Here is a 115,343-nt window from a genome sequence, read left to right as displayed (position 1 = left end):
CTCCCCCTCGCCCGTGCACCACAATAAAAGCACGTTCAAAGCCATCTTCTTTAAGTTGGCCCAGTGAATAATCTTGGGTATCAATACCGTGGGCATCGACACCGCCACGTATTAACCCTGCTAACACGGCAGCGCCAGAACGCAATGACACTTCACGCTCGGCAGAGTGCCCACCAAACAAGACTGCAACTTTACCAAACTGTGTCATCCCTGATCTCCTAGCTGCATGGCAGCAATTGATAATTGTAATTCACCTAGGGTACGAGCCACACCGCCCACATTACCTGCGCCTTGTGTTAACACTAAATCGCCATCTTGTAATAAGTCGGCTAACACTGCGGGGATTTCGTCGGGGGTCGCAACATAAATAGGCTCCATTTTACCGCGACTACGAATAGAGCGACACAGGGCACGGCTATCGGCCCCCGGAATTGGTGCTTCACCCGCACTGTATACTTCTAATAAAATCAACACATCGGTTTTTGACAATACATCCACGAAGTCTTCATACAGATCACGAGTTCGGCTATAACGATGCGGCTGATAAATGGTCACTAAGCGACGCTCTGGCCACCCAGCTCGCACCGCCTCTTGTGTGGCTCGAACTTCACTTGGGTGGTGGCCATAATCATCCACTAATTTAGCCATGCCACGACCGGTTGCAAATTCACCGTATTGCTGAAAACGCCGGCCAACCCCTTCAAATTTCAACAATGCCGCTAATATAGCGTCATCAGCTACCCCGTCTTCACAGGCCACGGCAATGGCTGCGGCGGCATTTTGCGCATTGTGCTTACCGGGTAAATTTAACTGCACATTCAAGCAGCTACCATCGGGGCGACAAACACTAAAGCGGCTATGATCACGACTTTGGCTAAAGTCGGTTATTTTATAATCCGCATCATCAACAAAGCCATAGGTAATGCATTGGCGACTGACTCTGGGCATCAGCTCGCGCACCGCTTCATCGTCAATACACAACACCGCTAACCCATAAAAGGGCAGATTATGTAAAAAGTCGAGAAAGGTATCTTCGAGTTTGCTGAAGTCCCCACCATAGGTGTCCATATGATCCGCTTCTATATTGGTCACAATAGACACCATAGGCTGCAAATGTAAGAAAGAGGCGTCACTTTCATCGGCTTCAGCAATTAAATAGCGACTGCTGCCCAAGCGAGCATTACAGCCAGCTCCGTTTAACAAGCCCCCAATCACAAAGGTAGGATCACGCCCCGCTTCACCATAGATACTGGCAATCAGGCTAGTGGTGGTGGTTTTACCGTGCGTTCCTGCCACAGCCACACCATGGCGAAAACGCATTAACTCGGCCAGCATTTCGGCGCGGCGTACCACAGGAATGCGCTGCTCGCGCGCGGCAATTAACTCGGCGTTGTCTTCACTGATCGCCGTTGAAATCACCACCACACTAGCATCAGCAACTTGTTCAGGCGCATGGCCTAAAAAAATAGAGGCTCCCATAGCAGCGAGTCGATCAGTGACTGGGTTATAAGCAATGTCTGAACCAGAAATAGCATAACCTTCGTTGGCCAATACTTCTGCGATACCGCCCATCCCCGCACCGCCAATACCAATAAAGTGTATGCGGCGCACTCGTCTCATCTCGGGTACAGAGCTTCTAATTTTTGCCAGTTCAAGCTTGGTCATGCCATTCTCTCAATTTATTTTGCTACGCGACGTAAGCTCTCGGCCACGCGCTCGGCAGCATCGGTAATCGCTAACGATCTCGCCTGTTCGGCCATGGCCAACAGCGCTGCACGATGCTCGTTAAAATAGTGTAATTGTTCAGCTAAGCGCGTAGCACTCAACTCAGGTTGGGGCATTAATATCGCCGCCTCTTGATCTGATAAAGTTTGGGCATTTTTAGTTTGATGATCATCTACGGCATGAGGCAGAGGTACAAAAATAGCCCCCACTCCTGCTGCGGCCACCTCTGATACCGTTAGCGCCCCGGCTCGACATACCACTAAATCGGCTTGGCCATAGGCGCCAGCCATATCGTCAATAAAATCACTCACATCAGCCTTAATATTAAGCGCGCCATATGCCGCCTGCACCGCTTGGCTATTACCTCTGCCAGTTTGGTGGCGCACCGCTATATTACTCGCCAAAGCAAGCGCCTCGGGCACAGTTTCATTTAATATTTTCGCTCCCAGACTGCCCCCCACCACTAGCACTCGCAGCGGCTCGCCTGCAGCGCTGATGCGCTCTTTAGGTAATGGTAAGGTTAACACGTCAGTACGCACCGGATTACCCACCACCTGGGTATTTTTAGCATCCGCAAAGGCACCAGGAAATGCCATTAATATCCGTTTAGCAAAGCGAGCGAGCAGTTTATTAGTGACGCCAGCGGCGGCATTTTGCTCGTGTAACACAAGCGGAATGCCCGCCAGCCAGGCTGCGACACCACCGGGCCCCGCGGCAAAGCCGCCCATGCCTAATACCACCTGCGGCTGCACTTGCTTAAGCACCTTTCGTGCTTGAAAAATGGCTTTTATAATATGCAGTGGCGCTAATATTTTACGCTTGAGCCCGTTACCCCGCACCCCAGCAATGGTAATAGTATGTAAGGGGTAGCCATGTTGAGGAACAAGCTGTGCTTCCATGCGCTCAGCTGTACCAAGCCAGTGAATGGTCCAGCCTTGTGCGGCCAACAAATCAGCCACTGCCAATCCCGGAAATACATGCCCCCCTGTACCACCGGCCATCACCAGTAAAGTTTTAGCTGCAGAGTTTACTCTTGCTTGCTGACTCACTAACCTGTCTCCCGTTGTCTGGCCTGCATATTGTCGCGTCGCCATTCAAAATCAATACGCAATAAAATGGCCACGGCGGCACTAATCACCAATAAGCTAGAGCCACCGTAGCTGACTAAAGGTAAGGTTAACCCCTTGGTGGGCAGCATGCCTGAGGCCGCTCCTACGTTTACTACAGTCTGAAAACTAAACCAAATGCCAATACCCATCGCTAAGTACCCTTCGTATTGGCGACCACCCAGTAGCACTTTTTGGCCAATATGTAGTGCTTTAAAGGCCAGCCATGCTTGCAGTAATAGCACCAAGAGTACGCCGGTATAACCCAGTTCTTCACCTAAAATAGCAAATACAAAATCGGTATGGGCTTCGGGCAAGTACTCCAGCTTTTGAATGGAATTACCTAAACCTTCACCAAACCAGCCACCACGACCAAAGGCCATGAGAGATTGCGTTAACTGATAACCACTACCAAAGGGGTCTTCCCATGGGTTAAGAAACGAGGTAACACGCCGCATCCGATAAGGGGCATTCCAGATTAAAAACAGCAATAAGCCAATCCCCAAGCCCACTAGACTTAAAAATTGGCTCATGCGCGCACCCGCCAAAAATAGCATGCCCAGCGTCGTCACAAACAACACCACCACAGACCCTAAGTCTGGTTGCATTAACAGCAACACAGACATAATGCCCATCACAGCTAGCGGCTTAATAAAGCCGCGCCATTTACCCCGCACTTCATCTTGGCGCCGCACTAAATAGCCGGCTAAAAATGTAAACAACGCAAGCTTAGCAACTTCTGCCGGCTGCAAGTTTAAAATGCCTAATGGTAACCAACGCTGGCTACCATTAATTTCTCGCCCGACTACCAATACCAACACCAGCAGCAAGATAGCAACCAGCAAAAAGACACTGTTAAACGACTGCCAACGAGCCATAGGTACTTGTAGCACGACTATAATAAGCACTAAGCAAATGGTGAGGGCAATCGCATGACGCTTTACAAAAAAGAAAGGGTCATTTTTAATATTAATGCCTTCAGATATAGATGCGGACGACACCATCACTAAACCAATCGCCATCAGTGTGAGTGATAAAATCACTAATTGACGGTCAAAAATAAATCCAGGAGATGGCCGCATCAACCAGCCCAGACTTAACTTAGAGCCGCCTTTCATAAGGCCTCCACTAAGGCAATAAAATGCTCACCGCGTAATTGATAGTTATCATAGCTATCTAAACTGGCACAGGCAGGAGCAAGCAGCACACAATCTCCGGGCTGGGCTTGTTGTGCACACCAGGCAACAGCATCATCAAGGCTTTGCGCTTCTTGGGTATTATCGGCTAGTGCTAACAGCTGTGCCCGGTCTTGCCCAAAGCACACCATGCCTGCAATAGCACCATCCAGTAATGGGATTAATGGTGAAAAGTCTTGCCCTTTGCCAAGGCCTCCAGCAATTAACCACAACCGCCCTTTAATGACACCGCTCATACCGGCAATGGCTGCCAGTGTCGCGCCCACATTGGTGGCCTTGGTATCATTAACCCACAGCACACCTTGCTTGTTTGCCACAAACTGACAACGATGCGCCAAGCCTGTAAAACGACGCAATACAGCAACTTGGGCCCATAGGGGAATATGAGCCTGCTCAGCCAAGGCCATGGCCGCCAGTGCATTAAGTTGATTATGGGTGCCCAGTATTTTTAATGCCGACACCGGCAGTAATGGCTCACTGTTTCGGCTTAACCATAACTCGCCCTGATGCTCAACGCGCCCGTAAGCTTGGTTATCTAAACCAAAGCTGATGGTGGGAACCGTCTGGGTGACTGTCCCCATTAAAGATGGTGAAGTTTGATCATCTTCTCGGTTATAGACCGCCAGTGCCCCATGACGATAAATGGCTAATTTAGTATCGCGATAATGTGTGAGTGAGCGATAACGATCAAGGTGGTCTTCACTGATATTGAGTACGGTCGCAGCACTTGCCGCTAAGCTTGGCGTGGTTTCAAGCTGAAAACTAGACAGCTCTAAAACTGCCAATTCAAGTTCTAAAGCCAATAAATTCAGTGCTGGGGTACCAATATTGCCACCCACCCCCACCTTAACCCCTGCTTCTGTGGCCATTTCGCCCACTAGCGTGGTGACAGTACTTTTACCGTTTGAGCCGGTAATGGCAATAATAGGGGCGGGACACGCGCGCACAAACAACTCTATGTCTCCCACCACCTCAATACCCGCAGCCAATGCTTGTTGTAACTCAGGGGTAGCCATAGGGACGCCGGGGCTGACAACAATCAATTGTGCCTCGAGCATAGGTGCCAGTGTCAGCTCACCGAAGTAACGCTCTATATGATCAGGCAGCTGATCGGCACCCGGTGGGCAGGCTCGCGTATCCATTATCACAGGGGTGATACCTTGCGCTAAACAATAACGCACACAAGACAGTCCGGTCTGCCCTAAGCCAATAATAAGGATACGCTTAGCCAACATTTTTATCTCACCTTTAAGGTTGCTAAACCAATCAATACCAACATTAGGGTAATGATCCAAAAGCGCACAATCACTCTTGGCTCAGGCCACCCTTTTAGCTCATAGTGATGGTGGATCGGCGCCATACGAAAAATACGCTGACCGCGAATTTTGTAAGAGCCTACTTGTAATATCACCGACAGGGTTTCAATCACAAAGATACCGCCCATAATAACTAGCAGAAACTCTTGGCGAACCAGTATGGCAATCACACCCAATGTTGCGCCTAGGGCAAGTGAGCCCACATCGCCCATAAAGACTTGTGCGGGATAGGTGTTAAACCACAAAAAGCCAAGACCTGCCCCCACCATAGCAGTACAAAACACCGTGAGTTCACCGGCATAAGGGACAAATGGAATATGCAGGTACTCAGCAAAGTTCACATTACCCGTCGCCCAAGCGACTAACGCAAAGCCTGCAGAAACCATCACCACTGGCATAATCGCTAAGCCATCGAGTCCGTCTGTTAAATTAACCGCATTACTTGAACCCACAATCACAAAGTAGCTAAGAATGATAAAAAACAAGCCAAGTTGCGGCATCACATCTTTAAAAAACGGTACCACTAACTGGGTTTGAGCGGGGTCTTGCGCAGCCCAGTAGGCTAAAAAGGCGGCAACAAGAGCGGCAGCCGATTGCCAAAAGTACTTCCAGCGTGCCACTAGCCCATCAGTATTTTTATGCACCACTTTGCGATAGTCATCCACAAAACCAATAGCACCAAATGCACCCAGTACAAATAGCACTATCCAAACATAAGGGTTATCTAATCGCGCCCATAGCAAGACTGTGATAAAAATCGAAATTAAGATCATCAAGCCCCCCATGGTGGGAGTGCCGGATTTACTTAAGTGGGATTCGGGGCCATCGTTGCGTACCACTTGGCCAATCTGTAGCATTTGCAAGCGACGGATCAAGCGGGGGCCAATCCATAAACAGACAAATAAACCGGTTAAAATAGCAATAACCGCTCTGAAGGTCAGATAAGAAAATACGTTTAAAAAGCTGAAATAAGGGGTCAGCAACTCCGCCAGCCACACTAGCATGTTGCCTCTCCCTGAATGACTCGAACGATCTCTTCCATTCGAGCACTACGCGCACCCTTAATCAAAACCACGACCTTATTGTGTTGAGCCAGCGTATTGAGCAACGCTGGTTGTAATTGTTGTTTATCGGCAAAATGCAGCCCCTGAGCCGCTGTTGCCGTGTACTGACTGTCTTTACCTACTGTCATGACGCAATCGATGCCCAGTCTTTTAGCGTGTTCGCCTACTTGAGTATGCATCGTTTTACTATAATCCCCCAGCTCTCCCATATCGCCAAATACAAAAATATGAAAGCCTGGGAGGCTAGCTAAGGTGTCTAGACCCGCTAATACCGAAGCCACACTGGCATTATAAGTATCATCCAGCAGTGTCAAACCAGGACGCTCCCACACTTGCAAGCGACCTGCAGACGACTCAAACTGACTCAAGCCGCTGGCAATATCAGCTAAGTTAGCGCCTAGGGCTTCGGTGGCCGCCGCTGCCGCTAGCGCATTAGAGACATTATGTTTACCGGGCACCGGCAGCTGTATGGCTACCTCACCTTGGCTTGTTAGCAAACGAAAGCTGGCACACCCAGTGATGTCTAACTTGATATCACGAGCTTGAACATCTCTATGCTCACCAAAATAGACTAATTCATGCTGCTGCTTCCACAGGGCACAAAACGGGCTATCGCCATTCGCAATGGCCACTCCGCCCTCCACTAGGCCGTCATATATTTCGCCTTTTGCCTGTGCCACACCCTCTAATGAACCAAAGCCTTCAAGGTGTGAGGCTTCCACATTGTTAATAAGCGCCACATCAGGCTCAGTCAGCGAGCTGGTCCAGGCAATTTCACCCACATGATTCGCCCCCAGCTCTATCACCGCATATTCGGTATCAGGGCTAAGCTCACATAAAGTTAATGGCACGCCAATTTCATTATTAAAATTACCTTTAGTGGCCAAGACCTTACCCTGTTGGCGCAGAATAGCCGCCGCCATTTCTTTGACCGTGGTTTTACCGCAGCTGCCCGTAATGGCTAACACTTTGGCCGAGCTTAAGCTGCGTACCAAGCCGCCCAACACACCTAAGGCAAGTCGAGTATCGGCCACTTTAATTTGTGCCACCTCTACATCTAACCAGCGCTCAACCAATAGGGCGCTGGCACCTTGTTGCAGTGCGGCCTTCGCAAAGCTATGACCGTCAAAATGCTCACCGCTGAGTGCGATAAATAAGCCGCCATTCGTTAATGGCTGACGGCTGTCGGTGGTCACGGCAATAATCTGAGTATCCTCACCGCGCAGCTCGCCACCAGAGGCCTGTGCGATTTGCTCAAGGCTAAGAGGGATCATCCGTTGCATTCCAATAATGTCGCTGCCGTTTCTCGGTCGCTATAATGTATTTTGTCAGTGCCCACTATCTGATAATCCTCATGGCCTTTACCGGCCACTAAAATAATATCTTCGGCTTCCGCCTGCTCAATAGCGTAAGCTAAGGCCTCTGCTCTTTGATGAATAATCAGCAATGCACTGGTGTCATCAAGACCTTGGCACATATCGTCAATAATGGCCGACGCGGACTCAGTACGCGGGTTATCATCAGTTAAAATAACCTGATCACTTCCCTGCTCTGCAGCCGCAGCCATTAGTGGCCGCTTACCTTTATCTCGGTCCCCCCCGCACCCAACAATGCACCATAAACGCCCTTTACAATGTTGGCGCAATGCTTCTAGCGCTTGCTCTAATGCATCGGGAGTATGGGCGTAATCCACCACCACCAAAGGCTTATTAGGTTTGAAAAACGTTTCCATACGACCCGCCACACCCGATAACTGAGGTGCCGTGGCTAATAATTGTTCAAATGATGCCCCCAGTGCTAATAATGCGCCCATGGCCGCAAGTAGGTTAGCCACATTAAAGCGTCCCATTAGGGGGGCGGATAATACACCATTTCCCCAGTCGGAGTTAATGGTCACTTTCAAGCCATCACTATAGAAATGTACGGTTTCTGCTACTAACTGTGGGCCATTAAAGTCACTCAGTCGGCCATGTACGCTATAAGCGATGGCTTTGGGGTAGTCCATTAACCAACGCCGACCAATAGGATCATCGGCATTAATGATTTTAGATTGCAGGCATTGCTCAAATAACTGGCGCTTAGTGGCCGCATACTCTGCCATGGTGCCATGATAGTCGAGATGATCTCGGCTCAGATTGGTAAAAATAGCGACATCGAAATCCAGCGCAGCAACCCTATGCTGATGTAAACCATGAGACGACACCTCCATGGCAATCCGCCTCGCTCCTGCGCCAGCTTGCTGTGCCAGTTGTTGCTGTACTTCTATAGCTGAGCCTGTGGTATTAGCCGCTAATTGTAAGTTGCCATAGAGGCCATTGCCTAAGGTGCCCATCACACCCGCTTGGGTACCTAATAAACAGCTCCAATTTGCAATCAGCTGGGTAATGGTGCTTTTACCATTAGTCCCTGTTACACCTACTAATTGCAGGTTCGACGAGCTATCACCATAAAACACACCCGCTAACAGTGATAATTGCTCTCGCAGCCGATACACGCCGAGTAGACGGTGGTCTTGATGATTCAAGCCTGCCAACTCAGGGCTGTCCACTTCATACATCACGGCAGCGGCACCGGCTGTTAATGCGCTATCAATAAAATCACGTCCATCAACGCTATGCCCATTCACCGCAATAAATAAAGCGCCGAGCGTCACGGCTCGGCTGTCTAACGTCAGGCTATTGATCGTAATAGGCGGAGCCGACAGCCCTAAGGGTACGGCTAAATCTCTGAGAGTCAGGGCCATGTTATCCTCCTACACCTGCTAGTTGAAATTGTTCTTCTTCTGCACCATCGGGGCGAATGTTCATTAATTGCAAAGCGCCGCTCATCACTTCAGCAAACACAGGTGCCGCCACATCACCGCCATAATATTTCTCACCCTGAGGCTCATTCATAATTACCACCATGGCTAGACGAGGGTCACTGACTGGCGCCATGCCGGCAAAGACACCCACATAATCATTACCGTAACCACCAGCAATGGCTTTTCTTGAGGTACCGGTTTTCCCTGCCACTCGATAACCGGGAATGGCCGCTTTACGTGCAGTACCGCCTGGGCCCACCACACTTTCTAACATCTGTAACACGGCATCGGCATGTTGCTTGGGCACCACTTGCTCACCCTGAACAACATGATCACGCTTAATAATAGAGAGAGGATTGCGCACACCACCATTGGCTATAACCGCATAGGCTTGCGCTAATTGCAGCGGTGTCACGGTTAGGCCATAACCAAATGATAAGGTCGCTTGTTCAATATCTGACCAACGGCGGCGCTGTGGCACCAAGCCGGAACTTTCACCAACCAGTCCCATGCCAGAATCAATCCCTAATCCAAAACGATACAAGGTATCAATCAACTGTTCGGGCGTTTCTTGTAGTGCCATACGCACCATGCCCATGTTGGAAGAGCGTTGCAGCACAGTTTGTACACTGATTTTGCCAAGATTTCGGGTATCTGATACTCGCTTTCCCCCTAGGCGCATCCAACCGGGACTGGTATCAATAATAGAGTCAGCATGAACAATGCCGTTTTCTAATGCACTCACCACGATCAGTGGTTTAAGAGTAGAGCCGGGCTCGTAAGTGTCGGTAACGGCGCGGTTACGGGCACGAAAACTTTGATATTGGCTGCGATTATTGGGGTTAAAAGAGGGCGTATTCACCATTGCTAATACTTCACCCGTTTTCACATCCAGCATTACTAATGAGGCAGACGTTGCTCTGTGATATTCACTGGCCCGCTTTAGTGAACGATAGGCCAAGGCTTGCAGACGCTGATCAATGGTTAAATGTATGTCATTAGCTTGACGCGCCTCAGACACCACTCCTAACTCTTCAATGACTCGACCATTTCTATCTTTGCGCACTCGGCGCTCACCCGCTTGAGCGGTGAGCCACTCATTATAGCCCCGTTCTATTCCTTCAATACCATTACCATCGATATTGGTTAGCCCCACCATATGGGCGTTAATTTCGCCGGTGGGATAAAAACGGCGTTCTTCTGGGCGCAAGTGCACCCCGGGCAAACGTAACTTACGAATATACTCGGCAACGGCAGGGGTCACTTGACGCTGCAAATAGACAAAACGTCGCTTAGGATTATCAACACGCTTAACCAGCCGATCTCGCGATTCACCTAATACATCGGCTAGCGCTTGCCAAGCCTGTTCTTTTTCTAAACTTAGCTCAGCATGTACTTGTTTAGGATCCGCCCATACCGCCTGTACCGGCACCGACACCGCCAACTCCTCACCGTGTCTGTCCATAATCATGCCACGATTTGTACTAGATACGGTGGTACGTAAGCTGCGCATATCGCCTTCCATACGCAACCGATCGGGTGACACGACTTGGATCCACGCCGCTCTGGCAAATAGCGCCACAAAGGCCAACAAAATGACACTACATACGGTGACAAAACGCCAGCCTTTCAATAGCGGCTCTTTTTTAGTTTGCTTGCGCCGATTCATCCTTGTGTCACCAATTTTTCTTGTGCAGGAGCTGGGCGCTGCATGCCTAGTTTATCGCGGGCAAGCGCTTCTATCCGGCTGTGTTCCATTAAGGTATTTTGCTCTAACAGCAAGTGTCGCCATTCAATATCAAGTCTATCTTGCTCAGCCATTAGCTCATTATACTCGCTGGTAAATTGCCGAGTCTCTTGGGTTACCACTACCACAGCTAGCGCTGATCCTAAGGTACACAGCGCCAACAGCAGTAGCCATTTATAGCGTAGTAAGTCTTGGCCAATTTCTTTGGCTAGATTAATGCGTATCGCTCTCACCTTTGTGCATCCAATCGCTCAGCAACCCGTAATACCGAGCTGCGAGAGCGCGGGTTAGCGTTCACTTCTTCTGCCGATGGCTTTTGGGCCTTACCGATACTTTTTAATAAACGCCCCCCCGACAGCTGAGCTTCGGTTAAGGGTAATCCTGGCGGAAATTCGGGCCCTTTTTCATGTTTGCGAATAAAGCGCTTAACAATGCGATCTTCTAGCGAGTGAAAACTAATCACCGACAAGCGCCCTCCAGTTTTCAATACCTCTAGCGATCCATCTAACGCTTGCTCAATTTCATCTAGCTCACCATTAACATGAATACGAATTGCCTGAAAACTGCGGGTTGCCGCGTGTTTATGCTTGTCTTTACTGGGGCTAACGCGGGCAATCATTTGCGCCAAAGCACGGGTGCGAGTATAGGGCTCGGTGGCACGATCAAACACAATTGCGCGGGCAATTTTACGGGCAAACTTTTCTTCGCCGTAGTTTTTTAACACCCAAGTAATATCATCTTCGCTCGCTTGAGCTAACCACTCGGCGGCACTTTGGCCACAAGTGGTATCCATACGCATATCGAGTGGGCCATCTTTTTGAAAGCTAAAGCCACGAGCCGCTTCATCTAATTGTGGAGAAGACACCCCTAAGTCGAGTAAAACTCCGTCTACTTTTTGTGATAGCCCAAGTTCAGCCATCATCTCGGCCAGACGTGAGAAGGGGCCGTGTAGTATTTGAAAGCGAGGGTCGTCAATAGTAGCGGCTTCAGCAATGGCTTGAGGGTCACGATCGATAGCTAACAGCCGACCATTAGGGCCTAATTGCGACAATATATGACGGGAGTGCCCGCCACGACCAAAGGTGCCATCAACGTAAATACCATCGGGTTTAATATGTAAGCCCGCCACTGCTTCATTTAGCAGCACTGTAATATGTGCCTGTTGTTCACTCATGTTATAACGCGAAGTCCTGCAGTCGTGCCGATAATTTCCAGTCTTCTTGAGGAAGCGCCTGCAAATCATCGCTAATTTGTTGTTGCCAGCGTGCCTCATTCCATATTTCAAATTTATTGAGTTGGCCCACTAACATAATTTTTTTATTCAGTTCGCTATGTTGTCTCAGCGTACTTGGCACTAATACACGTCCTTGCGTATCAAGCTCACATTCACTGGCATGCCCGAGTAATACTCGCTGCAAGCGACGTTCTTGAGGCTGTGTACTGGATAATGTGCGCAGCTTCTTCTCTATGAGCTCCCATTCATTAAGAGGGTAGAGTAATAAGCAGGGATCAAACAGGTCTACAGTGCACACTAAAAGGCCGTCGCATTCATCGCGCAACTTATCTCGGTATCGAGTTGGTATTGCCAAACGGCCTTTGCTATCTAGGCTGATGGCGTGAGCACCACGCAGCATTATGAGTCCTTAACCGCTAAAATGTTCCACAAAAAACCACTTTTTCCCACTTCGCTAGAGTGTAAGGAGCGATCACTTGCATTTCAAGCAACAAAAGGAGAAAAAATACACGATATGGCTGAAAGCGATCTTATCTTTAAGGTAACGACAAAAAAAAACGCAGCCGAAGCTGCGTTTTTTTAAATGATGGGAGTTGGCCTTATAAGCCGGGTTTTGTATCGAGCAAGCTCGATTAGTAATCATTCCTCTAGGCCAGCAATCGCTCACTGGCTCAAGCAACCTACCCGCCTCCAGCGCGGGCCGCGCCCATGGAGGCCTATTTGGTCTTGCTCCGGGTGGAGTTTACCTTGCCACGCACTGTTGCCAGACGCGCGGTGCGCTCTTACCGCACCCTTTCACCCTTACCTGTGCCCTAAGGCCATCGGCGGTTTACTCTCTGCTGCACTGGTCGTGAGCTCACGCTCCCCAGGTGTTACCTGGCACCCTGCCCTATGGAGCCCGGACTTTCCTCCCCTTTGTCCGTCTGCCCGAAGACACAACGACAAAGCAGCGATTACCCAGCCAACTCCGGCGCGGATTGTACACCAACCGTAATCTTATACCAATGTTGAATGCTGAATTTTTAATGTTGAATCGAATAAAAACATTAGACCGAAAGCCCAATATTTTTGTCTTAAGCTTTTAGTCTTTAATTCAACACTCAACATTATCTTAATCTTACAGCCCGTTTTCTAGGCCGTATTTATACAGCTCGTTCTTTTTAGCACCATGGATGTCGGCGGTTAAAGCGGCGGCTTTTTTCAGTGGCAGCTCGGCACGCAATAAGGTTAAGGTGCGTATTACCTTAGCTGATAACTCATCTTCACTACTGGGTCTATACCCCGCCACCATCAACACAATTTCACCACGACAGCGATTACTATCGGCTTGTAACCAAGCCTGCATCTCAGCGGCAGGTAGGCTATGAATGGTTTCAAAGGTCTTGGTTATCTCTCGCGCCACCACAATTTGACGATATTCACCTAATACCTTCACTATCGCGGCAACACTGTCTAGCAAACGACGCGGCGACTCATAAAAAACCAAAGTTCGAGTTTCATCTTTTAAGTGGGTAATTTTATCAAGTCGCGCCTTTTCTTTGGCGGGCAGAAAACCTTCAAAGGCAAAACGGTCGGTTGGCAGACCGGCCGCAGACAAGGCCGTAATCGCCGCACAAGGGCCAGGGATAGCAATCACCTGAATGCCTGCATCACGACAGCTATTGACCAGATGATACCCCGGATCACTGATTAAAGGGGTGCCCGCATCCGACACTAGGGCAATGCTTTGGCCACTTAATAAGCGCTTAACCAGTTGCTCTGATTTATACTGCTCATTATGATCATGCAATGCCCATGTGGCGCTCTTTATTTGGTAATGCGATAGCAGTTTTGCCGTATGACGGGTATCTTCACAGGCAATAAGATCAACTTGCTGTAATATGTCTAGCGCACGCTGACTAATATCATTCAGGTTGCCGATAGGGGTTGGCACAATATAAAGTGCAGCCGTTTGGCTCATGGGAACTCCTGTGTAAACAATTGTTTCACCGTCATCGCCCTATTACACTAGGGACAATATGACACAGCTTGGGATTAAAGGGATTGGCAACACAACTTCAACGCAATAGTGTAACACGGCTACTCTGCACGCTGGTGCTTTCATCAATGCTGCTAGCTTGTGGCACAGCGTCACTGCAACGTCAGCATTCAGGGCCAGCACCGGGTATGTTTAGTACCATAGAGCAGGCTGGCGATTATTATATTCAGCAAGCGAATAAAACGCAGCAAAACGATGCTTTTAACTGGCAAGTTTTAGCGGTTCGAGCTTGGATAAAAGAGGAAAATTTCGTTGCCGCCACCAACCAATTAAAAAGCATGGCGACTAATGCTACGCCCACACAAAGCAACATTATAACTCTACTTAATGCTGAGCTGGCCATGGCCAGTCATCATAATGAGTTAGCTGAACAACAGCTAGCGAGCATTAACCTAGACTCATTAGACGCTAACACTAAGCGTTACTACCTGCTATTACAGGCTAATCGTCTTGAGCAGCAAGGGAAACCCATTTTAGCAGCACAAATGTTGATTCATCGTGACCCATTACTTGCTGGTTCAAGTTTGCACGCGAATCAAACCCGTATTCATGACTTGCTAGCCAGCCAACCAACAGCTGAACTGCGCCAAGCGCTAGACACAAATAATAGCGACCTTGTTAACGGCTGGTTGCGCTTAATGGCTATTTTAAATAACCCCAATACAGCCGCAGATCAGCGCAACTGGCAACTGCATTCTTGGTATAAGCGCTATGCTGAGCATCCAGGGGCGCAGTATTTACCCAGCAACATTAACAGCAATACGCTACCTGAAATATCTCGATTTCAAGCACATCATATTGCCGTGTTATTACCGCTCAGTGGCAAACTGTCAAAACAGGCAGATGCAATTAAAAACGGTATTTTAAGCGCACATCAAGGGCAGTCTGCGCAACTGAGTTTCTTTGATACTAACGGCCATGATATGTTCAGCCTATATGAGCAAGTACAGCAAAAAGGGGCTGATTTTATTCTTGGCCCTCTCCTTAAAAACAACGTTGAGGCTCTGGCAAATCTTGACCCTGCTCAGCCTCAGCTGGCCTTAAATATGCCAGCCCAGATAACTGACTTACCTCACCGTTATTACTTCTCACTTTCTCCTGAAGCAGAAGCGGCCGAAGCGGCAATGCGCATCTGGGAACAAGACCATCGCCAACCGCTGGTGTTTGCGCCTAATAACGCCTTAGGCCGGCGGATGGCCAACGAGTTTAATACTCGCTGGCAACAACAAAGCGGCCAAGCGGCACGCATTGCGTATTTTAATAATAAGCAATCCATTGAAAACGACGTGCGCCGGGCACTTAAAAGCCAGCCCAGTACGTTAGCGGCCGGAGTCATCCAGCCTGTTAGCGCCATGCCAGCTAACACAGGCCCCATTGATTCGGTATACATGGCTTCTAACGCTACCGAAACGCGATTTATTTTGCCTTACTTTGACTTTGTAAGAGACAGCCGTAGCGAGCGCCTGCCCACCTACGTCACCTCGCGCAGCTATATTCCTGCCGGCGAGGCCCCCATGAGTGAGCTAAATGACTTACAATTAGCGGATATGCCCTGGTTATTTGGCAGTGCCCCACAGTTAATGGAAAAAGTAGATAATTTATGGCCCGCTACTGGTGCACCTTGGTTGCGCTTATTTGCACTGGGCTATGATGCCAATGTGTTGATATCGCAACTGGCTGATTTACGCATGGGCTCATCTACTGTTCCTGGTTTGAGTGGTGAGCTTGGCGTAACAGAGCGAGGCGTGGTCACACGCCAGCTACAGTGGATGGAGTATAGCGATGGCGACTGGCAGCAATACCTCGAACAACCACCAGAAAGTGAAGAGCAGCGCCTCACCGAGCCGCAATAAAGGCGAGCTATTTGAACGTCAGGCCGAGCAGTATTTGCTCGACCAGGGGTTACAGCTACAGATGCGTAATTATTTATGCAAACTGGGTGAAATAGACTTGGTGATGAGTAGCGGGCGTACTTTAGTATTTGTAGAAGTACGTTATCGAAAAAGTAATCTTTTTGGTGGTGCGGCTGCTTCCGTCACCCCCGCCAAACAACAAAAGTTGCGCCGAGCCGCACATTGTTATTTGCAATCACAGGGGCTCAATGAATCAAAACAGTCTTGTCGATTCGATTTGGTCGCCTGTGAAGGCAGTCATATTCACTGGATACCCAATGCGTTTTAAGGAAACACCATGCAGGACGAAATAAAAGCCAGTTTTACCGAAAGCATACAAACTAAAATTGCTGCCGCCGAAGCACTACCCGACGATATTTTGGTGGCGGCGCAAATGATGGTGATGTGCTTGCTTAACGGCAATAAGTTACTGGTCTGTGGTAATGGCGGATCTAATGCGCTTGCCCAGCTATTTGTTAGTGAGCTGATTAACCGTTATGAAACTGAGCGCCCTGCACTACCAGCCATTTGCCTCACTCTCGATACCAGCAGTATCAGTGCTATTGCCGTCGATCAGCACTTTGACGAAGCTTACTCCCGTCAAATTCGTGCCCTAGGCCAAGAAGGTGATGTGTTAGTGGTGATTTCAACCAGTGGCAATAGCCGCAATTTAATAAAAGCGGCTGAGGCTGCCCTTAGCCGTGATATGACCATAGTCGCACTCAGTGGCGGGGATGGTGGTGAGCTTGCTGGCTTACTGGGACCCAGTGATGTTGAAATTCGCGTACCCGCCTTGCGCTCACCGCGCATTCATGAGGTCAACTTACTCACCCTGCATTGCTTATGTGATTTGATTGATCGCACCCTGTTTCCGCAAGAAGAAGAGGAAGAAGTACAATGAAAACTCGCTACTTAGTCGTCATCGCATCCGCATTACTACTGCAAGGCTGTGCCGGCTTAATGTTAGCCGGTGTGGGCACCGGCATTAGCTCAGCCACCGATCGTAGAACCTTAGGTACTCAAGTCAGCGACCAAACGATTGATATGCGAGCCTCGCACCGCTTGGGCGAAGCCAAGCCGCTATCCGATGATAGCCGAGTGGTGGTTATTACCACCAAGGGTAAAAGCCTGCTGGTAGGTCAAGCTCCCACCGAAGCCTATCGCGAGCAAGCAGAAAACATCGTTAAAGACGTCCCTGGGGTAGAGAAAGTTTATAATGAACTCCGCTTAAACGAACCGCTGAGTGTCGGTGAGCGCAGCAATGATAGCTGGCTGACCTCTAAAATAAAAAGCGCTATTTTGGCCAATAAAACCCTTGATGGTACCAAAATAAAAGTCGTGTCTGAAAATAATGAAGTCTTTTTAATCGGCTTGGTCACTCAACAAGAGGCGGACATTGCCGTGGAAGTCGCTCGTAATATCAAAGGTGTAGCACGTGTGATTACGGTATTTGAATTAATACAAGTTGCACATTAAATGTTAAAAACATCAATAAGGCTGACTACAAAGTCAGCCTTTTATCTTATCTGCAAACCCGCTTGTTAAACAATCGCATGCGCTAAACTCGCTAAGTTACCTGCAATATATTTAAACTATTGATATAGCCAAACATTCCCTCCATTATTAACCTTGCATACAAACCACAGTCACTTTGAAAGCAATGTTCAACTTCTGGCTTAATATAAAATAACTCACAGCTATCATACTGTAATAAGCGCTCCCCCATGATTATGCGCACCGCTGTGTTGGCCTTAAGTAGAAAAATATAAAAATACATGGAGTTTTTTTATGGCGCCTCAAATACCGCTTACCGGCACGGAACGCAAAATCAGTAAAGAAGGTGTTTTAATTTCAAGTACCGATCTTAAAGGTAAGGTGACTTATTGTAACGATCAGCTACTGACTTTTTCAGGCTATACCAAAGAGGATATTATCGGCCAACAGCAAATGATGCTAGGAGCAGGCGGTGTCCCCTCTTCCATATTTAGCGAGCTGTATGGCTCTTTACAAGCGGGGCAAGCCTATGTGGCGATACTTAAGAACCGCTGTAAAAATGGCGATCATTACTGGGCAGACGTTTACTTCACCCCTAAATACCACAACGGGCAACTCGCAGGCATCGACTCTATCCGTACTCAGCCCAGTGCAGAATGTGTCGCTCGCGCTCAACAATATTACCCTCAGTTAACAACCCAAAGAGGGCACAGTTTTACCCATAAACTACCTTCTTTATGGGGCAACTTGAGGTTACGCAATAAGCTGACAGCCGTATTAACTCTATTACTTGCTGGTGTATTCTCAGGCTTAGCGCTCGCTATTCCCAATCAACTGCCGGTGTTGGCAACAGGCTTTGGCATTACCAGTATAGGTGCTTGGCTGACTTGTAAACTTCTCACCTCAACACTCACTCAACTTAGCACCCGTTCACGCACTATCATCGATAATAAATTAGCGCGCCTTATTTATACCGGTCGAGAAGATGAAATAGGCCAGCTACAGCTGACGGTTCAGGTGCTAGAAGCCAAACTTAAGACCGCACTGGGTCGAGTAGGAGATGCCGCTGACGAACTGGTCACTCAAGCAGATCAAACTGAGCAAGCAAGCCATGCCACAAAAAGTGAAATTAGCCGCCAAGAAATGGAAATTGAGCAAATAGCCACGGCCATGGATGAGATGACGTCGACGGTTGCCGAAATTGCACGTAACACCACAGACGCCTCAAGTAATGCCAGCCAAGCCAATCAAGTTGCTGAAACAGGCCGCCACAATGTGCATAGCACCAGTACACAAATTGCGGCTCTCGCAGAGAATGTACAGAGCACCACCCATATCATTAAAACTTTAGAAAAAGACAGCGATGAAATTAATGCTGTACTGACCATTATTCGCAACATTGCCGAACAAACCAATTTATTGGCATTAAACGCTGCCATTGAAGCAGCCCGCGCCGGAGAGCAAGGTCGAGGCTTTGCGGTGGTGGCCGATGAAGTACGCAGCCTAGCCGGTCGCACGCAAGGCTCTATTGGTGATATAGAAGAGACCATAGCGCGTTTACAAAACACCACTCGTCAAGCCGTTAGCGCTATGACAGACAGTGCCACTTTAGCCGTACAAGGCGTAGAGCAAACCCAAAGCTCAGAAATCTCATTGAGCGAAATTACCCAGCAAATTGCGACTATTAATGATCTTAATATGATGATCGCCAGTGCTGCAGAGCAGCAGTCGAGTGTATCAAATGAGATCACCGAAAAGGTGCATCAAATCAGTGAGTCGGCAAAAACGACCTCAGGTTATGCTGATAATAATATGCAAACTAGCTATAAAATGGCAGAGCTCACTCAACAGCTACAAGGCATTATTAACAGCTTTAGTGCGCGAAAGTAATCAACAACGCCAAGCGGCTGGGCTCTAGCCCCTATATTACCCATAAAAAAACGCAGCCAATGGCTGCGTTTTTTAGTTATCGACGGCTGTTACTTGACGACCCGCAAGCTGGGCTTGCCCTTCTTAGGCGGAGTGGGATCTTCATCTGGCTCTTCGTCAACGGTGGGATTATCTAATACCGTCAACTCACTTTCAGAAGTCGCTTGCCATGCTTCGTACGCAGCTTCAGGCGGGAAAAAAGTGCCTGCACCATTTTCCCGTGCCTGAATTGACACCACAGCCGCCATAGGAACATACACCTGAAACGGTGAGCCCCCAAAGCGAGCACTAAAGGTGACGGCCTCATTATCCATCTGCAAGTTAACCACAGCTTGCGGTGCAATATTCAGCACAATTTGGCCATCATTAACATACTGCTGTGGAATCAAAGTATGAGGCAACTCTGCATTCACCAACAAGTGCGGTGTCAGCTCGTTATCTAATAGCCACTCATAAAATGCACGCAGCAAATAAGGGCGGCTGGGTGTCAAGTTATCCATAATTAAATCTTACCACCAAGATCACGTTCGGTTTCGGTCATAGAAGCCTGATAAGACTCTCGCTCAAACAGACGGATCATGTAGCCTTTAATTTCTTTTGCTCCCTTACCCGACAACTCGATGCCAAGGGAAGGCAAACGCCATAATAAAGGTGCCATATAACAGTCTACCAAGCTAAATTCTTCACTCATAAAGTAAGGATATTCAGCAAACACAGGGGCAACGGCCAATATGGCTTCGCGTAGTTCTTTACGGGCTTCATCGGCTTTTTCATTACGCTGGATACGCGTGACCAAAGAATACCAGTCTTGCTTAATGCGGTGCATCATCAAACGACTATTACCACGGGCTACCGGGTATACCGGCATTAATGGCGGATGAGGAAAGCGCTCATCCAAGTATTCCATAATGATGTCTGATTCATACAATACCAGCTCGCGGTCAACCAAAGTCGGTAGTGTGCCGTAAGCATTTAGCTCCAGCATTTCTTCAGGTAATGCATCAAGCTCTACCTGACTTATCTCAACACTCACGCCTTTCTCTGCCAGCACAATACGTACTTGGTGACTGTAAATATCATCAGCGCCTGAAAATAGCGTCATGATAGAGCGTTTATTAGCTGCAACTGCCATGAAATCCTCCACAAATCATAAAGAGGAACGGCAATGGACACGATAGACCATTGCCGTCCCTAAACTTAGATTAGACCCTGTCTAATCAGTGCACGTCACGCCAGTATTCTTTCTTCAACATATAACCAAAGATGAAGAAAATCACTAAAAAGCCCAGCACCCAGTAACCGATGCGGTGACGCTCTAGCTTAATGGGATCAGCGGAGTAAGCTAAGAAGTTAACAATATCTAACACAGCTTTATCGTATTCTTCTGTCGTTAGCTCACCGTTACCATCAACTTCGATGCCAACCGGCGTCACCACTTCTTCTCCATCTACCGTATGAACCTCAGTCTTTAAGGTTGCACTACCTTGTAATGGTTCTAACACATGGGGCATGCCCACAGATGGAAACACCAAGTTATTGACACCAAAGGGGCGCTCATCATCTTTATAGAAAGAACGCAGATAGGTGTATAACCAATCTTCACCACGTACGCGTGCAACCAAGGTTAAGTCTGGTGGCGGAGCACCAAACCAATTGGCCGCGTCTTTCTCAGGAATCGAGTTCTCCATCAGGTCGCCAATAGACACACCTGTAAAGTTAAGATTCGCCTGCATCACATCTTCAGGAATGCCTAAGTCTTCAGCAACACGGTTATAACGCTGATACTGAGTACTATGACAACCGGCACAGTAGTTCATAAACAACTTAGCACCGCTTTGTAGTGACGCTTTATCAGTAAGATCATAATTCGCTTTGTCTAGCTTGACCGAACCTGAGGCAAAGGCCAATGCTGGCAAAAAGGCGAGTGCAGCAATGATTAACTTCTTCATTTGAATGTCACCCTCTCTGGCAGTGGTTTAGTCTTTTCGTTCTTACTGTAGAAAAATAACAGCACAAAGAAAGCGAAATAACCAAATGAACAAATCTGCGCCAATAAGGTAAGAGCCGGCGTAGACGCCAAGGTTCCTAACACACCCAAGATAATGAAGCAGATCACAAACATAATGATGTTCCACAAGTGCAGCTTGCTGCGATAGCGGAATGAGCGAACTTTACAACGGTCTAACCACGGCAGTACAAAGAGTACCGCAATAGACAGCCCCATTAAGATAACACCGGCCAATTTATCAGGCACAGCACGCAAAATGGCGTAAAACGGCGTGAAATACCATACTGGAGCAATGTGCTCTGGGGTTTTCAAGCTATTAGCCGCTTCAAAGTTTGGCGCTTCTAGGAAGTAACCGCCCCCTTCTGGCAAGAAAAAGATAAAGAAGGCAAAAATAAACAAGAAGCCGGCCACGCCCACTACGTCTTTTACGGTGTAGTAAGGGTGGAACGGAATCGCGTCTTTTGGCCAACCGTTTTCATCTTTTACTTTCTTAATATCAATGCCGTCTGGGTTATTAGAGCCCACTTCGTGCAATGCAACTATGTGCAAGAACACCAAGATCACTAACACTAATGGCAATGCAATCACGTGTAACGCAAAGAAGCGCGTTAGGGTCACACCAGAAATAACGTAGTCACCGCGGATCCACAGGGTTAAGTCATCGCCTATCACGGGAATCGCCCCGAATAGCGAGATAATCACCTGCGCGCCCCAGTATGACATTTGTCCCCAAGGTAACAGGTAACCCATAAAGGCTTCTGCCATTAATACCAAGAAGATCAACATACCAAATAGCCACAGCAGCTCACGGGGCTTCTGATATGATCCATAAATTAGGCCGCGGAACATGTGCAGATACACCACCACGAAAAACGCAGAAGCCCCAGTACTGTGCATATAGCGCAGTAACCAGCCGTAATCTACATCACGCATAATGTATTCGACTGAGGCAAACGCACCCTCACCCGACGGATTATAATTCATCGTTAACCAGACACCCGTTAGGATCTGGTTGACCAGCACTAACATGGCTAAAGAGCCAAAGAAGTACCAGAAGTTAAAGTTTTTTGGCGCCGGATATTGGCCTACATGCTTGTTGTAGGTCGCCGTCATCGGGATCCGTTCGTCAATCCAAGATACGAGTTTACCCAGCATGCTTAGGCTCCTTCCTTGTCTTCGCCCACTAAAATGGTCGCGTCATTGACATAGTGATAAGGGGGAATAACCAGGTTTAATGGAGCAGGAACGCTTTTAAAAACGCGGCCTGCCATATCAAACTTGGAACCGTGACAAGGGCAGAAGAAACCAGAGGTTACCCCTTTCACTTGTTCACCAAAAGAATCCGGTAAATAGGTAGGTGAGCACCCTAAATGGGTACAAATACCTACGGTTACCAGCAACTCAGGTTTAATTGAACGGTATTCGTTCTGTGCATATTCCGGCTGTTGCGGCTCATCGGAATGAGGGTCTCGCAACTGGTCATCAAGCTTAGCCAATGAATCTAGCGTGGCTTGATTACGACGAACCACCCATACGGGCTTACCTCGCCATTCTACTCGGATTAACTGGCCCGGCTCTATTTTGCTGACATCAACCTTCACAGGAGCCCCGGCCGCCTTTGCTTTGGCGCTAGGATTCCATGAAGATATAAAAGGTACAGCGACAAATGCAGCACCGACCCCACCCACAGCTGCGGTGGACCAGGTCAGAAATCTGCGGCGACCGGTATCAACTGGCGCATTGCTCATCCAAAAACTCTCCCATTTGGTCTCCGCGCGTTTATTGTTCGTTCCATGCGTCTGACGACTTGTGACAATTGCGGCGGATATTATGGTTTCAACTGTCACTAAACCTAGAAATTCTAAAGAAAAACGAGGCATTTTACAAGTTAGAGGAAGGTATCAATTAATGCCTTCTCATTCGTTGATCTGCTTTAAAAAAGCGTAAATAACACGAAAACTTTTCAACATACATAAAAAAAAGCCTGGGGAAAACCCAGGCTTTTGTTGTAACCGTCTGCCCAATTAACGCTTGGAGAACTGAGGACGCTTACGTGCTTTATGTAGGCCGATTTTCTTACGCTCAACTTTACGAGCGTCACGAGTTACGAAGCCTGCTTTACGCAATGAGCTACGTAATGTCTCGTCGAATTGCATCAAGGCACGCGTAATGCCGTGACGAATCGCACCAGCTTGACCAGAGATACCACCACCAGCAACTGTGATGTATAGGTCAAATTTTTCAGTCATTTCAACCAGTTCTAAAGGCTGACGAACTACCATACGGGCAGTTTCGCGGCCAAAATACTGATCCAAAGAACGCTTATTGATTACGATATTGCCGCTGCCTGGCTTCACGAATACTCGTGCAGTTGAGCTTTTACGACGACCAGTACCGTAGTATTGAGTTTCTGCCATTTGCCTAATCCCGCCTTAAATGTCCAGTACTTGTGGTTGTTGCGCTGCATGGTTGTGCTGCGCGCCCGAGAAGACTTTCATCTTACGGAACATTGCACGACCTAGAGGGCCACGAGGCAGCATGCCGCGAACGGCAGACTCAATAACCATCTCAGGCTTACGCTCAATCAGCTGTTCAAAGCTAACTGACTTTAGGCCACCCGGAAAACCGGTGTGAGAGTGGTAGATTTTGTCTTCAGATTTATTACCGCTTACCTGAACCTTCTCGGCATTAACGACAACGATATAATCGCCACAGTCAACATGCGGAGTAAATTCTGGCTTATGCTTACCACGCAGACGAAGTGCAATCTCAGTGGCCAAACGACCTAGAGTTTTGCCTTCTGCATCAACAACGTACCAGTCACGCTTTACGGTTTCTGGCTTAGCAACAAAAGTTTTCATGGATGAACCCAAATTACTTAAAATGAATATACACTTGCGCTATTGCGCAAAACACGAGCAAACACATACCCCTTCGAGTATCAGTCTGTTTACAGTGATGCCGTCCGTTAGACAGCAGTGTAACGTGGGCAGAGCGATTATAGGTAAAGTTGCCTTAAAAATCACCTACTATTTTTAATGCCCATTAAAGATAGTCGGTTCGCTCAGCCTTATGCCAATATCATGCCCTGATACTGGGCCGCATATTTTGGCATTCCCCCAACGCTAAAGAAAGATCTTTCTGTTTAAAAAACTAACTATAAGCCAAAAGTTATCTTGCTATGCCCCATAAAAAAGTGGCGATAACAGCACAGCGCGCAACTCCAGCTATCACCGGCTTTACCTTTATCTCGATTGAGTTGTTGCATGCCCAGTTGCAAGTTAGCATTGGTTTATTTAAGACAAGTGCTCACGGGCGAGGTACTCATGAGATTGCATTTCAGTCAATCGAGAAAGACAGCGCTTAAACTCAAAGCTTAAACGCCCTTGGGTATAGAGCTGCTCCATGGGCACTGTGGCCGAAATAATAAGTTTTACATGCCGCTCATAAAACTCATCAACCATGGCAATAAAGCGCCGCGCTGCATCATCATTATTCGTGTCCATTGCACACACATTAGCAAGCAGTACACTGTTATAGCGTCTCGCTAATTCTATATAATCATTTTGTGAACGCGCGGTGCAGCATAATTGCTGAAAATCAATATAGAGCACCTCCTCTCCTTCGGCCAAGGTCTTTAGCTTTCTATGATTGACCTCTATTTCTTGCTCCCAACGGCCGGCTCCTTGATTTAAACGGATAAAGTAGCTTTCTAGATTTAACCTGGCTGTTGCATCGAGTGGATAGTGATAAATTTCAGCTTGCGTTAACGTGCGTAGCCGATGATCAATACCTGAGTCAACATTGACCACCTCACAACGCGCTTGAATTAAGTCGATCGCCGGTAAGAAACGAGCACGCTGTAAACCATGCTTATAGAGCTCATTGGGGGGAATATTAGAGGTTGCCACCAAAATAACACCCTGTGCAAACAGATACTCAAATAAGGTGCCTAAAATCATGGCGTCGGTAATATCAGAAACAAAAAACTCATCAAAACAGATAATGCGCGCTTGCTTGGCTAGGCGCTCAGCCACGACTTTTAGCGGGTCTGCCTGCCCTTTAAGCTGTTGTAACTCTTGATGTACTCGCAACATAAAATGATGAAAATGCACCCGCATTTTATTATCAAAGGGCAAGCATTGATAAAAGGTGTCCATAAGATAAGTTTTACCGCGCCCTACCCCACCCCAAAAGTACAGCCCTTTAATATTGTGCTTTACTGGCGGTGTCTGGCCACTCAGTTTTTGCCACCAACTTAATTTAACAGCCTCTGTGGGTTCAGTTTGCAACTCATCAAATAAACGCTGCAAGTGTGCTACCGCATTAGCTTGGGCTGCGTCGGCCACAAAATTGTCACCGAGTAAATCAGCTTGATACCGTGCACTGGGAGTCATATTCAACGTCATAAACATTAAGCCGTTAGATTACTGGTAAAAAGAAACAGGTGACCAGTGTACTGGGTTCTCGGTAGAGGTGAAGCCAAGATGATCACACAATGCCGACAACACCTTTTTCGCGCTTTAATATCTTATCGTTAGGGCATAGCTTCACATCCAACAGATGCCCGTTGCCTTTTCGTCACTTGACCCAATAATAAAAATCGCCCCTATTGGAACTCTTATTGGCTAATATAGGTCTGAATACACACTTTTTAACACCTTGATTTCTTCATGCATCGCTCTACTTAGGAGTATTTATATGACAACTCGACTTCCTTTGGTCTCTGCCTTGGCATTAAGCCTAAGCATGGCGCTATTACCCCATGCCCAAGCTGCTCTCCCCTTAAGCGCTGCCAGCGAAGTTCGCAGCTTGGCGCCAGTGCTAGAAAAAGTCACACCGGCAGTGGTTAATATTTCTGTTTCCGGTAGTAAAGTCAGCCGCCAAAGATTACCCGACGCTTTTCAATTTTTCTTTGGTCCTAATGGTCCTGGCCAGCAACTGCAAGAAAGGCCCTTTCAGGCTTTAGGCTCAGGTGTGATTGTTGATGCCAAAGAAGGTTATGTGATCACCAATAATCACGTGATTAGTGATGCAGATGAAATTCTCATTACCCTGATTGATGGCCAAGAATATAAAGCCGAGCTGATTGGTAGTGACAAACAAAGTGATATCGCTTTATTAAAAGTGGATGCCAAAGATTTAGTAGAAATTAGCTATGCCGACTCAGACCAACTGCGCGTTGGCGACTTTGCCATTGCCATTGGCAACCCTTTTGGTCTTGGGCAAACGGTCACTTCTGGGATTATCAGTGCCTTGGGTCGCTCGGGGTTAAATGTGGGTAATCTTGAAAACTTTATTCAAACCGATGCCGCTATTAACTCAGGGAACTCAGGCGGCGCCTTATTAGATCTAGAAGGTAACTTGGTCGGCATTAATACCGCCATTCTTGGCCCAGGCGGCGGCAATATTGGCATTGGCTTTGCTATTCCGGCCAATATGGTTAAAAACCTCACCGAGCAAATTGTAGAATTTGGCGAAGTACGCCGTGGGGTATTGGGTGTAATGGGCGGAGAGCTGACCTCTGAGCTGGCTCGCACCTTTGGTTATCGCAGTCAACATGGTGCTTTTGTAAGCCAGGTTATTGAAGGCTCCTCCGCTGATAAAGCGGGCCTTAAAGCCGGTGATATCATTATCAGCCTGAACGATAAGCCGGTCCGCTCTTTTGGTGAGTTACGCGCCAAAGTCGCCACCACGGGTGCCGATAAAACCGTCACCTTAGGCTTATTTCGCGACGGTAAAAAACAACAAGTGGATGTCACTCTGGCTCATGCCGACACTGAGACCATTGCCGCTGACACCTTAAATGATGCACTCAAAGGCGCCACCTTATCTAAAACCGATAGCAAAGATAAGGTGAAAGGGGTCAAAATTACTGAAGTGTCGCCTCGCACCCCAGCCGCCAGAGCCGGCCTAGAGGAAGGTGATGTGATTATTGGTGTGAATCGAAAACGCGTCAAAAACTTGAATGAGTTACGTAAAATTATTCAAGATAAACCCGACGTTATTGCCTTGAATATTCAACGCGGTAATTCATCCTTGTATTTAGTTTTGCGTTAATACGCTAACTTAACCAAACACGCCCTTAATAACGAAAGTAAGCAGCGCTAAGCGTTGCTTACTTTCGTAAACCCTCTCTTACTCTTGCCCTCTTTTCTTTCGTCTGAGTCAGCTAGGCTCGATATTCCCATTTTGTGTTATGCTGTTGCTCTGTTGTTAATAAATCGGCTTCAATGGTTAATATGCGCCTATCTTTGATTATTCGGTATTTTCTGCAGGCGGCCGCCTTTGGCACCCTGATGGCGCTACTTTTGCTGTTACTGTTCCCGCAACTTAAAAGCCAACCTTTTGAGCATTGGTGGCGTAACCAGCAAGTAGGCATTGCTAGCTTTTCTTATGCCGCTAATCGCGCCGGCCCTGCGGTGGTGAATATTTATACCCGCAGTTTTCAACACGATGAGCAAGCCCCTCTTTTAAGCGCAACCAGCTTAGGTTCTGGGGTAATTATGTCTGAAAAAGGTTATGTGTTAACCAACTACCATGTGATTGCTGATGCTGATCAGGTGATTGTTGCCTTACAAGATGGCCGTATTCTTAATGGTGAAGTGACGGGGTTTGATGTGCCCACGGATCTTGCGGTGTTAAAAATTACTGCCGAACAATTACCCGTAATTCCACAAGATAACGAGTTAGCCCCGCAGGTCGGGGATATTGTGCTCGCCATTGGTAATCCCTATAACGTAGGGCAAACCATTACTCAAGGTATTATTAGTGCCACTGGACGCGCCGGTTTATCGAGCATGGGGCCAGACAGTAATGGCCGCCAAGACTTACTGCAAACCGATGCCGCCATTAACGCTGGCAACTCAGGTGGCGCACTCATTAATGTGTATGGGGAAATCGTCGGTATTAATACCGCTTCATTTCAAAGCTTGGCGCATCAAGAAAGCTACGGCATTAACTTTGCTATTCCCTACGCCTTAGCGGATCGTATTATGCAGGAGCTTATTAGTCATGGCCGTGTGATCCGGGGTTACTTAGGCATCAGTGGGGCTGATATTCCGCCTATGATGGCACAATTGCTAAATATGGGGGAACGCACGGGTTTATTTGTGGAAGGCCTTAATGAGCAAGGCCCCGCAGCTAAGGCCGGTATTCAAAAAGAAGACGTGTTATTAAAAATTAACGACAAACCAATTTTAAATACCCGTCATGCTATGGATAAAGTGGCCGAAACACGTCCGGGAGACATTGTTAACATCACCCTACTACGTAATGGCAAACTATTAACCCTGCCCATTACTGTTGAAGAAGACAGACGCTTTCAACGCTTACGATAACCCCAGCCCTACAGGCAGCCAATCGGGCAGCTATCAGCTATCAGCTATCAGCTATCAGCTATCAGTAAAAGCTAAACATAAAAAGGGCCCAGATGTATGACACCTGGGCCCTTTTTAGCTCTACGGCTGCAAATTCTATCTCAACTGATAGCTTACGGCTGACTGCTTAAGACTGTGCGTTAACCTTTAATGCGTTCGATCTTACCGCCTAAGGCTGACAGCTTATCTTCGATAAACTCATAACCGCGGTCGATATGATAAATACGATCAACCGTCGTTGTGCCTTGTGCCACAAAACCGGCTAATACTAAACTGGCAGAAGCCCGTAAGTCGGTCGCCATCACAGTAGCACCGGTAAGTTGCTCGGTGTCATCACAAATCGCAAGATTACCATTTAGCTCGATACTGGCTCCCATGCGATTCAGCTCAGGGACATGCATAAAGCGATTTTCGAAAATGGTTTCTGTGACTCGGCCTACCCCTTTGGCCACCGCATTCAGTACCGTAAACTGCGCCTGCATATCTGTTGGAAACGCCGGATAAGGCGCGGTTTTAATATCCACAGGTTTTAATACCCGATCTGTCATATTAAGACGGATCCAGTCTGCACCGGTTTCTACTTCTGCCCCCGCTTCTTTTAACTTCACCAATACCGCTTCTAGCAAGTGAGGGGCAGTATTAAGGCAAGTGACATCACCGCCAGTTACCGCTGCACCAACTAAGAAAGTACCGGTTTCGATACGATCAGGCTGTACGCTATATTCACCGCCGTGCAGTGCCTCTACCCCATCAATAATCAGGGTGTCTTGACCAATACCTTGTATTTTAGCGCCTAAAGCATTTAAGAAGTTTGCTAAATCAACCACTTCTGGTTCACGCGCCGCATTTTCAATGGTAGTACGCCCTTCAGCCAATACCGCCGCCATCAGCAAGTTCTCGGTACCGGTCACACTCACCATATCCATCAAAATATGAGCGCCTTTTAAGCGGCCATCGACGCGCGCTTTAATGTAGCCCTCTTCTACACGAATATCGGCACCCATTTGCTCTAGGCCATGAATATGCAAGTTAACTGGGCGAGCACCAATGGCACAGCCACCGGGTAAAGAGACATCCGCCTGACCAAAACGTGCCATCAAAGGCCCTAATGCCAAGATAGAAGCGCGCATGGTGCGCACTAACTCATAAGGGGCAATATGATTATTAACCGCACCGGATATCACATATTGCTTACCTTGCTCGGCAACCGTTAGCCCCATAGAGGCGAGCAATTGTAGCGTGGTATCCACATCTTTTAACTTGGGCACATTAGATAAAGTAACGGTTTCATCACATAACAGTGTGCCAAATAAAATCGGCAAGGCTGCGTTTTTCGCACCAGAAATAGTGACGTCACCGGCAAGCCGACACGGCCCTTGTATTATAAATTTATCCATTTGGGTTCCCGCCTTAGGAAGGCATAATAAATTTTCGTTCTCGAGCCCATTGCTCGGGAGTAAACGTCTTCACGGTGAGAGCGTGAATGGTATTTTCTGCTATCAATTCCCGTAATGGACCATTAATGGCCTGTTGTCGCTTCAAGCGGCTCATATCAGCAAACTCAGCAGACACAGCAATCACATTACAGTGATTGCCTTCGCTTTTAACATAGAGTTCATCTAAAGGCAGCGCTTGGCGTAATAATTGCTCTACTTGATTATTCAGTTCCATTTTGGCTCCCAGCAGGGGTATCGGTTAGCTCAAAAAAAGAGCCAACTCCATATAAATCAGCAAGAGGGTAAAAGCTGGCGGGGGGGGTTAACAGCATTAATGGCCTTTGTTCAGCAGCCAGAGCTTGGCTCCACTGCACTAAAAATGCCAACCCAATCGTATCTATCTCACTTAAGCCACTTAAGTCAGCTTGACGGTGAGTAAATAAAGTTTGGCACTGCGTCCAATAAGACGCCAAGTACTTGCGTGTTAACGGCTGGGTCAGCTTCATTCTTTACGTTCCAGTGGCGTAACCGGCTTGTTAGTATGAGCGTATAATTCTTGTGTTACTTGCTCAATTCCTTTCTGACGAATCAGACCGCTTAGCTCACCTTGCTTCGCAGACAGTAAACTGATGCCCTCAGCAATCATGTCAAATACACGCCATTCGCCGGTACGATTATTTTTACGCAGCTTAAATTCTAACTGAATTTTTGGTTTATTCGGCTCCAATACCGCAACAGGAATAGAGACCAACTTATCGGCATCCGTCACCTTACCCGTGCCAATATCCAGTGTTTGATCATCATACGCGGCCAAGGCATCGGCATAGGTCACCACTAAATATTCACTAAAGGCATCAACAAACTGCTCTCTTTGCTCGGCCGTGGTATTGTTCAGCTGCTTACCGATCACTCGATAGGCTGAAAAACGCACATCCACCCCTGGCAGCATTTCTTCACGCACTATGGTGCGCAAATACTTAGGATCGGCTTTAATTTTTTGCTGCTCATTATTAAGTCGATCAAAGGTACTTTGGGCGACCTCATCGATTAATTGATACGGATTCTCTAAGGTTAACGCCGTAGCCAAAGGTGCCCATGTACCGACGATCAATAAGAGTCCTGAAACTAATAATTTTTTCATTGTGTGTTCCTCGCTAAGATGCTGATGCTTAGTTATCACCAATAGAGTAAATAAACTTGCCAATCAGCTCTTCCAATACCAAAGCCGACTGCGTATCGGTAATAAAGTCGCCATCACTCAACATGCCAATGCCCATTTCTTCATCGGCAAAACCTGGGCTTAATCCTAAATATTGCTCACCCAATAAACCTGAGGTTTGAATGGCCGCGGTGCTGCTTTCAGAAAACTCCCCTGCACTACGGCTCACGGTTAACGTAACCAGCGGCACTTGGTCAGCCTCACCCAGCTGTATGCCGCTCACTCGACCCACCACTACGCCACCCACTTTAATAGGCGAGCGTACTTTTAGCCCACCAATATTATCGAATTTAGCATAGAGGGTATAAGTTTCGCCTTGCCCCTTAACGTTTACCCCTGCCACTTTAAAAGCCAGCAGTAACAAGGCGCCAATTCCAGCTAACATAAAGCAGCCAACACTCAGTTCTAATTTGCTGTATTTCATCTCATTTTATCCAAACATGACGACGGTAAGCACAAAGTCGAGCCCCAATACCGCCAAAGAAGAATGAACCACAGTACGGGTCGTGGCTTGACTGATCCCGGCTGCGGTTGGCTTGGCATCAATACCATTAAACAACGCAATCCAGGTCACAACGAGGGCAAATACCAAACTCTTGATAAAGCCTTGCATTATATCTTGATTAAACTCCACCGCCGATTGCATGGCAGACCAAAAGCCCCCTTCATCGACGCCTAACCAGTCTACGCCTACTAGTTTAGCTCCCCAAATACCAATAAGGCTAAACATGAGCGCCAGCAACGGCATGCTAATCATACCCGCCCAAAAGCGTGGAGCCACAACTCGGCGCATGGGATCAACCCCCATCATTTCGAGACTGGATAACTGCTCTGTGGTTTTCATTAAGCCCAGTTCAGCGGTCAGTGCCGAACCTGCTCGCCCAGCAAACAACAAGCCGGTGACCACAGGGCCTAATTCACGCAGTAAAGACAAAGACACCAAAGGACCCAGCATGCCATCGGCACCAAAGTCCACCAAAACGTTATAGCCTTGTAGTGCTAGTACCATACCAATAAAAAGGCCTGATACGAGAATAATGGCGACCGATTGCACCCCCACCACCCGTAATTGCTCAACCAAGAGCGGGAAATGCTTTTTAGGTTGTGGGCGCCCTACTAATGCGTGGGTTAGCATAATGCCGGCCCGCCCGCCTGCCGTCACACTGTCGATGCCACGACGGCCCAAGCGCCCTATTACATCAATCAACATGGGTTAACGACTCCCTAAATGAAGGCGCAGGATAATGAAAAGCCACAGGTCCATCGGCCTCTCCTTGTAAAAATTGCACGAGTTGCGGATCGGTTTGCTGACGCAGCTCATCTGGCGTGCCTGCGGCAATGACTTTTTTATTAGCAATAATATACGCATAATCCGCAATGCTCATTACCTCATCGACATCGTGGGTCACCACAATAGAAGTAAGCCCCTGTGCTTTATTTAGCTCGGCTATTAGCTTTACTAAGACCGCCATACTAATAGGATCTTGGCCAGCAAAAGGCTCATCATACATAATCAATTCAGGATCTTGAGCTATCGCCCTAGCGAGCGCAGCACGCCGTGCCATACCTCCCGATAACTCTGACGGCATTAAATGCGCGGCACCACGCAAGCCCACCGCTTCAAGCTTCATCAATACGATGGTTTCAATCATGGCATCAGGCAGCCCACTGTGCTCACGCAACGGAAACGCCACATTCTCAAATACCGACATGCTGGTAAATAAGGCACCACTTTGAAATAGCATCCCCATACGTTGACGCTCCTGATATAGATGCGCGCGCCCCATAGAGGGAATAGACTGACCATCAAATAAAATATCACCACTGTGTGGCTTAATTTGGCCACCAATTAGACGTAACATTGTGGTTTTACCAATGCCGCTTGGCCCCATAATGGCGGTAATTTTACCCTTAGGGATCTGCAGGTTAATGCGGTCATATAAGGTCCGCTCACCGTGGCCAAAGCAAAGATCCCTTATTTCTACAAGGTTCTGGCTCAAACTGATTCCCCAATGAAAAGAAGGAATTGTATGAGTTCCCCAATCGTTCAGCAACCCAAAAGCACTACGCCTTGCACCCAGATCTCAGTTCTTGCCTTTAAACACCTCAATAAGACGCCAAGCCTTGACGTCAATACAGATATAAATGCCATAGACTCTTATTATATTGCGTCTATCACTATGCAGAAACGCTAACGACTCATTAGCTGTATTTTGTTAGTCGCATATCATCACCAGCTTTTCTATAATGGGGACGCCTAACCTGCGGAGAACAAGATGACAGCGGTATTTGATTATCAAAAAACAGCACAACGCGTACTCGATATTGAAAAAGCCGCCATAAATGGCCTATACCAATATCTGGATCACGCCTTTAATGAAGCCTGTAGCCTAATGTTACATTGCACCGGAAAAATCATCGTAACAGGCATGGGAAAGTCCGGGCACATCGGCCACAAAATAGCCGCCACCTTAGCCAGTACCGGCACACCTGCCTTTTTTGTGCACCCAGGTGAAGCCAGCCATGGCGACTTAGGCATGATTGGCAAAGACGATGTCGTGCTTGCCCTGTCTAACTCCGGTGAAAGTAGTGAAATTATTGCCTTACTTCCTGTACTTAAACGCCGCGGTATTCCGTTGGTGTGTTTAACAGGTAACCCTGAGTCCACTATGGCCCGTGAAGCAAGCTTTCATTTATGTACTCACGTAGAGCAAGAAGCTTGCCCACTCGGTTTAGCTCCCACGGCCAGTACCACAGCTGCACTTGTGATGGGAGATGCGCTCGCGGTGTCATTACTTGAAGCCCGCGGTTTTACTGCTAATGATTTTGCACTCAGTCACCCAGGAGGCGCACTAGGCAAACGCTTGTTATTGCGGGTGGGCGATATCATGCATCAAGGCAATAAAGTGCCTAAAGTCACACTTAATACGCTTATTATTGATGCCTTACTAGAAATTGGCCGCACAGGATTAGGCTTTACCGCTGTGGTTAATGAACAAGAACGCTTAATCGGTATTTATACAGACGGCGATTTACGCCGCACTCTGGATCAAAAAGTAGATGTACACCACACTGTTATTGAGCAAGTGATGACCGAAAGCTGCACCACAGTACATGCCGGTATGCTCGCAGCAGAAGCAGTACAGTTAATGGAAGAGAAAAAAATCAATGGCCTGTTGGTGCTTAATGAAGAACGCCAACCCATAGGCGCCTTTAATATGCATGATTTGTTGTTGGCAGGAGTAATTTGATGGAAGAGTCTAGTTTATATGGCCCCGTTGCCACCACAGTATGGCGCAACTTGGCGCGAGTGAAGTTATTGATTTGTGATGTAGACGGTGTGCTATCTGACGGCAATATTTATCTTGGCAATCAAGGTGAAGAATACAAAACCTTTAATACCAAAGACGGCTTTGGCATTAAAGCCCTGCAAAATGCAAATATCACAGTGGCCATCATTACCGGCCGCCATTCCAATATTGTAGCCGAGCGCATGCAATCACTGGGCGTACAGCATGTTTATCAAGGGCAAAGTGATAAAATGCAGGCCTACCAGACGCTACTTAATGACTTAACGCTAACGCCAGAGCAGGTCGCCTATATAGGGGATGATGTGGTGGATTTACCCGTTATGCAAGACTGCGCCTTAGGGGTGGCCGTAGCAGATGCGCACCCACAAGTGCGCCAGCAGGCAGACTATGTGACTCGTCTTAAGGGAGGTCGCGGAGCAGTCCGTGAGTTGTGTGACTTAATATTAGAAGCACAAGGTGTATTAGCACAGGCTCAGGGTATGAGCGTATGAATCGCCAAACGGGGTGGTTTGGCGGCCTCTTTATCTTGGCCGTAATCTGCTGGCAGTGGTTTAAACCCAGTGATGACTTACAAGACACACAACAACATTATCAGCCTGACTTTATCGCCAAAAACTTGGTGAGCGTACAGTATAATAAATTAGGCTTGCCCTATCGAGGATTAGAAGCCGAATACGCCGAGCACTATCAGCCGCTGGCCATGACCCTAATGGAAAAACCTGTTATCTTGCTCTATTCACCCAGTGGCCAACCCCAATGGCGGCTTAGTGGTGACGAAGGTATGCTCAATATAGGGGATAACCTCGTATTAAATGGCACTGTGGTTGGCAAAGGGCTACAAGCGAACAGCCTTGTCAAAACCTTAACAACCGAATATCTCGAGCTGGATTTTATTAATAATCAGCTACGCTCTAATAGAGCGGTACAGTTAACTAGCCCAAACTATCAGGCTCAAGGCAGAGGTTTGCTTGGCAAAATCGATCAACAAACGGTGGAATTACTGCATGATACCCAAGCAAAGTACATTACTCCTTAGCATTAGCAGTCTCGTAGCATTAAGCCTAAACGCAGCTCATGCCAAAGAGTCTGATTACAGCCAGCCTGTCACCATTGATGCCGGTCGTCAGCTGGTTGAACTTGCAGACAATAAAGTCACCTTTACCGACAAGGTGGTAGTAAAACAAGGCACCTTAGATGTACGAGCCAGCAAGTTAGTCGTTATTCGTAATGATAAAGGCCTGCAATCCATGACCGCTTATGGATCTCCGGCGACTTATTATCAAGTGTTAGACAGCGGCGAGCCAATAAGAGCCCAAGCTAATCAAATTAATTACGATATAACCTCTCGCACCATGACACTGTTAAACAACGCACAAATCAAGCAAAACGACAACATAGTGACCGGTTATCGTATTCGCTACTTTATCGACAAAGAGCAAATGGAAGCCGAAAGTCAGGGCGGAAAAGATCGCGTAACCACCGTATTCTTGCCCGAGCAGCTGCAAAACTCCAACAATAAAGAGGCCCAAAAGTAATCATGGCCACACTAAAAGCGCGTAATCTCCAAAAAAGTTACAAAGGCCGTCAGGTAGTAGCCGATGTCAGCATGACAGTGAATACCGGCCAAATTGTCGGTCTGCTTGGCCCCAATGGAGCAGGAAAAACCACCTCTTTTTATATGATTGTGGGTTTAGTACAAAGCGATGCCGGCCATATTGCCATAGATGATCAGGATATTAGCCATCAGCCTATGCATTTACGAGCCCGTAGTGGCATTGGTTATTTACCTCAAGAAGCCTCTATTTTTCGCCGTTTAAGCGTGTCTGATAACATTATGTCGGTATTACAAACACGCAAAGAGTTAAGCTCAGACGAACGCACAGAAAAAATGGAACAGTTGCTCGAAGAATTTAATATCACTCACATTCGAGATAATACTGGCATGAGCTTATCTGGGGGGGAGCGTAGACGGGTAGAAATTGCACGGGCTCTGGCCGCTGATCCTCGTTTTATTTTATTAGATGAACCTTTTGCGGGTGTGGATCCTATCTCGGTACTGGATATTAAAAAGATCATACTACACCTGAGAGACAGAGGCTTAGGGGTACTGATTACCGACCATAATGTGCGTGAAACCCTCGATGTATGTGAGCGCGCTTATATTGTGAGCCAAGGCCATCGTATTGCCGCTGGAACCCCAGCCGAAATACTCAATAACGAGCAGGTTAAAAAAGTCTATCTTGGTGAGCAATTTAGCCTCTAGCGGCACCGCTGGAGCCACCCGCGGTTGATATGGAAGGATTTTTTTTACAATGAAGCCAATTCTTCAATTACGCATGGGCCAGCAGCTGACCATGACCCCACAGCTGCAACAGGCCATTCGCCTGTTACAGCTATCAAGCTTAGAGCTGCAACAAGAAATTCAGCTCGCACTCGATAATAACCCCTTGCTTGAGCAAGAAGAGCAAGAAGAACAAGTTGACCCAGAAGCTCAAACAGCCAACTCCCAGCAGAATGAACAGCTGGCTACCGATAAAGCCATGGAGCAGCATCAGCTCTCAGATGACCTCCCCATGGACACTCAGTGGGATGAAATTTATACCGCCTCTTCTGGTAGCGGCACCAGTGCTGGTCTCCCCGAAGGTATGGAGGATACGGTTTACCAAGGGGAAACCACAGAAACTCTACAAGACTATCTGTTGTGGCAGATGCAACTGACTCCATTTAGCGATACCGACCAAGCCATCGCCTTAGCTATTATTGATGCCATTGACGAGGCAGGCTACCTCAGCCTTGATGTTGACAGCCTAGTGGCCAGTGTCTCGGGCGGAGAGCAGCATATTGAAGCAGATGAAGTAGAAGCCGTACTCAAGCGCATTCAGCATTTCGATCCCCTAGGGGTGGCCGCTCGCAGTGTGCAAGAGTGCTTATCTATCCAATTAACTGCCCTTCCTGAAGAGACACCTTGGCGAAACCAAGCATTATTAGTGCTTGAACAGCATATGGATTTGCTAGGCAATCGCGATTACCGTACCTTACAGCGTAGAACGAGCCTAAAAGAGCATGAATTAAAAGAGGTACTGGCCCTTATTCAGCTGCTAGAACCAAGACCTGGTAACCGTATTCTAGAGTCAAACTCTGAATATGTAATTCCCGATGTGGTGGTCAACAAGCGCAAAGACACTTGGGTGGCTGAGCTCAACATTGAGGCGATGCCAAAGGTGCGGCTTAACCAAACTTACGCCGCCATGGCAACCGGCCCTCAAAGTGGCGATGATGGCCAATTTATTCGCCATCACCTACAAGATGCCAAATGGTTTATCAAAAGCTTAGAAAGTCGAAATGAGACCTTACTCAAGGTTGCTAATTGTATTGTGGAACAACAACAGGCATTCTTTGAGTATGGCGAAGAGGCCATGAAGCCCATGGTACTCAATCAAGTAGCAGAAGCAGTGGAAATGCACGAATCCACTATTTCACGAGTGACGACCCAAAAATTTTTACATACACCTAGAGGTGTATTTGAGCTGAAGTATTTTTTCTCCAGCCATGTGGGAACTGATAGCGGCGGAGAATGTTCTTCCACCGCTATTCGTGCTTTAATCAAAAAACTAGTTGGAGCAGAAAACCCGGTTAAGCCATTGAGTGATAGTAAGATCACACAACTGCTGGCCGAGCAAGGGATACAGGTAGCTAGGCGGACTATCGCTAAATATAGAGAGTCGCTAGCCATCCCCCCTTCCAACCAGCGTAAACGCCTCATGTAGGCCGACCTAGAAGGAAGACGTTATGCAAATAAATTTGACTGGACACCATATCGATATCACAGACTCATTGCGTGATTATGTTAACAGCAAGTTCTCTCGGTTAGAGCGTCATTTTGATAATATAACCAACGCACACGTCGTTCTTACCCTAGAAAAAGTACAAAAAGTGGCTGAAGCTAGGATACTGCTGAGCGGTGGTGAAATTTTTGCTAACGCAGAAAGTGATGATATGTATGCCGCCATTGATAGTTTGATTGACAAGCTCGACCGTCAAGTCATTAAACATAAAGAGAAGCTTAAGCAAAAATAACCATGGAAGTCGCCGACATATTAAGTAGGGATTGCACGCGCAGTGCAATCCCCTGCACAAGCAAAAAACGCGCTCTGGAAATCATCAGCGAACTGGCCGCCCAACATCTCAATGTTAATAGCCAACAGTTATTTGACTGCTTGTTAGCACGAGAAAAAATGGGCACCACAGGTATAGGTAATGGTATCGCCATTCCTCATGGCCGCATTAGCGATGATAACCAAGCCACAGCCGTGTTACTGACCTTTGCTGAGCCAGTAGAGTTTGATGCTATTGATAACCAGCCAGTCAGTTTAGTGTTTGCCCTGCTGGTACCTGAGCAAGAGTGTAAGCAACACCTCAAAACCTTATCATTAATTGCTGAAAAACTCAGCGATAAACAAATTTGTAAGCAGCTACGTCAAGCTCAAACTGATGACGAGCTCTATCAAATCATGATTTCTTCCTAAGGGGGAACTATGCAACTGGTGATCGTCAGTGGTCGTTCTGGTTCGGGAAAAACCGTGGCGTTACGGGTACTCGAAGATTTAGGCTATTACTGTGTCGATAACCTACCGGTAGAGCTATTACCCGATTTGGTTAAAATGCGGCGTAACAAGCCCGGCGAAGTGGCCGTGAGTGTTGACGTACGCAACCTTCCCGACAGCAACGAAAAAATGGAAGCCTGTTTAGACGAAGTACGTAATATGGAGGGCGTCAGTTTATCAAACATCTTTATTGATGCCGATAATGCCGCGCTTATTCGTCGCTTTGGTGATACTCGAAGGCTACACCCTCTGTCTCGGCTCAGCCTCACGCTAGATGAGGCCATTCGTCAAGAAACCCATCTATTAGCTCCCTTATCGTCGGCAGCAGATTTACGCATCGATACCTCAGATCTCAGCATCCACGATTTAAGCGAGATTATTCGGGCGCGTATTTTGGGTAAAAAAGAGCGCGAGCTAAACTGGGTATTTGAGTCCTTTGGCTATAAATTTGGTATATCTCAAGATGCCGATTTTGTATTTGATGCCCGTTTTTTGCCTAATCCTCACTGGATTGCCGAGTTAAGACCCTTTACCGGTAAAGACGAGCCGGTGGCTAATTATTTAAATAGCCAGCTTGAAGTAAGCAAATACCTGTGGCAAATCGAAAATCTGCTGGTCACTTGGATGCCCCATTTAGAGCGCAATAATCGCAGCTATGTGACGGTTGCCATTGGTTGTACCGGGGGTAAACACAGATCGGTTTATTTGGTAGAACAATTAGCAGCCTCGTTTCAGAAAATGGGCAAAAGCGTGCAGCTACGTCATCGCACCTTGGAAAAGCACCATGTTGAAAATTGAGCGTGATCTTCAGATTGTCAATAAATTGGGACTACACGCTCGCGCAGCCATACAGTTAGTACAATTAACGGAACAATTTGATGCAATAGTGACCGTTTGTAGCCAAGAGAAACAGGCCCCAGCCAATAGTGTCATGGGGCTACTGATGCTAGAAACAGCCCAAGGCCACGCTATTCGTGTAGTCGCTGAAGGCCAAGATGCAGAAGCTGCGATGAGTGCCGTTTCTCGTCTGGTTGCCGATCGCTTCAATGAGGCAGAATAACGGCTGAATACGCTGTTTTATAATCAAGCGGGAATATTGATGTCAGAACTGTCAGACAAACCTAGCCCATCAGAGCAACTAGAAAGTATAAATCAAGCGCTTAATAGCGGCATGTTCGTGCATGTTCGTCGCCAGTTGCAACAAATGCGCCCAGGTGATGTCGCTTGGTTATTAGAAGCCTCTCCCACTCCTAGCCGTAAAGTATTTTGGCAGCTGATTGATCCCGACGAATACGGTGCAATACTAGAAGAGCTTTCAGAAGAAGTCAGAGACGGCATTATACGGCTGATGGACGCCGATAAGCTGGCCAGCGCACTCGAAGACATGGAGTCGGATGATCTGGCTGATGTGTTGCGCGATCTCCCCGAGCAACTACTGAACCAAGTGCTCACCCAAATGGATGAGCAAGATAGGCTGCGGGCAAAGCAGGCGCTGTCTTACCCTGAAAATACTGCCGGCTCTATGATGAACACAGAGTTTATCAGCTTGCGGGCAGATATTAGTATTGAAGTGGTCTTGCGCTACTTGCGATTGCACCACGAGTTACCCGAGGGCACAGATACCTTATATGTGGTAGATAAAAACAACCGTTTATTAGGTGATATTTCACTGGCCCGTTTGTTAGTGCAAGATCCTAATACCCTAGTTGCCGACGCCATGGACACCCAAGTTGAAGCCATTCCTTTGTTGATGACAGATACCGAAGCCGCTAACTTATTTGAGCGACATGACTGGCTATCGGCACCTGTGGTTGATCAAAATTATCAATTACTGGGTCGGATCACCATAGATGATGTGGTGGATATTATCCGTGAAGATGGTGAGCACACCATGATGGGGATGGCCAACATGGACGACGACGAAGACACCTTTGCCCCAGTGACCACCAGTGCTAAACGTCGCTCTATTTGGCTTACTGTCAATCTAGGCACGGCTTTATTAGCGGCCAGTGTCTCTAATATGTTTGAAGATACCCTATCGCAGCTGGCCACCCTTGCCGTATTAATGACCATAGTGCCCTCTATGGGCGGCATTGCTGGCAACCAAACGCTGGCCTTAGTGATCCGCGGCATGGCTGTAGGCCATATAGGAGACAGTAATGCGCGCTGGTTACTCACTAAAGAAGCATTGGTGGGATTAATTAATGGCTTATTGTGGGCATTAATGGTGGCCGTGGTGGTGGCGTTTTGGAAAGGCAGTTGGCAAATCGGCATAGTGCTGGGCTTGGCGATGTTTATTAACTTATCGGTCGCCGGCATTGCAGGCGCCGCTATTCCTATGATTATGCGCAAGCTCAATATCGACCCCGCCCTCGCCGGCTCCATGGCCCTAAATACCATCACCGATATTATCGGCCTGTTATCTTTCTTAGGCCTCGCCACCCTGATCCTAATTAACTAATTCAGCACTTTACGCAAAACTCGGCGCGCTGTTCGGCAATGTTCCGTCTCTTCTTCATATTTCGGTACCGACTGTTTGTAATGACAGACAGCTAGGTGCTAATGGGAAGGCAGAGGGTGACTGCTCCGTCGACCCTCCGCGCCAGGGAAGGCGCGGCGGAGCCCCCATGGATGGGTTTATGGCGAGTCGAGCGGAGCAGTGCGCTTTGCCTGACTTACACTCAAACATCAACAAAAAAGATGTGATGAGGAAACAAGCTTGCAGCTGCCCGAAGGGCTATGTTTTATCGCTAGGTGGGCGCAGCCCTACTGCCCCCCAATCTTCATTTCGTCGATCAGTACCGATCCGGTACGCAGGCTAGAGCGTAACTCAGTGTCTGTGCCCACAGCTTGAATACCCGCAAACATCTCCTTTAAATTGCCCGCTATGGTAATTTCTTCTACCGGATAGGCAATTTCTCCATTCTCGACCCAAAAGCCGGCCGCGCCCCGTGAATAATCACCGGTTACAATATTCACCCCTTGGCCCATCATTTCTGTGACCAATAAGCCCGTGCCCATCATTTTCAACAACTGCGCTAGGCTTTGCCCCGTATTGGCGACGGTCCAATTATGAATACCGCCAGCATGACCGGTAGGCTCCATATTCATTTTGCGTGCGGCATAGCTGGGCAATAAATAGCTTTGCAAACGACCTTGCTCAATAATACGACGCTCAACCGTGCGTACCCCTTCGTTATCAAAGGGCGAGCTGGCCAAACCTTTATGCAAGTGCGGCTGCTCATGAATATCAAACCACTCAGGAAAAATACGCTCCCCCAAGGTATCCAATAAAAAGGACGATTTTCGGTATAAATTACCGCCGCTAATGCCCATCACTAAGTGACCAAATAAGCTGGCTGCTACATCAGGGTGAAAGAGCACTGGTGCCCGAGTGGTACCCACTTTTCGCGCACCTAATCGGCCTAAAGTGCGGCTCACCGCTTCATCGGCCACCTGCTCAGGCGTCCATAAATCAGCAAAGTGGCGCGCCGTGGTATAGCCATATTCGCGCTGCATATCGCCATCTTGTTCACCAATCAACACACAACTCATACCAAAGCGACTGGCGGCATAACCTTTTACAAAGCCATGGCTATTGCCATAGACCTTAATCCCTAAATTAGTCGAAAAGCTGGCACCGTCCGACTGCTTAATGCGGGCATCTTGCGCTAACGCTTGCTTCTCGCAACGCAATGCCAGCTCAATACCGTCGCTGGGCTCTAGGGGATATGGAAAACACAGCTCTAATTCAGGCGCATCCCACGCAAGGGCGTCGCTTGGGGCTAAGCCCGCAAAGGGATCGGCGGTGGTATAACGTGAAATATCCATGGCGGCGGCCACAGTGCGAGCAATGGCATCGGGCCGCAAATCGGACGTTGACGCCGAACCTTTACGGCCATCTCGATACACAGCTATCCCTAGGGCGCCGTCTTTATTAAACTCAATATTTTCGAGTTCACTATTACGGGTGTTCACCGATAAGCCGGTTTGCTTACTAATAGAAACTTCGGCGTTATCTGCGCCTAAGTGTTTAGCACTGGCAAGGGCTTGTTCTACTGCCAGCTCTAGCTGGCGCTGTTCATTCTTAATATCTTCTGGGGTCATGACTCATATCGCTGGCTCAGTTTGCAGTTAGCATAACAGACCCCTGCGCCCCTTGGGAGAAGCTGTTAATATATATGTAATTGTTAATAGAGACGGAAAAATACCATGCGCCACCATGATGATGCCCCATCGCAAGATGAAGAAGATGATTGGGTCAGTAAAAGTCAATTAAAGCGAGAAAGCCTGGCTCTGCGAAAACTGGGGGCAACCTTAGTTAAACTTCAGCCTCATGAACTGGCTAAAGTGCCCTTAAATGAAGATATAAAAGAAGCGGTTGAGCTGGCTCATCGCCTGCACAATAAGCGTGAAGGCTTACGTCGCCATATGTCTTATTTGGGTAAACTGCTGCGCAACAGTGATGTCAGTGACATTGAAAAAGCCATTGCTGGCTTCGCACATAAAGACACCACGGCGAATGCTAAATTTCACAAGCTAGAGCTGTGGCGCGATCGTCTGATCAAAGAAGGTGACAAAGGCGTTAACGCTTTAATGTTTGAATATCGCCATCTTGATCGCCAAAAACTGCGCCAGCTGGCTCGTGTGGGTCGCAAAGAGCTTGCCGCTGGTTTACCACCTGTGGCCTATCGACAACTGTTTCAGTACTTAAAAGCCAATATTAAAGAAGAGTAAAAAAATAGCAGCAAGCTGAAAGCAAAACACCGCCTCTAATAAGGCGGTGTTTTTTTACATGAAATCTTGTACTTGAGCGTAACGCTGAGTGCAGTACTTTAATGCCCATAGCCCCAACGTGTGACTAAGCCATGCTCTAAGTCTAGGTGATCGAGAATACGTGCCACCATAAAATCAACTAAATCAGCGATGCTGGTGGGCTGGTGATAAAAGCCCGGCGACGCCGGCATAATGGTCACCCCAAGGTTAGCTAATTTAAGCATATTTTCTAAATGTAGCGCTGAGTAAGGAGATTCTCGCGGAACCACTATTAGCTGGCCCTTTTCTTTGATCACCACATCAGCCGCCCGCTCAATTAAATTATCTGACATGCCCATCGCAATCGACGCCACTGTGCCCATGGAGCAAGGACAAATCACCATACGCCGCGGCGCACCAGAGCCCGAGGCAACCGGCGAAAACCATTCTTCTTTACCGTATACTTTAAGCTGCGCAGCGCCAGCTTGATAACGCTCGCTTAATAACGCCGTGAGCGCCTCCGGCTTAGCCGGCCATTGCTCACCTTGCTCTGTGGCCATCACCACTCGCGCCGCACTCGACACCAACAAATGCACTTGCAGCCCAGCAGCCAATAACCGCTCTAATAGCAATAATGCATAAGGGGCTCCCGAGGCACCCGATAAGGCCAAGGTAATTTGCTTATCATGGGGATAATCCGCTGTACTCATATTATTTCTCCACAGGCTGAGTGAGTGCGGCTAGCAAGCGCTGATGAATACCACCAAAACCACCATTACTCATCACCAAAATATGATCATAAGGTTTAGCCGTGCTCACTAATGCCGCAATTAGCGCTTCCATATTTTCATACACTTGCCCCGCAGGGCAGGCTTTAGCAACGGCGTCTAAGTCCCATTCCAGCCCTGGTGGGCGAAACAAGTAAGTGGCATCGGCTAATTGCAATGAATCCGCTAACGGCTGCTGATGAATGCCCATTTTCATGGTATTAGATCGCGGCTCTAATACCGCCAATATTCGCCCACCTTGCGCAGGACGAGCCGTATTTACCTGTGCTGCTAAGCCCGCCAAAGTAGTGGCAATAGCCGTGGGGTGGTGAGCAAAATCATCCCACACCTTAATGTTATTAACTGTGCCCTTTAGCTCCATACGTCGCTTGGGCGAGACAAATAAGCATAACGACTTAATAGCCTCAACCACAGGCACGCCTGCATGACGCGCCGCTGCCAGCGCCATTAAGCCATTGTGCACGTTATGTAAGCCAATACAGCCCCAGTGCACCTCACCAACTTTTTTACCCTCAAGCAAAACCGCAAAGTGACTGCCATCGGCCTCTAACGCCTTAGCTTGCCACAGCCCTTCTTCGCCTAGGTATTCCACCTCACTCCAGCAGCCCATAGCTAATACCTGATTGAGTGCTGGGGTTTGGCTAGGAGTGAGCACTCGACCGTGGCCGGGAACCATGCGTAATAAATGATGAAACTGGCGCTGAATGGCCGCAAGATCGTCAAAAATGTCGGCATGATCGAACTCAAGATTATTTAAAATCAGCGTACTGGGCCGATAGTGTACAAACTTAGAGCGCTTATCAAAAAAAGCGCTGTCATATTCATCAGCTTCAATCACAAAAAAGGGAGCATCACCTAAACGGGCTGAGACATCAAAGTTACCAGGTACACCGCCAATCAGAAAGCCTGGGTTAAGGCCACAATCTTCTAAAATCCATGCCAGCATTCCCGCGGTCGTGGTTTTACCATGGGTGCCCGCCACCGCTAGCACCCAGCGGTCTTGCAACACGTGCTCTAGCAACCATTGTGGCCCAGAGGTATAAGGAATACGTTGATTAAGCACCGCTTCTACACAGGGGTTGCCCCGACTCATGGCGTTACCAATCACCACCAAATCGGGAGTGGGATCCAGTTGTGCAGGGTTATAACCTTCGATTAAACCAATGCCTTGCTCGGCAAGTTGCGTGCTCATCGGAGGATAGACATTGGCATCACTCCCTGTTACCTGATAGCCAAGCTGTTTGGCTAATACGGCTAAGCCGCCCATAAAGGTGCCGCAAATACCTAAGATATGAATATGCATGAAGGCTCTCTGTTGGTGTGAGGTTGGTATTCTAACAATCTGTTACCACTTTGGGCACTAGTGTGGCGATCTCTACGACAGTAGTTATAATATCATCGGATTAAAGATAATTAACCTCAATACCCCTTTGTATAACTAAAGCCAGCTCATCATGGTGCTCGCGTTAGTTATTCATTTTGTTACTCATAAGAGAAAGGAAGTGTCATGAGCCTGAATCAGGTACCTGCCGGAAAAAGCCTCCCAGAAGATATTTATGTAGTGATCGAAATTCCACAGAATGCCGATCCGATTAAATACGAAGTAGACAAAGACACAGGCGCCTTATTTGTAGACCGCTTTATGTCTACACCTATGTTTTACCCATGCAACTATGGCTATGTGAATAATACCTTGTCATTAGATGGTGACCCAGTAGATGTTTTGGTACACACCCCCTACCCACTAGAAGCGGGTTCAGTCATTCGCTGCCGTCCGGTTGGTGTATTAAACATGACCGACGAGTCGGGTGTTGACGCTAAAATTATTGCTGTACCTCACAGCAAGCTCAGCAAAGAGTATGAGCACATTCAAGATATCAGCGATGTGTCTGACTTGCTTAAAGCTCAGGTTCAGCACTTCTTTGAACATTACAAAGATTTAGAGTCTGGTAAGTGGGTGAAGTTAGACGGCTGGGGCGATAAAGCTGCGGCTGAAGCAGAGATTTTAGAATCTGCCGAGCGCTTTAATAAAGCCTAATTAACGAAGCTAACGCTAGCTGTAAAAGCCCCCAATAAACTGGGGGCTTTTTTATCTTTAGTGTACGGCGCTTAACGCTTCACCTTATCTATTGACAATTCATTAACATCATTTAGGCTAATAAAATTAATACTGGCTTGAGGGATGATTAATGGCGATAAAAATAGCCGTTTTGTTAACGTGTCTACCTTTTTTTACTTGGGCCCATAATCTCACATTACAGCAACCCATACCCGCTGTATCTGTCACTCATTTAGGTGAATTAACCCTTCACAACAACACCATAACGGCGCGTAATTGGCAGCTTAGTAAAGGAAAAGGCAAAGTACGCTTAATACAGCATATTGCCGGTCGTACCCGCGCTAAAGAGCTAAATGCTCCATTAATTGACGCCATTAAAGCCGCCAAGCTACCTCGAAATCGTTATCGGACCGTCACCATTATTAATGTCGATGATGCGCTATTTGGTACGTCAAGTTTTGTGCGCAGCAGCGCCAAAAGTAGTAAACGGGAATACCCTTGGTCATCTATCGTATTAGATGAAAACGCAGTAGTAGCACAGACATGGCAGTTAGCCGCTAAAAGCTCAGCTATTATTCTGTTAGATCAGCAAGATACAGTACTTTTTGCCAAAGAGGGGGCATTAACAAGTGAGCAGATAATGGAGGTAATGCAGCTGATTCAAGGTGCACTAAAAAATTAAAATAGTTAAGCTTGATCAAGGCCTTATGTTTTAAGGCTGCTTATTCTATGATGGTCATCAGGGTAGCCAAAATACCTAGGCTTGAGAGGTAACCAATTAACAATAACACCTTGGCCATGCTGGTTTTACCTTTAGGATGTTGTTGCATGTACATGCATAGCTCCGTCGAAAACTTCAGGCCTAATTTTAACATGAAAACAACATAGTTAACAATAGCAACTGATGAAGCCAAAAAACGCAACACTTGATAGCAAAGTAAGAAACCGCAAAGCCCTTTTGCTGCAATTAGCCGAACAAAGAGGCATTGCAGGCTTACTGCATGGCGATGCCAAAGTTAGTTTTGGTGAGCGTTTTACGGTGAGATTACAGCTCGATCAGGCCGCGCGACAAAAAAACCTAGAAACCATTATTGAACTGGCCAGCAAACAAGGCGGTGATGAAGTCGGCAATGAGCCCGACCCCGATTGGCTAAGCCATTACTTAAAACTGGCTGAAAATATTCGCCACCCTGCCATGCAGCAATTTTGGGCTAATATCCTGTCACAAGAAGTACTACACCCCGGTCATTGCTCTATTCAAGCCCTCAGCTGTTTACGCTATATGACACAAAAAGATGCCCTTTTACTGCAAAAGGCCAGTGCGTTAAGTTGTCACTTTGGTGATGATAACTTGCGGTTACTGTTTGGCTATCAATATAAAACCTTACTGCAAGGCCCACGCCAGCAGCGGTTAAACTTAGGCCGCTACCGTCTACCTTATGCCGGCCTATTGCAGCTCTCTGAGTTGGGCTTACTACATTTAGCAGAATTAGAGTCTGGGGAGCTATCGCTAACAGCCCCCTTAGCGGTTACGCTTAATACTCAACCCATGACGCTCTCCCCCCAAAGAAAGGGCGTGCGATTACTTTATTATCGTTTTACCACCACGGGTAACGAACTGGCACGCTTAATCACCGAAAACACGCCAACGGATTATCGTAACGACCTACAAGAGCTATTGGCCCCACTCGGCCAATTAAAGCTGTAATAACTGATTCAAGCCATCAGCCAAAAAACAGCGCCGCCAACGGCAAAGTTTGTTCCCCGATAGCAGACGGAGGCTGTCTTTACTTGGCTTGCCCCTCTCCCCCTAACACTTCCCTTTCACCTTCTTGTAAACAAAAAATACCGGAACAAGTCCGGCATAAAGGTGGTGCAATGGGGCTACTTTGGTTTATCTTTTTCTGACAGCTGAAAGCTTACCGCTTTCTTTTAAGCATATTGCTCTTGAGTCTGTGCCTGCTCCGCGGCTTTGCTATTAAACCAAGCCAACGAATCCGATAAGGCAGCCACTTCACCGATCACCATTAACGAGGGGCTCACGACTTGCTCAGCCAAGGCACTCAGTTCAATTAAACTGCCACTAATCACTCGCTGCTGTGGCGTAGTGCCACGCTCAATTAACGCAACCGGCGTACTGGGCGCTAAACCATGCTCGATAAGGCGCTGCTGAATATGCCCCGAGCGCATTAGCCCCATATAAATCACTAAGGTCTGACGGCTTTGTGCCAGTGATGCCCAATTAGGCTCTTTACCGTCTTGTTTACTGTGGCCAGTAATAAAGACCGCGCTTTGCGCATGATCACGATGGGTCAGTGGAATGCCCGCGTAGGCGGTAGCCCCCGCAGCGGCGGTAATGCCAGGAACAACTTGAAAAGGAATACCGGCGGCTTTTAATACTTGCAACTCTTCGGCGCCACGACCAAACATAAAAGGGTCGCCGCCTTTCAGGCGCACTACTCGCTTACCGTTCAATGCTTGCTTGACTAACAGTTGATTGATTTGATCTTGGGGCACGCTGTGGTGGCCGGCCTTCTTGCCCACCGAAATCAACTCGGCTTGTGGGCGGATCAGCGCCAAGATTTCCGGCGACACTAATTGGTCAAACAGCACCACTTCGGCCTTTTGTAATTCATTTAAGGCCTTAACGGTGAGTAGATCAGGATCCCCTGGACCCGCCCCCACCAAGATTACCTCGCCTACTTGCGGTTTAGCTATCGACTGCTTTAACCAGCGCTCGGCTTCGGCAATTTTCCCTTGGGCTAACAGATGATTAAGAGTGACGTCGTCGGCGGCGCGAGCCCAAAACCGACGACGCTCAGCAGGAGTCGCAAAGCTGCTTTGCACCTTGTGGCGAAACTTGCCTGCCACCCGACTTAGTGTGCCCCAGTGCTTGGGTAAAATAGCATCTAAGCGCGCACGTAATAACCGTGCCAGCCAAGGTGCATTACCACCGGTACTAAAAGCCACTTGTAGCGGTAAACGCTCAACAATAGAGGGAAAGATCACCGCAGAACGTTTGCTATCATCGGCTTTATTGACTAATAAGCCGCGCAAATTCGCTGCCTGATAGACACGGGCATTCACTTCAGTGCTATTGGTAGCGGCAACCACTAAGAATTGCTGCTCTAAATAGGCTTCATTAAATACATCATTTTGCCAAATAAACTGTGACTGTAATGCAGAGAGCTCAGGGCAAAGTTCAGGGGCAACAACCATTAGTCGTGCACCGCGCGCCAGTAATACCCGAGCCTTACGCGCCGCAACCGCACCTCCCCCCACAACCAAGCAAGGGCGGTGTTTAATTTTAATAAATAGGGGCAGGTGTTCCATAGTCGTTTCCACTCATACGTTGAAGTAGAGAGACTATAATAGATATGCAGTAGATCTCAAAAGAATAAATAATGACTTTTTATACCTAAAAGGAATATAAAGAAAGCAAAGCTGTACGCCATACGTTACAAATTAAGATAGTGTCGTTTGTGTGGCGCAAAGAAAGATACCGGAGCAAGTCCGGCATGACAATGCAGCAGAGACAGAGATGCTTTTAACTGACGGCTGACAGCTGACGGCTTAAAGCTATGTTTTAGCGATAAACTGGCGCAGTAAATCTTTCCACGACACCAAGCCGACCAGCTTGTCCTGCTCCATTACGGGTAAACAGCCAATATTATGCTCTAGCATAATACGCGCCGCACTTTCTAGGGTTGCAGCGCCGGTAATGGTAATCACATCTCGGCTCATCACCTGATGTACACGGCGCTGTAGGGTGTCTCGATCGCGCTCAACCTCAGCATCCGTGCCTAGATAAGGGCTGAGGGCACGGGTCATATCGGCATGACTAATAATACCGCATAAGACTTCTTGGCTATTAAGTACCAACAAATGACGAAAAGCAGACTGGGTAAAAATATCTTGCACCTGCGCTAACCGATCATCTTGATGAACAGTGGCAATACGCCGCGTCATTATCTCTTGAACTCGCATGCACTCTCCTGTTATCGGCTTATTGAACCAAGAAGCCTCACAGACTAGATACCACTGCCGTCCACTTCTTGTGATTCATGTAGGCCACATTCGCGCTTCATACCAAAGAAACGGGTATCAGCCTCAGACATACCGGGTTCCCACTTGGCGGTGGTTTGTACATCCCCTACAGAAACATATCCTTGTTCCCATAACGGATGATACGGTAAATCGAACTGCTTTAGGTAATAGTGCACGTCTTTATTGTTCCAGTCGATGATCGGCAAGAATTTAAAACGCCCCCCTTGTATTCCTAATACCTCTAAATTGCCCCGAGTTTCAGATTGGCTGCGACGCAGCCCCGAAAACCAAATACCGGCATCCAGCTCACGCAAGGCACGCTGCATGGGCTCAACCTTATTAATTTGGTTATAACGGCTTAGACCTTCTTCGCCCTGACACCATAACTGACCATAACGCGCTTCTTGCCAAGCTGCCGAATGGGTGGCTTGATAAACCTTAAGATTTAAGCCTAAACGCTCAGTCAATTCATCAATAAAACGATAGGTCTCAGGAAACAAATAACCGGTATCCGTTAAAATGACGGGAATATCGGCTTTAGCTTGAGTAACCAAATGCAGCATCACCGCAGCTTGAATACCAAAGCTTGACGACAACACGGGCGCACCTGGTAGATGCTCCAGTGCCCAGCGCACCCGTTCGGGCGCACTCATGGCAGCTAGATCTTGATTAAGCGGGGCCAGGGCCGCCGCTCGCTCAACGCTATTTAGACCGTTCAGCTCAGCTAAGCTGGGAAGTAAACTAGACTGCATAAAAGTCCCTTGCCGAGTCGATAACAGGGGCAATAATACCGGCACGGATCACAAAGTCACCAAAGCCTTCACCGCTATTTCGCTCAGCCGACCAGCGACCAATTAACTGATCCAGCTCTTCCATGATCTGACGGTCGGTAATGTTCTCTTTGTACATACGTGGAATACGGGTACCTTCACGGTTACCACCTAGGTGTAAGTTATAACGACCGGGCGCTTTACCCACTAAACCTACTTCGGCCAGCATGGCACGACCACAACCATTCGGGCAACCGGTGACACGAAAGATAATATTGTCATCAGTAATATTGTGCTTAGACAAATAGCCTTCTAGCTCGGTCACATATTCCGGCAACACCCGCTCCGATTCCGCCATGGCTAATGGGCAGGTGGGTAATGCAACACAAGCCATCGAGCTTTTACGCTGATCAGAAATGCTTTCTTCAATCAGGCCGTGCTCACGCGCCAGTTGTTCAATTTGAGCTTTATTCTCTGGTGGCACACCGGCAATAATTAAGTTTTGATTAGCGGTTAGACGAAAATCACCTTGGTGCACCTTAGCAATCTCACGCATGCCAGTTTTTAATGGCTTGCCCGGGTAATCTAGAATTCGGCCATTTTCAATAAACAGTGTTAAGTGCTGCTTACCATCAATACCGTCTACCCAACCAAAACGATCGCCACGGCTAGTAAACTCATACGGGCGAACTTCGGCAAACTCAATTCCAGCGCGCTTTTCTACTTCAGCCTTAAATACGTCGATACCAACGCGCTCAAGCGTGTATTTGGTTTTGGCGTTTTTACGCTCCACACGGTTGCCCATATCACGCTGCGTGGTCACCACTGCCTCAGCAATAGCGAGCGCATGAGAGACGGGAATAAAACCAAAGTCGGTAGCTTTACGTGGATAGGTCGCAGTATCACCGTGAGTCATGGCCAGACCACCGCCTACCAAGACGTTAAAGCCCACCAGCTTGCCGTGTTCGGCAATGGCCACAAAGTTTAAGTCGTTAGCGTGCACGTCCACATCGTTATGCGGCGGCACCACTACTGTGGTTTTAAACTTACGCGGCAAATAGGTCGAGCCTAAAATAGGCTCTTCATCTGGCGTGTCTAAGCGCTCGCCATCTAACCAAATTTCAACATAAGCACGGGTTTTCGGCAGTAAATGTTCAGAAATCCTCTTTGCCCACTCATAGGCTTCTTGGTGTAACTCAGACTCGACAGGGTTACTAGAGCACAGCACGTTACGGTTTACATCACCCGCAGTCGCAATGGAGTCAATGCCAGTACTGTTCAGGGTTTGGTGCATGTGCTTAATATCGCGCTTAAGCACACCATGAAACTGAAACGTTTGGCGAGTGGTGAGGCGAATACTGCCATAAATGCTGCTTTCTTCGGCAAACTTATCAATGACTAGCCATTGCTCTGGCTTAATAATGCCACCGGGTAGTCGGGCACGCAGCATCACATTGTGCAGTGGTTCCAGTTTTTGGGCGGTGCGCTCATTGCGAATATCCCGGTCATCTTGCTGATACATACCGTGTACACGGATCATCTGAAAGTTATCACCGGTAAAGCCACCGGTTAACTCATCTTGTAAGTCTTGCTCTATGGTGCCGCGTAAAAAGTTACTCTCGCGCTTCATGCGCTCGTTGTCAGATAGTTTTAATTCGCTCATTAGTACACATCCCTCTGGTAACGCTTAGCTACACGCAGCGCATCCACATATTCAGTCGCTTGTTCTTGGGTTTTCTTACCGTGCTCAGCCACAATATCAATTAAGGCATCGTGCACGTCTTTGGCCATCTTGTTAGCATCACCACACACATAAAAATGTGCGCCCTGCTCTAACCATTCATACACCTCGGCGCCTTGCTCACGTAACTTATGTTGTACGTAAATTTTTTCTTGCTGATCACGGCTAAAGGCCAATGAAATCTTATTTAATAAGCCAGACTTCACATAACGCTGCCATTCCAGCTGGTATAAAAAGTCTTGGGTAAAGTGTGGGTTGCCAAAGAATAACCAGTTTTGACCGCTAGCATCGCGAGTATCACGCTCTTGCATAAAGGCACGAAATGGCGCTATGCCCGTACCCGGCCCCACCATAATGATGGACGTGTCATCATTAGCAGGAAGGCGGAAGTTATCGTTATGCTCAACGAATACCCGTACTTGGCCGCCTTCTTCTAGGCGATCAGCTAAATACGCAGAAGCACCGCCATTGCGTGCCTCACTATCTTGCTCAAAACGCACTACCCCTACGGTTAAATGCACTTCGTCTTCAACTTCAGCCTGCGATGAGGCAATAGAGTATAAACGCGGCGTTAAGCGGCGCAGGCTGGCTTGCAGCTGCTCAGCGGTTAATGCACCTTGCTGCTCACGAGCAATATCTAAAATTTGGTGATTCGCACAATACTCACGCAGCGCCGCTTTATCTTCGACCAAGGCGCGTAACTTAGGCGCATCGGTGAGCTCGGCGTAAGATTGTACAAAGCTTGCATAACCTTGGGTTAATTCGTAGTCGTTAATCAGCGCTTCGCGAATAGTCACGGTTTGCTCGTTGACTATCACTTCACTGCTGGCGTCTACCCCAGTTTGTGCCAGCACAGCATCAACGAGCTGCTCGTCGTTACTAAACCACACGCCTAACGCATCGCCGGGCTGATAGGTTAAGTCTGAACCTTCGAGTGAGATCTCGAAATGGCGTACATCGCGATCGGAATCACGACCAGTAATGGCTTGATTAGTCAGCAATTCGGCGGCAAAGGGGTGCTTTTTGTTATAAAGACTGGTGGCGCCTTCGGTCAGTGGCACCACAGGAGCGACATCATTGGCAGCTTCGCCTTTTAACGCGTCTTTAACTAAATCAACCGCTTCTTGGCTCCACTTTTCGCAGACTTCTTCATAATCAACGTCAGCATCGAGGCGCCCTAACAGCGGTTTGGCGCCGGCTTTACTGAGATATTCATCAAAGTCTTTACCGGTTTGGCAATAAAACTCATAAGAAGAGTCACCTAAACCAATCACACCATACTGAAGACCATCGAGTTTACCGGCTTTGCCTGCTTTTAATTCTTTATGAAACTGAATGGCATCATCCGGTGCTTCGCCTTCGCCATTAGTACTGGCAACAATCAGCACATGGGTCTCTTTTTTCAGCTGACGTACTTTATAGTCACCAGCACTCACCAGCTTAACCGCCACACCATTAGCACTCGCTTTGGCTTGCAGCTCTTCGGCAACGCCTTTGGCATTACCGGTTTGTGAGGCATGAATAATCGTCAAGGTGCCTGCAGGTTGAGCATTGGCTTGCGGGGCGGGTGCCGCGATTCCTGCGGGTTGTTGGCTGATGCCGTAAAAATAACCGCTCACCCACGCAAGTTGAGTCGCACTTAACTCGGCTGCCACCTGAGTAAGCTTATGGACTTGTTGTTCGTTTAGCGGGCTGGCAGACGCCGCGAGTTCTTTTAACAGCATGACATTCACTTCCACTTTTCCAGATACATATAGCATAAACGAGCCAGAGGCAAACAAGAAAGAATAAAGAAGAATTTTTTATACCCTAAAGGCATAACTAAGAAAGGACAGCTGTCAACGGCAAGTCTTAAGCGGTCAGCTAAAAATAAATACGCCCTGTATTGGGTTTTAGCTGATCGCTGACAGCTTACCGTTTTTTTGCCCCTAAAAGGGGCAAAAAAAAGGCCCCCTTGCGGGAGCCTTTGTTATCAGCGAGTCGAGATATATTGCTTGTTACTTATCTGTTGCGTTCAACAGGTTAGCCAGATTCTGCTCGGCTTCATCTGCCGATACTGCCACTGCTTGATCTGTAGAGCGCTGAGCGTTGCGCGACTGATGATAGGCAAAACCCGTACCTGCCGGTACTAGGCGACCTACAATCACGTTTTCTTTCAAGCCACGTAGGTTATCTACCTTGCCAGAAACAGCCGCTTCAGTCAGTACTCGAGTCGTCTCTTGGAAAGAGGCCGCCGAGATGAAAGATTCAGTGCTCAAAGACGCCTTAGTAATACCCATCAATACATGACGGTATTCCACTGGCTGCTTGCCTTCTGCTTCTAGGGCACGATTCGCTTGGCGAATACGAACCACTTCAGCCTGTTCGCCGTTTATAAACTCAGAATCACCCGAGTTAATAATTTCGGCACGACGCAGCATTTGACGCACAATTGTTTCAATGTGCTTATCGTTGATCTTAACGCCCTGCAAGCGGTAAACCTCTTGCACCTCGTTCACAATATAGTTGGCAACGGGGCTAATGCCACGTAAGCGCAAGATATCGTGGGCTGATTCAGGACCATCGGCCAGAACTTCGCCTTTTTCAACCTTCTCACCTTCAAAGACGTTCACATGACGCCATTTGTGGATCATCTCTTCAAAGGCTTCACCACCGTCTAACGGCGTGATTACCAAGCGACGCTTGCCTTTGGTTTCTTTACCAAACGAAATGGTACCGGAGATTTCCGCCAAAATGGCAGGTTCTTTCGGTAAACGTGCTTCAAACAAGTCGGCCACACGTGGTAGACCACCGGTAATATCTTTAGTACCACCAGACTCTTGCGGAATACGTGCAACCGCATCACCCACGTTTACCACAGCGCCGTCATCGAGACTCACGATGGCACGACCGGGTAAGAAGTACATGGCAGACAAGTCGGTGCCAGGAATAAACACATCGTTACCGTTATCGTCAATTAACTTAACGGTAGGACGCAAGTCTTTACCTGAAGCCGGACGCTCATTCACATCCATCACTACTATGCTAGACAGACCGGTGAGCTCATCGGTTTGACGACTAATGGTGACACCATCAATCATATCGATAAACTTAACGTGACCGGCTACCTCAGTAACAATGGGGTGCGTATGCGGGTCCCAAGTAGCCACTACTTGGCCGACTTGCACCTGCTCGCCTTCGGCTTGATCCAACAAAGCACCATACGGCAGTTTGTGGTTCTCGCGAGTTTGACCCATTTCATCAAGAATGGTCAGCTCAGACGAACGGGATACAATTACCGTCTTGCCATCACTGTTTGTGACCACTTTCGCGTTGATCAAGTTAACAGTACCGGCGTTTTTCACCTGAATGCTGTTTTCTGCCGCCGCTCGAGATGCCGCACCACCAATGTGGAAAGTACGCATGGTAAGCTGAGTTCCCGGCTCACCAATCGACTGAGCAGCAATAACACCCACGGCCTCGCCTTTGTTAACCAAGTGGCCACGGGCCAAGTCTCGGCCGTAACAATGCGCACATACACCTTGATCGTTATCACAAGTAATAACAGAGCGTACTTTCACACGGTCAACTGAGCTTTCTTCTAGCTCGTCACACCACTTCTCATCAAGCAGGGTGTTACGCGCCACCAAGATTTCGTCTTCAGTACCCGGGCGAACCACATCTTCTGCCACCACTCGACCTAGTACACGCTCACGCAATGGCTCAACTACGTCACCACCTTCGATCAGGGAGCTAATCCACAGACCGTCGAACGTGCCACAGTCATCAGAGGTGATCACTAAGTCTTGCGCTACGTCTACCAGACGACGAGTCAGGTAACCAGAGTTAGCTGTCTTCAATGCGGTATCCGCTAGACCCTTACGCGCACCGTGCGTGGAGTTAAAGTACTGGAGTACGTTCAAGCCTTCACGGAAGTTCGCAATAATGGGGGTTTCGATGATGGAACCATCTGGTTTCGCCATCAAACCACGCATACCTGCAAGCTGTCGGATCTGAGCGGCACTACCACGCGCGCCTGAGTCAGCCATCATATAGATGCTGTTAAAGGAGTCTTGCAGTACAGTGTTACCTTCTGCGTCAACCACTTCGTCTTGCGACAAGTTATCCATCATAGCTTTAGACACACGCTCGTTGGCGCTGGCCCAAATATCGATAACTTTGTTGTAACGCTCACCGGCAGTAACTAGACCTGACTGGAACTGATCTTGAATTTCGGTCACTTCCGCTTCAGCTTCATCAATGATGTGCTTCTTCGCATCAGGAATAACCATGTCGTTGATACCAACAGACACACCTGACAGCGTTGCGTAATGGAAACCGGTATACATCAGTTGGTCTGCAAAGATAACAGAATCTTTGAGGCCCAAACGACGATAACAAGCGTTCATCAACTTAGAGATCTGCTTTTTGGTCATGTCGTGATCGATCATGCTATAAGGCAAGCCTTTAGGCACAATCAAGCTCAAGATGGCACGACCTACAGTGGTATCACGGATAGCCGTGGTTTCTACCTCTGTGCCGTCTTCTTGGCGCTCAAAGTCGGTAATACGAATTTTTACCTTGGCATGCAATTCAGCATGGCCGGCACGGTATACTTTTTCCGCTTCTTTGGCGCTGGTTAGCAACATGCCTTCGCCTTTGGCGTTCACCTTTTCACGGGTCATGTAATACAGACCCAGTACCACGTCTTGCGAGGGTACTATGATAGGCTCACCGTTTGCGGGCGACAGTATGTTGTTGGTAGACATCATTAACGCACGCGCTTCAAGCTGTGCTTCTATGGTCAATGGCAAGTGCACTGCCATTTGGTCACCATCAAAGTCAGCGTTATAAGCCGCACACACCAGTGGGTGCAACTGAATCGCTTTACCTTCGATCAACACTGGCTCAAACGCCTGTATACCCAAACGGTGCAAGGTAGGTGCACGGTTCAGTAATACCGGATGTTCGCGGATCACATCGTCTAGGATATCCCAAACCACGGCTTCTTCGCGCTCAACCATCTTCTTGGCCGCTTTAATCGTGGTGGCGAGACCACGGGATTCCAGCTTGCCGTAAATGAAAGGTTTGAACAGCTCAAGTGCCATTTTCTTCGGCAGACCACACTGGTGTAAACGCAGTGTTGGGCCGACAACGATCACCGAACGGCCGGAGTAGTCAACACGCTTACCCAACAAGTTCTGACGGAAACGACCCTGCTTACCCTTGATCATATCAGCCAAGGATTTTAGAGGACGCTTGTTAGAACCGGTAATGGCACGACCGCGACGACCGTTGTCCAGCAGCGCATCCACAGACTCTTGCAGCATACGCTTTTCGTTGCGCACAATAATATCCGGCGCGGCAAGATCCAGTAGGCGCTTCAAACGGTTATTACGGTTGATCACGCGACGATATAAATCGTTCAAGTCTGAAGTGGCAAAACGACCGCCATCTAGTGGTACCAAAGGACGCAAATCCGGTGGTAATACAGGCAATACGCTCATTACCATCCACTCGGGCTTGTTGCCTGAGCCGTGGAAAGCTTCCATTAACTTGAAACGCTTAGTAATTTTCTTACGCTTGGTTTCTGAGTTGGTTTGACCCAGCTCTTCACGCATAGCGTCAATTTCGCTTTCTAGGTCAATTTCACGCAGCAAGGCCAGTACCGCTTCGGCACCCATCTTGGCGTCAAACTCATCGCCCCACTCTTCTAGCGCATCCAAATACTGCTCTTCAGACAGCATTTGACCACGCTCAAGGCTAGTCATACCGGGCTCGATAACCACAAACGATTCGAAATACAACACGCGCTCAATATCACGCAGTGTCATATCCAGCAACAAACCAATACGGCTTGGCAAGGATTTCAAGAACCAAATGTGGGCAACAGGACTGGCCAATTCAATATGGCCCATGCGCTCACGGCGCACTTTGGTCTGGGTAACTTCAACGCCACATTTTTCGCAGATCACACCACGATGCTTAAGGCGCTTATACTTACCACACAGACACTCATAGTCCTTGACCGGACCAAAAATCCGGGCACAGAAAAGACCGTCACGCTCCGGCTTGAAGGTACGGTAGTTAATAGTCTCAGGCTTTTTGACCTCGCCAAAAGACCAAGAGCGGATCATGTCTGGGGATGCCAGACCAATTTTGATCCCATCAAACTCTTCTGTCTTATTCTGCGCTTTCAAAAACTTAAGTAAGTCTTTCACGTTAGTCTCCTGTGAGGAGTTCTACCTAGGTGCCCCGGCATAAGCAAGGGCACCGTTATTTCTCGGGCAGTCTGTCGCCTTAGCTTTCGTCCAACTCGATGTTGATACCGAGAGAGCGAATTTCTTTCAACAGTACGTTGAAAGACTCGGGCATGCCCGGCTCCATGCGGTGATCACCATCGACGATGTTTTTATACATCTTGGTACGACCGTTAACGTCATCCGACTTGACCGTCAACATTTCTTGCAAGGTGTAAGCAGCACCATATGCTTCCAGTGCCCACACTTCCATCTCACCGAAACGCTGACCACCAAACTGAGCTTTACCACCCAGCGGCTGTTGCGTTACCAGACTGTACGAACCAGTAGAACGAGCGTGCATCTTGTCGTCCACTAAGTGGTTCAACTTCAGTATGTACATATAGCCCACGGTTACCGGACGTTCAAAGCTGGTCCCGGTTCGGCCATCAAACAAGGTGATTTGACCTGACTCTGGCAAATCAGCCAGTTTCAACAAACGCTTCACTTCGTGCTCATCGGCACCGTCAAAGGCCGGTGTGGCAATGGGTACACCGTGGCGCAAGTTATTGGCCAAGGTACGCACTTCGGTATCGCTGAAAGTAGACAAGTCTACTTTTTGACGAATCCCCTCACCTGAGTCATAGACTTCTTGAATAAACTCACGCAAACGAGCCACTTCTTGCTGCTCTTTGATCATGCGGTCGATTTTTTCGCCCAGTCCTTTGGCCGCAAAGCCTAAGTGGGTTTCAAGAACCTGACCAATGTTCATTCGCGATGGTACACCCAGCGGGTTTAATACCATGTCTACCGGTACGCCATGCTCATCATGAGGCATGTCTTCTACTGGTACGATAGTCGCGATAACACCTTTGTTACCGTGACGACCGGCCATTTTATCACCCGGTTGAATTTGACGTTTAACCGCCAAGTACACCTTAACGATTTTTAACACGCCCGGTGCTAAGTCATCGCCTTGGGTGATCTTACGACGCTTGCTTTCAAACATCTTATCGAAGTCGGCTTTTAGCTCAGCTTGTTGCTCGGCTAACTGCTCTAACTCAATTTGTTTAGCTTCGTCGTCAATCGCTTGCTCTAACAGCTTGTTGCGATCGATTTTAGCAACCTGCTCCGCACTCATGCCAGAGGCAATAAGTACGTTACGAGCACGGGCATAAATACCGTCTTCAAGAATACTAAACTCTTCGGTTAAGTCTTTCTTGGCCTGCTTAAGCTGCATATGCTCAATATCTTGAGCACGCTTATCTTTTTCTACGCCATCACGGGTAAAGACTTGAACGTCAATAACGGTACCAAACACTGAGTTAGGTACACGTAATGACGAGTCTTTTACGTCTGAGGCTTTTTCACCAAAGATAGCTCGTAGTAGCTTCTCTTCTGGCGTGAGCTGGCTTTCGCCCTTAGGCGTCACTTTACCCACTAAGATATCGCCAGGACGCATTTCTGCACCCACATAAACGATACCTGATTCGTCCAGCTTGCTCAGCGCAGACTCACCCACGTTCGGAATGTCGGCGGTGATTTCTTCAGGGCCCAGCTTGGTATCACGAGAGATACAAGTCAGCTCCTGAATATGAATAGTGGTCAGGCGATCTTCTTCAACCAGACGCTCATTCAGTAGCATGGAATCTTCAAAGTTGTAACCGTTCCATGGCATAAAGGCCACGCGCAGGTTCTGACCCAGCGCCAATTCGCCCAAGTCAGTTGAAGGACCATCAGCCAGTACATCGCCGCCCAGCACTTTCTCGCCCGGCATCACACAAGGACGCTGGTTGATACAGGTGTTCTGGTTAGAACGGGTGTACTTGGTTAGGTTATAGATATCGATACCGGCTTCGCCAGGGCGCATCTCTTCTTCATTCACTTTAACGACAATGCGTGAAGCATCAGCATAATCGACAATACCGCCACGCTTAGCCACCACAGTCACACCTGAGTCAACCGCAACTGCACGTTCAATACCGGTACCTACTAGCGGCTTATCGGCACGCAATGTTGGCACAGCTTGACGTTGCATGTTCGAGCCCATTAAGGCGCGGTTAGCATCATCGTGCTCAAGGAAGGGGATAAGCGACGCTGCAACAGACACAACCTGCTGTGGACTTACGTCCATATACTGAATTTGATCCGCGTTCATATAGGTGGCTTCACCTTTATGACGTGAGGCAACCAGCTCTTCACTTAAACGGTTGTTCTCGTCAGAGGCAGCGTTTGCCTGTGCGATCACAAACTGACCTTCTTCGATGGCAGACAAATAGTCCACTTCATCGGTGATTTGACCATCGATCACTTTACGATACGGGGTCTCAAGGAAACCGTATTCGTTGGTGCGCGAGTAGCACGCCAGTGAGTTGATCAAACCGATGTTCGGGCCTTCTGGCGTTTCGATAGGACACAAGCGCCCATAGTGAGTGGTGTGTACATCTCGAACTTCAAAACCGGCACGTTCACGGGTTAAACCACCTGGGCCTAATGCAGAAATACGACGCTTGTGCGTCACTTCTGATAGCGGGTTGTTTTGGTCCATAAACTGTGACAATTGGCTGGAACCAAAGAACTCTTTCACCGCCGCCGAAATCGGCTTAGCGTTGATTAAGTCTTGAGGCATCAGGGTGTCGAGATCGCCTAATGATAGACGCTCGCGCACCGCACGCTCTACGCGCACTAGGCCAACACGGAATTGGTTTTCTGCCATTTCGCCCACAGAGCGAATACGGCGGTTACCCAAGTGGTCAATATCGTCCACTTCGTCGTTACCGTTACGGATGTCGATCAAACGACGCATCACATCAACAATATCAGACTTAGTTAGGGTACCCACACCGTCTGTCTCTTCACGGAACAGGCGACGGTTAAATTTCATCCGGCCTACGGTAGAGAGATCATAGCGGTCTTCAGAGAAAAATAAGTTCTCAAATAAGGTGTCAGCGGCTTCACGTGTCGGCGGCTCACCTGGGCGCATCATGCGATAAATCTCTACCAATGCTTCTAAGCGGTTGGTCGAGGAATCGATGCGCAAGGTGTCAGACATATAAGCGCCGTGATCCAGTTCGTTAGTGAACAGGGTCTCAAATTGCTTAATGCCGGCCACAGACAGATTCGCTAATACTTCTAAACTTAGCTCGCTGTTGGCTGCAATAACCAGTTCGCCGGTGTCGGCATTCACATAGTCTTTAGCAACCACTTTACCGACGGCATATTCCACCGGTACTTCAATTTGATCAATGCCGGCCTTTTCCAATTGACGGATATGGCGGGCCGTGATGCGACGACCGGTTTCCACCAGTACGGCACCATCAACTAAGATGTCAAACGAGGCAGTTTCGCCACGTAAGCGCTCAGGCTTGAGCTCCATCATTAGCTTGCCATCTGTAACCTCGAAACGGGTAGTTTCGAAGAACATGGCCAGAATTTCTTCTGTTGTGTATTCCAACGCGCGCAAAATAATAGACGCGGGTAGCTTACGACGACGGTCAATACGAACAAACAAGTTGTCTTTCGCATCAAACTCAAAATCAAGCCAGGAACCACGGTAAGGGATCACGCGTGCGTTATACAAAACCTTACCCGATGAGTGGGTTTTGCCGCGGTCGTGATCGAAAAACACACCTGGGCTGCGATGCAGCTGGGAGACGATGACTCGCTCAGTACCATTGATAACAAAGGTACCATTTTCAGTCATGAGCGGAATTTCGCCCATGTAGACTTCTTGTTCTTTAATATCTTTAACGGTACCGGGTGCCGCTTCTCTATCGTAAAGAACCATGCGCAGTTTAACGCGTAGTGGTGCCGAATAAGTCACACCGCGGATTTGACATTCTTTAACGTCAAACACCGGCTCACCTAGTCGGAAACTAACATACTGCAATTCAGCATTGCCAGAATAGCTGGCGATGGGGAAGACGCTACGAAAAGCCGCTTCCAAACCGTGTTCGCCTTGCGGATCTGCTTCAATAAACTGTTTGAAGGAATCAAGCTGGATTGAAAGTAGGTAAGGCGTGTCCAAGACCTGGGCACGTTTACCAAAGTCCTTACGAATGCGCTTTTTCTCTGTGTAAGAGTAAACCATAGGGTTCCTCAGCTCGCTGATAAGTGACCCATCTGTCCAAAAATGGGACAGCTCTAAATAACATCGTTTTTAATACACGAACGTCTCGACAACATTCGATGATTGGAACTCATGAAAGGCACAAACGATGTGAAAAATCCTCTCATTTTACAGCGCAAAAGGGCTGGTGAATAAATATTCACCAGCCCTAGCCTGATTTCTCAGGCCGCTAAGCTAAAAACTAGCTTATTTGAGCTCAACAGAAGCACCTGCTTCTTCAAGTTCTTTTTGCAGAGTTTCTGCTTCGCCTTTGCTCAGGCCTTCTTTAACGGCACAAGGTGCAGTTTCAACCAGACCTTTGGCTTCTTTCAGGCCAAGACCGGTTGCGCCACGTACGGCTTTGATAACAGCAACTTTGTTAGAACCAAATGAAGTCAACATAACGTCGAATTCAGTTTGCTCTTCAGCAGCGCCACCAGCATCACCACCGCCAACAGCAACAGCTGCAGCAGCAGAAACGCCGAATTTTTCTTCCATTGCTTCGATCAGTTCAACAACTTGCATTACAGACATTTCTGCAACGGCTTCAATGATTTGGTCTTTAGTAAGAGACATGACTCAAATTCCTAATGTTCTGAAGTGTTTGATTATACAGAGGCAAACAACAGCTTATGCTGCTTCTACTTCTTGCTTTTGATCGCGCAGAGCTGCGATAGTACGTACCAGCTTGCCAGCAGAGGCTTCTTTCATAGTTGCCATTAGCTTTGCAATTGCTTCGTCGTATGTCGGCAGTTTTGCGAGACGGTCAATATCAGTTGCGGGGATGAACTCGCCCTCAAATGCTAGACCTTTAACCTCGAATGCTTCTTGCTCTTTAGCAAAATCTTTAAACAAACGAGCAGCAGCGCCCGGGTGTTCTTTAGAAAACGCAATCAAGGTAGGACCAACGAATACCTCATTAAGGCACTCATAATCGGTCTCTTTTACTGCGATACGCGCGAGCGTGTTACGAACTACTTTAAGGTAGATATCGTTTTCACGCGCTTGCTTACGCAGTGTGGTCATAGCAGCTACAGTAACGCCACGTGCATCGGCAACTACCGCAGACAGGGCGCCCTTGGCAACGTCGTTGACTTCAGCAACAATTGCCTTTTTGTCTTCGAGTCTTAATGCCATTGGCTAAACTCCTGGATCCACCTGGGTTAATACCCAGATTATACATACGCCTCTAATTTATATCAGAGGCACCAAGGTGGCAGATACCAGAAGAAAAAATATTTTCTAACTGGGTCCCGGCACCATCTACGTTGGAAAATTTAAGACGTGTAACCGTCTCCAACGGTCTTGGACGGGAGTCGAAGCCCCCAACCAAATGCAAGGCGCAAAATACTACGTGAGTTTTTACGCCTTGTAAACGCTTATTAAGCTTCTAGGCTTGCTTGATCAATCGCAACGCCTGCACCCATAGTGGTAGACAGGGTTACTTTCTTGATGTAAACGCCTTTAGAAGATGAAGGCTTAGCACGCTTAAGTGCGACCAACAAGGCTTCTAAGTTGCCTTTTAAGCTAGCAGCATCAAAGTCTTTCTTACCAATGGTGGTATGAATGATGCCGTTTTTGTCGTTGCGGTAGCGAACCTGACCGGCTTTAGCATTTTTAACTGCTTCAGCTACGTTCGGGGTAACAGTACCCACTTTAGGGTTAGGCATCAGACCACGTGGGCCCAAGATTTGGCCTAACTGACCAACAACGCGCATTGCATCAGGAGAAGCAATAACAACGTCGAAGTTCATTTCGCCTTTCTTAACCAACTCACCCAAATCTTCCATGCCCACTAGCTCAGCACCGGCTTCTTTAGCGGCTTCAGCATTGGCACCTTGAGTGAACACAGCAACGCGCACGTCACGACCAGTACCGTGTGGCAACACAGTGGCGCCACGTACGTTTTGGTCAGATTTACGAGCATCAATGCCTAGGTTAACAGCAACGTCGACACTTTCTACAAACTTGGCGTTAGCCAGTTCTTGTAGCAAAGCAACGGCTTCGTTAATTTCGTATTCTTTAGTGTTATCTACGCGATCACGGATAACTTGCATGCGCTTAGTTAATTTAGCCATCGTCTTAACCCTCCACTGCCAGGCCCATAGACCGAGCAGTACCTTCGATTGAACGAACGCGGGCATCAACATCGGCACCGGTCATGTCTACTAGCTTGATTTCAGCAATTTCTTCTAACTGAGCGCGAGTAACAGTACCCACTTTCTCGGTGTTAGGCTTGCCTGAACCAGATTTAACGCCAGCAGCTTTCAATAACAAGTAAGCCGCAGGTGGCGTCTTAGTTTCGAAAGTGAAAGAACGGTCGCTGTACACAGTAATAATTACTGGAATTGGCGAGCCTTTTTCCATGCTTTCTGTACGGGCGTTAAACGCCTTACAGAATTCCATGATGTTAACGCCGTGCTGACCCAGTGCTGGACCAACCGGAGGACTTGGATTTGCTGCACCCGCTGCAACTTGCAGCTTGATGTAGGCTTGGACTTTCTTAGCCATTGAGATTACCTCGGTTTTGGGTGATAACGCCGTAGAGTCGCACTCTATTCGGCTCCCCTGAATTAAAAGGGCGGCAAATTATAGGGCTATTTGCCGCCCCTCGCAAGATCTATGATGAAAAATGAATCAAAGCTTTTCGACTTGGCCAAACTCTAATTCGACGGGCGTTGAGCGACCAAAGATAAGCACAGACACCTTCACGCGGCTTTTCTCGTAGTCAACCGACTCCACCACACCATTAAAGTCAGCAAAAGGTCCATCGGACACCCGTACTTCTTCGCCTGGTTCGAACAGTGTTTTTGGTTTTGGCTTATCAATCGCATCTTGTAAACGATTAAGAATCGCATCGGCTTCTTTATCTGAAATCGGCGCCGGACGCTCGGGCGTACCACCAATAAAGCCCATTACACGCGGAATGCTGCGTACTAGGTGCCAGGTTGCATCGTTCATTTGCATATTAACCAGCACATAACCTGGGAAGAACTTTCGCTCACTCTTACGCTTTTGGCCGGCGCGCATTTCAACCACTTCTTCTGTGGGTACCAGCACTTCCCCAAATTGATCTTCCATCCCTTGCATCTTGATGTGTTCAATCAAGGTTTTAGAGACACGACCTTCATATCCGGAAAAAGCTTGAACCACATACCAACGCATTCTTTGTTCTGGTTCTGACATGGTGAATCCTTATACTCCGGTAACCAGATTGACCAGCCATACCAGCAGGCCATCTAGCAAAAACAGAAACAAGCCAACCACAGCAGTGACGGCCAATACAATTAAGGTCGTCTGAATGGCTTCTTGGCGGTTAGGCCACACCACCTTACGCATTTCTAGACGAGATTCTTTAGCGAACGCAAGGGCGTTTTTGCCTTTGGTTGTTTGGTAAGCGAGCAAAGCTGCAATACCGACAGCCACCACGACAGCAGCAGCACGAATAGCCACCGGCAGCTCACTATAGAAAGAGTTAGCGACAATAGACGCTATCAATATAATGAACACCACACCCCATAGCAGAGTATCTTTAGCCCCGCCCTGGTTCTCAATATTTGCACTCATAAAGCTACCTGTTTAAAGCTGAGTCTGTCACAGACGCGAAAACCCCGCTATCGGCGAGGTAAATGGCAGGGGCGGAGGGACTCGAACCCCCAACCGTCGGTTTTGGAGACCGCCGTTCTACCAATTGGAACTACGCCCCTAATACATTATAAGGCGGGCATTATAATGGCTTTTTACTGGGATTGTAAGCGCAATTTCGACGTGCGTCGCGTAGGGCTACCCCTGCGGGGAGCGGTAAGCTGTCAGCTATAAGCTGTAAGTTAAACAAAGACCAAGCGTATGGCGTATGGCGTATGGCGTATGGCGTATGGCGTATGGCGTATGGCGTATGGCGTATGGCGTATGGCGGGAATACTAAGATCGAGCAATGACATCGCAAACTTAAGTATGTTAGCAACATTTAGTTTAACTACGAATATTTACAACGAATGGTGCTGATACCCGGATTTGAACTGGGGACCTCACCCTTACCAAGGGTGCGCTCTACCAACTGAGCTATATCAGCAAGGTATTAAATCTATGAGATGGGAACTTAATTGGAGCGGGCAGCGGGAATCGAACCCGCATCATCAGCTTGGAAGGCTGAGGTAATAGCCATTATACGATGCCCGCAAAAGCGGCGTTTAATACTCTAACTAATTAAAGTGCTAAACTTAAGTACTGTTAAGCTAACTACTATAACAATACTTTAAAATAATGGTGGAGGAGACTGGATTCGAACCAGTGAAGGCGGAGCCGTCAGATTTACAGTCTGATCCCTTTAGCCACTCGGGAACTCCTCCACATTGTTAGTTGTTCTGGTGCCGGCACCAAGAGTCGAACTCGGGACCTACTGATTACAAGTCAGTTGCTCTACCAACTGAGCTATGCCGGCGTTTGAACGAGACGAATTCTAGGCCAAGGCACCACACAGATGCAACACCTTTACTCTGTTTTTTTGCATAACCGCCTTCAAGTGCGCAATAAATCGCCAAAAATAACTTTTTCGTCTATAAAGTGACAATAATATAGCCAATAAATAAGAACGACTCAGATCATAATCTAGCATATCGTCGTTTAAGGTCGTCTTGTTCATTTTTAAAGCTTGGTGTATTGTCGCCAAGCAATTCACAGACTGCGACCCTTATGCATGACGATAGATAACGACTCTCCTTATCTGGCCTTCTCTCGTGAAGCTTGGTCAGAGTTACGTGATACAGTACATCAGCCTCTCAGCGAGGATGAGCTCACTCGGCTGCGCGGTATTAATGATAAAGTATCATTAGCTGAGGTGAGAGATATCTATCTTCCTTTGTCTCGCTTGCTTAATCTTTACATTAAAGCCAAACAAAGACGCAGCAAGGTCTTAGATCAGTTTTTGCGTAAAGAGGCGCGTCATGTGCCCTATATTATTAGCATTGCCGGCTCAGTCGCGGTGGGTAAAAGCACCACGGCACGTATTCTAGAAGCCTTATTAGCCCGTTGGCCGCAACACCCAAAAGTGTCGTTGGTCACCACAGATGGCTTCTTATACCCTAATTCGGTATTAGAAGAGCGTGGTTTAATGCGTCGTAAGGGGTTCCCTCAATCGTATGATATTCGTCGTTTAGTGCAATTTGTCTCAGACATTAAGTCAGGCAAGCCCAGAGTGACGGCACCTGTATATTCTCATCTCACCTATGACGTGGTGCCCGATGAAGAAAACGTGGTAGAGCAGCCAGATATTTTAATTATTGAAGGCTTAAATGTACTGCAAAGCGGCATGGACTATCCACACGACCCTCATAGGGTGTTTGTATCAGACTTTGTGGATTTCTCTATTTTTGTTGATGCCGACGAACGATTACTCAAAACCTGGTATGTAGAGCGATTCCTGAAGTTTCGCTCGGGAGCCTTTCGCGATCCCGACTCCTACTTTCATAACTACGCCCCGCTATCAGAAGAAGAAGCCGTGGCCACCGCTAGTCGTATTTGGCAAGAAATTAACTACAAAAACCTAAAACAAAACATCTTACCCACCAAAGATCGCGCCGAGTTAATATTAACTAAAGGCAAGGCTCACGGTATAGAACAAGTTTGGTTGAAGAAATAGCTGGAAGCTGGAAGCCCAAGAATAATACCGTTTAGGTCGGCTTTGATGTTTTTCTTTCAGCTTCGAGCTTAATGCTTCTGGCTATTTTCTGCTCGCAATGAAATTTCGCCGCCTAAGAAGCGTTTGATTTTACCGCTTTCAAGCTCAAGCAGTAAGGCACCTTGCGAGTCAATACCGCGGGCTATGCCCAGTACGACTTGCTCGCCCATTAAAATGCGTACCGGTTTACCATTAAAATAATCCAATCGATTCCACTGCTGACTAAAAGCCGCAATGCCCTCTTGTTCAAACACCGCTAAGCTGCGCTGCAATTGTTGGCTTAACGCCACCACTAGTGCATTACGATCATCCACAGGCCCAAGCTCGGTCAGCTCAGCCCAAGGTTGATCGATACGTGCTTGCTCAGTGTTCGGCAGCACTAAATTTAACCCAATACCAATTACCAGCTGACAAGGCCCACCGGCAGTGCCAGATAACTCAACTAAAATGCCTGCAAGCTTGCGCCCATTTAAATAAACATCATTAGGCCATTTAAGCTCTACGCCAGCAAAGCCTTGTGCTTCTAGAGCTTCAACAACTGCAATGCCCACCGCCAAACTCAAGCCCATGGCCACCGACATTCCCTGCTCTAATTGCCAATACATACTCATAATAAGCTGGCCACCAAACGGGGAAACCCAAGGCCGACCACGCCTACCCCGGCCTTCGGTCTGACATTCGGCGACACAAATATCCCCGTTTTTTAGCTCATCCAGCAAGCTCATCCAATGCACATTGGTGGAGCCTATTACTGGTACTAAATCCACTCGGTTTGCAGCTAACTCTTTGCGTAATCGGGCTTGATCTAATAACTGTAACGGCACCGCCAATTTATAGCCTCTACCACTCACGCTATAAACGTCTAGCCCCAATGCTTTTAGTACTTGAATATGTTTGCCAATCGCTGCGCGACTCATGCCCAGCTGCTCACCGAGTTGCGAGCCCGAGTGAAACTGGCCGTCGGCTAATAAGGTCAACAGAGAGTTTCGCAGTGGGCTTAGTTCAAATTCAGACATGCTAATGCCTCATCTAAATAGGTTTCACCCTGAGCAGCCATCATCCGTACTTCTGGCTCTAGCCGGACCCCAAATAACTGCTCCACCCGCTCACGCACTAAGGCCGCTAAACGCAGCACATCTTCGCTGGTGGCACCGCCATAATTAACCAGAACCAAAGCTTGCTCTGTGTGTACCCCTGCTCCCCCCACACGTGTTCCTTTTAAGCCTGCTTTATCAATTAGCCAGCCTGCGGCCAGCTTGCTCCAACCAGGTACAGTCGCAAATACCGGCAGCGCCGGCCACGCCAGCTTTAAGGCCTCGGCTTGCGGCGTGACCACTGTGGGGTTTTTAAAGAAACTGCCAGCATTACCCAGCACACTAGGATCGGGCAATTTAGTCTGACGAGTGGCACATACCCGATCAAACACTTGCTGTGCCGTAGCCTGCTCCCCAAGCTCAGCTAAAGGCCCATAGCCAAGTACCGGTTGCCAGGCTTTAGGTAAGCGCAGCGTCACACTTAAAATAACGTGCTCACGGGCCGCATGCTTAAACACACTATCGCGATAGCCAAACTCACACTCAGTAACTGACCAAAGCCGGGTTTGCCCCGTTTGCCAGTCAATTGTTTCTACTTGATGACAAAACTGCGCCAGCTCAACCCCATAAGCGCCAATATTTTGGATGGGTGATGCCCCCACAGTGCCAGGTATTAAAGCCAGGTTCTCCAGCCCCGGCATGCCCTGCTCAAGGGTCCAGCACACCAGTTGATGCCAGTTTTCGCCCCCCGCCACGGTTAACAACCAAGCTTCGTCGGTTTCTGTTACTTCAATACCTTGCAAGCGATTCACCAACACCAGGCCAGAAAATGCTTGGGTAAATACAATATTAGAACCCTCACCCACCACCAGTAACGGCTGGTTTTGAGCGGCTTCCCATAGGGGGGAAAGCTGCTCACGCTCGCTTAGTACAACAAGCTGCTCGGCGGTTTGTGTTAGGCCAAAGGTGTTATAGGGGGCAAGGGCTGCCGAGGTAAACTGCATGATGGGGCTTCCTAAATAAAGACCCTCATAGTGTAACCTAACTTACTATCAGTGAGGAGTAGCAGGCTGCATGCCGCGACATTATTGAGCGGTAAGAATCCAAACCTACCTTTACTACACATTCAGCAAGACGGTCTCTAATAAGGTGTGGCGAACCTAGCCCGCAGAAATTTTTTATAGCCTTTTCACCATAAAAGGGTCTAATATAATATTATACAACAAGCATATTTCTGTATAAGTTTATTCATTTACTAGAATAAAGGATGCCTTATGGGACAGACAAACAAAGCATTGCTTTGGCTTAATACACTCACTAAAGCCAGCGCTATCGGCCTAGTTAGCGCCAGCCTTTTGTTTGGCTGCAATAAAGCAAGCAATGCACAAACTAACCAAAACACAGCGCAAGCCGCCGCAAGCACCAATCAAGGGATCACCCGCTCTAGAGATATGTTGCCCTCCGATATGCTTAAGCAGTTACAAACACTGCCGCAACTGACTCAAGGGCTAGGGGAGACAGGAGCTGCTGTGATTGACTCGACTAAGCCCACCTTGGTTAAGTTTTGGGCAAGTTGGTGCCCGCTGTGCTTAGCGACTTTAGAAGAAACCCACACTTGGGTGAATGATGCTAAATTTAATGATCTCAACCTAGTTACCCTCACCAGCCCCGGTCATTTAGGGGAGAAAGCGCCAGATAAGTTTAATGCTTGGTATAGTGTGCTTGAACAAGATTACCCACAACTACCCGTGCTAACAGACACCTCTGGAGAGCTAATTAAGAAGTTAGGGGTGCAGGTATATCCTAGCTGGGCAGTATTGGATAACAATGGCAATTTGGTACAGCTTATTAAAGGTAACATGACGCCTCAACAAGCGTATGCATTTGCAGCCGCCGCAGACAGTTCACGCCGTTTTAATGGCAACACCCAAGCCGTAACGGCGTCAAGTGCCGATAGCAGCGCTCAGCCAGCTAGCGACACCGCTGAAAGTGGGGTTTACTACAATGAGCAAGGTGAGCCTATTGATACCCACACTATTTATCTTGCCGGCGGTTGTTTTTGGGGCGTAGAGGCTTATATGGAGCGTATTAATGGAATAGTTGATGCTGTTTCGGGTTATGCCAACGGCGACAAAGACTTAACTAACCCCAGTTACGAGCAAGTGATCCGAGGCTCTGGACATGCTGAAACCGTTAAAGTGACTTTTGATCCCGATAAAATATCGCTTGCCACTGTATTAACGCATTACTTTCGCATTATTGACCCTACCAGTCTTAATAGACAAGGCAACGATCGCGGCATTCAGTATCGTTCTGGCATTTACTATACAGACGCAGCTGATAAAGCCGTAATCACCCAAGTGGCCAATGCACAACAGGCTAAATACCCAGAGCCGATAGTGGTTGAACAAGCGCCCTTAGAGCACTTCTATTTAGCAGAAATGTACCATCAAGATTATCTGGCCAAAAATCCAAATGGTTACTGCCACGTTGATTTAAGCTTGGCCGACGACCCCCTAGAACAGGCTAGCGTTCCCGATCAAGCGAGCGCAGCTAAGTTGGCATCTGCGACTAACATCACTGAAGCACTTAACCCTCAACGTTATGAAAATTTTGACAAAAGCACCTTAACCAAAGAACAACGCTATATCACACAACAGTCTGGCACTGAGCGCGCTTATAGCCACGAGTACGACAACCTATATGCCCCGGGTATTTATGTGGATGTGGTGAGCGGTGAGCCGCTATTTTCATCAGCGGATAAGTACGACTCCCAGTGTGGCTGGCCAAGCTTTACCCAGCCCATTGCCAGTCAGGTGGTTACCGAACACGAAGATCGGGCCTTTAATATGCTGCGTATTGAAATTCGCTCACGCGTGGCCGACTCTCATTTAGGGCATGTGTTTAATGATGGCCCTAAAGACAGAGGCGGTTTACGTTATTGCATTAACGGCGGGGCCTTGCAGTTTATTCCGCTAGATTTGATGCCCCAATCCGGTTACGGCGCATTAGTAGAGCTAATTAAGCAAGATTAGAAGCGATAGTACTGAAAGTGCCACTAATGGTAAGTGCTTGCTGGTTTTGTTGGGTCGAATTTATTCGACCGGTTTTGTTCGATTGAAATCGACCCTACGAAAAACAAGAGCGCCCCTTGGTCATTGCGAGGAGTGCAACGACGCGGCAATCCATCTAACAAGCAGCCATACGCTTTACGCTGAGCGCCTGACGAAAAAAACAAAACCAGTGTTTTTTTGTTTTGATCTTTTGTAGGGGCGAATTTATTCGCACAAAAACCATGGCACGGCTTAAAATCGGTCGAATGAATTCGACCCTACGAAAAACAAGAGCGCCCCCTTTGGTCATTGCGAGGAGTGCAACGTCGCGGCAAAGACGAAATAAGGGCGCATAACAATATAGTGCAAAGCCTTGACGTCCAACAGAGTATCAACAGAAATAGAGTGTGTTAGCTGATCGCTTACCGATAGCTCTTTAGTCACTTTGTTGAGCTGGATGCGCGGCGCCGGGGACTCGACGTCGCTCTGGGCTTGCGCTTTTTACGAAACGGCTTGCCGTGACCTTTTAATCCAGAAAACGCTATATCACTGACTTGATGCACCAGCTGTGCTAATCCGTCTAACATAGGGTTCATAAACTGGCCATAACTCATGCGCTTATCGGCTATTGCTTCTAACTGAGACTCCCAGTGCGCCGTCATATCGGGCAACGTCATTATCTCGGGCAATGATAAAATTAGCCGGCGCCCCACTTCGGTGGCGTGGATTTCTTTGCCCTTTTTAATCAGAAAGTCACGCTTAAACAGCAATTCGATAATGCCCGCCCGAGTGGCTTCTGTGCCCAAACCATCTGTGTCTCTTAGCACCTTTTTGATCTCAGGATCATTCACATACCGAGCAATGCCGGTCATGGCTGATAATAAAGTGGCGTCGGTAAAGTGTCTGGGTGGGCTGGTTTGCTTTTCATCTAAGCGTCCATCAATACAGGTCACGCTTTCACCTTTACTCACATTCGGTAGTTTTATCGCCGAAAACTCCGCGTCTTCACCAGCCGACTTGTTCTTTGCTCCGCGATCAGGAAAGAGCGCTTTCCAGCCTTGATGCACTACTTCTTTTTGCCGGCTAATAAAGAGTCCACCGGCCACTTGGGTATCAATCTGTTTTTCTTGATATTGAAAGGCGGGATAAAACTGCATCAAGTATTGCCTTGCAACCAGCTCATATATCTTTAGCTCATCTTGAGATAACCGGCTGCTATCAAGGCCACGTCGAGTCGGAATAATAGCGTGGTGCGCACCCACTTTCGCATCATTCCACGCTTTAGACTTAAGAGAGAGATCGGCATGGCTCACCGCTTCAGCCAGTGTGCCACAGGTTTTGCTAATGCCTTGCACCACAGCCGACTTATCTTGGTAGTGCTCATTAGGGAGATATCGACAATCTGAGCGAGGATAGGTAACCAGCTTATGGCGTTCATATAACTGCTGACAAATATCGAGGGTCTTTTGCGCCGTTAAATTAAAACGTTTAGCGGCATCTATTTGTAATACTGATAAATTGTAAGGCAGGGGCGGCGCTTGTTTTTTTAGGCTTTCAGTTACCGCCATCACCTGACCTGTTTGACCAACCACTTTACTTAATACGGTGTCGGCCAGCTTTTTTAACAGTACACGCCCGTCTTCATCCATATAAGGCTCGCAGGCGGCACTGGGCTTCCACTTGGCAGTGTAAGTATCATTATTTGCCGTTTTTAGCTCAATAAATACCTCATAAAACGGCTTGCTGACAAAATTCTCAATTTCAAGATCCCGATGCACCACCAGCCCTAAAATGGGAGTTTGCACCCGCCCAACCGATAATACGCCTTGGTAACCGGATGCTTGGCCTTGTAACGTACATAGGCGCGTCATATTAATGCCATAGAGCCAATCAGCTCGAGCTCGAGCCAAGGCAGAAGTGGCTAATGGAATAAAATCGCGATTAGGGCGTAAGTTATTAAGGGCGCGCTGAATCGCCTCGGGGTTCATATCATTAATTAAACAGCGCTGGGCGGCGGCACGTTTCGCTTTAGGCACCTGACAGTAGTTAATTACTTCATCGACCAGTATCTGTCCAACCCGGTCCGGATCCCCCATATTCACTAATACATCGGCTTGTTTAACCAGCTTTTTAACGACTGTAAATTGCTTTTTAGTGGCTGATTTTACGGTGTGCTGCCAAACTTCTGGCACTATGGGTAAGTGCTCTTTGCGCCATTTTTTAAAATCGGGGTTATATGCTTGTGGCTCAGCCTGCTCAAGTAAGTGGCCAATGCACCAAGTTACCACATCACCATTGGCGGCCGTAATAAAGCCCTCCCCTTTTTTCTGGGGCTTGGGCAATACATCAGCTACGGCTCGGCCAACACTGGGTTTTTCAGCTATATAGAGGATCATCAGGCACACTTAAAATAACTGTATATAGATACAGACTAGCAGTTGTCACCTGTTAACATCAATAATCGTCTTGCAGTAAGAAGTCTTCCATCGACTCCACTAAGTAAATCCAATCGTCTTCAATCACGGGCGTAACCGGATCTTCATCTCCCTCACCGTACTCTTGCCAATAGTAAGCGCGCAGTGCCAGTGGAAAGTCACTGTAATCTTCGGCCAATGCCGATAAAGGGCCAAACCATAAAATGCGCGTAAGCCCCACGGTTAAATCATTAATATATTCGGTTAGCGCTTCTGGCTCTGGGTATTGCTCCATTAATAACGCAAACCGCTCTTTAGCGGCTGCGGTTTGCTCTGAGTCTAGCTCACCCAGCTCAGCAACGTAATGTACATAGTCATTAAGCAAGCATTCGTAAGCATGCTCTTCGTCTTGCAGCCATTGGCAACGGGTTTCTTTACGGCTGATCACCGAGAGGGCGACACCTTCATCTAAAAAACATAATGCCCAGGCTTTATTGTCCATTTATACTCCGCGGTTTACTTAGATTGATCACTGTTGAAAAAACCTATAACGCCTTACGATTTAGGGGCGCGTTTTTCTTTGTAGGTACCTGCTTCTATGCCATGACGGCCGAGTAGCTTATAAAAGTCGGTGCGATTTCGCCCAGCCAAACCGGCCGCTTGGCTGACATTACCTTCCGTCATACGCAGAACTTTATGCAGATATAAGCGCTCAAACTCGGCGCGTGCTTCATTAAATGTTGGAAATTGATCATCCGCACCCGCCAAAATACCTTCTAACAATTGTGGCGCAATCACAGGGGCAGAGGCCATAGCCACCGCTTGCTCAACCACATTTAATAACTGGCGAACATTACCAGGCCATTCTGCTGCGGCCAACATGGATAAAGCTTCGGGGGAAAAGCCGGTAACTTGCGTTGACTGGCGTGTTTTTAATTGCTCGAGTGCGTGGCGCGCTAATAAGGGAATATCTTCTGCTCGCTCTCGCAAACTGGGTAAATTCAAATTCACCACATTGAGGCGATAAAATAAGTCTTCTCGAAACTCCCCTTGCTCCATCGCTGTTACTAAGTCTTTGTTGGTAGAAGACAAGACGCGCACATCTGTAGCACTACTCTGAGTCGCGCCTAACGGCCGCACCTCTTGCTGCGCTAAGGCTTGTAGTAATTTACTTTGTAACCTAGGTGTTAGCTCACCTACTTCTTCTAATAATAAACTACCGCCCTTAGCCGCTAAAAATACCCCTGGGTGATCTGAGGTAGCGCCAGCAAAGGCACCTTTAACGTGGCCAAATAACTCAGACTCTAACAGCTGCTCTGTCATGGCGCCGCAATTAAGCACCATAAACGGATATTCCTGACGTGGGCTCGCCTCGTGCAGCGCTTGTGCCATTAAGGCTTTTCCCGAGCCCGAGGGGCCGGTGAGCATCACGCTAATATCCAGTGGCGCCATGCGACGCGCCTGCTCGAGTAGCGCAATCATAATCGGGCTGCGTGTCATAATACGCTGCTGCCAATCATCCGCCATGGCCGGTAATGAAACCGCTAACGCCTCATTAATGGTTTTGCGTAGCGCTTCTTTATCGATAGGTTTAGTTAAAAAACCAAACACCCCTGAGCGGGTGGCGCTAACAGCATCGGTAATAGAGCCGTGAGCAGTCATAATAACCACCGGCAGGCCCACATGTTGGCGTTGAATACGATCAAATAATGCAAGGCCATCCATGCCATCCATGCGCAAATCACTGAGCACCAAATCGGGGCGCTCTTGCTCAAGCCAGGCTAATGCCTCGGCGCCACTTGCAGCGGTTTCCACCGTAAAGCCTTCGCTTTTTAAGCGCAAACCTAACAGCTTTAACAGACTAACATCATCGTCTACCAGTAATATTCTGGCTTTACGTTTCATAGTATTTACTCTCGAAACTTACGTTCGTTAATTTGCTGGTCAATATTCGCCAGTTCATCCAACTTCCGTGTGAGATTATTAATATGTTGTTGGCGTTCAGCCAAGTATCGCTGTTGCTGCAGTAGCGCTTCATTGTATGCCTGAAACACCGCCAAGAAGGATTGGCTGTTAGTATCAAGGCTAGGTAAATTTTTCTTAAAAAGCGTTTGCGCTTGTGTGCGCTCATGCTGTGACGCTTTGGGGTGGCTCAGCCATATGGCCTGCTCTAGCGGTTTGTTTTTTAGCTGGTTCAGCGCTAATCGACGCTGCCCATCATTACTTGCCATCATTTTATCTGATAACTGCACCCAGTCATGTAACGACATATGAGGCGCTTTTTGGTTCGCTTTAGTATCAATAGACTCTGTTTGTTGAAACAGTGGAAAAGGCATACTACAGCCGGCTAACATCAGTGCTAATAACGCACTACACCCTGCTTTATTCATCTTTTGTTCCTGTATTATTATTGTGAGGGAGGTGTAATTCAAAACACACCAAGTCTGTAACTTGGGTATTTAATATTAGTTTTCCTCCCATATTCTCGGCGGCTTCGCGCGCAATACTTAACCCAATACCTGAGCCTTTTAACACGCCTTTTCTTACTTGAGATCCCTGAACAAAGGGCTCAAAAATACGCATTTGTTCCTGTTCGGGAATAGGCTGTCCGCTGTTTGCTACGGTCAATATATAATCTTGCTCGCTCAATTTGGCATTAACCTGTAATACCCCAGCTACATCGGCATAGTTCACGGCATTGGAGATTAAATTATCTAATACCAACTTCAAGCGATGGCTGTCGGCAAGGGGGCAAGCTTCAACTAGCTCCACACTCACTTGTAATGCTTTGTTATCAATGGTTAATCGATGCGCTGCTAGGCTCTGCTCTAACAAAGGCTCCACGGCTACCGGCTCTTCATTCACCTGAACTTGTTGGATGCGATTGTAGTCTAGCAGCTGTTCTATCAGCTCTTGTAAACGAAAGCTGTTATGCACCAAGAGCTCACACACTTCTTGCTGATCGGTATTTAATGGCCCAGTCACCTGCTCCATTAATAGATCTGCCCCTTCACGTAGGCTTGCCAATGGTGTTTTTAACTCATGAGAAAGATGGCGTAAAAATTGTAGCTTTTGTGCTTCAAGTTCACACAAGCGCAAGTGCAGCCAATGTAGTTTATCACCTAAGGCCACCAGCTCGGCAGGCCCACGTATTGGCACCTGCTCTGGGTACACGCCGGCCCCTAAGTTTAAAATACGTTTTTCTAGCTGCCGTACAGGACGAATAATCAAATAAGTAAATAGCAGCGCTAACAGCAAGCTGGCCCCACCTAAAGCCGCACTCAGCATCCAAAGCTGTTGGCGCATCACAATAACATGCTCACGCTCTTGCTGAATACGATCATCAATTTGCGCTCGAGTTAAGGCATCTAGCGCTAAAGTGGTGCTATTAAAGGCATTAAAGATAACTACCCGCTCTCTAATTTGCTCATTGTTTGCCTGCGCTAAATCAGCCAAATACACCAATTGATGCTGTAACGACTCACCTAAATCGCCACCGTCTATCCTCAACAATAATTGTTCTAACTCTAGGCGATAACGCTCTAATAATCGTAGGTAAGATTCTCTTAGCATCGGATTTTCTAGCACCGCATACCGGCGAATAGCTCGCTCCATCTCAAGCGCCAAATCGTTCATATCCGATGCGCGACGCGTATCCACCACCGCACTTTCTACCCCATCTTGAGCCAAGAGAATGACACGCTCTAAGCTACGACCATTTTGAATGACCAATAAAGTCAAGGGCAACAAGACGACGGTAAACGCCACTAATACTAGCCGTAGCAAAGAGCGAGGGGCAAATCCCCTAGTCGCATTCGACATTATCCAACACCTTGTTATGTAATAAGGTGGCAGGATAACAAATATGGAGGGAAACGCAGACCATTGAGTGAACAAGCTGCTTCTGTTCAATATAGTATTGCAGCAAGCATACCTATAATAAACTGTGTTTATCTAATAATCGGTATAAGGTGGCTCGCGATACATTGAGCTGCTTAGCCACCGAGCTTACCTTGCCGTGAGACTCAGTAAGTGCACGGGATAGAGCTTCACGTTCAGCCTCTTCGCGAATCGTTTTTAGGCACTCTCCATCCGTAGAAGGTGGCCCTGCTTCTATTTCTAAATCAACAGGCTGAATGTAGCGCCCAGAAGCCATGACAGAGGCTCTTTGCACGCGGTTAAGCAGTTCTCGCACATTACCCGGCCACCGATACTGCAACATGGCAACTTCTGCCTGCTCAGAAAAGTCCAACCTTCCCCCTTCTCCTTCTTGTTGCTGTTGCAGAAACCTTCTAGCCAATAAAAGAACATCGTCACCTCGCTGACGTAATGGCGGTACTTTTAAACGGATTACATTCAAGCGAAAGTAGAGATCTTCTCTAAAGCGCCCCTCTTGCACAGCCTTTTCTAAATCCACATGTGTTGCCGCAATAATACGTACGTTAAGGTGAATAGATTGATGAGAGCCAACCCTTTCAATGGTTTTTTCTTGCAAAAAACGCAATAAGTTAACTTGCTCTTCTAACGGAAGGTCACCGATTTCATCAAGAAATAAAGAACCATTATGTGCCGCTTCCACTCTACCTATCTTGCGCTGTGTCGCGCCAGTAAAGGCGCCTTTTTCGTGGCCAAATAACTCAGACTGAACTAATTGAGCAGGCAGAGCCCCACAGTTAACAGGAATAAAAGGCCCCTGAGCACACTCAGACCCTTTGTGTAATTCTTGTGCAACCAGCTCTTTACCCGTGCCGCTTTCACCAGTAATAAGAACAGGTAACTGACAACGAGACAATTTCTTTAGCTGCTGATTTAAGTGTTCCATACACTGACTCTGCCCCAATATACCGTGGTTAATGCCAAAGACGGTGTCGGTATGCTTGGGGGAGGCACATAGCTTAGCCATCCCCAATGCGTGACCCAGCATATACTGCAGTCGCGTAAAATCAGGGGGGCTGGTATGAAAATCATAAAAGTAGTTTTTCAATAAATAACGTACCGCATCACTACTTAAATAAGGCTTACTAACAATGGCCACCCAAAACACGCTAGCATATGTTCTAACAAATAACTCCACCATATCCATATTGGTGACTTCACTTAACTCAACCACTCCCACCTGAACCTCTTTCATTACCGAAGGGTCAGAATGTGAATGAGTAAGATATTTAATGTGGTGTATCCCCCACTCCATCTTACTAATTTCATTAACAATTTCACTATCACTATGACATAAAAAGAGAATGGGGCCCTTCTGTCGTCTCTCATCCATGTTGTCACCCATGCGCTATTCCTTGTCGCTATCCAGTTAATGTTTATCTAAGGCTAGACGATAACGGCCGGCTTGGTGGCTCCCTCGTTCTAATTTAAGTCAGCAAGGGAGCATAAACACCTGTGTCTCACTTTTGATAATGGGCAACAAAACTGAGAACTAAAGTTAAGCTATTGTTTAGTAAGGAATTATTTTACACCTAAGCAAATGGTGTCTCTTAAGTGAGACTAATGAATTTCATTGAAAAATAAAAAATCAAATATATCAACAACTTAAAAGTTGGCCTGGCTTTTGCTACCTTTTATACAGTATTAACAAATGTCACCTACTTTATATGATACAGGGAGCATGGCATGACTAAGGATAGCGCCATAAAAGTAACCACAAGTGCAATGCACTACACGACAGCAACATTACTGTTTCTGTCATTTAATGTGGCTGCCAATAACTTGTATCCAAATATTAGTCATGTTGAACCTAACACACTGAATAATGTAACTGGTATAGTTGGTGTTAATATGGCAGCAGGTGACAGTAACATTCAATCTAATACCAGAAGTATAGCTATTGGCAAAGGCGCTCAAGCAATATCTAAGTCAACATTATCAACTCAACAATTAAATAACAATAGTAATGCTAGCGTTAGCTTAGGTAAAAACACGCTGCATAATGCACACGGCATTATTGCTATTAACCAAGCTTCTGGTTCAGGAAACACTCAGTTAAATGATATAACCATTGCTTTTGGAGATAATGCGCAAGCTATTTCGGATATTTCACTCAGCGCCAACTCAATACCAAACAGCAGCCAAGTCAATCAAAAAAACAATAGCAATGGTATAAAAAAAGTAGAGTTAGACAAAAATTCACTGAATGGCGCAACCGGTGCCATTCAAGTAAACCAGATTGCCGGGAGTGGCAATATAGCAGTAAACCGGGTATCTATGCCCATTCAATAAACGACATTATTTATAACAACCTTATTAAATAAAAGTCGTAAATTGTAGAATAAAAATTGCTTTCAAGGAGAGAGACAATGAAAAAATTCATTATAGCCCCAGTAGCAACAGTCGTTATGCTTGGTTTAAGCGGGTACGCTAACGCTGAAGGCGGTGTTGAAATTTCTAAAAGTGTAGATATTTCTAACTCCACGCATTATTACGGTGGAGGTCTTATGCTAGGTAAAATTGGTTTTAACCAATTAGGCATGGCAGTAATTAACAACGAACAAGAATCTAGTAACAATAACGTTGTTAACATTCGTAATACGAATAACGCTAAAATAGATGATTCAGCAAACAAATTAACGGGTAATAGTGGTGTCAACGTCGCGGGTGGTGACAACAACGTACAATCTAACAATACCGCCCTTACTGCTGTAGGTGAAAATCAATCATCACTCTTCGGGCTACTGAGTGGTTCGTCAATTGATGCAGAGATTTTCTCTTCTCAATCAGCTAATAAGAACTATACGCATAATGAAGGTAACCATAATAATGCGACCGTTGGTAATGGCTCACTCAATAATTCTGCCGGTAACTTAGGTGCCAACGTAGCTGCAGGTAATAGTAACGTACAAACAAATAACTTTGCTGTATCTTACAGTGACCGAGCTAATGTAGCTGTATCTACCGTGCATAACTCTCAGTCTGCAACCAATAACAACACCCGTAACGAAACCTTGATGCAAACTGATAAAGGGTTAAAGATTGGTATTTCAATGTCAGGTCAAGTCGACGGTACATATAGCGGAAAGAGTATTCAAAGCAACGATGTTTATCCAGAAATCTGGCTTGGTGGTAGTCAGAATGGCAACCACCCTGATGCTCAAGAGTATGTTGGCCACATGGACTTCGATGGTTCACCATTAACTCCTAACGGTGATAATCCTAGCTCAGATAAAGCTGGACATTTTGAATTTAAAGATGACGGTACAATCGATTTAGGTAAAGTGTCATTAAAAGGTTCTATGACTACAGTAAATACCATTGCTGGTCGTACTAACTTTAACAATGCCATACTTAGCGGCGGTTCGTTGAACAATGCGTCTGGTAACGTTGGCGTTAACGTAGCAGCGGGTACTAACAACCTGCAAAGCAATAGCTTAGCATTAAGTGTTGGTGGTGAGTTCTAAATAGTGAGTTAGCTCCGGAGAAATCCGGAGCTATTTTATCTTCAATTAGAGGTAACAGTAATGAAGCTACTCTTGACTAGCCTATTACTCTTCCTTTCATATTCAACTTCAGCTGCTAATCTTAATATGACAGGCATTGTGTCTGGTGTCGGCGGCTCAAGTAAAAAAGTAATCAGTTTAGCGGAACGTCGATTTATAGGTGTAGAAAAACAGCAAACTGATTTTAGCTGTGGTGCAGCCTCAGTAGCAACTATATTAAAATACTCATATAACGTTCCTACTAAAGAAAAATGGGTTATGGATGGCATGCTAGCTATGTCGGATCCTGAGCTAGTTGCTCAATATGGTTTTTCTATGTTAGACATGAAAAACTATGTGGAAATGCTTGGTATGCAAGCAAAGGGTTTTAAAGTGTCAGCAGAAGACATTAACCAAATAACCATTCCCTCTATTGTATTATTAAACATTAAAGGTTTTCACCACTTTGTTGTATTAAAAACTATTGACAGTGAAAACCGCGTTTATTTAGCTGATCCTGCTTTAGGAAATCAAATTGTAGAAATGGATGAGTTTTTAGCGGGTTGGAATAATATAATATTGGCAATTGTCGGTGATAATTATAACAAGCATTCTATTTTAGCTAACCCTTCTCCCCCATTAACAGCAAGAGGTAGAGACGGACGCTTCGTTCCTGTATCAGATGCCGCTTTAATGGAATTTGGATTCAACTATAAAGATTTATTGTGAGGCGAACATGAAACAAATCGTCGGACTATTAGCATTAATATCTAGTGTAGGATTAGTGCAGGCAGCTGAAACACCCAGCTTATTTAATAATAATATAATAGGTGTGCAATTAAGTGATGAGGTATTGGGTGCACAGCGCGGTAAGTTTGTTGCTGCTAATGCCCGTTCTCATTATTTTGGTATCGAATTTATTACGACGATCCCTGGCGCCAATAACACTATGATAACGAATAGTATGCAAGTAAATGTTAACTTTAACCAAAAGCAGCCTGTTAAAATAAATACCTATAGTAGTGCAGGCTCAGCGACCAGCAATAATGCCAGCACTGCTGGGGCTAACAATATATTGCCTAACGGTAGTGGCGTGGTACAAGCCGCACAAATTGCGGGTAATGGTAACGCCGGTATTAATGACTTTATGTTTATTCCCGGTCAGATGAAAATGCAAGGGCAAACGCTCAAACAGGGGCATTACCAACTTAACTTGCCCGAAGGTACAGTGCGTTACGATGTTAATAGTAGTGGCTTAGGCATGTCATACATATCCCAAAATGGTAATGTTAATTCTACTCAAAGGCTGCGCAACAACCAAGGCAATAAAGGTTTTGTGCAACAATTTCGTATTACTGACAATAATAAGCTATTGTCTAATCAGACGAAGTTTTATATTGGTGATAAAATGGCTGCTTATACTGATTTAGCAGATACTCTACGCCAGCAGCTACCAACGGGAATCCGCTAATCACCATCACTTTATACGCAGGGAGTGCGCATGAAAAAGACCAGAATAACCTTGGTGATATTAAGTAGCTTTTCTACTTTACTAGCCGCACAAGAAGCCTCTTCGGGATCCGAAGAGGCTTTGTTGCAACAGCAGCTTGATAATTTGCGCCAGCAACTTATTCAGCAAAACCAGCAACTACACCGCTTACAAAACCGCTTGAGTGCCAGTCAACCACAGTCAACCGCACAAGATATGGCTGGCCGTGTAAGTGGCGAACGACGCACACCTGCCCCCAGTCGCTCAACTGAAGATTTATTAATAGAGCAGCACAATGTGTTTGATCGCAAATTTAGTCTCGACTTTGGTTTAAGCTATGCTTACTACGATCGTAAACAACTCTTATTGAAAGGCTTAGTCGTTTACGATGCGATATTTCTTGGCAAAATCGATACCGACCGTATTCGTTCTCATCAGTGGACGGCTGATCTTACCGGCCGCTATACCATTAATGATCGCTGGCAAGCTGAATTAAGAGTTCCTTACGTTTATCGCTACATGGACTACACCGTGACTGATGATGGTGCTAGTCAGAATGATAAGCCGGTAAAAATATTCGATAGCTTAAGCGACGGGAGTATCGGTGATATTAGTGCTGCCGTTTATTATCGAGTACTAACTGAAACCAACAGTCGGCCCGACTTAGTCTGGAACTTCAGAGTCACAGCCCCCACCGGTCGTGACCCCTTTGGCATACCTAATACCCCTAACGACAATACCAACCTAGATGTGCCCACAGAACTTGCCACCGGCACCGGTTTATGGGGACTATCAACTGGCTTCTCTGCCGTTAAAACCGTCGATCCTGCCATTTTATTTGCCAGCGTCGATTACACCCATTATTTAAAAGACAGCTTCGATGATATCTCTGTAGCAGCCGGTAATCAGCCCGGTGAAGTGCAATTAGGTGATTCTTTCGGCTATGGCTTAGGCATGGCCTTTGCCCTTAGTGAGCGCTTAAGCTTATCGCTAAACTTTAATCAAAGCTTTAACCGTGAAGCAAAACAAGCTTTTGAAGGAGAGAGCCTGAGCGAAGTTCAAGGCTCTAGTGGTAACTCAGCCACCATGGGCATGGGTGTCACTTGGGCCATTGATGATCGTCTCTCTATGGTTGTCAACTGGGCGGCAGGCCTAACGCAAGATGCCCCAGACTATGTTGTGGGTGTACGTTTCCCTTATCGTTTTTAATCTAAGCGTTAACTGCATCAATATAGCGAGTGCCAGATTTTGTGTATACATCTCAAAAGCTGGCATTTTACCAAGCACCAACATTCCTTAACATCCATACATTATGTCACTCTCTGCACTGTGCACTATACTGTGTAGAGGTGACGAGTCTCTTATATTGGGCTCTAGTTGGCTTACCCTGTAAATAATGGCAAACTCAATTTCAGTCTTTTCTGTAGATCTTATAGATGATCTACATGAAGAAGCCACATACAAGGAGATTCATAATGGCAATGGCAACAGTAAGTGAAATTATGCGACGCAGCATTCCTCTACTAACGGCTGAAATGTCGATTACAGAGGCGTTAGACAAGCTCTTATCTTCTGGTTTAAGCGGTCTGCCGGTGGTTAATACCCAGCGCAACATTATTGGCTTTTTTTCTGAACAAGACTGTATTCCTACTCTAGTTAAGGCCAGCTATCACTGTGATAACCGCGTTACCGTTAACGATATCATGTATAAAGAGCCCCTAACGGTATCCCCCGACAGCGATGTGTTTGAGCTCGCCCGTTTAATGGGCGGTGCTAAGCCTAAGCTATATCCGGTAATAGAAGATAATAAAGTGGTGGGTATGGTCACCCGCCATCAAGTGATGCAGTTTCTTAACGAAAAATTACAAACCTGTACTATTAGCTACTAACCGCTTGCAGCTATAAGCGAGCATACAACAAAAAACGGGAACCCATGGTTCCCGTTTTTGTGGCGATTTTTATTCGGCTTACAGTAATTCTGCTACTGACTCGTGTAATTGAGCTGGCCAAATACCACATTGCACCTGACCTATGTGTGACAGCTGCAATAACAACATGACTAAGCGTGACTGGCCAATACCGCCGCCAATAGTTTGTGGTAGCTTTCCGGCTAGCAAAGCTTGGTGCCATTCTTGACTCGCTCGGCTTTCTTGGCCGGTTAGCGCCAGCTGATGATTAAGCGCGTCTTGATCAACCCGAATGCCCATAGAAGATAACTCAAAGGCATTTTCTAAGATGGGGTTCCACACCAAAATATCACCGTTTAGGCCGCATAAGCCCTCTTTACCCTGGGTGGACCAGTCATCGTAGTCTGGCGCGCGCACATCGTGGCTCTCACCGTGGCTTAATTCACAGCCAATGCCGATTAAGAATACCGCCCCAAATTCTTTGGCAACCGCTCGCTCACGGCCTTTGGCATCTAAATCAGGATAACGGGTAAGTAACTCTTCGGCATGTAAGATATGAATATGATCAGGCAAAAAAGGCGTTAAACCAAACTCACCTGCTGCTGCCAGTTCTGTTTTTTTGATGCCGTCGTAAATTTGTTCCACAGTGCGCACTAAAAAATCAACATTGCGCTCTTGCGCCGACATTACTTGTTCCCAATCCCACTGATCCACATACACAGAGTGAATGGGGCTGAGGTTATCTTCATCTGGGCGCAGCGCTTTCATATGGGTATAAATGCCCTCACCGGGAGTAAACTCGAAACGTGCTAGGGTGTGGCGTTTCCATTTGGCTAACGAGTGCACTACTTCAAATACCGAGCCCGGTATAGCTTTTGCTTTTACCTGCACCGCTTTTTCTGAGCCAGAAAGGTTATCTTGCATACCATCACCTAGGCGGCTAAGAATGGGAGCCTGCACTTCCAATAAATTGAGCTTTTGCGCCAGCTGATCAGAAAAATACTCCCGCACAAAGCGGATTTGGCGTTGGCGTTCAATATAGGATTGCTTCATGTCATTCACCTAGGTTGCTAGTTAGTATTATTAAATAATCAGACAAAACCCAACTTAATTCAATATTACATAGAAAAAACTCCCACATCGGTTTAAATTAATTAAAAAAATGACTTAATTTTAAGGAAAACACAAAAAATGACTGAGAAAAGCGACGCACATTATCGAATCGACAATCTAGATAAATCCATTCTCATGGCATTAATGGAGAATGCGCGCACGCCCTATGCCGAACTAGCCAAGCGATTTGCGGTGAGCCCTGGCACTATTCATGTGCGGGTCGAAAAAATGAAACAGGCAGGAATTATTGAAGGCACTCACGTGCAAGTGAATGCTAAAAAGCTAGGTTATGATGTGTGTTGCTTTATTGGCATTATTCTAAAAAGTGCCCGCGATTACCCAGTGGCACTCGCCAAACTAGAGCAGCTAACGGAGGTCGTAGAAGCTTACTACACCACAGGTCACTACAATGTGTTTATCAAGATAATGACCCGCTCTATTGACGAGTTACAGCAAGTGCTGGTCAATAAAATCCAAGTGATCGATGAAATACAGTCCACCGAAACCCTGATCTCCTTACAGCAGCCCATCAACAAAGACGTTACGCCTTAGGCCCAGCGTTCAGGGAGGTAGTCCCGAAGCCGTGTACCCCGGGACTTTTCTCGCCCTTTATTCTTAACCCAAGGCGCTGGGCGCTTAATACTTTATTTGTTAGCGTCAGTCAGCAAGTCTTGCATTTGCTTAATACGCAGCTGCTTAAGCTTATGTTCGGCAGTAACTTTTTCAAGGGTCGCTGCTTTAAGCTCTTTATTTTCTATTTGCTCCGCTTTATGCTCTGCCATTAATTTACGCAACAGCATGCTCTGCTCAGCTGATGCCAAGCGCGCTTGATAGCTGGCAATAAACTGTGCTTTTAAATCTGGGGTTTCTAACTTATCTAAGCGCTTTTCAAGATATTTTTCGAAACGCTCTGCGTCCATCATATGTCCACCCATGCCGTGATGACGCTTTCCGTGATAACCGGATTTATGCATGCCTTTATGGCCCATTTCACAGCCGTCTTTCATTTGCGAATGTTGACCATGATGGCCTCTATTTTGTTCCCCTTGGCCTTCGGCATTCACTAATGCAGGGGCAGCCAGCAAGCTAGTGGCAAGTAATAGTGCGCTATATTTCATCTTCATAATAATAACCTCAACAAGGAGTGGACTTACGGTTTAGGATGTCAGTCACTCTATTAAAGCAAGCTGTTGTCAGCAAACTGTGTCAGCTAATCACTTTATTGTGACAAAGTGTCACGCATTGGTACCTTGCCATACTTTGACATCATTTTTGCAGCTAAGCCGCTTATACTGGTTAAGTAATCACAAAGAGGGCAACAGATGAGTAGCGGCAAACAATTATTAGTGGTGGATGATCACAGCGAAATTCGCAGTCTCTTAACTCGCTTTTTAGAGCAGCACGGTTATCAGGTACAAGCCGTGCCCGACGGGCATGCAATGCGCCAGCATTTAAGCCATCAAGAACCTGATTTGATTATTCTCGATCTCATGTTACCCGGTGATGACGGCCTGACTTTGTGTCGTGAACTGCGCGGTCAAGGCAATGAGGTACCCATTATTATGCTTACCGCAGTCGGTGAAGAAACAGACCGTATAGTGGGATTAGAAATGGGCGCCGATGACTACCTACCCAAGCCGTTTAACCCACGCGAGCTACTCGCCCGTATTAAGGCAGTATTAAGACGGCAACCTATGGCTGGCGTGCCCATCACACCCGAAGAAGTACAGCACCTGCACTTTGATCGTTGGCGCTTAGATCTTGCTCGCCGTGAGCTGCGTGATGATGTAGGCGTAACCGTAAGCTTAAGCACGGCCGAGTTCGACTTATTACGGGTATTTACCCAGCACCCACACCATGTACTCAGTCGCGACCAATTACTGGATTTGGCCCGCGGCCGAGAAGCCCAAGCCTTTGATCGCGCCATCGACACCTTAGTCAGTCGGCTCAGGCGCAAGTTAGAACGCGACTCTAAGCAACCACAATTAATTAAAACCATTTGGGGGGGTGGCTATATGCTGGTGACCGATGTGCGCCATGGGAATTAAACGACTACGCTTTTGGCTGAGTAGCCTCACCGGACAAGTGATTATGGTGGCGCTGTTGGCCTTAGTCCTGATCCAGCTGGTAGGTATCCAAATTTATCGTATGGAGCGAGAGGAAACCTTAGGCTTGGTGAATAGTCGCTTTACCTTGCAGCGCTTGATCTCTGTCACACGGCTATTAAACCAAGCACCTCCTGCCTTACATAATGAAATTTTGCGCGCCAGCCGCAGCGAAACCCTGCGCCTTAATATTAATAATTCCCGGCCCACATCCAATGAGCGCAGTGCACGGTTTGAACATATAGTGCGTAGCAAACTCGGCTACCCCAAGCAGCGCGCCATTCATATTAACGTAGAGCACAAAGCCTCTAGAAGTCATCACTCGCCGCGTAATTTTCCTCGCCACCGTCACCCTTCTGCTAGACCCGATATTCGCTTACAAGGCGGCATAGAGTTAAATGATGGTCGCTGGCTAAGCTTTACCTCACTAACAGACAGTGATATTCCCGGTTGGTCGGCTAAAGCCGTACTCTCTTTTATTGTGCTAGCCGCCTTACTCGCGGGATTAATGATCTGGCTATTACAGCGCACCACTCGCCCTTTAAACGAGTTAGCCCTACAAGCAGAACGCTTGGGCCGCGGTGATAAACCGGAGCCGATCAACGAAAGCGGGCCGCGAGAAATTCGTGACACCCTCAGTGCCTTTAATCGCATGCAAAACCGGCTCGATCGATTTGTGTCGGACAGAACTCACATGCTGGCAGCCATTTCTCATGACTTGCGCACCCCGATAACTACCTTACAACTGCGTTGTGAGTTTCTCCCCGACGGAGAAGACAAACAAAAAATACAACAAAGCCTTAAGTTAATGGAGCAAATGCTTAATGCCACCTTACAATTTGCCCGTGAAGATGGCCTTGCCGAACCCATAAACAACTTAGACTTAACCAGCTTGTTGCAAAGTGTGTGTGATGACTTACAAGATAACGGCCACTCAGTCGTATTAACGGCGCAAGACACCATACTCTATCGCGGCCGGTCAACCGCATTGCGCCGAGCGTTACAAAACTTACTCGATAATGGAGTAAAGTATGGTGACAAAGTGGAGACAAGCTTAAGTGCCACACATGAGCAAATTCAGATCAATATTCGCGACTTTGGCCCCGGTATCGCTGACGATCAGCTAGCCGAGGTATTTAAGCCTTTTATTCGCTTAGATTCAGCCCGTAACGTAGAAGGTGGCAGCATTGGCCTAGGCTTAGCTATCGCCCGCACTCTTATTCATCAACATGGCGGTCAATTACTACTTAGCAATCACCCCCAAGGCGGCTTATTGGCGCAAATATTCTTACCTCGCTAAGGTCGACTTTACACGCAGAGTGAAACTTCCTACATTGGGCAGTACCTCTCACACAAGGACAGTATTTTATGAAAGACGAAACCCTCGCCGTTCACCACGGTTACACCACAGATCCCACCACTAAATCTGTGGCCGTGCCTATTTATCAAACCGTGGCTTACGAGTTTGACAGCGCCCAACACGGTGCCGACTTATTTAACTTAGAAGTGCCTGGCAATATTTATACCCGCATCATGAACCCGACTAACGATGTGATTGAGCAGCGGGTTGCGGCATTAGAGGGTGGTATTGCCGGTTTGGCCGTTTCTGCGGGCAGTTCAGCCATTCATTATGCGTTAATTACTTTAGCGCAAAATGGCGACAACATAGTCACCACGCCACAACTGTATGGCGGCACTTATACCCTGTTTGCCCACATGCTACCCAGCATGGGTATTGAAGTGCGCTTTGCCGAAGATGCCAGCCCAGAGGCCATCGCCAAGCTGATTGACGATAATACCAAGGCAGTATTCTGCGAAAGTATCGGCAACCCCGCAGGTAATGTCACCGACTTACAAGGCCTTGCCGATGTTGCTCACGCCCAAGGTGTGCCATTAGTGGTCGATAATACCGTTGCCAGCCCCATATTATGCAAGCCCATTGAGTTTGGTGCCGATATCGTCGTGCATTCACTCACTAAATATATTGGCGGTCACGGTAACTCACTGGGTGGCATGATTGTAGATAGCGGCAAGTTCGATTGGGCGAAGCATAAAGCACGCTTCCCGCAATTTAGTAACCCAGAGCCCGCGTATCATGGTGTGGTATATACCGACTCTTTTGGGCCTGCAGCCTTTATTGCTCGTGCCCGCACAGTGCCACTGCGCAACACCGGCAGTGCCTTATCGCCCATGAATACTTTCTTACTACTACAAGGCCTAGAAACCCTGCCGCTACGCATGGAACGTCATGTAGAGAACACTTTTAAAGTCGCGGAGTTTTTACAAGCTCATCCCAAAGTGAAGTGGGTCAACTACGCCGGCCTTAAAGATCACCCCGACTATGAGCGTGCTCAGCGTTATATGAAGGGTAAGCCGTCGGCTATTTTATCTTTTGGTTTAAAAGACGGCTATGAAGCAGGTGTGCGTTTTTATGACGCATTAGCGCTAATCAAGCGCTTAGTGAATATTGGTGATACGCGCTCACTCTCTTGCCACCCCGCCTCCACCACCCATCGTCAAATGAGTGAAGCTGAGCAAGCTCAAGCCGGCGTTACGCCTGAGATGATCCGTTTATCAATCGGTATCGAGCATATCGACGATATTATTGCCGATCTAGAACGGGCACTGAGCGCTTAATGCAAATCACTGAGTGTTGAGTTTTTAATGTTGAGTGTTGAGTTTTTTATAACTCAACACTCAACACAGCTTAAGCTTAAGCGTACTCATACAAGCCGAACGCTAATTTAGCGGCGAGTAGCCACATAAGCGTACCAATGGCGCCATCCATTACCTTTTGTATTATCGGCCGGTTTAACCAGTGACTCATACGAGAGGCGGCCAACGCTAACGTAAAAAACCACAACAAAGAGGCACAAAAACAACCAATGGCGAACGCCCATTTATCGTATTTGGCCAAGCCACCGCCTACCGAACCCAAAATCATCACGGTTTCAATATATACCTGAGGATTAAGCAAGGTGACCGCTAATACACCGATAATGGCCGCTTTTAGCCCCCGTTGCTGACTATTTAGCGCCATAATTTGCTGTGCCTGAAACACCCTACGCCAACAATGTGCACCGTATAGCAACAAAAATGCCATGCCAGCTATACTCACCCCCCAATATAATAGGCTGTGTGATTGCAGCACAGCCCCACCACCAAACACCCCCAAACTAATTAGCAACACATCAAATACGCTACAAATAGCCGCCACTAATAGGTGATATTGCCGGCGCATCCCCTGATTAAGCACAAACGCATTTTGTGCGCCTATGGGAATAATCAACCCCGCCCCCAGCGTAAAACCTTGCACCCAAGGTAACCAACACATCATGACTCGCGCCGCCTTATTTACCTGAATAGCGGCAGAGTAAAGAGTCGTCACTGTTAAGTAAAACTAATATAATTTAACTACCTTTAAAAAAATTAATATAAAGAACAGAGATGAGCGAACTGGATTATAAACTGTTGGCGGCATTCGATAAGGTAGTCAGTGAGCAAAGCTTTGAACGGGCCGCCCACGCGCTGCACCTAACACAGTCGGCCGTCTCTCAGCGTATTAAGCAGCTAGAGTTGCGATTAGCCCAACCCTTACTGATCCGTGGGCAACCTCTGCGCCTCACAGACGCAGGCCACCGACTACTGGCGCATTATCGTCAAGTTAGCCAACTAGAAAGCGCGGTTATGGCAGATTTATTGCCTGATGCCCCACAAAAGCCTCTCACTGTCACTATTGTCACTAACGCTGACAGCCTCGCAACTTGGTTAATTCCCGCCCTTACACCGCTGTTACATAGTCACCCCATTGAGCTCAACTTGCTGATTGAAGATGAATCTCGCAGCCTTGAACGACTCGCACGTGGCGAGGCGTTTGGCGCCATAAGTCTGCACGCTGAGTCTCCATCAGGCTGTTGTAGCGATGCACTGGGTCAAATGGATTACTTATTGGTTGCTACACCCGAATTTAAACAGCGCTACTTTGCCCAAGGTTTGAGCCAAACCGCCCTACAACAGGCACCGGCGGTGGCATTCGATCAAAGAGATGACATGCATGCACGCTATATAGAGCAGCATTTCGGCTTACCTGTGGGTAACTACCCCTGCCATGCAGTGCGCTCTGCCGAAGCCTTTGTCGCTATTGCGCGCTCTGGCGCTGCCTATTGTCTGATCCCCAAACTCATGATCGAGCAAGACTTACAAACAGGCAAGCTTATCGAGCTCTACCCCCAAGGCCGACTTACAGAGCCACTGTATTGGCACCGCTGGCTATTAGAAAGAGGGGTTCATAAAGATTTATCGCTACGCCTTATTGAATATGCTCAACAAACGCTGCCGCCTATTGACCTTAGAGATACCTCTATGGTTTAAGCTGCCTTTAGTTACTTCAAATTAGTTACTTAAAATAAGGTGCTACAACATGGGACAGTGCAGTCATCACGCTAACACTAAGCATACTGAGTCTTGCTGTAATCATGACATCACACAGGTCAATGAGCAGGCGGCCACCAATAATGAATTTCATGCAGGCGCGTCTCACGCTTGGCGCATTCAAGGCATGGACTGCCCAAGCTGTGCCGCAAAAATAGAGACCGCCTTGCATCGTTTGCCCGGCGTACTCAGTGCCGAAGTACGCTTTGTTACAGAGCGCTTACACGTACGCTTATCCGCCGACACCACAGCTCAGCAAGTAGAGGAGGCCGTTGATGCAATAGGCTTCACCGCGCTCAGCGAACAAACCTCTGCAACGTCAGATTATCGCAAAACACCCTGGTGGCAGCGCTATCACGCCATTTTGATATTAGTCACCTTATTGCTGCTAGCCAGTACTAGCCTGTGGCTATTGCCACCTTTAGCCCCTGTACTCTTTACATTGGCAACCGTTTGGGGCTTATGGCCAATTGGTAATAAAGCGTGGCGACTGGCACGTAATGGCTCACCTTTTTCTATTGAAACCTTAATGACAGTCGCGGCTTGCGGGGCTCTCTTGCTGGGTGAAACCGCCGAAGCCGCCATGGTGTTATTACTCTTTATGATCGGTGAGCAGTTAGAAAGTCTCGCCGCCGATAAAGCACGCTCTGGGGTCAGTGCTTTAATGGCGCTAGTGCCCAATGAAGCACGCAAAATCACCGCTCAAGGTATACTGACGGTAGATGCCAACCAGCTCAATCCCGATGACGAAATAGAAGTCCACCCCGGTGGTCGCTTACCCGTAGACGGTGTTTTATTAAGTGAACTGGCCGCGTTTGATGAAAGTGCCGTAACGGGGGAGTCGGTGCCGGTTGATAAGCAGCAAGGCGACACCCTTACCGCAGGTAGCTTATTAGTGGATGTGGCAGTGCGAGTACGGGTGACCTCTCAGCAAGGCAATAACACCATAGATAAAATTTTACATTTAATTGAAACCGCAGAAGCAAACAAAGCCCCCATAGCCCGCTTTATTGAACGCTTTAGTCGCTGGTATACCCCAGCCATGATCTTAGCTGCAGCGTTAGTGGCCTTAATGCCCCCTTTGCTGATGGCTGCAGACTGGGAAACTTGGATTTATCGCGGTCTAGTGTTATTGCTGATTGGTTGCCCTTGCGCCTTAGTGATCTCCACCCCGGCCGCTGTCACCTCGGCATTGGCCAGCGCCAGTCGCATGGGTATTTTAATTAAAGGCGGCGCGGCACTAGAACAACTTGGTCAAACCAAGACCATGGCCTTTGATAAAACCGGCACTTTAACCCAAGGTAAGCCGCAGCTTCATCAACTTATTTGCTATCCGCCATTTAGCGAATCACAAGTGTTAAGCTTGGCCGCTGCATTAGAAAGTGGCTCTCATCATCCCCTAGCGAAAAGCATAGTGGCCGCCGCCGATGAGCAAGGTATTAAGCCTGAATCACTGGCGTTTAAACGTACCTTGCCCGGTGCTGGCATCGAAAGTGAATGGCAAAACCAACCCTTAATGATTTGCACGCCCGCTCATGTATCCAAGGCGCAGTTAACAGCCCAGCAAGAAGCTTGCATTCATCAACTCAAAGCTGAGGGTTACACCTTGGCCGCCTTAATGGTCAATCAGCAACTCGCCGCCTTATTTGCGCTAAGTGATCCCCTGCGCACCGATGCCAAAGCAGGCATTAGCGCCCTTAACGCACTGGGTATTCATAGTGTGATGTTAACTGGCGATCATAACGCTGCTGCCAAGCGTATTGCCGACCAGCTAGGGATTGACTATCAAGCCCAGCTATCGCCACAAGATAAACTTACTCAGCTACAACAGCTCGAACAATCAGGCGCATTGGCCATGGTGGGAGATGGCATTAATGATGCGCCCGCTCTTAAGCAGGCAAGCGTTGGCATTGCCATGGGCCAAGGCACAGATGTCGCACTCGACAGCGCCGATGCCGCCCTTACCCACAGTCGCTTAACCGGCTTGGCAGATGCGGTGTTATTATCACGCGCCGCCAATCGTAATATTCGACAAAACATTAGCTTGGCGCTAGGGCTAAAGGCCATCTTTTTGGTCACCAGTATCTTAGGCATTACCGGCCTATGGCTGGCAATTTTAGCCGACACGGGTGCCACCGCGCTGGTAACACTAAATGCATTAAGGTTGTTGGGATTTAAAGCAAAATGAGAACATGAGGGGATTCAGAGCTAAAGCAATAGTGGCCACGGAAGACACGGAAAAACTTTTAATGGTAAGGCCCCCTCGTTTAGGAGTTGAGTTTAGTCTTACCATAAATGAGTCCTTTCAGATCTGCTCACTATTTTTCCGTGTACTCCGTGGCAGATAAAACTTTATCTTAGAGTTAGCTCTGCGCTACTTTTAAATCTGAACGGCTAGTGTCCAGATTGGTATTACCAAGGGCCAACCACGTAGCCTAACTTTTCCGGTAACCAAAGTGCGATTCCGGGAAATAGCATCACTAACACCAAGGCCGATAACATGGTGAGCATGAAAAATAGCGCCCAACCAAAGGTTTTCTCTAACCGAATACCTGCAATCTGCGTGGTCACCATCAAGTTAATGGCCACCGGCGGCGTAAATTGACCAATAGCAATGTTCATTGCCAGCAAGATCCCAAACCAGACAGGGTTCCAGCCAAAATGTTGCATTAAGGGGATTAAAACAGGGGTGATAATTAAGTAAATAGAAATAGCATCCAGTAACATACCCGCCAGCAGCACCAACACCATAATCAGCAGCAATAATACCCACCCTTGATCTGATAACGACAACATAGACTGCGCTAGATACGTAAACGTCCCCAAGGTGGTACCAGCCCAAGCAAAAATTCCCGCCAGAGAAATGATGATCATCACCACGCCAGATACCATGCCCGCTTCACCTAATAGGACCCAAATGTCTTTTAAGCTGAGCTGACGATAGACAAAAATGCCAACGATTAAACCGTACGTTACTGCCACCACCGCAGCTTCGGTTGGTGTAAATAATCCTGACCGTAACCCACCCAAAATAAGCACTGGGGCAAATAATGCCGGCAAAGCTTTAATAAAAGTCTCTTTTAAGTCGAGCCGTTCGCTGTGCTTTGGGTCTTCCCAACCATGGCGCTTGGCCAACCACCATACCGGCAGCAGTAACGACATTCCGGCCAGCAAGCCGGGAAACAAACCAGCGGCAAACAGAGCCCGCAAATCTACCCCCGGCACCACAATCGAATACAAGATCAACGCGATAGATGGTGGGATCAATATTGCAGTCGAAGAAGCCGAAGCGATTAAGGCCGCCGAAAAAGGTTTGGGGTAACCAGCTTTGGTCATGCTAGGCAGCATCACCATGGCAACCGCAGCGGCATCGGCTGGCCCTGAGCCGCTCATACCGCCCATAATTAAACATACCAACACCACTACCAACCCTAAACCACCGTGGCGTGGACCGATTAACGCTTGAGCAAAGCGCACTAGGCTGGCCGCCACTCCAGCTCGCTCAAAAATAAGCCCAGTAAGAATAAATAGCGGGATAGCAATTAACGGATATTTAGCAATGCTGTTATAAGTATTGGTACCTAAAGTCGCCAGCATATCAGGAGATAGTCCAGCCACAATGCCTGCAGCTCCGCCCAATCCTAGCGCGAAGGCAACAGGAATCCCCAGCAACATAGAGCCTGCAAAGACCAACAGCATCAAAAGATCAGGACTCATATTCGCCTCCTGCTTGTAGGCAAGTGCGACAGCGCTCTACCACGCTCTGCGTCAACCGACCGATAATGATTAAACATAACACCGGTAACCAAATCAGATAAATCCAAGTAGGGTATCCCAATCCCGGTGATAACGACTCCCAACTGTATTCCTCCCAAGCCAGTAGCGCTCCATACCACACCACTAAGCCTAATAACAAGACGCTAGCCGCCCATTGCAGCACATATAGCACCGGCCGTAGTCGAACCGGCAACAGCCCTTCGATTAATTCGATGCGAATGTGCACATGACGACGCGCCGCCACCGCCGCGCCAGCAAAGGTCACCACTACTAATAAAAAAACTGAAAGCTCTTCAGTAAAGGCAAAGGATGCATCCGTGGTGTAGCGCACCACCACATTACCCAAACTGATCAGACAGATGACCAGTAGGGCGAAGGCCGCCAACCAGCGCTCAGGCCGGGCGTCGGGGGCAATATTAGACATGAACGTAATTCTCGACAGGGGGTTAACTTATATAATGCAGCCCGGCTGGTAGCCGAGCTAACATAGAGGCTTTACATCTTAGCGATTAGCAATCGCAGCCTGGGCTTCATTCACAAGTTGCTCACCAATACGCGGTGTCCACTTGGTATATACCTCGGCGGTAGCATCAACGAAGGCTTGGTGCTGTTCAGGAGTTAATTCGGTCACTTCAACACCACGCTCTTTAATCGCGACTAGGGTTTCTGTAAGTTCGCGGCGCGACTTTTCTATTTCCCAAGCCCCGGCATCCACAGCGGCTTGTTGTAGTAAATCACGGTCTGCTTGGGGTAGCGACTTCCATACCTTTTTATTCACCCCAAACACCAGCGGATCGGCCATGTAATGCCATAAGGTCAAATAGTTCTGCCCTACTTGATCAACTCGCGCCACATCAAACACCGACAACGGATTTTCTTGGCCGTCAATCGCTCCCGTGGTGAGTGCAGGCTTCGCATCCGCCCAGCTCATCTGTGTCGGGTTAGCACCTAAGGTACTAAAGGTATCTAAAAATAATGGTGAGCCTACCACTCGCACCTTAAGTCCCTGCACATCTTCTGGGCTATCAATCAGGTGCTTAGAGTTAGACAGCTCGCGAAAGCCGTTTTCACCCCATGCTAATGGCTTCACACCCTTTTTATCGATGGCAGCAAAAATTTTCTTACCCGCTTCACCCTGAGTAATAGCATCAATTGCAGCTTCGTCAGGCATTAAAAACGGCAGAGAAAACAAATTCAACTCAGGTACTTGCGGCGACCAGTTAATAGTGGAAGCCACGGCCATATCAATCAAGCCACTGCGCATAGCTGAAAACTCACGAGTCTGATCACCTGAGACTAACTGCGCATTAGGATACACTTTAAGCGTGAGTCGTCCCTCAGAGCGCTCGTTCACCAGCTCCGCCCATTTTTCTGCCGCCTGCCCCCAAGGGAAAGCCTCAGATAACACGGTCGAAACAGAAAACTCACGAGTTTCTTGAGCAAAAGCCGCAGTGCTAACGGTTATGCCCAGTGCAGCAGTCAAGGCAAGCGCCAGTGATTTTATACGCATCAGAAATCCTTTTATAATATTGGCTCTTGTATATCCGTATCTGGTTCCAACTAAGTACGGACGAAAACGTTAATAGTGGAATAAAGAGCCTGTACAAGTCAATTAGCAATCAGACTTAAACGATTAATTTGAGTCTATTTTTTATAGCAATCGTACTAAAAAGGTGTCAGCTTGACTTGCTATAAAAGCCGAACAAAGAGGGCGACTCCAGCGACCCGAATAGTGCCAGACATGGCGCTGACCGGTTTCCTCTTTTATCCGACCGACTTACAAGAGAATACATATTAAGTGTATTCGGTATTATGAGTATAAGTGACGTCAAAAGCCCCCACGACCAACTATGCCGAGGAGGCTTTTTACTTAAATACTGCCGTGTTCATTTACTACCTAACGATAGGCGCCTTCAGCACAATTATCGTGGGTCTAACAACTCAATCCAATGCTTTACAGGCACCTCGGATTTACTTCCCAGATGAAGTTGGCAACCAACGTTAGCGGTGACTATCTGCTCTGGATTTTCAATAGTTAACGCCTCCAGCTTATTAGACAGTAATTTCTGACTCATCTCTGGCTGTTGTATCGAGTAAGTTCCGGCAGAGCCACAACATAAGTGTCCATCTCTGGTGCGAGTCAGCTCAATGCCAGCTTGCTGCAATATTTGCTCAACTAACCCGCCAAGTTGCTGTCCATGCTGTAGCGAACAGGGGCAATGTACCGCCGTTTTACGACCTTGGTTTTGTAGTTGCAATTGCGCAAGATCTTCCTTGACCAAGATCTCTCCAATGTCTTTGGCCAACTCACTCACTCGCTTCGCCTTGGCAGCATACTGAGGATCTTTAATGAGCTTTTCCCCATATTCCTTAACCATGGCACCACAGCCAGAAGCACTAATGACGATGGCTTCTGCTCCAGCCTCAATTTCGGGCCACCACGCATCAATATTACGGCGCATAAACGCCAGTCCTTCCTCATGAGCAGACAGGTGATAACTCACTGCTCCACAACATCCAGCTTCTGGTGCCATCAACAAGCTTATTCCCAACTTATCGAGTACCCGTGCCGCAATCACATTAGTATTAGGTGTAGCCGATGACTGAGCACAGCCTCCTAGTACCAACATGCGCCGAGCATGATTTGACTGAGGCCAAGCCAGTGAAGGCTGTTTGGCTGGTACTTTAGCTTTTAACTCGGCAGGCAGTATAGGTCGCCCCAACTGCCCCAGCCGTAACAAAGGACCAAAGCGACTAGGATAAGGCAGTACCTTACGCAATAACCAGCGTACCAACTTCTGCTTAAAAGGTCGCTCTAGCTGCTCTTCCATAATACCACGACCGATTTCAGCCAAACGACCGTACTTTACACCAGAAGGACAAGTCGTTTCGCAGCTGCGGCAAGTCAAACAGCGATCCAGGTGAGTTTGTGACTTCTCGCTAATATCACCAGTTTCTAACAACTGCTTAATCAGATAAATACGTCCGCGGGGGCCGTCCCGCTCATCGCCCAGCTCCTGATAAGTAGGGCAAGTAGCAGTACAGAAGCCGCAATGTACGCAACTGCGCAAAATGGAGTCTGCTTCCTGGATATCAGGATGGTCCAGGTATTTAACATTAATTTGTGTACGCATAATATCGTCCTGTTACATCCAGCTATAGAGGCGGCCGGGGTTGAAAATTCGGTCCGGATCAAAAGCATTTTTAAGTCGCTGGTGCAATAACCGCAATGCTTCAGGCTGGCTATGGAACACTTCCTGCTGACGGTCACCACCACGGTAGAGGCTTACCTGTCCCCCCGCACTTTCCGCCAAACTTTCCAGCTCCCTACGGGCGAAGTCACCACGCAACCAACGTTGGCTTCCTCCCCAATCAAGCAGCCAAGATTCTTCCGGCAACAAATGGCGGGCATGACTATTTAGTGAAAAACGCCACAGAGGATAGTCACCAGCAAAATAATCTAGCTGCTGCTCACCGAGTTTTCTCCACAAAGTATCCGCATCTTCTAGCACCTTACCGGACCATTGACTCACTGTGCTATCGACTGCACTACGCGCTCCTGCAAGGCGTAAGTAAAGATGATTATCAAACCAGCAAGCACCAGTCAGAGGCCGTGGTTGACCTGATAAACGATTCATTTCTTCAATAGCCTGCGCAGCATCCATCTCTTGTACTAACGTCACAGTAGCCGCAGGACGAGGCATAACTTTTAAGCTCACTTCACTAATGATCCCCAAAGTGCCCATTGCCCCAGCCTGCATTCTTGATACATCGTAGCCCGCCACATTCTTCATCACTTGGCCACCAAAGCGCAGTGATTCGCCCCGTCCATTGATCAAGCGAACACCCAATACGTGATCTCGTATTGAGCCACTCCAAGGCCGACTAGGCCCAGATAGGTGGCAAGCCAAAGTGCCGCCTAGGGTGGCTCGCCCATCAAACAATGGGGGTTCAAATGCAAGCATCTGTCCTTGTTCGGCTAAAGTAGCCTCAATGTCAGCCAGTGGTGTACCGGCTCTAGCCGTTAACACCAGCTCAATTGGCTGATAGCTAAGGATCCCTCTATGCTCGGTCAAGCTAATGGGCTCTCCTTCAAGCTCTCGCCCCATAAAGTGTTTGCTATTGCCGCCTACAATTCGCAATTTTTCCCCGTCGGTACGAGCCAGCTTGACCCGCTCGATCAGCTCATGACTGATATCTTTCATACATGTTCTCCCTGCTGGTGCCTTGACTCACCCTTGGGTTTATCGAGTGCACGGTATTCCTGACAATGTTTTAACACAGGGATCCCTTTACCTGGGTTAAGGGTGCCAACGGGATCAAAAGCGTGTTTAATAGCCCAGAACTGACTAAGTTCCTGCTCATTAAACTGCACTGTCATTTGTCTAATTTTTTCGATGCCAACCCCATGTTCACCGGTAATGCAGCCTCCAACTTCTACACATAGTTCGAGAATACGGCCGCCAAACTCTTCTGTTTTTTCAAACTCACCGGGTACATTCGCATCAAATAAAATTAATGGGTGCAGGTTGCCATCACCTGCATGGAATACGTTTGCGACTCTCAGGTTATAGTGTTCAGAAAGCCGCTGCATTTCAGTCAGTACATGAGCAAGCTGACTGCGCGGAATGGTTCCGTCCATACAATAATAATCTGGTGAAATCCGACCTACAGCCGGAAAAGCAGACTTACGACCTTTCCACAGCAATGCGCGCTCTGCCTCACTTTGAGATACACGAGTAGAAGTTGCGCCCAGCTCAGTAAACAGCTTTTCAACTTCTGAAATCTGTTCCTGTACCTCAGCGGCCATACCATCAAGCTCACACAATAGCAGTGCCTGAGCATCTACCGGATAACCAGCCTGAGCAAAAGCCTCAGCCGCAACAATGGCGTGACTGTCCATCATTTCTAAGCCAGCCGGAATAATGCCCTTAGCAATTACACCACCTACGGCATCACCTGCCGTTTGCACATTGTCAAAAGTGGCCATAACAACCTGTGCCTTTTCTGGGCTAGGTAGTAGCCGGACTGTGACTTCAGTAATAACGCCCAACAATCCCTCTGAACCGGTAATCAAAGCAAGTAAATCGATGCCATTACTGTCCAACCCTTCACTGCCTATGCTGATCAGCTCTCCTTCAACAGTCACCATTTCTACTTTTAATAAGTTATGTACTGTTAAACCATACTTAAGACAATGCACCCCACCGGAGTTCTCCGCCACATTACCACCGATAGTACACGCAATTTGCGAGGACGGATCTGGACCATAATATAAACCGTAGTCCATTGCTGCTTCACTAATGGCTAGATTACGTACTCCTGGTTGTAAACGAGCACTGCGTGCCAATGCATCAATCTCAATAATATGCTTAAAGCGCGCCAACGAAAGCAACACACCATCAGAACTAGGCATTGCCCCAGCGCAAAGACCGGTACCTGCACCGCGCGCTACCACCGGAATACCATAACGATGACAAATACGCATTACTTCCTGCACCTGCTCTACCGTACTGGGAAGCACAACAATTAAGGGCATCTCGCAATACATAGATAGGCCATCGCACTCATAGGGGCGCTGGGTTTCCTCATCACTAATGACATATTCTGGTTCAATAAACGCCCGAAACATCTGTGTTAGCGTGGCTTTATCCGGTTGTTTGCTCTGGTCCATTCTGTTACTCCTTAGCAGATAAGTAATTAACGAGGGTTGCTAAGATGCTGTTCTAAGTATGCGATACCCGCCTCAGCACATTCCATATCTTGCTGCGGAGACCCTGAGCTCAAACCAATCCCGCCTACAACCGCTCCGTCGACGACAACAGGCAAACCTCCACCGACCACACACAAACGCCCCCCAATGGCAGTATGTATGCCAAAGACTAAATTGCCTGGCACACAGGCAGCATTATATTCATGGGTGGCCTTACGAGCAGCAGCCGCAGTAAATGCCTTGTCTTGGGCAATAGTGATACTGGTTATTTTAGCGCCATCCATACGATCAAAAGAGATCATGTTGCCGGACTCGTCTACAATGGCGATACACATAGGTACTTCAATCTCAATAGCCTTGCGACGTGCACCTTCAATCAAAAGGTGTGCTTCCGTTTGGCTTAAACGATTAATAGTGAGCATTTTTAATCCTTAACTTAATTCAACTCAAAGGTCTTTGAGTAGACCGCAAGCAATCACTGAGAAATGGCATAAATATGACCGCCAACCACAGCGTCTTTGCTGCCTCGGCGGCCTTACAATGATTAGCCTAGCGCTTTACGCTCTCGGCGCCGAGCATGCAACAGAGGTTCAGTATAGCCGTTTGGCTGCTCTGCCCCTTTGAATACAAGATCACAAGCAGCCTTAAAGGCGATACCGTTAAAGTCTCGTGCCATGGGCTGGTATTCGCTATCCTGACTGTTTTGCTGATCAACCACGACCGCCATACGCTTCAAGGTCTCCGTCAACTGCTCTTTACTGCACACGCCATGGCGTAGCCAGTTTGTCAGCAGTTGACTCGAAATCCTCAAGGTTGCTCTATCTTCCATCAATCCCACATTATTAATATCTGGCACCTTAGAACAGCCAACCCCTTGATCGACCCAACGAACGACATAGCCCAATAGACTTTGTACATTGCTGTCTAATTCAGTCTGAATTTGCTCAGGCGACAAATTTTCACCTATAGCTAGCGGTGGGGTGAGTAGGTCATTTAAGCTAGCAAACTCACGCGACTTCAACTGCTGCTGACGAGTGGCAACCAGCAACTGATGATAATGAGTGGCATGAAGCGTTGCAGCCGTTGGTGAAGGTACCCAGGCGCAATTCGCACCGGCTTCAGGATGTGCTTGCTTACTCGCAAGCATCTGCGCCATTTCATCAGGCTTAGCCCACATGCCTTTGCCTATCTGCGCTTTGCCTTGCAACCCACAAGCTAAACCTGTGTCCATGTTCCAGTCTTCATAAGCATTAATCCAAGGTTGATCTTTGATTTTGTCCTTAGAAAAAACTGCTCCGGCCTCCATGCTGGTGTGAATTTCATCACCAGTACGGTCAAGGAAACCAGTATTGATAAACACCAGTCGGTCTTTCACCGCCCGAATGCATTCTTTAAGGTTAACACTGGTGCGGCGCTCTTCATCCATAACGCCGACCTTAAGGGTATAACGCTCTAGGCCTAGCAGATCTTCAACCTGGTTAAACAGTTGGTTAGTAAAAGCCACTTCCTCTGGGCCGTGCATCTTCGGCTTAACGATATACACGCTACCGGCTGGGCTATTTTGACGAGAACCACGTAGGTCATGCAGTGCACATAGGCTAGTTAGCACAGCATCCAGTATACCTTCAGGTATTTCATTACCTTGACTATCAAGAATAGCGTCTGTGGTCATCAAGTGACCGACGTTACGTACCAGTAACAAACTACGCCCCGACAACTCTAACGTAGAGCCATCCGCGCCATTGTAACGACGAGACTGATTAAGGGTACGGGTAATTGTTTGACCACCTTTAGTAAAAGTCTCGGTCAGATCGCCTTTCATCAATCCTAACCAGTTGCGGTATACCCCTACTTTATCGTCAGCATCAACGGCGGCAACGGAATCTTCACAGTCCTGAATAGTAGACAGGGCCGACTCAAGCACAACATCTTTAACGCCTGCTTGACTAAGCTGACCGATTGAGTCTTCTCGATCGATCTGTAGTTCAATATGCAAGCCATTATTAACAAACAGTATGATCTCATCCTGCTTATCGGCACCCACCCCAACAAACTGCTTAGGATCAGCAAGACCAGTCACTTCACCATCAAGGCGCACTACCTGTAATTGTTTGCCAGTTGTCGTATCATGAACTTGGTAGGCCTTAACATCAGCATGGCTACCAACAGCCAGAGGTAAAGACTGATCAAGAAAATGCATTGTCCATTCAATCACTCGGCTAGCGCGCTGTGAGTTGAATTCAGCACCACGCTCACACCCGTCTGAGTCAGCGATAGCATCGGTTCCATAAAGCGCATCGTATAGGCTACCCCAACGGGCATTCGCGGCGTTAATAGCAAAACGCGCATTATTGACCGGCACAACTAATTGAGGGCCCGCCACATGAGCAATTTCCGCATCAACGCCAGTGGTCGTGATATCGAAGTCCTCACCAACAGGCACCAAATAACCAATTTCTCGCAGAAATTCTTGGTAGCTGTCCATATCCCAAGCCTGTTGCGCATGCTGGCGATACCAATTATCAAGCTGGCTCTGTATATCATCTCGCGTTTGTAGCAAGGCGTGGTTAATGGGGCTTAACTCATGGACCAAAGAATCGAAGCCAGCCCAAAAGTGAGATTCGTTCACTCCGGTGCCTGGTAATATTTCATCTTGAATTAATTGATAGAGACTGGCTGCGACTTGCAGACCACCTTTGCTCACTCTGTTGTTCATATAATTTTCATTCCATATTATGAAAAGCAAGGTGGGCATTCACCCACACCACCAAAAGTAAAAAAATTATGGCTTGCCAAGTGAAGGCAGTCCATCTATATCTATAGAGGTTATACCAGTTTTAAATTAAAAAAAGAAAAATGAAACATGAAATGCGTTAATAATCAACGATATACATGCACTGTCAGTTAATAACCATGGAGAACCAATAAGTGGTACTACCAATTAACACTCATCATACTGAAAAAGAATCTATGTCCAGCTCTATAGCAAGAAGACTGGAACAGCTGATTCTGGATGGCACCTTAAAACCAGGAAAAAAAATCCCCTCTGAGCGTCAGCTATCCGAGCGACTAGGAGTTTCTCGTTCAATATTACGTGAAGCTCTAAAGGAGTTACGAGGAAGAGGCTTAATAGAAACACGTCACGGTCAGGGCACCATGGTGACAGGCTTGGTGCCGCGCTTAGAGCCAGACAACCCTTTGGTTTACCTGTTCCAAGATCACCCACGTACCTTATACGACTTACTCGAAGTCCGCGAACTATTAGAAGGACAAGCCGCCTATATGGCAGCTAACCGCGGTACCGAAGATGACTTTCGACGTATAACCCGCGCCTTCAATGACATAGAGCAAGCTCAGATCAGCACCACTGGAGCTCAAGAAGCAGCTCGGCTGGATCATGCTTTTCATCAATCTATTTGTGAAGCTTCACATAATCCGGTACTGCTTCATACACTGCAAAGCTTAATGCAATTGATGCTGAACACAGTGCTCGCTTCAGTTAATAATCTCTATCATCTTGCGCCCTACAAAGAGCAAATAGATCGCCATCATCGGCAAATTTATAATGCCGTTATTGGTCGTCGTCCGGAGTGGGCTCGCAAGGCTGCAACAGCTCATATCAAGAATATTCGCGAACGACTACTAGAGCTGGAGCATGAAGGGCAGCGCCTAGATCGCTCCGGTGGTTGGGAGCGCACCCTGGCGGGTCATTTTGATAAAAAACCAAACAACTAAATAGACTTTTGGCCGGCGGCTTATGCCGCCCTGCCGTAAAGACCAAGCAACCAATTTATACGTCGTTAATTTTGCTCTTAATGCACCCCCTGGTTAAACCACTTTTAAAAAACGAACAAAAAACAACAGCAACAACGACAACCCTCTGTTATATATAACTTTTTTACCCAACCACATAACCAGCACTAAAAATACTGGTAGGACCAACAAGTAAAACAATAGCCAGCCACAAAAAACTAACATCATAATAACGTCCAGCTACAAGTTAGGTAGCTCGGCTCATTCCTGTCGTACGCTCAGTCTGCCTGACTATTCCATCTACACCTCTGGAGGTTCGCTTATTCAGTCAACCCAACTATAACCAACATTAATGGTGACCCTTGACAGGATTAACTGCACTGGTTGTAAACAACATATTTTTCTTAAAAGGAATTGAATAATAATGTCTAATACTCTGCTAGCGCTTATCGCGTTTTCGCCGATACTACTAGCCGCAGCCTTACTACTGGTATTGCAGTGGCCAGCAAAAAAAGCCATGCCCTTCGCCTTTGCTTTGACGGTTATCATTGCGTTGTTTGTCTGGGACATGACCGGCACCCGAGTTCTCGCTTCAAGTTTGCAAGGAGCAGTAATGTCTGTGTCCTTGTTGTGGATAATTTTTGGGGCAATCCTCCTGTTAAATACCCTAAAACATACAGGTGCGATTACGACTATTCGTAACGGTTTTACCGCTATTTCTCCAGACAGACGAGTACAAGCCATCATTGTTGCCTGGTGTTTTGGCTCCTTTATTGAAGGGGCTTCAGGCTTTGGTACTCCGGCCGCTGTAGCTGCGCCATTAATGGTTGCATTGGGCTTCCCAGCGCTAGCGGCCGTACTCATGGGCATGATGATCCAGAGTACCCCCGTCTCTTTCGGTGCAGTTGGAACTCCTATCATAGTCGGAGTCAGTGCTGGGCTAGATACACAAGGAATGGCTCCCGGCTTAGCCAGTGCAGGCTCTGATTGGGCCAGCTATTTACAGCTGGTTACGAATAACGTCGCCATTTTGCATGCCATCACCGGCACCCTAATGCCAGTGCTCATGACAGTGATGCTCACCCGCTTTTTTGGCAAAAAGAAAAGCTGGAAAGAAGGGTTAAGTATAGCGCCATTTGCTCTATTTTCCGGCTTGGCCTTTACTCTTCCCTATGCAATTACGGCGCTGCTCTTAGGTCCAGAGTTTCCGTCACTCTTGGGCGGACTTATTGGTCTAGCCATAGTAGTGACAGCGGCTCGTAAAGGGTTTCTTATTCCCAGCACTCCTTGGGACTTTCCAGAAGAAAAAGACTGGCCAACCGAATGGCTCGGCTCGATCAAACTTAGCCGCGATGACATATCTGAACGTCCGGTAGGCCTATTCATGGCTTGGTTTCCCTATATTTTACTACCAGCACTGCTGATACTTAGCCGTACTAACAACACGGTCAAAGCTTGGCTCACTAACCTGAGTATGAACTTTACCAACATCCTTGGTGAGGCAGGGATCAGTGCTAATATCCAACCTCTCTACCTGCCCGGTGGCTTACTGATACTAGTATCAATTATCGCCGTGCTGCTACAGGCCAAATCATTCAAACCAATCGGCAAGGCGCTATCTGAATCTAGCAAGTCACTACTAGGAGCAGGCTTTGTCTTACTGTTTACCGTACCCATGGTGCGTATCTTCATTAACTCGGGTGTCAATACGGCAGATATGGTGAGCATGCCAGTAATGACAGCCAATTTCGCAACCGAAATGGTGGGAAGTATGTTCCCTGCTATCAGCGGCGTGGTAGGCGCCTTAGGGGCCTTTATTGCAGGTTCCAACACTATCTCTAATATGATGCTAGCTCAATTTCAGTATGAAACAGCACAATCTTTGGGTATTTCTACCGCTATGATTGTCGCGTTACAGGCTGTGGGTGCCGCAGCTGGTAACATGATAGCTATTCATAACGTAGTAGCAGCGTCAGCAACCGTCGGCCTCTTAGGCCGCGAAGGTGCCACGCTGCGCAAAACAGCATTACCTACTATTTACTACTTACTGGTTATCGGTATTCTGGGTATGGCTGCCATTTATTTGATGGGAGTAACAGATCCCATGATGAGTAACGGTTAAACCACTCCTCTGACAAAAAGCCCCCACAGCTTAGGCTGTGGGGGCTTTTTGTATTTATCATCAATTTAAGCGATAGCAGTAACGTGTGGCCGCACACCTAAGCTGTGGCAAATAGCATAAGTCAGATCTGAACGGTTCAAGGTATAAAAATGAAAGTCTTTCACCCCTTCTTGGCTTAATACCCGCACCTGATCCATAGCTATGCTGGCTCCCACCAGATTACGGGTATTTTGATCATTATCTAACCCCTGAAAACGCTGATGCATCCAATTAGGGATACGCACGTTAGAAAAGCCTGCAAACTTCAGTAAGGTCTTATAGTTAGAAACAGGTAAAATGCCAGGTACTATTTCTTGCTCAATCCCAATAGTCGCACAGCGATCACGAAAGCGCAGGTAAGATTCCACATCAAAGAAAAACTGAGTAATGGCTTGGTTGGCGCCGGCATCTAACTTATGTTTTAAACTTAACAAGTCTGCCTGAGCACTTTTGGCCTCTGGGTGCACTTCAGGATATGCCGCTACTGAAATATCAAAATCAGCTTCTTCTTTTAGCAGGCTCACCAAGTCAGCGGCATACATATCAGGCTTAGCTAGTCCTTCAGGTAAATCACCACGCAACGCAACGATCTTACGAATACCGTTACTCCAATAATCTTTAGCAATCTCTCGCAGTTCATCTCGGCTAGCATCAATACAAGTAAGGTGCGGTGCGGCTATTAGACCTGTTTTATCCTGAATGTCTTTAATAACCTTATGAGTTCTATCTCGAGTGCCCGAGTTAGCACCATAAGTAACGGAGACAAACTTGGGTGCCAAGGTGCTGAGTCGTTCAATCGAATTCCATAAGGTATTCTCCATTTTCTCGCTATTTGGCGGAAAAAACTCAAACGATACATTAATGTCACTACCTAGCTCAGCCATTGTCTGATTTAACGCATCAACATGACGCGCGCTATGAAAACCCATGTTTATCTCCTGACAACTTAAATTAAAACAATTCCTTTAATACCTTGGCAAACATCAGCATGACAACACTCTACTGTTGCAACTCTAATGTTAACAAGGCAATACGAGTTTCTTTCCGGTTACGAGTTTTCAAGCCACAATCGGTTTGCCCAAATACTTTCTTTAAGCAAATGTTCAACTGTCTTTTCAATCAAGTTAACCATTTGCCACTGTGGACATACACGATAACTTGATGTCGAGCGGGCGACATCATCAAGCACATTCAGTAGACATCACATCCATGCGCTATGTCTATACGATGATCATATTGGCACAATTAACTCTATAATTTTATCCGGCTCAGAATAACACATGTACCGGTAAATCTAGGTACGACTTGTTACAACTGTTGCACTTAAACGAACGGTTATGCTGCAAACTTTAGTGCGCTCACAGGTCAAATGCTGTCTTAAACTAATTTGAACTTGGCGCTAAAACTAATCTCTTGTTAAAGACTCACCCGTCGCGCTTAACGTATTAAGATCATACGGCGTCAACTGATACACATGGTAGTTGAGCCAATTAGAAAACAATAAATGACCATGACTACGCCAAGTCGCACGAGGATTATTATCTGCATTATTATCAGGATAATAATTTTCAGGCATCTGCGGCTCTATTCCTACCGCCAGATCCCGCTGATATTCATTGTGTAGGGTATGGGGATCGTACTCGGGGTGTCCCGTAACAAAGACTTGGCGCCCGTCTGGGCTGGCAGCTAGGTAAACACCCGCCTCATCTGATGCAGCTAAAATCTTTAAGTCTGTTTTTTCACGCAGTAAATCTACAGGGAAGTCAGCGTATCGTGAGTGAGGAGCCAAAAATACGTCATCAAAGCCGCGCACTAAGGGATCAAATTCACTGAGGTTATTATGCGCAAACACCCCTGATAGTTTCTCTAAGCGAGTGCGTTTATCAAGATCATATAAAATTTTTAACCCCGCCTGTGCCGCCCAACATAAAAATAAGGTCGAGGTAACATGACTTTTAGACCATTCAACCACCCTCTCTATTTTTTCCCAGTACACCACATCACAAAAATCAGTCAACCCAAGAGGCGCACCAGTAATAATTAAACCGTCATAAAACTGATCTTTAACCTGTTCAAAGTCATGATAGAAACTTTCTAGGTGCGACTGTGGCGTATTTTTGGAAGGCCTATCATCAATGCGCAACAAATCCACACCAATTTGTAACGGCGAGTTAGATAGCATACGTAACAGCTGATTCTCGGTTTCAATTTTCTTCGGCATCAGGTTAAGTAATAGCACGCGCATCGGACGAATTTCCTGACCCACAGCTCGAGATTCCGTCATCACAAAAATATTTTCCTGAGACAGGACATTAGCAGCCGGTAGGCGGTCGGGAATTCTGATAGGCATGTGCTTACTCCAAGGTACAACGTCAAAGGAAAGTCTAGACATCTAGAACTCTACAACAAAGTAGCAGAACTTGTCATCCTCGACGTGCGCCAAAGCACTAAGATACGGTAATATCAGCCTAACGATCTTTAAGGAACACAATTATGGAACCTGTTATTGAACTGATCAGCACAGGCGACGAAGTGCTAACTGGATTAATTACTGATACCAACGCAGGTTGGCTATCACAACAATTGCTAGAACAAGGCTGGCAAGTACGCCGTCGCTTTACTGTGGGGGACGATAAAGCTGATTTAATTGAGCTTTTTGAACAACGTAGCCATCATGCCGATGTAATTATCGTTAACGGCGGTTTGGGCCCAACCTCCGACGATATTAGTGCCTTAGCCATGGCCGAAGCCGCTGGTGTTCCTTTAGATCTTAATCAGCACTGGTTAACAGTGATGCAAGAAAAATACGCCAGTCGTAACCGTGAAATGCCCAAAAGTAATAATAAGCAAGCCATGTTGCCTCAGGGTGCCGAGCTGGTCGATAACCCGGTAGGCACCGCCTGTGGTTTTGCTATTAAACTTAACCGCGCCACCTTATTCTTTACTCCTGGCGTGCCATCTGAGCTGAAAAAGATGATAACTGATGAGATCTTACCGCGAATGCGTCGCCAACTGGGTGAAAATGGTCGCAGTCAGGTACGCCGATTCTTTTTGTTTGGCTTATCAGAATCCGGCTTAAGCGATAGATTAGATAGCTTAACTTGGCCTAAAGGCATTGCTCTGGGTTATCGTGCTAATCTGCCCACCATAGAAGTAAAATTGATCATAGATACCGACGATAGTGCGGCAATAGATAGCGCCGAAGCCCAGTTATTATCCGAGGTAGGCACACATTTAGTGGCACGGGATGAAATAAACTTTGCCGCCACCATGGGGCCGTTACTCGCTGATAAAGACTTGATGATCTTTGAAGATGCCAGCGCAGGGCGCTTAACTGATACCATTACCCTTATCACTCGTGAGTTTGAGGGGCATTATTTAGCAGGTTTGCCAGATGAGGCTCAAGACCTAGGCGACTGGTTACACGTCTCAGCCCGTCCTATTGCCTTAGCCATAGGTGCCGCCGGCCCACAAGGCACGCCTATTGCTTTAAAAACACCAACCAGCTGTATGGTGCAAACTTTACAAATGCATTTTCGTGACCCGCTCGCACAACGCCGCTTGTTAGCTTTTGTCGCCCTCGATATGCTACGTCGTTATCTTGCCGACGAAACCGTCATGGTCGACTACGACATACTACCTTGCAGCGAGCGCATCACCCTGCCCGCTTAAAAAATGCAAAAAGGGCGGCATTAGAATGTCGCCCTTTTCTTAGTGTTTTTACTTAGCTTACCGCTGACACTTAAAGCTGCCCGCAGGGCTTAGCCTTGCAGTCGCCACTTAGCCAGTAGTTTTTCTACCGGTGTCACCATAGACTCCGTCAGCCAATGAGCCAGCGGCGTATGAAATAGCCAAGCTCCGGTAATCAAAGCTAAGGGCACTGAGCCACAAATAAAGTCAGTAAACCAATGGGCACCAGACATCACTCTTGGCATGGCTAAAATAAAAACCAAAGGCGCCACTATATATAAATAGCGCCGTGGAAAACGATAACAAGCAAACAACAAAAAAGTAGCAAAGCCAATGCCATGATCACTCGGAAAAGAATCACCAGACGCGTCTTTAGCTTTAATATCAGGCACTAACTGACTAACACGCTCTGCTTGTTCATACACTATAGTCGGGCTAGCTCGCTCAATGGGCACAGCCTTACCTGCCGCTGCTTGCAAAGAAAAACAGCCTGCCATCAGTAGCAGCAAACAGCCAATTTTAGCTCGCTCACGCCCTTTTAGCTGCCAAGCATAACGAAACACAAAACCGGCCATTAGCAGCGCCACTACACCATCAATCCAGCGCTGGTTAACTACAGCCACAAAGTGCGCAAAGCCAGGGATAGACACCAGCCTGTCATTAAACCACCAGAATATGCCATTATCTAAGCTTTGCCAAAGCCCAAAAAACCAAGTGAAAAATAACAGCAACGCCAGCACATGTAGTGCAGCCCAACCTTTAACATCCCAACGCATGTCTAATATCTTTTATCTGAAAAAATAGGCATTGTTTATAGCAGATAGCAGCAGCAATTTCAGCACAAGACGGCAAAAATAGCGCCTGCCCCTAATGTCATCTGCTGCATGAAGGCTGGCTTTGTCTTGGCTCGTCCACCTCACCCCCTTACGCCTCACCCTTCACTTTCCTACACACGTAAAAAAGCCCTTCACATAGGTGAAGGGCTTTCTTGGTCGAATGAATTCGACCCTACTAATTTGGCGCCTGGCAGTGACCTACTTTCACATGGCATCTGCCACACTATCATCGGCGCGGCTGCGTTTCACTACTGAGTTCGGCATGGAGTCAGGTGGTTCCACAGCGCTATGGCCGCCAGGCATAAATTGTAATCTGGAAAACTGCGACCGCCATGGAGGGCGGAAGTGCAGAAAATGCAGGAGCAATTTTCTGTTTTTGAAATAATCTTTGTAGTCTCGACCGCAAGGTCTCACACTTCTTGGGTGTTGTATGGTTAAGCCGCACGGGTCATTAGTATTGGTTAGCTCAACGCCTCGCAGCGCTTACACACCCAACCTATCAACGTCTTAGTCTAAAACGGCCCTTCAGAGGGCTTAAAGCCCTTGGGATGACTCATCTTGAGGCTCGCTTCCCGCTTAGATGCTTTCAGCGGTTATCGATTCCGAATGTAGCTACCGGGCAATGCCATTGGCATGACAACCCGAACACCAGGGATTCGTCCACTCCGGTCCTCTCGTACTAGGAGCAGCTCCTCTCAATCATCCAACGCCCACGGCAGATAGGGACCGAACTGTCTCACGACGTTCTGAACCCAGCTCGCGTACCACTTTAAATGGCGAAC

At 47.5% G+C, this 115,343-nt stretch carries 105 protein-coding genes, 5 tRNA genes, 2 rRNA genes and 1 other RNA gene (1 of these 113 running past the window's edge); 39 read left to right on the top strand and 74 right to left on the bottom strand.

The window, feature by feature from the left end:
• From J3U76_RS06595 to rsmI, 14 genes are all read right to left on the bottom strand, one after another.
• On the bottom strand, nucleotides 1–208 hold the beginning of the coding sequence (locus J3U76_RS06595; protein WP_208005134.1) for a D-alanine--D-alanine ligase. 710 nt of this gene lie to the left of the window's left edge; 208 of the gene's 918 nt are visible here — the first part of the coding sequence; it begins with the start codon at nucleotides 206–208; its stop codon lies off the left edge, out of view.
• Entirely contained in the window at nucleotides 205–1,665 is a 1,461-nt protein-coding gene (murC, locus tag J3U76_RS06590) for a UDP-N-acetylmuramate--L-alanine ligase (RefSeq protein WP_208005133.1), read from the bottom strand. Before murC ends, J3U76_RS06595 begins: the two co-directional genes overlap by 4 nt.
• Before the next feature lie 14 nt (nucleotides 1,666–1,679).
• Nucleotides 1,680–2,774: an undecaprenyldiphospho-muramoylpentapeptide beta-N-acetylglucosaminyltransferase gene (gene murG, locus J3U76_RS06585; RefSeq protein WP_341534312.1), complete on the bottom strand. Its 1,095-nt coding sequence runs from the start codon at nucleotides 2,772–2,774 to the stop codon at nucleotides 1,680–1,682.
• A complete protein-coding gene (gene ftsW, locus J3U76_RS06580) occupies nucleotides 2,774–3,949 on the bottom strand; it encodes a cell division protein FtsW (RefSeq protein ID WP_208005131.1) in 1,176 nt (391 codons plus the stop codon). Before ftsW ends, murG begins: the two co-directional genes overlap by 1 nt.
• Nucleotides 3,946–5,262, bottom strand: a complete 1,317-nt coding sequence (gene murD / locus J3U76_RS06575) for a UDP-N-acetylmuramoyl-L-alanine--D-glutamate ligase (protein ID WP_208005130.1) — start codon at nucleotides 5,260–5,262, stop codon at nucleotides 3,946–3,948. The genes ftsW and murD overlap by 4 nt, the downstream gene beginning before the upstream one ends.
• A 2-nt stretch (nucleotides 5,263–5,264) precedes the next feature.
• Complete coding sequence (mraY, locus tag J3U76_RS06570) at nucleotides 5,265–6,347, bottom strand: phospho-N-acetylmuramoyl-pentapeptide-transferase (RefSeq protein ID WP_208005129.1); 1,083 nt, start codon at nucleotides 6,345–6,347, stop codon at nucleotides 5,265–5,267.
• Nucleotides 6,341–7,681 (bottom strand): UDP-N-acetylmuramoyl-tripeptide--D-alanyl-D-alanine ligase, encoded by a 1,341-nt coding sequence (locus tag J3U76_RS06565; protein WP_208005128.1) that lies wholly within the window; start codon nucleotides 7,679–7,681, stop codon nucleotides 6,341–6,343. The genes mraY and J3U76_RS06565 overlap by 7 nt, the downstream gene beginning before the upstream one ends.
• Nucleotides 7,678–9,150 (bottom strand): UDP-N-acetylmuramoyl-L-alanyl-D-glutamate--2,6-diaminopimelate ligase, encoded by a 1,473-nt coding sequence (gene murE / locus J3U76_RS06560; RefSeq protein WP_208005127.1) that lies wholly within the window; start codon nucleotides 9,148–9,150, stop codon nucleotides 7,678–7,680. The genes J3U76_RS06565 and murE overlap by 4 nt, the downstream gene beginning before the upstream one ends.
• A 1-nt stretch (nucleotide 9,151) precedes the next feature.
• Nucleotides 9,152–10,879: a penicillin-binding transpeptidase domain-containing protein gene (locus J3U76_RS06555; protein ID WP_208005126.1), complete on the bottom strand. Its 1,728-nt coding sequence runs from the start codon at nucleotides 10,877–10,879 to the stop codon at nucleotides 9,152–9,154.
• Entirely contained in the window at nucleotides 10,876–11,190 is a 315-nt protein-coding gene (gene ftsL / locus J3U76_RS06550; RefSeq protein WP_208005125.1) for a cell division protein FtsL, read from the bottom strand. Before ftsL ends, J3U76_RS06555 begins: the two co-directional genes overlap by 4 nt.
• Nucleotides 11,187–12,131, bottom strand: a complete 945-nt coding sequence (rsmH, locus tag J3U76_RS06545; protein WP_208005124.1) for a 16S rRNA (cytosine(1402)-N(4))-methyltransferase RsmH — start codon at nucleotides 12,129–12,131, stop codon at nucleotides 11,187–11,189. The genes ftsL and rsmH overlap by 4 nt, the downstream gene beginning before the upstream one ends.
• Nucleotide 12,132: 1 nt before the next feature.
• Nucleotides 12,133–12,591 carry a division/cell wall cluster transcriptional repressor MraZ gene (gene mraZ / locus J3U76_RS06540; RefSeq protein ID WP_208005123.1) on the bottom strand — a complete coding sequence of 153 codons (459 nt, stop codon included), beginning with the start codon at nucleotides 12,589–12,591 and terminating at the stop codon, nucleotides 12,133–12,135.
• A gap of 185 nt (nucleotides 12,592–12,776) precedes the next feature.
• An RNA gene (gene rnpB, locus J3U76_RS06535) (RNase P RNA component class A) lies at nucleotides 12,777–13,160 on the bottom strand.
• A 148-nt stretch (nucleotides 13,161–13,308) separates the two neighbouring features.
• On the bottom strand, nucleotides 13,309–14,151 hold the full coding sequence (gene rsmI, locus J3U76_RS06530; protein WP_208005122.1) for a 16S rRNA (cytidine(1402)-2'-O)-methyltransferase: 843 nt from the start codon (nucleotides 14,149–14,151) through the stop codon (nucleotides 13,309–13,311).
• Nucleotides 14,152–14,234: 83 nt separating this feature from the next.
• On the opposite strand from rsmI, the gene J3U76_RS06525 reads away from it, so the two are divergent.
• The 5 genes from J3U76_RS06525 to J3U76_RS06505 all read left to right on the top strand — a co-directional run bounded on the left by J3U76_RS06525 (nucleotide 14,235) and on the right by J3U76_RS06505 (nucleotide 19,505).
• Entirely contained in the window at nucleotides 14,235–16,082 is a 1,848-nt protein-coding gene (locus tag J3U76_RS06525; RefSeq protein WP_243454114.1) for a penicillin-binding protein activator, read from the top strand.
• The gene (locus J3U76_RS06520; RefSeq protein WP_208005120.1) at nucleotides 16,012–16,410 is read left to right on the top strand and encodes a YraN family protein; all 399 of its coding nucleotides are present in this window, start codon (nucleotides 16,012–16,014) and stop codon (nucleotides 16,408–16,410) included. The genes J3U76_RS06525 and J3U76_RS06520 overlap by 71 nt, the downstream gene beginning before the upstream one ends.
• Nucleotides 16,411–16,419: 9 nt before the next feature.
• A complete protein-coding gene (locus J3U76_RS06515) occupies nucleotides 16,420–17,022 on the top strand; it encodes a D-sedoheptulose-7-phosphate isomerase (RefSeq protein ID WP_208005119.1) in 603 nt (200 codons plus the stop codon).
• Nucleotides 17,019–17,597 (top strand): division/outer membrane stress-associated lipid-binding lipoprotein, encoded by a 579-nt coding sequence (dolP, locus tag J3U76_RS06510; protein ID WP_208005118.1) that lies wholly within the window; start codon nucleotides 17,019–17,021, stop codon nucleotides 17,595–17,597. The genes J3U76_RS06515 and dolP overlap by 4 nt, the downstream gene beginning before the upstream one ends.
• Before the next feature lie 312 nt (nucleotides 17,598–17,909).
• Nucleotides 17,910–19,505, top strand: a complete 1,596-nt coding sequence (locus tag J3U76_RS06505) for a methyl-accepting chemotaxis protein (protein WP_208005117.1) — start codon at nucleotides 17,910–17,912, stop codon at nucleotides 19,503–19,505.
• 89 nt (nucleotides 19,506–19,594) lie between these two features.
• Here the strand turns inward: J3U76_RS06505 and J3U76_RS06500 are convergent, their stop codons facing one another.
• The 8 genes from J3U76_RS06500 to zapE form a co-directional block, all read right to left on the bottom strand.
• The gene (locus J3U76_RS06500) at nucleotides 19,595–20,044 is read right to left on the bottom strand and encodes a ClpXP protease specificity-enhancing factor (RefSeq protein ID WP_208005116.1); all 450 of its coding nucleotides are present in this window, start codon (nucleotides 20,042–20,044) and stop codon (nucleotides 19,595–19,597) included.
• Between the two features lie 2 nt (nucleotides 20,045–20,046).
• The gene (gene sspA, locus J3U76_RS06495) at nucleotides 20,047–20,676 is read right to left on the bottom strand and encodes a stringent starvation protein SspA (RefSeq protein ID WP_208005115.1); all 630 of its coding nucleotides are present in this window, start codon (nucleotides 20,674–20,676) and stop codon (nucleotides 20,047–20,049) included.
• Between the two features lie 85 nt (nucleotides 20,677–20,761).
• Nucleotides 20,762–21,493, bottom strand: a complete 732-nt coding sequence (locus tag J3U76_RS06490; RefSeq protein ID WP_208005114.1) for a cytochrome c1 — start codon at nucleotides 21,491–21,493, stop codon at nucleotides 20,762–20,764.
• A complete protein-coding gene (locus J3U76_RS06485) occupies nucleotides 21,490–22,707 on the bottom strand; it encodes a cytochrome b (RefSeq protein ID WP_208005113.1) in 1,218 nt (405 codons plus the stop codon). The genes J3U76_RS06490 and J3U76_RS06485 overlap by 4 nt, the downstream gene beginning before the upstream one ends.
• A gap of 2 nt (nucleotides 22,708–22,709) precedes the next feature.
• Nucleotides 22,710–23,300 carry a ubiquinol-cytochrome c reductase iron-sulfur subunit gene (petA, locus tag J3U76_RS06480; RefSeq protein ID WP_208005112.1) on the bottom strand — a complete coding sequence of 197 codons (591 nt, stop codon included), beginning with the start codon at nucleotides 23,298–23,300 and terminating at the stop codon, nucleotides 22,710–22,712.
• A 276-nt stretch (nucleotides 23,301–23,576) separates the two neighbouring features.
• Nucleotides 23,577–23,969, bottom strand: coding sequence for a 30S ribosomal protein S9 (gene rpsI / locus J3U76_RS06475; RefSeq protein WP_208005111.1), 393 nt, complete (start codon nucleotides 23,967–23,969; stop codon nucleotides 23,577–23,579).
• 15 nt (nucleotides 23,970–23,984) lie between these two features.
• A complete protein-coding gene (gene rplM, locus J3U76_RS06470) occupies nucleotides 23,985–24,413 on the bottom strand; it encodes a 50S ribosomal protein L13 (protein WP_208005110.1) in 429 nt (142 codons plus the stop codon).
• A 435-nt stretch (nucleotides 24,414–24,848) separates the two neighbouring features.
• Nucleotides 24,849–25,961: a cell division protein ZapE gene (zapE, locus tag J3U76_RS06465; protein ID WP_243454113.1), complete on the bottom strand. Its 1,113-nt coding sequence runs from the start codon at nucleotides 25,959–25,961 to the stop codon at nucleotides 24,849–24,851.
• Between the two features lie 292 nt (nucleotides 25,962–26,253).
• Here zapE and J3U76_RS06460 point away from each other — a divergent pair, with 292 nt between their 5' ends.
• Together J3U76_RS06460 and degS are read left to right on the top strand one after the other, a co-directional pair.
• On the top strand, nucleotides 26,254–27,612 hold the full coding sequence (locus tag J3U76_RS06460; RefSeq protein WP_208005109.1) for a DegQ family serine endoprotease: 1,359 nt from the start codon (nucleotides 26,254–26,256) through the stop codon (nucleotides 27,610–27,612).
• Nucleotides 27,613–27,794: 182 nt separating this feature from the next.
• Nucleotides 27,795–28,892, top strand: a complete 1,098-nt coding sequence (gene degS / locus J3U76_RS06455) for an outer membrane-stress sensor serine endopeptidase DegS (RefSeq protein ID WP_208005108.1) — start codon at nucleotides 27,795–27,797, stop codon at nucleotides 28,890–28,892.
• Nucleotides 28,893–29,071: 179 nt separating this feature from the next.
• On the opposite strand, the gene murA is transcribed toward degS, so the two are convergent.
• From murA to mlaF, 7 genes are read right to left on the bottom strand one after another with little or no spacing between them, the layout of a single operon-like run.
• On the bottom strand, nucleotides 29,072–30,328 hold the full coding sequence (murA, locus tag J3U76_RS06450) for a UDP-N-acetylglucosamine 1-carboxyvinyltransferase (protein ID WP_208005107.1): 1,257 nt from the start codon (nucleotides 30,326–30,328) through the stop codon (nucleotides 29,072–29,074).
• A gap of 13 nt (nucleotides 30,329–30,341) precedes the next feature.
• Nucleotides 30,342–30,602 carry a BolA family protein gene (locus tag J3U76_RS06445; RefSeq protein ID WP_208005106.1) on the bottom strand — a complete coding sequence of 87 codons (261 nt, stop codon included), beginning with the start codon at nucleotides 30,600–30,602 and terminating at the stop codon, nucleotides 30,342–30,344.
• Nucleotides 30,589–30,873 (bottom strand): STAS domain-containing protein, encoded by a 285-nt coding sequence (locus tag J3U76_RS06440; RefSeq protein ID WP_208005105.1) that lies wholly within the window; start codon nucleotides 30,871–30,873, stop codon nucleotides 30,589–30,591. The genes J3U76_RS06445 and J3U76_RS06440 overlap by 14 nt, the downstream gene beginning before the upstream one ends.
• A complete protein-coding gene (gene mlaC, locus J3U76_RS06435; protein ID WP_208005104.1) occupies nucleotides 30,870–31,508 on the bottom strand; it encodes a phospholipid-binding protein MlaC in 639 nt (212 codons plus the stop codon). The genes J3U76_RS06440 and mlaC overlap by 4 nt, the downstream gene beginning before the upstream one ends.
• 28 nt (nucleotides 31,509–31,536) lie before the next feature.
• Entirely contained in the window at nucleotides 31,537–32,010 is a 474-nt protein-coding gene (gene mlaD, locus J3U76_RS06430; protein WP_208005103.1) for an outer membrane lipid asymmetry maintenance protein MlaD, read from the bottom strand.
• Between the two features lie 6 nt (nucleotides 32,011–32,016).
• On the bottom strand, nucleotides 32,017–32,796 hold the full coding sequence (gene mlaE / locus J3U76_RS06425; protein ID WP_208005102.1) for a lipid asymmetry maintenance ABC transporter permease subunit MlaE: 780 nt from the start codon (nucleotides 32,794–32,796) through the stop codon (nucleotides 32,017–32,019).
• Complete coding sequence (gene mlaF, locus J3U76_RS06420) at nucleotides 32,786–33,586, bottom strand: phospholipid ABC transporter ATP-binding protein MlaF (RefSeq protein ID WP_208005101.1); 801 nt, start codon at nucleotides 33,584–33,586, stop codon at nucleotides 32,786–32,788. The genes mlaE and mlaF overlap by 11 nt, the downstream gene beginning before the upstream one ends.
• Before the next feature lie 276 nt (nucleotides 33,587–33,862).
• Here mlaF and J3U76_RS06415 point away from each other — a divergent pair, with 276 nt between their 5' ends.
• From J3U76_RS06415 to mgtE, 11 genes are read left to right on the top strand one after another with little or no spacing between them, the layout of a single operon-like run.
• Nucleotides 33,863–34,837 carry a KpsF/GutQ family sugar-phosphate isomerase gene (locus J3U76_RS06415; RefSeq protein WP_208005100.1) on the top strand — a complete coding sequence of 325 codons (975 nt, stop codon included), beginning with the start codon at nucleotides 33,863–33,865 and terminating at the stop codon, nucleotides 34,835–34,837.
• Nucleotides 34,834–35,388, top strand: a complete 555-nt coding sequence (gene kdsC / locus J3U76_RS06410) for a 3-deoxy-manno-octulosonate-8-phosphatase KdsC (RefSeq protein ID WP_424022299.1) — start codon at nucleotides 34,834–34,836, stop codon at nucleotides 35,386–35,388. Before J3U76_RS06415 ends, kdsC begins: the two co-directional genes overlap by 4 nt.
• On the top strand, nucleotides 35,385–35,933 hold the full coding sequence (lptC, locus tag J3U76_RS06405; RefSeq protein ID WP_208005098.1) for an LPS export ABC transporter periplasmic protein LptC: 549 nt from the start codon (nucleotides 35,385–35,387) through the stop codon (nucleotides 35,931–35,933). The genes kdsC and lptC overlap by 4 nt, the downstream gene beginning before the upstream one ends.
• On the top strand, nucleotides 35,902–36,432 hold the full coding sequence (gene lptA, locus J3U76_RS06400; protein ID WP_208005097.1) for a lipopolysaccharide transport periplasmic protein LptA: 531 nt from the start codon (nucleotides 35,902–35,904) through the stop codon (nucleotides 36,430–36,432). Before lptC ends, lptA begins: the two co-directional genes overlap by 32 nt.
• Nucleotides 36,433–36,434: 2 nt before the next feature.
• Entirely contained in the window at nucleotides 36,435–37,160 is a 726-nt protein-coding gene (lptB, locus tag J3U76_RS06395; protein WP_208005096.1) for an LPS export ABC transporter ATP-binding protein, read from the top strand.
• 49 nt (nucleotides 37,161–37,209) lie between these two features.
• Nucleotides 37,210–38,664 carry an RNA polymerase factor sigma-54 gene (locus J3U76_RS06390; protein WP_208005095.1) on the top strand — a complete coding sequence of 485 codons (1,455 nt, stop codon included), beginning with the start codon at nucleotides 37,210–37,212 and terminating at the stop codon, nucleotides 38,662–38,664.
• Between the two features lie 22 nt (nucleotides 38,665–38,686).
• Nucleotides 38,687–38,974, top strand: coding sequence for a ribosome hibernation promoting factor (gene hpf / locus J3U76_RS06385; RefSeq protein WP_208005094.1), 288 nt, complete (start codon nucleotides 38,687–38,689; stop codon nucleotides 38,972–38,974).
• A gap of 2 nt (nucleotides 38,975–38,976) precedes the next feature.
• On the top strand, nucleotides 38,977–39,423 hold the full coding sequence (gene ptsN / locus J3U76_RS06380) for a PTS IIA-like nitrogen regulatory protein PtsN (RefSeq protein WP_208005093.1): 447 nt from the start codon (nucleotides 38,977–38,979) through the stop codon (nucleotides 39,421–39,423).
• A 9-nt stretch (nucleotides 39,424–39,432) separates the two neighbouring features.
• A complete protein-coding gene (gene rapZ, locus J3U76_RS06375) occupies nucleotides 39,433–40,299 on the top strand; it encodes an RNase adapter RapZ (protein ID WP_208005092.1) in 867 nt (288 codons plus the stop codon).
• Nucleotides 40,286–40,561, top strand: coding sequence for an HPr family phosphocarrier protein (locus J3U76_RS06370; RefSeq protein WP_208005091.1), 276 nt, complete (start codon nucleotides 40,286–40,288; stop codon nucleotides 40,559–40,561). The genes rapZ and J3U76_RS06370 overlap by 14 nt, the downstream gene beginning before the upstream one ends.
• A 39-nt stretch (nucleotides 40,562–40,600) precedes the next feature.
• Nucleotides 40,601–41,962, top strand: a complete 1,362-nt coding sequence (gene mgtE / locus J3U76_RS06365) for a magnesium transporter (RefSeq protein ID WP_208005090.1) — start codon at nucleotides 40,601–40,603, stop codon at nucleotides 41,960–41,962.
• A gap of 305 nt (nucleotides 41,963–42,267) precedes the next feature.
• Here mgtE and pmbA read toward each other — a convergent pair whose 3' ends face one another.
• Nucleotides 42,268–43,608: a metalloprotease PmbA gene (pmbA, locus tag J3U76_RS06360; protein WP_208005089.1), complete on the bottom strand. Its 1,341-nt coding sequence runs from the start codon at nucleotides 43,606–43,608 to the stop codon at nucleotides 42,268–42,270.
• Nucleotides 43,609–43,713: 105 nt separating this feature from the next.
• On the opposite strand from pmbA, the gene yjgA reads away from it, so the two are divergent.
• A complete protein-coding gene (yjgA, locus tag J3U76_RS06355; RefSeq protein ID WP_208005088.1) occupies nucleotides 43,714–44,238 on the top strand; it encodes a ribosome biogenesis factor YjgA in 525 nt (174 codons plus the stop codon).
• 98 nt (nucleotides 44,239–44,336) lie between these two features.
• On the opposite strand, the gene J3U76_RS06350 is transcribed toward yjgA, so the two are convergent.
• Together J3U76_RS06350 and mpl are read right to left on the bottom strand one after the other, a co-directional pair.
• Entirely contained in the window at nucleotides 44,337–44,966 is a 630-nt protein-coding gene (locus tag J3U76_RS06350; protein WP_208005087.1) for a flavin prenyltransferase UbiX, read from the bottom strand.
• Nucleotide 44,967: 1 nt separating this feature from the next.
• Entirely contained in the window at nucleotides 44,968–46,347 is a 1,380-nt protein-coding gene (mpl, locus tag J3U76_RS06345; protein ID WP_208005086.1) for a UDP-N-acetylmuramate:L-alanyl-gamma-D-glutamyl-meso-diaminopimelate ligase, read from the bottom strand.
• Between the two features lie 204 nt (nucleotides 46,348–46,551).
• Between mpl and ppa the strand changes: the two genes are divergently transcribed.
• From ppa to J3U76_RS06330, 3 genes are all read left to right on the top strand, one after another.
• Nucleotides 46,552–47,082, top strand: a complete 531-nt coding sequence (ppa, locus tag J3U76_RS06340) for an inorganic diphosphatase (protein ID WP_208005085.1) — start codon at nucleotides 46,552–46,554, stop codon at nucleotides 47,080–47,082.
• Between the two features lie 151 nt (nucleotides 47,083–47,233).
• Nucleotides 47,234–47,785, top strand: coding sequence for a YtfJ family protein (locus J3U76_RS06335; RefSeq protein WP_208005084.1), 552 nt, complete (start codon nucleotides 47,234–47,236; stop codon nucleotides 47,783–47,785).
• A gap of 222 nt (nucleotides 47,786–48,007) precedes the next feature.
• Nucleotides 48,008–48,811 (top strand): TIGR03899 family protein, encoded by an 804-nt coding sequence (locus J3U76_RS06330; RefSeq protein WP_208005083.1) that lies wholly within the window; start codon nucleotides 48,008–48,010, stop codon nucleotides 48,809–48,811.
• Between the two features lie 224 nt (nucleotides 48,812–49,035).
• On the opposite strand, the gene cysG is transcribed toward J3U76_RS06330, so the two are convergent.
• From cysG to J3U76_RS06240, 18 genes are all read right to left on the bottom strand, one after another.
• Nucleotides 49,036–50,436, bottom strand: a complete 1,401-nt coding sequence (gene cysG, locus J3U76_RS06325; protein WP_208005082.1) for a siroheme synthase CysG — start codon at nucleotides 50,434–50,436, stop codon at nucleotides 49,036–49,038.
• A gap of 246 nt (nucleotides 50,437–50,682) precedes the next feature.
• A complete protein-coding gene (locus J3U76_RS06320; protein ID WP_208005081.1) occupies nucleotides 50,683–51,090 on the bottom strand; it encodes a CBS domain-containing protein in 408 nt (135 codons plus the stop codon).
• Nucleotides 51,091–51,134: 44 nt separating this feature from the next.
• Nucleotides 51,135–51,902: a phosphoadenylyl-sulfate reductase gene (locus J3U76_RS06315; RefSeq protein WP_208005080.1), complete on the bottom strand. Its 768-nt coding sequence runs from the start codon at nucleotides 51,900–51,902 to the stop codon at nucleotides 51,135–51,137.
• Nucleotides 51,892–53,583 (bottom strand): assimilatory sulfite reductase (NADPH) hemoprotein subunit, encoded by a 1,692-nt coding sequence (gene cysI, locus J3U76_RS06310; protein WP_208005079.1) that lies wholly within the window; start codon nucleotides 53,581–53,583, stop codon nucleotides 51,892–51,894. The genes J3U76_RS06315 and cysI overlap by 11 nt, the downstream gene beginning before the upstream one ends.
• Nucleotides 53,583–55,385 carry an assimilatory sulfite reductase (NADPH) flavoprotein subunit gene (locus J3U76_RS06305; RefSeq protein ID WP_208005078.1) on the bottom strand — a complete coding sequence of 601 codons (1,803 nt, stop codon included), beginning with the start codon at nucleotides 55,383–55,385 and terminating at the stop codon, nucleotides 53,583–53,585. The genes cysI and J3U76_RS06305 overlap by 1 nt, the downstream gene beginning before the upstream one ends.
• Before the next feature lie 273 nt (nucleotides 55,386–55,658).
• Entirely contained in the window at nucleotides 55,659–59,861 is a 4,203-nt protein-coding gene (gene rpoC / locus J3U76_RS06300) for a DNA-directed RNA polymerase subunit beta' (RefSeq protein WP_208005077.1), read from the bottom strand.
• Nucleotides 59,862–59,940: 79 nt separating this feature from the next.
• A complete protein-coding gene (gene rpoB, locus J3U76_RS06295; protein ID WP_208005076.1) occupies nucleotides 59,941–63,969 on the bottom strand; it encodes a DNA-directed RNA polymerase subunit beta in 4,029 nt (1,342 codons plus the stop codon).
• A 225-nt stretch (nucleotides 63,970–64,194) separates the two neighbouring features.
• The gene (rplL, locus tag J3U76_RS06290; RefSeq protein ID WP_208005075.1) at nucleotides 64,195–64,563 is read right to left on the bottom strand and encodes a 50S ribosomal protein L7/L12; all 369 of its coding nucleotides are present in this window, start codon (nucleotides 64,561–64,563) and stop codon (nucleotides 64,195–64,197) included.
• A 54-nt stretch (nucleotides 64,564–64,617) separates the two neighbouring features.
• Nucleotides 64,618–65,124 carry a 50S ribosomal protein L10 gene (gene rplJ, locus J3U76_RS06285; RefSeq protein ID WP_208005074.1) on the bottom strand — a complete coding sequence of 169 codons (507 nt, stop codon included), beginning with the start codon at nucleotides 65,122–65,124 and terminating at the stop codon, nucleotides 64,618–64,620.
• A gap of 245 nt (nucleotides 65,125–65,369) precedes the next feature.
• A complete protein-coding gene (rplA, locus tag J3U76_RS06280) occupies nucleotides 65,370–66,065 on the bottom strand; it encodes a 50S ribosomal protein L1 (RefSeq protein ID WP_208005073.1) in 696 nt (231 codons plus the stop codon).
• A 4-nt stretch (nucleotides 66,066–66,069) separates the two neighbouring features.
• Nucleotides 66,070–66,498 (bottom strand): 50S ribosomal protein L11, encoded by a 429-nt coding sequence (rplK, locus tag J3U76_RS06275; protein WP_208005072.1) that lies wholly within the window; start codon nucleotides 66,496–66,498, stop codon nucleotides 66,070–66,072.
• A gap of 126 nt (nucleotides 66,499–66,624) precedes the next feature.
• Complete coding sequence (gene nusG / locus J3U76_RS06270; protein ID WP_208005071.1) at nucleotides 66,625–67,173, bottom strand: transcription termination/antitermination protein NusG; 549 nt, start codon at nucleotides 67,171–67,173, stop codon at nucleotides 66,625–66,627.
• A 9-nt stretch (nucleotides 67,174–67,182) separates the two neighbouring features.
• Nucleotides 67,183–67,554, bottom strand: a complete 372-nt coding sequence (gene secE, locus J3U76_RS06265) for a preprotein translocase subunit SecE (RefSeq protein WP_208005070.1) — start codon at nucleotides 67,552–67,554, stop codon at nucleotides 67,183–67,185.
• Between the two features lie 63 nt (nucleotides 67,555–67,617).
• Nucleotides 67,618–67,694: transfer RNA gene (locus J3U76_RS06260), tRNA-Trp, on the bottom strand.
• A gap of 289 nt (nucleotides 67,695–67,983) precedes the next feature.
• Nucleotides 67,984–68,059: transfer RNA gene (locus J3U76_RS06255), tRNA-Thr, on the bottom strand.
• A gap of 32 nt (nucleotides 68,060–68,091) precedes the next feature.
• A tRNA-Gly gene (locus tag J3U76_RS06250) sits at nucleotides 68,092–68,166 on the bottom strand.
• Between the two features lie 85 nt (nucleotides 68,167–68,251).
• A tRNA-Tyr gene (locus tag J3U76_RS06245) sits at nucleotides 68,252–68,336 on the bottom strand.
• Nucleotides 68,337–68,352: 16 nt separating this feature from the next.
• Nucleotides 68,353–68,428, bottom strand: a tRNA-Thr gene (locus tag J3U76_RS06240).
• Between the two features lie 255 nt (nucleotides 68,429–68,683).
• Between J3U76_RS06240 and coaA the strand changes: the two genes are divergently transcribed.
• Complete coding sequence (coaA, locus tag J3U76_RS06235; RefSeq protein ID WP_208005069.1) at nucleotides 68,684–69,625, top strand: type I pantothenate kinase; 942 nt, start codon at nucleotides 68,684–68,686, stop codon at nucleotides 69,623–69,625.
• A gap of 68 nt (nucleotides 69,626–69,693) precedes the next feature.
• Here the strand turns inward: coaA and birA are convergent, their stop codons facing one another.
• A complete protein-coding gene (birA, locus tag J3U76_RS06230) occupies nucleotides 69,694–70,680 on the bottom strand; it encodes a bifunctional biotin--[acetyl-CoA-carboxylase] ligase/biotin operon repressor BirA (RefSeq protein WP_208005068.1) in 987 nt (328 codons plus the stop codon).
• Nucleotides 70,662–71,702: a UDP-N-acetylmuramate dehydrogenase gene (murB, locus tag J3U76_RS06225; protein ID WP_208005067.1), complete on the bottom strand. Its 1,041-nt coding sequence runs from the start codon at nucleotides 71,700–71,702 to the stop codon at nucleotides 70,662–70,664. The genes birA and murB overlap by 19 nt, the downstream gene beginning before the upstream one ends.
• Before the next feature lie 270 nt (nucleotides 71,703–71,972).
• Here murB and msrAB point away from each other — a divergent pair, with 270 nt between their 5' ends.
• Complete coding sequence (gene msrAB / locus J3U76_RS06220) at nucleotides 71,973–73,733, top strand: bifunctional peptide-methionine (S)-S-oxide reductase MsrA/peptide-methionine (R)-S-oxide reductase MsrB (RefSeq protein WP_208005066.1); 1,761 nt, start codon at nucleotides 71,973–71,975, stop codon at nucleotides 73,731–73,733.
• A 458-nt stretch (nucleotides 73,734–74,191) separates the two neighbouring features.
• On the opposite strand, the gene J3U76_RS06215 is transcribed toward msrAB, so the two are convergent.
• The 6 genes from J3U76_RS06215 to J3U76_RS06190 form a co-directional block, all read right to left on the bottom strand.
• Nucleotides 74,192–76,147 carry a DNA topoisomerase III gene (locus J3U76_RS06215; protein WP_208005065.1) on the bottom strand — a complete coding sequence of 652 codons (1,956 nt, stop codon included), beginning with the start codon at nucleotides 76,145–76,147 and terminating at the stop codon, nucleotides 74,192–74,194.
• A 58-nt stretch (nucleotides 76,148–76,205) separates the two neighbouring features.
• Entirely contained in the window at nucleotides 76,206–76,667 is a 462-nt protein-coding gene (locus tag J3U76_RS06210; RefSeq protein ID WP_208005064.1) for a hypothetical protein, read from the bottom strand.
• A gap of 53 nt (nucleotides 76,668–76,720) precedes the next feature.
• Nucleotides 76,721–78,070, bottom strand: a complete 1,350-nt coding sequence (locus J3U76_RS06205; RefSeq protein ID WP_208005063.1) for a sigma 54-interacting transcriptional regulator — start codon at nucleotides 78,068–78,070, stop codon at nucleotides 76,721–76,723.
• 5 nt (nucleotides 78,071–78,075) lie between these two features.
• The gene (locus J3U76_RS06200) at nucleotides 78,076–78,555 is read right to left on the bottom strand and encodes a hypothetical protein (RefSeq protein ID WP_208005062.1); all 480 of its coding nucleotides are present in this window, start codon (nucleotides 78,553–78,555) and stop codon (nucleotides 78,076–78,078) included.
• Nucleotides 78,548–79,987 (bottom strand): sensor histidine kinase, encoded by a 1,440-nt coding sequence (locus tag J3U76_RS06195; protein ID WP_208005061.1) that lies wholly within the window; start codon nucleotides 79,985–79,987, stop codon nucleotides 78,548–78,550. Before J3U76_RS06195 ends, J3U76_RS06200 begins: the two co-directional genes overlap by 8 nt.
• 112 nt (nucleotides 79,988–80,099) lie before the next feature.
• Entirely contained in the window at nucleotides 80,100–81,446 is a 1,347-nt protein-coding gene (locus tag J3U76_RS06190; RefSeq protein ID WP_208005060.1) for a sigma-54 dependent transcriptional regulator, read from the bottom strand.
• A 341-nt stretch (nucleotides 81,447–81,787) separates the two neighbouring features.
• On the opposite strand from J3U76_RS06190, the gene J3U76_RS06185 reads away from it, so the two are divergent.
• The 6 genes from J3U76_RS06185 to J3U76_RS06160 all read left to right on the top strand — a co-directional run bounded on the left by J3U76_RS06185 (nucleotide 81,788) and on the right by J3U76_RS06160 (nucleotide 86,964).
• Nucleotides 81,788–82,393, top strand: coding sequence for a hypothetical protein (locus J3U76_RS06185; protein WP_208005059.1), 606 nt, complete (start codon nucleotides 81,788–81,790; stop codon nucleotides 82,391–82,393).
• Between the two features lie 77 nt (nucleotides 82,394–82,470).
• Nucleotides 82,471–83,568 carry a hypothetical protein gene (locus J3U76_RS06180; protein WP_208005058.1) on the top strand — a complete coding sequence of 366 codons (1,098 nt, stop codon included), beginning with the start codon at nucleotides 82,471–82,473 and terminating at the stop codon, nucleotides 83,566–83,568.
• A 60-nt stretch (nucleotides 83,569–83,628) separates the two neighbouring features.
• Nucleotides 83,629–84,315 carry a C39 family peptidase gene (locus tag J3U76_RS06175; RefSeq protein WP_208005057.1) on the top strand — a complete coding sequence of 229 codons (687 nt, stop codon included), beginning with the start codon at nucleotides 83,629–83,631 and terminating at the stop codon, nucleotides 84,313–84,315.
• A 7-nt stretch (nucleotides 84,316–84,322) separates the two neighbouring features.
• Entirely contained in the window at nucleotides 84,323–85,057 is a 735-nt protein-coding gene (locus tag J3U76_RS06170; protein ID WP_208005056.1) for a hypothetical protein, read from the top strand.
• A 30-nt stretch (nucleotides 85,058–85,087) separates the two neighbouring features.
• Nucleotides 85,088–86,284, top strand: a complete 1,197-nt coding sequence (locus tag J3U76_RS06165) for a transporter (RefSeq protein ID WP_208005055.1) — start codon at nucleotides 85,088–85,090, stop codon at nucleotides 86,282–86,284.
• Between the two features lie 272 nt (nucleotides 86,285–86,556).
• Nucleotides 86,557–86,964, top strand: coding sequence for a CBS domain-containing protein (locus tag J3U76_RS06160; protein WP_208005219.1), 408 nt, complete (start codon nucleotides 86,557–86,559; stop codon nucleotides 86,962–86,964).
• 78 nt (nucleotides 86,965–87,042) lie between these two features.
• On the opposite strand, the gene asnA is transcribed toward J3U76_RS06160, so the two are convergent.
• Entirely contained in the window at nucleotides 87,043–88,035 is a 993-nt protein-coding gene (asnA, locus tag J3U76_RS06155) for an aspartate--ammonia ligase (protein WP_208005054.1), read from the bottom strand.
• 138 nt (nucleotides 88,036–88,173) lie between these two features.
• On the opposite strand from asnA, the gene asnC reads away from it, so the two are divergent.
• A complete protein-coding gene (gene asnC, locus J3U76_RS06150; RefSeq protein ID WP_208005053.1) occupies nucleotides 88,174–88,647 on the top strand; it encodes a transcriptional regulator AsnC in 474 nt (157 codons plus the stop codon).
• Nucleotides 88,648–88,739: 92 nt separating this feature from the next.
• Here asnC and J3U76_RS06145 read toward each other — a convergent pair whose 3' ends face one another.
• Entirely contained in the window at nucleotides 88,740–89,219 is a 480-nt protein-coding gene (locus tag J3U76_RS06145; RefSeq protein WP_208005052.1) for a hypothetical protein, read from the bottom strand.
• A 198-nt stretch (nucleotides 89,220–89,417) separates the two neighbouring features.
• Between J3U76_RS06145 and J3U76_RS06140 the strand changes: the two genes are divergently transcribed.
• The 3 genes from J3U76_RS06140 (at nucleotide 89,418) to J3U76_RS06130 (ending at nucleotide 92,837) form a co-directional block, all read left to right on the top strand.
• On the top strand, nucleotides 89,418–90,143 hold the full coding sequence (locus tag J3U76_RS06140) for a response regulator (RefSeq protein WP_208005051.1): 726 nt from the start codon (nucleotides 89,418–89,420) through the stop codon (nucleotides 90,141–90,143).
• Complete coding sequence (locus J3U76_RS06135; RefSeq protein WP_208005050.1) at nucleotides 90,133–91,500, top strand: ATP-binding protein; 1,368 nt, start codon at nucleotides 90,133–90,135, stop codon at nucleotides 91,498–91,500. The genes J3U76_RS06140 and J3U76_RS06135 overlap by 11 nt, the downstream gene beginning before the upstream one ends.
• A 68-nt stretch (nucleotides 91,501–91,568) precedes the next feature.
• The gene (locus J3U76_RS06130) at nucleotides 91,569–92,837 is read left to right on the top strand and encodes an O-acetylhomoserine aminocarboxypropyltransferase/cysteine synthase family protein (protein WP_208005049.1); all 1,269 of its coding nucleotides are present in this window, start codon (nucleotides 91,569–91,571) and stop codon (nucleotides 92,835–92,837) included.
• Between the two features lie 76 nt (nucleotides 92,838–92,913).
• On the opposite strand, the gene J3U76_RS06125 is transcribed toward J3U76_RS06130, so the two are convergent.
• Nucleotides 92,914–93,537, bottom strand: a complete 624-nt coding sequence (locus tag J3U76_RS06125) for a LysE/ArgO family amino acid transporter (protein ID WP_208005048.1) — start codon at nucleotides 93,535–93,537, stop codon at nucleotides 92,914–92,916.
• 110 nt (nucleotides 93,538–93,647) lie between these two features.
• Between J3U76_RS06125 and J3U76_RS06120 the strand changes: the two genes are divergently transcribed.
• A complete protein-coding gene (locus J3U76_RS06120; RefSeq protein ID WP_208005047.1) occupies nucleotides 93,648–94,571 on the top strand; it encodes a LysR family transcriptional regulator ArgP in 924 nt (307 codons plus the stop codon).
• A gap of 49 nt (nucleotides 94,572–94,620) precedes the next feature.
• Nucleotides 94,621–96,819, top strand: coding sequence for a heavy metal translocating P-type ATPase (locus J3U76_RS06115; RefSeq protein WP_208005046.1), 2,199 nt, complete (start codon nucleotides 94,621–94,623; stop codon nucleotides 96,817–96,819).
• A 224-nt stretch (nucleotides 96,820–97,043) separates the two neighbouring features.
• Here the strand turns inward: J3U76_RS06115 and J3U76_RS06110 are convergent, their stop codons facing one another.
• The 8 genes from J3U76_RS06110 to J3U76_RS06075 all read right to left on the bottom strand — a co-directional run bounded on the left by J3U76_RS06110 (nucleotide 97,044) and on the right by J3U76_RS06075 (nucleotide 106,837).
• Entirely contained in the window at nucleotides 97,044–98,348 is a 1,305-nt protein-coding gene (locus J3U76_RS06110) for a TRAP transporter large permease (RefSeq protein ID WP_208005045.1), read from the bottom strand.
• Nucleotides 98,338–98,832 (bottom strand): TRAP transporter small permease, encoded by a 495-nt coding sequence (locus J3U76_RS06105; RefSeq protein WP_208005044.1) that lies wholly within the window; start codon nucleotides 98,830–98,832, stop codon nucleotides 98,338–98,340. Before J3U76_RS06105 ends, J3U76_RS06110 begins: the two co-directional genes overlap by 11 nt.
• 78 nt (nucleotides 98,833–98,910) lie before the next feature.
• Nucleotides 98,911–99,918, bottom strand: coding sequence for a DctP family TRAP transporter solute-binding subunit (locus J3U76_RS06100; protein WP_208005043.1), 1,008 nt, complete (start codon nucleotides 99,916–99,918; stop codon nucleotides 98,911–98,913).
• 412 nt (nucleotides 99,919–100,330) lie between these two features.
• On the bottom strand, nucleotides 100,331–101,542 hold the full coding sequence (glcF, locus tag J3U76_RS06095; protein WP_208005042.1) for a glycolate oxidase subunit GlcF: 1,212 nt from the start codon (nucleotides 101,540–101,542) through the stop codon (nucleotides 100,331–100,333).
• Nucleotides 101,543–101,554: 12 nt separating this feature from the next.
• Nucleotides 101,555–102,613 (bottom strand): glycolate oxidase subunit GlcE, encoded by a 1,059-nt coding sequence (glcE, locus tag J3U76_RS06090; protein WP_208005041.1) that lies wholly within the window; start codon nucleotides 102,611–102,613, stop codon nucleotides 101,555–101,557.
• Nucleotides 102,610–104,082: an FAD-linked oxidase C-terminal domain-containing protein gene (locus tag J3U76_RS06085; protein WP_208005040.1), complete on the bottom strand. Its 1,473-nt coding sequence runs from the start codon at nucleotides 104,080–104,082 to the stop codon at nucleotides 102,610–102,612. The genes glcE and J3U76_RS06085 overlap by 4 nt, the downstream gene beginning before the upstream one ends.
• Before the next feature lie 26 nt (nucleotides 104,083–104,108).
• Nucleotides 104,109–104,543 (bottom strand): GlcG/HbpS family heme-binding protein, encoded by a 435-nt coding sequence (locus J3U76_RS06080; RefSeq protein ID WP_208005039.1) that lies wholly within the window; start codon nucleotides 104,541–104,543, stop codon nucleotides 104,109–104,111.
• A 122-nt stretch (nucleotides 104,544–104,665) separates the two neighbouring features.
• Nucleotides 104,666–106,837, bottom strand: a complete 2,172-nt coding sequence (locus J3U76_RS06075) for a malate synthase G (RefSeq protein WP_208005038.1) — start codon at nucleotides 106,835–106,837, stop codon at nucleotides 104,666–104,668.
• A 212-nt stretch (nucleotides 106,838–107,049) separates the two neighbouring features.
• On the opposite strand from J3U76_RS06075, the gene glcC reads away from it, so the two are divergent.
• On the top strand, nucleotides 107,050–107,856 hold the full coding sequence (gene glcC / locus J3U76_RS06070) for a transcriptional regulator GlcC (protein WP_341534310.1): 807 nt from the start codon (nucleotides 107,050–107,052) through the stop codon (nucleotides 107,854–107,856).
• A gap of 442 nt (nucleotides 107,857–108,298) precedes the next feature.
• Nucleotides 108,299–109,996, top strand: coding sequence for an L-lactate permease (locus J3U76_RS06065; protein WP_208005036.1), 1,698 nt, complete (start codon nucleotides 108,299–108,301; stop codon nucleotides 109,994–109,996).
• 65 nt (nucleotides 109,997–110,061) lie between these two features.
• Here the strand turns inward: J3U76_RS06065 and metF are convergent, their stop codons facing one another.
• A complete protein-coding gene (gene metF, locus J3U76_RS06060; RefSeq protein WP_208005035.1) occupies nucleotides 110,062–110,964 on the bottom strand; it encodes a methylenetetrahydrofolate reductase in 903 nt (300 codons plus the stop codon).
• A gap of 476 nt (nucleotides 110,965–111,440) precedes the next feature.
• The gene (gene metA / locus J3U76_RS06055; protein ID WP_208005034.1) at nucleotides 111,441–112,385 is read right to left on the bottom strand and encodes a homoserine O-acetyltransferase MetA; all 945 of its coding nucleotides are present in this window, start codon (nucleotides 112,383–112,385) and stop codon (nucleotides 111,441–111,443) included.
• Nucleotides 112,386–112,528: 143 nt separating this feature from the next.
• Between metA and J3U76_RS06050 the strand changes: the two genes are divergently transcribed.
• Nucleotides 112,529–113,707, top strand: a complete 1,179-nt coding sequence (locus tag J3U76_RS06050) for a CinA family nicotinamide mononucleotide deamidase-related protein (protein ID WP_208005033.1) — start codon at nucleotides 112,529–112,531, stop codon at nucleotides 113,705–113,707.
• An 89-nt stretch (nucleotides 113,708–113,796) separates the two neighbouring features.
• On the opposite strand, the gene J3U76_RS06045 is transcribed toward J3U76_RS06050, so the two are convergent.
• The 3 genes from J3U76_RS06045 to J3U76_RS06035 all read right to left on the bottom strand — a co-directional run.
• Nucleotides 113,797–114,501 carry a phosphatase PAP2 family protein gene (locus J3U76_RS06045; RefSeq protein WP_208005032.1) on the bottom strand — a complete coding sequence of 235 codons (705 nt, stop codon included), beginning with the start codon at nucleotides 114,499–114,501 and terminating at the stop codon, nucleotides 113,797–113,799.
• Between the two features lie 245 nt (nucleotides 114,502–114,746).
• Nucleotides 114,747–114,861, bottom strand: a 5S ribosomal RNA gene (gene rrf / locus J3U76_RS06040).
• A 130-nt stretch (nucleotides 114,862–114,991) separates the two neighbouring features.
• Nucleotides 114,992–115,343, bottom strand: a 23S ribosomal RNA gene (locus J3U76_RS06035); the annotation flags it as partial.

Source organism: Oceanisphaera pacifica, from assembly GCF_017498065.1.
Lineage (GTDB): Bacteria > Pseudomonadota > Gammaproteobacteria > Enterobacterales > Aeromonadaceae > Oceanimonas > Oceanimonas pacifica.
The sequence above is the reverse complement of the archived record's forward strand: the minus strand, read 5'-3'. Positions and strand labels throughout refer to the sequence as shown.

Bases quoted from the DNA above. Each gene is read 5' to 3' on its own strand.
- zapE (WP_243454113.1), bottom strand. From the start codon at position 25,961: ATGACGTTGAATATGACTCCCAGTGCACGGTATCAAGCTGATTTACTC.
- pmbA (WP_208005089.1), bottom strand. From the start codon at position 43,608: ATGACCCCAGAAGATATTAAGAATGAACAGCGCCAGCTAGAGCTGGCA.
- asnA (WP_208005054.1), bottom strand. From the start codon at position 88,035: ATGAAGCAATCCTATATTGAACGCCAACGCCAAATCCGCTTTGTGCGG.
- J3U76_RS06515 (WP_208005119.1), top strand. From the start codon at position 16,420: ATGCAGGACGAAATAAAAGCCAGTTTTACCGAAAGCATACAAACTAAA.
- J3U76_RS06335 (WP_208005084.1), top strand. From the start codon at position 47,234: ATGGCGATAAAAATAGCCGTTTTGTTAACGTGTCTACCTTTTTTTACT.
- petA (WP_208005112.1), bottom strand. From the start codon at position 23,300: ATGAGCAATGCGCCAGTTGATACCGGTCGCCGCAGATTTCTGACCTGG.
- J3U76_RS06110 (WP_208005045.1), bottom strand. From the start codon at position 98,348: ATGAGTCCTGATCTTTTGATGCTGTTGGTCTTTGCAGGCTCTATGTTG.
- murA (WP_208005107.1), bottom strand. From the start codon at position 30,328: ATGGATAAATTTATAATACAAGGGCCGTGTCGGCTTGCCGGTGACGTC.
- degS (WP_208005108.1), top strand. From the start codon at position 27,795: ATGCGCCTATCTTTGATTATTCGGTATTTTCTGCAGGCGGCCGCCTTT.
- birA (WP_208005068.1), bottom strand. From the start codon at position 70,680: ATGTCTGAATTTGAACTAAGCCCACTGCGAAACTCTCTGTTGACCTTA.
- J3U76_RS06320 (WP_208005081.1), bottom strand. From the start codon at position 51,090: ATGCGAGTTCAAGAGATAATGACGCGGCGTATTGCCACTGTTCATCAA.
- dolP (WP_208005118.1), top strand. From the start codon at position 17,019: ATGAAAACTCGCTACTTAGTCGTCATCGCATCCGCATTACTACTGCAA.
- J3U76_RS06140 (WP_208005051.1), top strand. From the start codon at position 89,418: ATGAGTAGCGGCAAACAATTATTAGTGGTGGATGATCACAGCGAAATT.
- msrAB (WP_208005066.1), top strand. From the start codon at position 71,973: ATGGGACAGACAAACAAAGCATTGCTTTGGCTTAATACACTCACTAAA.
- J3U76_RS06165 (WP_208005055.1), top strand. From the start codon at position 85,088: ATGAAAAAGACCAGAATAACCTTGGTGATATTAAGTAGCTTTTCTACT.
- J3U76_RS06050 (WP_208005033.1), top strand. From the start codon at position 112,529: ATGGAACCTGTTATTGAACTGATCAGCACAGGCGACGAAGTGCTAACT.
- cysI (WP_208005079.1), bottom strand. From the start codon at position 53,583: ATGAGCGAATTAAAACTATCTGACAACGAGCGCATGAAGCGCGAGAGT.
- metA (WP_208005034.1), bottom strand. From the start codon at position 112,385: ATGCCTATCAGAATTCCCGACCGCCTACCGGCTGCTAATGTCCTGTCT.
- J3U76_RS06145 (WP_208005052.1), bottom strand. From the start codon at position 89,219: ATGAAGATGAAATATAGCGCACTATTACTTGCCACTAGCTTGCTGGCT.
- J3U76_RS06120 (WP_208005047.1), top strand. From the start codon at position 93,648: ATGAGCGAACTGGATTATAAACTGTTGGCGGCATTCGATAAGGTAGTC.
- J3U76_RS06185 (WP_208005059.1), top strand. From the start codon at position 81,788: ATGACTAAGGATAGCGCCATAAAAGTAACCACAAGTGCAATGCACTAC.
- mgtE (WP_208005090.1), top strand. From the start codon at position 40,601: ATGTCAGAACTGTCAGACAAACCTAGCCCATCAGAGCAACTAGAAAGT.
- J3U76_RS06195 (WP_208005061.1), bottom strand. From the start codon at position 79,987: ATGTCGAATGCGACTAGGGGATTTGCCCCTCGCTCTTTGCTACGGCTA.
- J3U76_RS06175 (WP_208005057.1), top strand. From the start codon at position 83,629: ATGAAGCTACTCTTGACTAGCCTATTACTCTTCCTTTCATATTCAACT.
- J3U76_RS06370 (WP_208005091.1), top strand. From the start codon at position 40,286: ATGTTGAAAATTGAGCGTGATCTTCAGATTGTCAATAAATTGGGACTA.
- J3U76_RS06390 (WP_208005095.1), top strand. From the start codon at position 37,210: ATGAAGCCAATTCTTCAATTACGCATGGGCCAGCAGCTGACCATGACC.
- rplA (WP_208005073.1), bottom strand. From the start codon at position 66,065: ATGGCTAAATTAACTAAGCGCATGCAAGTTATCCGTGATCGCGTAGAT.
- J3U76_RS06065 (WP_208005036.1), top strand. From the start codon at position 108,299: ATGTCTAATACTCTGCTAGCGCTTATCGCGTTTTCGCCGATACTACTA.
- ptsN (WP_208005093.1), top strand. From the start codon at position 38,977: ATGGAAGTCGCCGACATATTAAGTAGGGATTGCACGCGCAGTGCAATC.
- J3U76_RS06130 (WP_208005049.1), top strand. From the start codon at position 91,569: ATGAAAGACGAAACCCTCGCCGTTCACCACGGTTACACCACAGATCCC.
- J3U76_RS06180 (WP_208005058.1), top strand. From the start codon at position 82,471: ATGAAAAAATTCATTATAGCCCCAGTAGCAACAGTCGTTATGCTTGGT.
- lptB (WP_208005096.1), top strand. From the start codon at position 36,435: ATGGCCACACTAAAAGCGCGTAATCTCCAAAAAAGTTACAAAGGCCGT.
- J3U76_RS06160 (WP_208005219.1), top strand. From the start codon at position 86,557: ATGGCAACAGTAAGTGAAATTATGCGACGCAGCATTCCTCTACTAACG.
- J3U76_RS06205 (WP_208005063.1), bottom strand. From the start codon at position 78,070: ATGAAACGTAAAGCCAGAATATTACTGGTAGACGATGATGTTAGTCTG.
- sspA (WP_208005115.1), bottom strand. From the start codon at position 20,676: ATGGCAGTTGCAGCTAATAAACGCTCTATCATGACGCTATTTTCAGGC.
- lptC (WP_208005098.1), top strand. From the start codon at position 35,385: ATGAATCGCCAAACGGGGTGGTTTGGCGGCCTCTTTATCTTGGCCGTA.
- J3U76_RS06415 (WP_208005100.1), top strand. From the start codon at position 33,863: ATGACAGCGGTATTTGATTATCAAAAAACAGCACAACGCGTACTCGAT.
- J3U76_RS06115 (WP_208005046.1), top strand. From the start codon at position 94,621: ATGGGACAGTGCAGTCATCACGCTAACACTAAGCATACTGAGTCTTGC.
- glcF (WP_208005042.1), bottom strand. From the start codon at position 101,542: ATGCGTACACAAATTAATGTTAAATACCTGGACCATCCTGATATCCAG.
- asnC (WP_208005053.1), top strand. From the start codon at position 88,174: ATGACTGAGAAAAGCGACGCACATTATCGAATCGACAATCTAGATAAA.
- murE (WP_208005127.1), bottom strand. From the start codon at position 9,150: ATGGCCCTGACTCTCAGAGATTTAGCCGTACCCTTAGGGCTGTCGGCT.
- J3U76_RS06085 (WP_208005040.1), bottom strand. From the start codon at position 104,082: ATGGACCAGAGCAAACAACCGGATAAAGCCACGCTAACACAGATGTTT.
- rplK (WP_208005072.1), bottom strand. From the start codon at position 66,498: ATGGCTAAGAAAGTCCAAGCCTACATCAAGCTGCAAGTTGCAGCGGGT.
- yjgA (WP_208005088.1), top strand. From the start codon at position 43,714: ATGCGCCACCATGATGATGCCCCATCGCAAGATGAAGAAGATGATTGG.
- rpoB (WP_208005076.1), bottom strand. From the start codon at position 63,969: ATGGTTTACTCTTACACAGAGAAAAAGCGCATTCGTAAGGACTTTGGT.
- secE (WP_208005070.1), bottom strand. From the start codon at position 67,554: ATGAGTGCAAATATTGAGAACCAGGGCGGGGCTAAAGATACTCTGCTA.
- nusG (WP_208005071.1), bottom strand. From the start codon at position 67,173: ATGTCAGAACCAGAACAAAGAATGCGTTGGTATGTGGTTCAAGCTTTT.
- J3U76_RS06440 (WP_208005105.1), bottom strand. From the start codon at position 30,873: ATGAAGCTGACCCAGCCGTTAACACGCAAGTACTTGGCGTCTTATTGG.
- rapZ (WP_208005092.1), top strand. From the start codon at position 39,433: ATGCAACTGGTGATCGTCAGTGGTCGTTCTGGTTCGGGAAAAACCGTG.
- murC (WP_208005133.1), bottom strand. From the start codon at position 1,665: ATGACCAAGCTTGAACTGGCAAAAATTAGAAGCTCTGTACCCGAGATG.
- J3U76_RS06500 (WP_208005116.1), bottom strand. From the start codon at position 20,044: ATGGATAACTTGACACCCAGCCGCCCTTATTTGCTGCGTGCATTTTAT.
- J3U76_RS06215 (WP_208005065.1), bottom strand. From the start codon at position 76,147: ATGATCCTCTATATAGCTGAAAAACCCAGTGTTGGCCGAGCCGTAGCT.
- murD (WP_208005130.1), bottom strand. From the start codon at position 5,262: ATGTTGGCTAAGCGTATCCTTATTATTGGCTTAGGGCAGACCGGACTG.
- J3U76_RS06485 (WP_208005113.1), bottom strand. From the start codon at position 22,707: ATGCTGGGTAAACTCGTATCTTGGATTGACGAACGGATCCCGATGACG.
- J3U76_RS06170 (WP_208005056.1), top strand. From the start codon at position 84,323: ATGAAACAAATCGTCGGACTATTAGCATTAATATCTAGTGTAGGATTA.
- J3U76_RS06190 (WP_208005060.1), bottom strand. From the start codon at position 81,446: ATGGGTGACAACATGGATGAGAGACGACAGAAGGGCCCCATTCTCTTT.
- lptA (WP_208005097.1), top strand. From the start codon at position 35,902: ATGATACCCAAGCAAAGTACATTACTCCTTAGCATTAGCAGTCTCGTA.
- ppa (WP_208005085.1), top strand. From the start codon at position 46,552: ATGAGCCTGAATCAGGTACCTGCCGGAAAAAGCCTCCCAGAAGATATT.
- mraZ (WP_208005123.1), bottom strand. From the start codon at position 12,591: ATGCTGCGTGGTGCTCACGCCATCAGCCTAGATAGCAAAGGCCGTTTG.
- J3U76_RS06100 (WP_208005043.1), bottom strand. From the start codon at position 99,918: ATGCGTATAAAATCACTGGCGCTTGCCTTGACTGCTGCACTGGGCATA.
- J3U76_RS06080 (WP_208005039.1), bottom strand. From the start codon at position 104,543: ATGCTCACTATTAATCGTTTAAGCCAAACGGAAGCACACCTTTTGATT.
- J3U76_RS06045 (WP_208005032.1), bottom strand. From the start codon at position 114,501: ATGCGTTGGGATGTTAAAGGTTGGGCTGCACTACATGTGCTGGCGTTG.
- murB (WP_208005067.1), bottom strand. From the start codon at position 71,702: ATGCAGTTTACCTCGGCAGCCCTTGCCCCCTATAACACCTTTGGCCTA.
- mlaD (WP_208005103.1), bottom strand. From the start codon at position 32,010: ATGAAATACAGCAAATTAGAACTGAGTGTTGGCTGCTTTATGTTAGCT.
- mraY (WP_208005129.1), bottom strand. From the start codon at position 6,347: ATGCTAGTGTGGCTGGCGGAGTTGCTGACCCCTTATTTCAGCTTTTTA.
- J3U76_RS06490 (WP_208005114.1), bottom strand. From the start codon at position 21,493: ATGAAGAAGTTAATCATTGCTGCACTCGCCTTTTTGCCAGCATTGGCC.
- J3U76_RS06330 (WP_208005083.1), top strand. From the start codon at position 48,008: ATGAAGCCAAAAAACGCAACACTTGATAGCAAAGTAAGAAACCGCAAA.
- J3U76_RS06210 (WP_208005064.1), bottom strand. From the start codon at position 76,667: ATGGACAATAAAGCCTGGGCATTATGTTTTTTAGATGAAGGTGTCGCC.
- rplL (WP_208005075.1), bottom strand. From the start codon at position 64,563: ATGTCTCTTACTAAAGACCAAATCATTGAAGCCGTTGCAGAAATGTCT.
- ftsW (WP_208005131.1), bottom strand. From the start codon at position 3,949: ATGAAAGGCGGCTCTAAGTTAAGTCTGGGCTGGTTGATGCGGCCATCT.
- mpl (WP_208005086.1), bottom strand. From the start codon at position 46,347: ATGCATATTCATATCTTAGGTATTTGCGGCACCTTTATGGGCGGCTTA.
- J3U76_RS06075 (WP_208005038.1), bottom strand. From the start codon at position 106,837: ATGAACAACAGAGTGAGCAAAGGTGGTCTGCAAGTCGCAGCCAGTCTC.
- J3U76_RS06460 (WP_208005109.1), top strand. From the start codon at position 26,254: ATGACAACTCGACTTCCTTTGGTCTCTGCCTTGGCATTAAGCCTAAGC.
- rplM (WP_208005110.1), bottom strand. From the start codon at position 24,413: ATGAAAACTTTTGTTGCTAAGCCAGAAACCGTAAAGCGTGACTGGTAC.
- J3U76_RS06520 (WP_208005120.1), top strand. From the start codon at position 16,012: ATGGCGACTGGCAGCAATACCTCGAACAACCACCAGAAAGTGAAGAGC.
- coaA (WP_208005069.1), top strand. From the start codon at position 68,684: ATGACGATAGATAACGACTCTCCTTATCTGGCCTTCTCTCGTGAAGCT.
- rsmH (WP_208005124.1), bottom strand. From the start codon at position 12,131: ATGAGTGAACAACAGGCACATATTACAGTGCTGCTAAATGAAGCAGTG.
- rplJ (WP_208005074.1), bottom strand. From the start codon at position 65,124: ATGGCATTAAGACTCGAAGACAAAAAGGCAATTGTTGCTGAAGTCAAC.
- mlaC (WP_208005104.1), bottom strand. From the start codon at position 31,508: ATGAAAAAATTATTAGTTTCAGGACTCTTATTGATCGTCGGTACATGG.
- J3U76_RS06445 (WP_208005106.1), bottom strand. From the start codon at position 30,602: ATGGAACTGAATAATCAAGTAGAGCAATTATTACGCCAAGCGCTGCCT.
- metF (WP_208005035.1), bottom strand. From the start codon at position 110,964: ATGGGTTTTCATAGCGCGCGTCATGTTGATGCGTTAAATCAGACAATG.
- J3U76_RS06555 (WP_208005126.1), bottom strand. From the start codon at position 10,879: ATGAATCGGCGCAAGCAAACTAAAAAAGAGCCGCTATTGAAAGGCTGG.
- J3U76_RS06135 (WP_208005050.1), top strand. From the start codon at position 90,133: ATGGGAATTAAACGACTACGCTTTTGGCTGAGTAGCCTCACCGGACAA.
- J3U76_RS06315 (WP_208005080.1), bottom strand. From the start codon at position 51,902: ATGCAGTCTAGTTTACTTCCCAGCTTAGCTGAGCTGAACGGTCTAAAT.
- J3U76_RS06305 (WP_208005078.1), bottom strand. From the start codon at position 55,385: ATGCTGTTAAAAGAACTCGCGGCGTCTGCCAGCCCGCTAAACGAACAA.
- J3U76_RS06350 (WP_208005087.1), bottom strand. From the start codon at position 44,966: ATGAGTACAGCGGATTATCCCCATGATAAGCAAATTACCTTGGCCTTA.
- mlaE (WP_208005102.1), bottom strand. From the start codon at position 32,796: ATGTTGATTGATGTAATAGGGCGCTTGGGCCGTCGTGGCATCGACAGT.
- rsmI (WP_208005122.1), bottom strand. From the start codon at position 14,151: ATGAGCCAAACGGCTGCACTTTATATTGTGCCAACCCCTATCGGCAAC.
- J3U76_RS06505 (WP_208005117.1), top strand. From the start codon at position 17,910: ATGGCGCCTCAAATACCGCTTACCGGCACGGAACGCAAAATCAGTAAA.
- J3U76_RS06565 (WP_208005128.1), bottom strand. From the start codon at position 7,681: ATGATCCCTCTTAGCCTTGAGCAAATCGCACAGGCCTCTGGTGGCGAG.
- hpf (WP_208005094.1), top strand. From the start codon at position 38,687: ATGCAAATAAATTTGACTGGACACCATATCGATATCACAGACTCATTG.
- rpsI (WP_208005111.1), bottom strand. From the start codon at position 23,969: ATGGCAGAAACTCAATACTACGGTACTGGTCGTCGTAAAAGCTCAACT.
- cysG (WP_208005082.1), bottom strand. From the start codon at position 50,436: ATGGAACACCTGCCCCTATTTATTAAAATTAAACACCGCCCTTGCTTG.
- J3U76_RS06105 (WP_208005044.1), bottom strand. From the start codon at position 98,832: ATGTCTAATATTGCCCCCGACGCCCGGCCTGAGCGCTGGTTGGCGGCC.
- glcE (WP_208005041.1), bottom strand. From the start codon at position 102,613: ATGAAAGATATCAGTCATGAGCTGATCGAGCGGGTCAAGCTGGCTCGT.
- J3U76_RS06200 (WP_208005062.1), bottom strand. From the start codon at position 78,555: ATGAATAAAGCAGGGTGTAGTGCGTTATTAGCACTGATGTTAGCCGGC.
- J3U76_RS06125 (WP_208005048.1), bottom strand. From the start codon at position 93,537: ATGATGTGTTGGTTACCTTGGGTGCAAGGTTTTACGCTGGGGGCGGGG.